The sequence below is a fragment of the Hymenobacter sp. BRD67 genome (assembly GCF_013256425.1).
In the GTDB taxonomy this organism is placed as follows: domain Bacteria; phylum Bacteroidota; class Bacteroidia; order Cytophagales; family Hymenobacteraceae; genus Hymenobacter.
In genome coordinates this window covers 2,210,149-2,323,081 of sequence record NZ_CP053904.1, presented here as the reverse complement: position 1 = coordinate 2,323,081, position 112,933 = coordinate 2,210,149, and the positions used below count along the sequence as shown (strand labels likewise).

Genomic DNA, 112,933 nt, shown 5'->3' with positions numbered 1-112,933 from the left:
AGCGCCCATGGGCTGCACTACTGCTTTAAGTAAGTCCAAATCATCATAGACATAGTATGTCTCTAGGTATTCTATTATACGTTCATTAGTGGGGGCATAAGTTGCTGTTACAACAAGCGTTTTGGAATTTCCAGGGCTTGGGTCAACCGGGAAGGTGGTGTTGTCTACAGTAAATGAAACAGCTTGATTAGAGGCCGTTAAAGTAGGGGCGACAAGGGTTCGAACGCGACTTGTTACGTCAGTACTACTGGCAAATGCGAAATCAGCGCAGGTGCCCGATCCGGTGCCATAAGTAGCAGATTGAATGCCGGTTAAAATCATCCCGGCAGGAGCTTGTAGCGTGAGCGTACCCGTACCAAGTATACTTGAGCAGGTGATTCCACCCGAAGTCGTAGCCTGCGATTTCTTAAGAATTAGCCGCCCCTTACTGTCTTTGTATTCCAGCGTACGGTCATTATGCTCGTTGTAGGTTTCCGTAACTGCTAATTGCCCCGCTGGATAGGCAGTAGTATTAACGGTCAGCGGCAAGGTCGCACCCGTAGTATATGTCCATTGCATTACGTCATCCTGACCAATCCCAGGACCCGTGTTAGTACGCACCTGCTGCTTCATGCTGTGGTTGGAAGCAGCATGCGGACTAAACTGCTGAGGCTGCCAAGCGAGACCTACCGCCCCTTGCTGTTCTATCCTCCCTACTGGTGATGCCTCGTAGAGCGTGACTGCCTGCGGGGCCACATCGTTCATGACGAAGTCCCCGTTGACCTGATAAAAAGCTGCTTGTTGATTGCTATTAGAGGTTTGCGTTGGCAACGCATCAATTTTGAAGTCCCCGAAATTGCCCTGAGTATAAGGCAGGAAGTTCCCTTTAGGACGGCTATACTCGTCGTAAGCCATCGGTGTTACGATATCTAAGTTGCTCGGGCTGGCCTGACGGGCGACTGTTTGCCAGGAACGGCCCAGGCCATCGAAATAAGTGGTACTGATTTGCAGTTGGTCAAGCGGGAGGTTATCCATCCCCTGCTCCTGCGTCACATCTTGGATGCGTGGCGTGCGAGTAGTGATGTAATTGCGGTCGCTGAAGATAACGCGCACCCGAATCTGTAAGGGTGGGGAAGTAAGCCCGCAGTGCGTACCTATCACAGTATAGGTCGTGTTTATAATAGGGGACGCTTGGGCGGTAGAGCCGTCGGTAGATAGTGTTAGACCAGTAGTGGGTGACCAGGTATAAGTATCTGCTCCCGTTAGCACAATTGCCACTCCGGCGTCCCCAGCACTCGCGTGTAATTGGTAGAGCCAGCATTAGCAACGGCAATAGTTGGGGGTAGCGGACTAGTCGTCAGGTTTAGTAGGGCACTCCCTGAGGACGCTCCTACTTGGCTGGTTATAACAGCATAATACGTTCCGACCGGTAAGTCCTGACTTAGAAAGGAAGAGGTTGCGCTACAAGGATACCCTGAATTTGGCAAGTTATCATTGGAAGCAATTACTGCATCCGAATTGTCTGTTAAGTAAAGAAATGTATCGTAAGAAGAGTAGCAGGTGCTTAGGGTGATATGTTTTGGTTCAGACAATGTAAATCTATAATAAGATGCTGGTTGTCCACTCTGATGATAATTGTCGTTGCATGGACTTAGTGTGCTCCCCTGCTGCCCGTTGTAGCTACACTGACTTAAGGTGCCAAAATCGATCGGATTGGCACGGGTATTTCCAGGAGTCGCAGGACAGGTAACGGTTATAGTTAAACTGCCATCATCCACCGGGCTATAAGGGTAAGAACTGCCCGGTATTTGGTAATGGATGCGCCAGGTACCGGGTTTCGTCCAGTGAATAGTTGCCTGCTGTGAGGAAGGGGCAGGGTTATTTAGTTCTAGACTTCCTCCCCGTCCACTACCCAAGACCAGCTTTGCCAGGCACTAGCATTCGATCCGCTGTAACTGTAGGCATGGGTTTCTCCGACAACGGCCGAAAGACTATACGTACTGGCGGCGTCGTGAATATTATAATTATTTGGAGTCTGACCTTGCGCCGCCATACTGGCGCCGCAGCAGGAAGCCAGTAATAACCATCCAAAAATATGGGAAAGATGAAAAGCTGAATAGGCGCTTCTACTCCATTTTAAGAAGTAACGTACTAAGCAGAGTACTTGAATATTATCGTTGCTACGATATGCAGCAGAATAGGAAAGAGCTCGCATAAAAGAAAAAATGTATTTTTGAAAGAAAGCGAGCTTAATGCTGTTGATAATGGTATTCGAGTGCTTGCCGAATTCCTTTGCGGTGATCTTTGACTAAGAGCAGGCGCTGCTGTGCATCGTACTCATAGTAGGTAGGGTAACTGCGTGCGTCACTAATGCTGGTTGGCTGTCGGCTCTGCGCATCATAGGTGTATGTAACGATGGCAGCATCCACTGGCTGGAATCGCATGTCATCAACAAGAAACGCCTGGCCATCAGCATTGTAAACGTAAGCGTTGAGTTGAAACTGTTCCGCACTTGGCGCAATTCCTAAGCTAGTATGAGCAGCGTTGAGGTCAAGAATTACTTCTACATATTGCCATTGTCCAGCGGTATCGCTAAAGGAAGTGGCTTGGTAGCAGGAAGAATTCCCCTGTACCTGAGAACCGTCTTGCCGATTTACCCCTAAAACAAGTCGGCCGTTATTAGCGCCAAAACCGGCGTCTGTCTTCACCCAAGCGGAAAAACGATACTTAAGCTGCTGACGCACTGGACTAAAAAGGCGGCCCGGACCATAGTTGAATCCATTGGTGGCCGCGCCTAAATGCCACGAGAAGTTTCCAGTATGAGCTGTTGAAGAGATAAAGTTTTGTCCACTGGACGTCATGTTCCAGTAATCTTCATTAGGGTTACCACCCGCACCTACCCCGCTCTCAAAGCCCGTACTACTAGCCTCATTACCTCGGCTAAGATCAGTAGAAAGTGGCGGCGTTCGATCAGCATTGTGATACGTAGCTACAGGTAATTGCCCGCTATACCCCCACTGGTAAGATGTAAGTACGTCTCTATATCTTTGTTGACTAGCAATATTGCCGGTTGTGGGTTCATAGTTGATATAATACTCAGGATTGTAATTAGGATCAGGGCTAGTACCGGATGTTGACTGCTGAAAACTGGTGTACGCTAGTGGGAGAGCTAATCGTAGCTTGTCAACTTGCACTGGAACAGCCACTAGGTTCCCAGGCCCGGTTAGGGAATAATGGGTATAGGTGCCCGACACGACATTTTCTGGTCCACTGGGCTTGGTCAGCGTGGAAAAAGTTTCTACCGGCTGAGTAAGAACCCGTAATGGGCCCGCCATTGCGGCGAGAGTAGAAGAAGCAGTTGCACTGTAATCACTAGGATAAGCAGCATAATTCTTCAGGATTTGCCCATCGGCTAATGTTTTCGTAACAAGCGTAGGCTGATGATGCTGAGCGTTGTTGTAAGAGTAGGTAGTGGTGACTACCGTATGGTTCGTTTCATCATACTGGTCGTATAAAGTTTCTGTATCCGATACTTTGCGCTGCCAGTAAGAATCATTGTCATAGTACTTAACTATATCTTGAAGAGCATAGTAAGGATAAACCGGATCATATCTATTATCCTGTAAAACGAACTCATCAGGATCTCCTAGGCAAGAGCGAGGTCGTAAAACGACTCCCTTGACGGAATAGAGGTCTGAGGTTGAATACTGACTATAAATTTCGCTAACCTTCTGGTAGCTAGTTGTCTGAGCACCAAGATTAGGAGTTGTATTTTTATAAACAGTTTTTCTATAAAGCAGCCCATTGTCTGGCTGTATATGATTGGGCGTTCCAGGTACGTAGGGGGGAAGGCAGTATTTCGCCTATATTATTGTATGAATACTCAGTTTTGCCATTCACAAAAATTAGATTCCCACTTGCATCTATGGCTCCATCCAACTCCGTTACGAAACCATACCCTAATGGTCGTCCCTGTGCTGCAGTACCCATCGGGCTGATACTAGTAGCGAAACGATTAAGTACATATAAAATTACGCTTGGATATGGATAGCAATAGTTATTATCATAAGCATGCAACTCAACGTTGGAATAGTCGAGGTTTGACATCAACAGTCCACTCGATTTACCATCGGACGTTGTATAGTGATACTGTTTGATTTGGGGTTTAGCCGTAGCATCACTAAGCGAGGTAATAGTCTTAATACGGATGCCTGGTCCTGTTGTGGTAGTACCAGATGCCCCGTTGGTATAATCAGCATAGTCATTGCCCTCAAATTCGAACGTAGTGAAGCCCCGCGTAGGGTAAGTAATACTCTTTAAGCTGGCTGTCGTAACGTAAGCGCTATGATAACTGCGGTCTGCGTCCTTACTAGGATTTGAGGTAAGGGTATGGATTGTACCATTATCCGGGTACGGAAATTGAATAGTTGTGGAGCAGGGGGGAAGTAAAACACCCCGGGTATCGTTATCCAATGCCCCATTAAAGTAGCCGTAGTGGTCCTTCGCAAAGGAGTCTTTCCTCGGTAGACAGGTAGCTGTGCTCGTAGCGTCATATACGTAGTCAAAGCTATACGCAGGAGTTGCTAGGGGTCACCACCTGTTATTTGAACGCCATCCAGACGTAATCGCAGGTAGGCCTCTGGGGACCCTTCGCAATGTTTGGATTGCTGAAGTACGACTGGGTAAAATTGACACCTTTGACGAACTGGGTAATTGGGCCCGTACCACTCGCTACCAGTAAGCCCGTAATTCGTTTAGCTGGCTTGTATGAACTGGCAGATACCATATCATTCCGTAAGCTAGAATTAAAGGTTACTATACCAGTCTGATATTGAATAGAGGAAAGTATCGGGGCCGTCGTTACGTACTGACAAGTTTGAGTAATAGTCGAATAAAACATAGTTTGACTCAGCCCAATATAGTCACATTGTCTATAGCGGTCTATTACTTCCCGAGTAGTAATGCCATAAATTGAAAATGTCTTATAAGAGGAAGTTCGATCGTAGTTAAATGTTACTGTCTCCCCATCGGGAGCCGTTATAGTACTTAGAAACCAGGAACTAGTATAAGTAAAATCTGAAGGGACTGAGAAGACAGGACTGGAAGTACCCCACTAGAAGTGCCTGAAGTATTAGCTTCCGTGCGTGTCTCGGTAGTTTCGCGTTCACAGAAAACGTATTTGTACCCATCATCTGTAGTGATTTGCCAGCCTAATTGGTTATTAACCGTAACCTGACTAACAAGTAAATTGCTTTCCTGTGATTGCACATGCACCACAATACTTGATTGTCCTGCGGGCATATCGATATAAAATTTGCCGTTGTGCCCCTGGAAATTGTAATAAAAGACGTCGGGCTCCGTATCCTGAGATTTGTCGCAATAGTAACTTTCATCGGTAACTTGTTGCTGGCTGGTTTTCCCAGTGGGATCATAGCTATTGTCAGAAGTCCAACCTGGTAAAGGTCGGTGCCCACTCGTGGCATAGCCTGCTTTGCTACTGCTGCTGTATTCCTGTAAATCATCGCCATCTCGTACCGCACGCGTGATTACACCTCCCGCATTCAGCGCCCAGCCTAAACCCACATAGGAGGCTTCCTCTTCCACGCGGATGCCGGAAGCGTGATAGGATAGGGAGATCGGAACGGTATGGCGCTTAGTTTTTATCGTGTAGAGCGGAACATCTATACTAGGTGTACCTGTATAAAGAGATACTGGGATATCGCCAAACTTTCCTAGTGAGGCTGCTGATGGAGGGGAGGAATGGGTACAGAAGGAGTAGCTGGTAGGCTCGAGGGCGTTGTCTGAGCAAAAGAGAGAACGGAACTCACGACTATTGTATAGCCAGCAAGCCAGACGCGGGATAGTAGGAACACCATGCAGAGAGAAGGAAGTAAGGAGAAAAGCCTAACTGAGAACTAGACGTTATTTAGCTTGGACTTGGATACGAGCCTGACCTGGATAGCCCGCTAGACGCAGGATATACAATCCGGCAGCTAAGGTGTGACAGTCCAGCACGTAGGGTACGCCAGTAGCGGAAGCGAGCGGTTGCTGACGCACTAAACGACCCAAGGTGTCATACACCTGTAATTGTGCAGTAGCTGGCGCATGTGGCACCATTACGTGCACCTCACTGCCAGCAGGAGTAGGCCATACCTGCCACTCACTCGCCCCGCTCGAGGGAGCCAGTTGGGCCAGGGGTTCGGTAACTACGGCCGTGAAGTCGCGCACCTGTCCATTCACTTCATCCCGGGCGCAGGGCGAGCCATCGGTAAACGTCGTCGGCTGCCAACTGACGCGCAGGCGTAGGGGGCGGTTACGCACGACGGTTGCGGGCACAAGCAGCGGTAGTGTGCCGGTTTGACTCTGGCCCAGTAATACCGCCGAGCCGATGCGCTCCGTAGCCGCATCGAGCACCTCATCATCATTGCTGTCAAGCCAGGCCTGCACCCAAAAGGCCACGTGAACGCTTGTGACAGGATCAGTGAGACTCAGGCCGGTCGTCGTGCCCGCTGTCAGGGGCAGCGCGGCGACGGTACACGTTTCGTCCTGCCAGCCGGCTAGTCGGTGTGGATTGGTATAGGTCCAAGCTGTCGTTTGCAACTGGCTGATTTCCCAGAAGCCATGGGTGACTATATCGCCGCCGACGGGCCGGCAGTTGGTCGGTCGGGGTCCCTGCCCCAGTTGTGTTATCTGGACATAATTGGGGCGTGTTACCCTACTTTGCCCGTAACGGTTAGCAACCTGAAGTGAAACGGTATAGACGCCGGGTTGCGCGTACGTATGCTGTGGATGCTGCTGGGAAGAAGTCGCGCCATCCCCGAACTCCCACCGCCAGGAGTTGGGGGTCACTAGGCTGGTATCCCGCAACTGCACCGTGGCCGAGCAGCTAGGGTTCTGGTCGATAGTAAAACCGGCTAGTGGAGCTGCTGCCCCCGCCAGAATAACGACCGAGTAGTCCTCGGTGCTGGCCGTTACGTAATCGGGCAGACACGTATTATGGCGGTAAAAAGGCTGGGTTAAGTCTTGGATCGTAATGCGCAAGCGCGTTGCTCCGAGCGGGGCATTAAGCGGCAGGCGGAAAGGCAACTCAAAGGGACTGTATGTGGAGATTTCCCCAATCTGCTCGCTGGCCGTGAACACACCATCCTGGTTGTAATCCAGCCAGGCCGCTACCCGTACCCAGGGACCGGGGCCGGCAAAGGTCCAAGCCGGGGCTTCGGCGTGTAGCGTGTAGGCCTGCCCCTGGGTTAGCTCTGTATAGCGGGTGGTATAATCGACGTAGCCCGCCCGGTAGGGCCTGATCTCCACGTTATCGAGGGTATTGAGTTGAATGCGGGTAAACGTGACGCGCGCATCCGAACTGCCCCATTGCCACTCGAGGTGCAATAGGTGGGACACGCCGCGGCGACAGCAACCGGGTAACGGAGCGTATCCGTGCCAAAGGCATTCGTCGCCAGCAAACGCACTTCGTAGCCACCCGGCTTGGCATAGGTATGGGCGGGGGAGAGGAAAGGTTGCTGCTGGTGCCATCGCCAAACGCCCACTGGTAGCTGGTAGCCCCGCCCGTGGACAGGTTGATGACACCAACTTGCGTGGGGCCGCACAGTTGCTGGTACTGTACCCTGAAACGCGCAACGGGCGGTTTCGTATTGGGTAGGAAAGTGACGGTATAATCGGCTACTTGTCCTTTTTCAGGGGCCGCGCAGGGGCCATTTGCCGGGCTGCCCGCGTAATCTGTCCAAATACGAAGCCGTAAGGGGCTATTGTACACTAGACCTGTGCGGGTGCCCAGCCCAGCCAGACTGATTACGGGATTGAGTACCCCCAGTCCCTGGTAGAGGAGTTCGGTTCCTGGGTCCAGCTGGCCATCGTTATTGAGGTCAGCATACACGCGCACGTCGTGTGCGGTGGTCCCGCCGGTGGTCAGGCGCAACGTATCAGTGCCATCAGCGAGGAGCGTGGCGCGTTGACGGCAACTGGCGTCCTGGTAGCCGGCTGCTCCGCCTCCGGGAGCGTGGTCAATACCGGCGAGTTGGACGCGTTTTATGCCAAAGTCACAGCAGTAGGCCAGCGTTGCGGGCTGGCAGGTACTGGGCTTGGGCCCGTCACTGAGCACGCGCACGTAGGCGGGCTTGGTCAGGGAGTCGCAGCCGCTGGCATTACACACCCGCAGCCGCACCGGATAGGTGCCCGCCGCGGCGTAAACGTGACTCGGGGACTGCTGGGTGCTGCTCGTGCCATCCCCGAAGTCCCAGTGCCACCTAGTGGGGCATTGCGGGAGTTATCGTGCAGCTGTACGCTGCCCGAGCACGTGAGCGAATCCACAGCCCCGAACTGGGCTACGGGGCGCGGGGGCGGGGCGGCCGTAACCAGGAGGCGATAATCTTCTGTCTGAGAGTACTGCGGGGTGGTGCAGGGGCCGGGCAGGGGGAATCCACGTAGTCGGCTGCAATTCGTAGGCGCAGGCTCGTGCCCGGCGTCAGCGTTGCGGGGAGCGTCAGGCTGCCACTATGCTGCTGGCCCCCGGCGAGGAGAAGACTAATTCCCGGACGGGATCAAAGCGGCCATCCTGGTTGAAGTCGGCCCAGGCGCGCACCTGCTCCTCGGCCTGCTGTCCCGTCGTTACTCGCAGTGTATAGGTCGTGCCGCGGTCGAGCCGGATAGCGCGCTGGCAGCTGTAGTCGCGGTAGCCGTCACCGGCCCCGTTGGTAGTGGTATCTACGTTGGCCAGTTGCACCCGCAGAATCCCGAAGCCCAGGTTCAGCGAGTTAGGCGGCGCACTACCGGGCTGACAGCTGGCGGCTGGCAGACACTGCGCCCCGGCGGTGAAGCAGCGTCCTAGCAGCAGCAGACTCGCCAGCCGACGTAAAGCGAGAACTGCACGAAAAAGGAGATAGCGGTGCGGCACGAAATGGGAAAAGGAAAAAGAAGTGGTAATTAGCCCAGTCGCGGGTAGTACTGTTTGGCTCGCGAATGTGTCGATAGGCAATCTGCAGCGAGGCATAACGAGTCCCAGCAACCCAATAGGGGTTGCGGTATACCAGGGACTAACCAGAGAAAATGAAGATGGAAAGCGCGTGGTCGCTCAGACCAGGAAGGGCATAGCAAAATTGAAAGTGCCCAGTAGGACACTAAAATATTCTAATGCAACCCGTAACGTATATAACTAGAGCGGAGGAAGAGCGCGTAACTCCCGGTCTCAACCGGCAGCTAAATAATAGTGAGGCAAGTATACGACAAAAAGTATAGTAACCAAAAAAAGCTAAAAATAAAGTTGGCTTATGCAGTTTACGATATAAATATAAAATATATTTATATTGTAAATAAATGATATTTGCAGAAATTTTTTTAATTTAAAAATGATTAACTGTACTCAGAAGCAAGGTGACCTGCTCCTGTGACCTCCTCCCACTAAACTAGGCCAAGCTAAAGTAGAGCCATCAGGCACTTGTCGTACCTTAAAACCCCAGACATTTGCCATGAAAAAGACCAAGTTTACCGAGGCCCAACTCGTGTTTGCCCTGCGCCAAGCCGACACGGACGTGACCGTTGCCGAGGTGTGCCGAAAAATGGGCATCAGCGAGGCCACGTACTACAACTGGAAGAAGTATGGCGGCTTGGGCGTACCCTAACTGCGGCGGCTTAAGCAGTTAGAAGAGGAGAATCAGCACCTCAAACAGCTCGTAGCCGACCTGAGCCTCGACAAGCAGATGCTACAGGATGTACTCAAAAAAAAGTTTTGAAGCCAGTGCAGCGTCGGCACGCGGCTCAACACTTGATTGACGCCTATCGCAGCTCGGCCCGCCGGGCCTGCCGGGGCATTGGCTTGCAGCGCGCTAGCTTCGCCTACCAAGCACGTGGTCGAGATGATACCGTTTTACGCCAGCGCCTGCGCGAGTTGGCGCAAGTGCGGCTGCGCTACGGCAGTCAGCGCCTTTATATCCTGCTGCGCCGGGAAGGCTGGCCGGACAATCACAAGCGCGTCCATCGACTTTACTGTCTGGAGGGCTTGAACTTACGTAGTAAACGACCTAGGCGTAACCGGGCCGCGGCGCACCGGCTAGAACGTCTCCCACTAGGGCGGCCGCCCAGATACTGTGATAAAAGGGTTGCCTGTTGAGTAAAATTTCTGTAGTTTTAGCCTTCCAAAAGGAGAGCCTCCGGGTTCATCCTGTGTAGCCTCGGCCCGTTCACGCGGTCGGAGCTACTTCTTTTTCAGCTAGGTGCGCCGGATGGTAGTGCAGGTCATAGGCGCAATCATTCTTCCAGAGCGAGTAGCGGAGCACGAGCAGTTTGCGCATGACGGCAATTACGCCCGGCTTGCCGCTAGGCTGGCGTGCCCGCAGTCGGGCGTAAAAGGCCATCTGCTGCGGATTATAGCGTAAGCTGCTGACTGCCGGCAGATACAGAGCTGTGCGCAAACGCACATTACCTCGGCGCGAGATGCGCGTGGCCTGGGCCGAGAGCCCGCTTTGACGCTGCACCACATCCAGGCCGGCATAGGAAGCCAGTTGTCGCTCGTTTTCCACCAGGATGAAGCTGTTGGTTTCGGCCACCACTACGATGGCCGTGGTCAGCCCGACACCGGGAATACTGGTCAAGTGGCCTAGTTTGCGAGCCAGCTCGGGCTCCGCTTGCAGCAGGTCAGCCAAATCCTGGTCTAGCGACTTGAGTTGGTTGACCAGTAGTTGCTGCTGAGCTGCTAGCCGTGCTAAGGTCCGGCTATCCGGTTGATAGCTATGCTGGTAGGCGTGGACCCGAATCTTGAGTTGGGCGGCTTGCCGCACCAGCACTTGCCGTTCACGGGCCAGGGCACGCAGCTGGCGCAGGGCAGGCGTGGGCGGCCGCCAGGCCGGCAGCGCCCGCTCTAGACCCAGGCGGCAAAGCAAACGCGCATCCAGTTGGTCGGTCTACCTCTTGAGTTCGGTGCTGCGGGCAAAATGCTTGACCTTATTGGGCAGTAGTACACTCAGCAGCTGCTGGTTATCGGCTAGAAAGTAAGCCAACTCTTCGTAGTAAACGCCGGTGGCTTCCACTACAAACCAGAGTGGGCTACCGCTAAGGTGCTGTTTGCCTACCCAGCTGAGTAGGGCCACGAAGCCGTTTGTCGAGTTAGCGAAGGTCGTCTCTTTGCCGAAGTGCAGCTGCTGGGTAAGGGTCGCGTGGCCCACACAGGCCACGAAGCTGTTTTTGGCAATGTCGATGCCGACGACGCATTTAAGGGGGCAGTGGGGGAAGGGAGCGCAGCCATACGCGAACAGGAATAAAAAGGGGAAATAGACGTAGCCAGGCTAGGTTTTACCGCAACTTTTCTCGTGCAAATGCGGGATGCTCCTGGCCTTGCGACTCGGTAGCTCCCTCCAACCTGTGCAGTCTTCAGGCAAAACGGGAAACGGGGCACCGTTTCTGGTGCTCAGCGTCAAAGCCACCAGGGCCCCGCGCTTAGAGTTGGATGATGTCCCCGTCTCCTTGTCTGGCTGGCCTCACCTTAAGGCCATGCAATCATACGAGAGCTGGAGCATGGATTTTGTGGCCGATAACCTCTTCGATGGCCGCAAAATCCGAGCTTTAACGATAGTCGATAAGTTGTAGTCGCCAGTGTCTGGCCATTCACGTAGGCCAGTCGCTCAAAGGCGAAGAGGAGTGGCCGTCATGAAACGCTTCCACCAAGAACTGGGCCTGGTGCTTGAGCGTATTCAGGTCGATAATGGCAACGAGCTTATCAGCAAGGCACTTGAACGCTGGGCTTACGACCAGCACGTCACGCTGGACTTTTCCCGACCGGGTAAACCCACGGATAATCCGTACATTGAATCGTTTAATGGCAGCTTCCGCGATGAGTGCTTGAATAGGCACTAGTTTCTGTCGCTGACCGATGCCCAGGAGAAGATTGAGCAGTGGCGCCAAGAATACAATGGCTTCCGACCGCACAGCTCGTTACAGAATTTAACGCCCGATGAGGTGGCGGCCGCCGCCACTACTGTCGAGCTTCAGAACGCCTGATGCTCTACTTTCAGCCGGCTCAGTATTTGGGAGGAGGTCAAGAACGCCTGATGCTCCACTTGCAACCGGCTCAGTAAATGGGAGCAGGTCAAAGCGGCTTAACTTCTGCCTACCACTGGCTTATCGAACGGGGAAGTGTACAGAGGGGATATACTTTAATAGTTTATTGCCAAAATATTGAATTAGGGTTAATCGTTTTCGCTAAAGTGCTATACTCATTATCTTTTGATTCAAAAATACCAGCATTATTGTAATAAAAGTATCCTTTTTCAAATGCCTGAGTTAGCGTGATGAACATTTTATCCAAAGAGTCATATATACTAATGGGATCCAAAATATCGAGGGGTGGGCTGTAAATATAAATAGGGCCTCCTATAACCTCAATGTTTATTAGGTGAGTTTCGTCAAAAAATATAGGAAATAATTCATTGGTATAATAACCTTTCTTCGAGTCATTCAGCCACGCTGAAACTGCGTCCTTAAGAGGAAGGAAAACTCCCGATATGCCGAATATTAGTTTGTTGGTTTTGAGATGTTTGAAATTTATCCCATTTCTCCAACGATATAATGTACTTAGTTCTTCAGACAAATTGAGTCCTACTGAAGTGATAATCGAAGTCACTTCATCTTGGTTTATTCCTGGAAATAAAAGCTGTTCGAAGGCTTCATTCTTCGAAAAAAGAACTTCTTCAAATCTTTTTAGCGACTCTTCTAATTTCATGGCAGTTTGTTTTTTGTGCGAATATAATGAGTATAAATCTTTTGCTACAAAGTTCCGGTAAGACCCACGTGAAAATGAGATGAAAATAAGATGAAAATGAGGTGGTCGGGTGCCAGTGGACACGGAGCTAAGGTAGGTTGAAGAGGTAGTGGAGTTCGATTTCGAGCGGGGTGCAGTAACCTAGGGCCGAGTGCATCCGCTGGGTATTGTAGTAGTGGTCCAGGTATTCGGCCAACTCGAAGCGGGCTTCCTCCAGGTCGGCAAAGCAGGCTCCACGGGGCAGCAGTTCGGTTTTAAGCGTGTTCCAACCACTCTCGGCCAGGGCGTTGTCGTAGGGGTTGCCGGGCCGGCTCAGGCTGGCAATGGCCTGGGTGCGGTCCAGCAGCGAGGTAAAAGCGTCGCTGGTGTATTGGCTGCCGCGGTCGGCATGCACGAGCAGGTCGGGCGGAGGCTGGCAGACCGTAACAGCTCGGGTAAAAGCGATCAGAATCAGGTCTGTATGCAGCGATTCGCTCACGTACCAGCCCACGACGCGGCGGGAAAAGGCATCGCGCCAGCAGGCCAGATATGCCCACTGCCCCGTGGCCAGGGCCAGGTAGGTAATGTCGCCCACCCAAATTTGGTTGGGTGCCGTAGCAGCGGGCCAGGTGGCGAGCTCATTAGCAGCGGCAATGGCCTGCGGGTCGGCCTGGGTGGTGCGCGGCGACCGAGTGCCAACCCGCGTGCAGAAGGCGTGTGAGCCGCTGCTACTGAGCCAGCCGCGCAAACGCTACCGGCCCACCGCATGGCCTTCGCGCCGCAACTCGGCCCGTAGGCGGCGCTGGCCATAGCGGCCGGCATGGGTGGTGAACACGCGCTGGGTCGTACCCGGTAGGGCCGCCACTTGCCCGGCGACCGGTGCGGGCTCGGCCGCCGGGCTGGGCGTGCGCTTCTGCCAGGCGTAATACCCGCTGGGGCTAACGCCCAGCACCTGACACTGCTGCCGCACGGGCCAGCGGTGGGCGTGTAAGGCAATGAAGGTGAAGCGTTTCATCGGCCCGTCGGTTGTGGAAATATCGTCAGCGCTTTTTTAAAATATCGCGCTCCATTTCGGCGCGGGCTAATTGGGCCCGCAACTGCTTGTTTTCCTGCTCCAGGGCCTCGCTGCCAGCGGGCGGGTGGCTTGCGCCCGCGCGGCGCGCACCCACTTACCCAAGACGGCCTCACTCAGGCCCAGCGCCTGCGCCACGCGCGTCGTTGCCTGTCCATCTTGTGACCTGCTCCCAATTACTGAGCCGGTTGAAAGTGGAGCATCAGGCGTTCTGAAGCTCGACAGTAAGGGCGGTAGCCATCACTTCGTCGGGCGTTAAATTCTGTAAGGAACTGTGCGGTCGAAAGCTATTATATTCTTGTCGCCACTGCTCGATTTTTTCCTGCGCGTCGGGCAGCGATAGAAACCAGTGGGTATTCAAGCACTCGTCGCGGAAGCTGCCGTTAAACGATTCAATGTACGGATTATCTGTTGGTTTGCCTGGTCGGGAGAAGTCGAGCGTGACCTGCTGGTCGTAGGCCCAACGGTCCAATGCTTTGCTAATGAATTCACTGCCGTTATCAACCTGAATGCGGGCGGGCACCACGCCGAGCTCCTGCTGCAGACGCGTCATGACGGCTACGACGTCTTCGCCTTTGAGCGACTGCCCAACGTGAATGGCCAGGCACTGACGACTAAAGTTGTCGACTATCGTTAAGGCCCGGATTTTGCGACCGTCGAACAAGTTGTCCGCCACGAAATCCATGCTCCAGCTCTGATGTGGCTGCGTTAACGCTAGGCGCTCCAACCGGTGTGCGGCCGCCCGATTGCGGCGCGGACGTTTGCTGCGTAAGTTCAAGCCTTCCAGGCAGTAGAGTCGATGCACCCGCTTATGGTTATCCGCCCAGCCTTCGCGGCGCAGTAGCGTGTGCAGCCGGCGACAGCCGTAGCGGACCCGCACTTGAGCCAACTCGCGTAAACGATGACGTAGCACGGTATCGTCCCGCCCATGCGCTTTATAGGACCAGCTGGAACGCGGCAAGCCGATTACCTGGCAGGCTCGTCGAGCGGAAATGCGGTAGGCGTCGATAAGGTGTTGAGCCGCATGCCGACGCTGCACGGGCTTCAGAGCTTTTTTTTGAGTACATCTTGCAGCATCTGCTTATCGAGACTCAAGTCGGCTACCAGCTGCTTAAGCTGCTGATTTTCTTCCTCCAACTGCTTGAGGCGACGCAACTCTGGTACGCCCAGTCCGCCGTACTTTTTCTTCCAGTTGTAGTAGGTGGCCTCGCTGATGCCCATCTTCCGGCACACCTCGGCGACGGCCACACCCGTGTCGGCCTGGCGCAGGGCGAACACGATTTGAGCCTCGGTAAACTTGGTTTTTTTCATGGCAAGTGTCTGGGGTTTTAAGGTACGACAAGTGCCTGATTTCTCTACTTTAGCATGGTCCAGTTTTGTGGGAACAGGTCACGGCACTACCACTCCCATTGCCCCGCTCCATGTGAAGGGCGCCGCTACTAATTCGGTGGCGAATGGCAGCGCCTCCTTTTTCAGCCCAGGCAGCGGCTTCAATGCCATCGGTAATATGTCAGGCAATAAAAGCACTACGGCCTACTTCGAGGGCGGCGAGGTGTGGGTAAGCGGCTACATCGTAGCCGGCACGCTAAACACGACTTCTGACCGGCGTATCAAGCGCGTTATTGGCCTCTCAGACCGCGCGGCCGACCTGGCCCTGCTCCAGCGCCTGCGCATCACCGACTACACCTATATCGACCAAGTCAATAACCCGCCTGGCATCATCAAGAAAGTCATTGCCCAGGAAGTAGAAGAGCTCCTGCCCACGGCCGTGAGCCGCAGCACCCAGGCCCTGCCCAACGTCTATGAAAAGGCGACGAAGCTGAGCTACGCCGACGGCCAGCTCACCGTGACTATGGCCAGGCCCCACGAACTGCCGGCCAGCGGCGGCCGCATGCGCTTTTACACCCCCACCAACGAGAGCCTCGACCCCGAAGTGACGGTAGTAGACGCCCACACGGTGCGTTTTGCCTGTGCCGATGTCCACGTTGCTGCCCTGTTCGTCTACGGCAAGTACGTGAACGATTTCCGCTCGGTAGATTACGACGCCCTGACGACGCTCAACGTGAGCGCCACCCAAGAACTGGCTCGCCAGGTAGCGGCCCTAGAAGCCGAAAACACAGCCCTTAAAACTCAGGTAGCTACTGACAAAGCCCAGGCCGCGGCCACGATGGAAACCTTCGAGGCCCGGCTGCGACGCCTGGAAGCTGCTAGCGGTCAGGCGCAACGCTGATAGCATTGACGTAGGGCCTGGCACTGCTAAGAAAACTGGCCTTATGGCCGGGTTTTTGTCTTCGTATTCAAGCCAGCTAAATTAGCTGGCTAATTCCTCACAAGGTAAAGTTTGTTATTCATAGCCTAAAAAGCCCCACTTGATTCAAGCGGGGCTTTTTGGGCATAGATGAAAGCCCCATAAAGCTTACTCCATTTGGCTGGGGTGGTCGGGTAGAAGTGAACACGGTGTCGATGGACTTTCCTATTATTAAGGTAGAGGCAGTAGCCGCCGGTAGCCGCCTCACTGCACCTACATACCTTCACTGATGCCATCGCTCCGGCCGGCTTACTTTACTACCGCCTGCGGTAAGTGGATGCCGCAGGCACCGCCACCCACTCGCCCGTGCGCGGCGTGGTGTTGGGCGGCAGCCTGGCCCTGTACCCCAACCCGGCCAGCGGCAGTATTACCCTCGCCGGTGCCACGCCCGGTATGGTGGTGCGGGTGCTCGACGCCCTGGGCCGCGTGGTGGCTACGGCCACGGCTGATTCTCAGGGTACGGCGCGGCTAGTGCTGCCGGCCGGCACGGCGGCGGGCGTATACGTGGTGCGTGGTGGGCAGGCCCTGCGCTTGGCTATAGAGTAGAAACGCCTCGTTTCCGCTGTGCCCTAGTCAAAGGGCAGGTACACAGCGGAAACGGGGCGTTATCAGAATAGAAAAGCTAGTTTCTCACTGGGTGCGCGCTATTTCCAAAACTGTGCGGAATGAAGTAGCACCTTCAACGGTCGCTGGGTATTTGGCGCGTACCGAAATAGTAGGTGCCTAGTAGTTTAGAGCGATTGCCAGCATGTTCGGCCGCATTAACCAGGTGGGAGTAGCAAGCGGCGGAACTAGTGGATTTACATTCCAATGTCGTTAACAGCACGCGCCAAAGGCGGTCGTGTCTGTTGTTGCGTGCGCCGCCTCGCCTCCAGATACTGCTCACAGAAGGGCCGGCCTTTGGGATGCAACTCGTTACTACTGAAGCGCAGTCCGTCCGATTAACGGGTAATAGTCCGTTCCTGCAAGCCGGTCTCGCGCAGTGCATACCCCTTGGTGAGCATTGGCGGCCTCAGGTCACTTGTACACTGACCCGGCATTCGCCCTGAAGCTGTCTAGCAAGCCGGCAGCCCGCCGGGGATACCGCCCAACTCGACTTCCTAAACAGCTTCTCTATTAAAGTGCTACTTCCTGGCACTTCGCCTTATTCAAATCACAGCGCTCCTGAAGTCAATTTTTAACCCTGCCGTTGCGGTCGACTAATTGTATGTGTTTTATATAATATATTGAAATAAGAATATTAAGAAAAACTAGTTGTATTTGTAAGGTAAAGTAAGTGCAAAAGGCAGCAAATACGTCCCCACGCAAACCCCACACCCGCAGGCCCCGTGCGGAGGAGCGAAAGCCCGTATCAACGAGGCTTTTGCAGCCCGATGCCCTGCCTCCGCTAGTTAAGGAGATTTTCGGGCGTGGGCGTCACGCTAGTCAGCACGTAGCCGTTGGAGCCGGTGCCAGGAGGAGTCGGGGACCCGGTGCCGCCGCTGCCACCGTTGCCGCCGCTGGCACCCCCGCCGTTGGACCCAAGATACGAGCCGGAGCCGCTCGCGGCGCCGGCTGCTCCGCCGTTCACCTGCACGCTGCCCCGATGATGGGGCTGCCCGGCGCGAGAAAATGTACGACCCCGCCGCCACCCCCGCCGCCGCCCCAGCAGGTATTGCTCGTGCCAAACCCATTGGACCCGTTTCCGCCATTGGCCAGGATGGTACCGTTCACGGAGATGCTGGTTTTGGCGGCAATGGTCACCACGCCGCCCCCGCCCCCGCCACTCCCGCCCACGGCGCCGGAGGTGGCGGCAACGCCCGCCTGCCCGTTGGCGTTGATGAAGCCGGTGGCGCCGAGCGTGAAGGTGCCCCCGCTCAGGATAGCCACCAGCCCGCCCCCGGCGCCGCCGCTGGTAACGACGGTGTTGCGCGCCCCGGACCCGCCCCGAGCACGCCCAGCGGCAGCATCGTGGCCTGCGTGCCGTTGAGCCCGATTCCGCCATTGGGCAAGCCCGCGGCTGCCATCGCCACGCCGGCCGATGCGCTGGCACCCGTCTGGGCGCCGAACTGCACCGAGATGGTGCCGTTGATGGTGACGTTGCCAGTGGCGCGCAGAATCATCCCGCTGGGCACCAGCAGCGTTGCCCCGGCGTTAACGGTGATGGTGGTATACTGAAAATTATAGTTCGACTGCGACATCGTAAAGTCGGTGACTCCCGAGACGGTGAGCGCCCCGGCGCTGCCGTCCCCAAACCGGCCGGATGCCCCGCTGGGTCCGGCTGGGCCCTGGGGGCCGGCCGGACCGTGGCCCCGGTGGGGCCGGTGTTCGTGGGCAGCGTTACGCTGCTGCTGCTGCCACCGCTGGTCAGCGTCAGGGTCTGGCCGCTCACGCCCAGCGTGGGTTGGGCCTGGGTGCCGAACGTGCCATCGGGCGCGGCGGTTAGCACCCGCTGGCCGCTGCCGGTGAGGCCGTCCACGCGCACGGTGCTGGTGCTGCCTCCCACGTGCAGCGTGGCCTGCGGGGTAGGTTGGTTGATGCCCACGTTCTGGGCAAAGGCCATGGTCGTGGCCAGGAGCAGGGGGAGAAGTAGGGGTAGCTGTTTCGTCATACTGCAAAACTATCTACTCCTCCCTCATTGTCAAGCTATTCGCGCCTGCGTCCCGGCTCCCACGCCACCCCACTCCGCAAGCCCCGCGAGTAGGAGAGAAACCTTCTGCTGTAATGCGCTGCCCGGCCTTGGCGATGCATGCCGCATTGTCTCCTTTCTTCCCTATCTCCGATGTTGTTCATTCTCTACGCTCCCCCGCCGACTGCCGCCAGTCGCCGGCGACGCGCCGCAAAACCAACCGGTTTGCCCTGGTGCTCTTCACGCTCACCGCCCTGGCTGGGCTGCTGGTCAGGTACCTGGCCTAGCCGCACCAGTAGCTCGTTGGCCGCTCGGGCTGTGGCTTTTGTAAGTCGGAGGACTTGGTGCCGGCCGGAAAGGGGCCGTTGTGCAGGAACTACTGCCCGCCAGGGCCCGCTAGCAGGGGAGCTTTTTGTTGCTGACACTACTCGCAGTGGGTGCTGCCTGGCGCCCCGCGTGGAACTCATCTTTCGCCAGCCACTATCCTGACCCGACGCCCAGGGCCATAGTAAGCTCGACGTCACCTGGCAGAAACAGCGCGAGAAGCTGCCGATGGGTGTGAGCTGCCGGCCCACTTTCAACCGATGGTCCTGCGCATCGTCTCGCCCAAGGGCCCGGATGCTGCCAAGCTCATGCGTCAAGCTTACACGGCTGAGCTAAGCGCTGTTTAGTTAGCTGGGTAATATGTCACAGAATAAGCTTATTGCTACAAAATTTCTCCTTGCAGCAACTTGCTTTTGTTCTATGTTTTTTCGGATGGCCAGCTGTATAATGCAATTTTCAAGAGAAGGTGCCAAGTAGATGTACGCGCCTAAGCGCGTACATCTACCTGGCTGTCTGGTTGTCAGGTATGTGTCACAAAATCAACCTGACTGTCCTTTTTGTCTTACGGTCAAGTGAGCACCTTTGGGCTGCCTTCGCCTATTGCCAGGCAGTCACATTTTTTTACTACTTATGAGTGCGAACACAAATGCGCCTGGCGCCACATTAAGCTTTCTAGGCTGCGTAAACATCGCCGTGAACCTGGTGACCAAGCAGTACCCCGGTGCTAAGCTCTACGAAGTGAATACCCAAGCCAGTAACCCAGGCCATGGCAGCCCGCTCAAAGGCTTGCGCGCCGTGTTTCAGGTAAAGGGCGGCACTGCCTTCGCCATCATGACGCAATGGGGCGAGTTTGGCCCTATCCAGTTCATTGCGCATCCTTGGCTGGAAGACGTCGTAATTCCTTGGCCTATTAAAATGGATATCGTACAGGCCGATGAGTTGCTGAAGAAAGCAGGCTACACCGACCCTTATGGCGCCGTAACCGTGCGCCACCCGCTCTACCCCGGGAGCTACGAGCCATACTATATTTTCTCAATGATGAGCGGTAGCTATGTGTTTGTGGGTGTGAACGATGGCAAGGTGAGCCAGCCTCAGCAGGCGCAAGCTGAGGCCGCACACGGGCCGGCCTAGGCCCCGGTTTGGGAGATTAAAGAAAGCCCCGCCGATTAAAAGGCGGGGCTTTCTTTATTGCTGGCCAGCAGTACCCAGCGTGTCACTGTAGCTTATAAGGGCCGGGGCGCTGCGGGCTGAAGGTCAAAAATGCTGGTAAGCAGCCTGACCCGTGGCGTACCGTGTGAGCTAGCTGCCCGGCGCTTGGTGAAAAGTATCAGACATAGCACCCCCATTAGTGGTCCCAGTAGAAGGGAGCAGATTAGGCGCATTTGAAAATAGTGCGAGGCGCTCAGGTGCCAGTGTTGAGCAAGAGCTTGCTGCAAATGTATCATGGTTAGCGCGTTAAGTGGGTGAGAAAAAAGGTAGGTAAGTACTTACTTACCAAGTAACGCAAAGATAACCCAAATGTTCTGACATTAAGCACTAATGAATTTATTACTTGCAAATGACCCCCGTTCGCTCATAGGAAAGCAGGTTTACGGGCAGGACAGTAATACTGATGATGACTTGGCCGGTAGTGCTGTTGCGCTCATTATGCTTTCTACTATAGGTAGTTATGCTATCAGGCCACTACCGCTTGCGCTGCCTGCCGCCCCGCCATCAACGCACAGGGAAACGGAGCAGGTAGTGTGACCTACGGGTCAGGCCTGCGCGGGCTCTCACGCCCGCGCAGGCCCGCCTTACTCCAAAAGCGCTGCTACCCACAACGCTTACCCCTGGCCCTAAAAAGAAAGCAGATTAATGGGGAAGTAGAAATAAAGACGCAATGGCCAGCAGCAGCGGCACTGTCATCAGGAGTGCGCCGAGCTTTAAAAACTGCCAGGCGCCTACTTCCACTTTTTCGCGCCGGAGCGCCGCCAGCCACAGAATAGTGGCCAGCGAGCCCGTAACAGAAAGGTTGGGGCCCAGGTCTATGCCGATTAGCAGGGCACTCGTAATAGTTGCCGGGCAGTGGGCTGCTTGCAGCACACTGCCGGCGATGAGGCCCGCGGGCAGGTTGTTCAGCAGGTTGCAGAGCAGGGCTACTCCTACTCCGCTAAGCCAAGCTGTTTTGGTGGCCGACTGCCCGGCACTCGCGGTGAGTAGCGCAGTAAGCCAGCCGGTGATACCCGTTTTGTTCAGCGCTTCTACCAGCACAAACAAGCCAGCTACCAGCAGTAGCACCGACCAGGATACATTCTTTACAATGGCAACCGGACTTTTGCGGGCGATAAGTACGACTACGCTGGCTATCAGCGTGCCGGTGAGGGCCGTAGCAAGCCCTAGCGAAGAGTTTAGGGCCGAGGCTGCCAGCAGAGCTACTGCCGTAAGCCCGATGCCGGCCAGGGCTACCTGCCCGCCGCGCCCAAGATTCGGCAGCTCAATATCTTGCTCAATATCCTGGCTTAGGGCGGCCTTTTGTGTGCGCCGCAACAAGAAGAAGGTAGCCACGATGGCCACCGTTGCCGGCAGCAGGTAGCGCGGCAGCCAGGTAAACAAGGGCGGTATATGCGCGCCGCAAATAACCAGGTTGGCCGGGTTGGAGATGGGCAGCACGAAGGAGGCCGCATTGGCAATAAAGGCGCAGCTAAATAAGTAAGGCAGCGGGTTTCTTACCTTGGCGGCCCGCACGGCGCTGGCCACGGCGGGGGTAAGGACCACCGCCGTGGCATCGTTGGAAAGAAAGGTGGTGACGACCACCCCCACCAGGTAAATAAGCAGAAACAGCCGCTGGCCCGAGCCCCTGGCCAGGCGGGTGGCGTAGGCGGCCAGCCAGTCGAAGAGCTTTTCCTCGCGGGCCGTTTCGGCCAGTAGCATCATGCCCGTCAGAAACAGGTACACATCCAGGCCCTTGGCCACCCCTGCCCAGCCTTCGGGTAGCGTCAGCAGCCGGAAAATAAGGAGCAAGGCGGCCCCGCCCACCGCCCACACAAATTCCGGTATTTTGAAGGGCCGGCTGACAACCAGCGCAATGGAAAGTGCCGAAATAATCCAGATACTACTTGTTGCCATTGCGTTGTACCCATTGCGCGGGCGGGCCTTACTGAATAGTTTTTTTAATAGGACAAAGGAAGCCGGGTGGCGCCGCACCCCGGCGTAGCCGCCCGTAAGCAGAGCTCTTCTTTAGCGCGGAGTGGTGGTCAGTATTCGATTTTTGCCAGACTGGCTCCTCCGATAAATGCTTGATGCGCATTTTTTTTCGGAGCGGAGGCCGGGCCCAAAGGGGCTCGTGAGGCGAACGCCAGAACAAAACCTGTACACTGACCCGGAATCCGCTGTAAGCATACAAAAAAAGCCCCCGCGCCAGGTATGGCACGGGGGCTTTTTTGTACGCGGGTGCCCTTACTGCGTCACGAGCACCCGCTGGGTCAGCGTGCCGGTGCGGGTTATCACGCGCAATACGTAGGCACCAGGGGCCACGCCCGCAGCGCCAAGATGAACGCTGGTGGTGCCTGCTTGCACCGCTACGGCCGGGGCGGCCAGGGCCGAGCGGCCCAGCGCGTCGAGCAACTGCACTTGCAGCGTTTCGGCGGTATCGGTCACGTAGTCAAAGGCCAGCTCCTGCGCTACCGGAACCGGGTAAACGCGCAGGCGGGTATCGGCAAGCGCGGCGCTGCTAGTAGCCAGGGCAGAGCCCGTGCGGGCCGCGCCCTGGTCCGAAAGCCACCAGCGCTGGTTATCGGCCCCGGTCCAGTCCCACTGCTGGAGGTTGGCACCTTCGCTCGCGCTGGGAGTGTCAAGCGCCTTGCCGCTGTTTTTGTTGAGAATGCGGTACGTCCCGTCGCTCTGCTGCTGCACCAGCCAGTACTGGTTGGCGATGCTCTGCCAGTCGTACTGCTCTACCTGGTTGCCATTGGTGGTGCCGGCCCCTACTATTTCCAGCGACTTATTGCTGTTCTGGTTCACGATGCGCACGTAGCCGTTGCCGGCATCTACCATGTGCCACTTCTGCTGGATGGCGCTGCCCCAGGTAGCCTGGCGCAGCAGCGCGTTGTTGCTGCTCGACGCCCCCGTGATTTCCAGCGCCTTGCCGTTCGACTTGGCGCTAATCTCAAACACCCGGCCCAGGGGTACGTCGCTCGTGTTCCACTTGTAGGTGGCCACGGCTCCAGCAGGCAGTGTATAGGTAAAGGACTGCCCGTTCCAGCTCACCTGGAAGGTGTTAGAAGCGCTGCTGTTGTTGAGGGCAATGAGCACCCGCGAGCCGTCGGGGTTTTTGAACGCTACGTCCTCGATGCCGCCCGCTACCGAGTTGGAGGCAATACGCACCGCACCGGGGTCCACAAACTTGCTGGCGTGGCCCAGCGCGTAGTATTCTACGTTGCGCGTTACCGCCCCCGTGCTGTTGTTAATAGTAACCACGCCGCGGCAGTTGTTGGTGCCGCCGTTGGTAGGGCCGCTGTTCTGGTCGAGCGCTAGGTTCCACTCCAGCGCACTCTTGGCCCAGTTGCGGGTATTGCCAATGATGATGTTGGACATATGCCACTTCAAATCGCCGGCAAAGCTGGAGCCGACCGAGCCCGTTATTTCCGTAAACCAGATGTCCTTGCTGGGGTAGGCGTTGTGCACGGTCGTCATATTAGCGATGCCGCTCGGGTCGGAGTAGCCATGCCAGGCCGAGCCGGCCGCGTACGATGCCGCCGCTGCATCCGAGAGCACCGACTCGACATAGTTGTTGATGGTGGGCGTTTTGTCGTCCCAGTTGTGGTCGTAAACCACGAGCTTGGTAGTGATGGCCGGCGAAGCGCTGGCGAAAGCCGGCCCGATATTGTTTTTCAAAAATGCCGCCTCGTTGCCGGGGTCCATGCGCATCGACATGTAGGCGGCCGAGTTGCCCGGCTCATTTTGCAGCGTCATGGCATAAATAGGCACTCCCTGGGCAGCGTAGGCTCGCACGTACTGCACAAAATAGTTGGCGTAGGCCTGGTAGTAGGCGGTGTTGAGGTAGCCGCCGCCCCGCACGCTGTGCGTGCCGTCGCTCTTGGCCTCTTTCATCCAGGCCGGAGCACTCCAGGGCGTACCCAGCACCTTGAGGGTGTTGTTCTTGCCCAGCGCCGCCTTCAGCATCGGCACCACGTCGGTAAGGTCATTGCCCAGCCCAAATTTGCTCAGCCCGGTGTCGGTCTGGCCTTCGGCCACATCGTCGTAGGTGTAGTCACCGTAGGCCGAGAAATCCGACGCTCCGATGCTGTGCCGCACAAACGAGAGCCGGATGCCGCTACTCGTAAACAGGTCGCTCAGCAGGGCATCGCGCTGCGAGGCGCTCATTTTCTGATTGAGCATGTAGGCCGCCGAGCCGGTCATGGCCGCTCCAAACCCATCTATGGTCTGGTAGGTCGTGTGGTCATCGAGGGTAATGGTGGTGCTGGCCGAGGCCGACGAGGCTGCAAAACTGATGTCGGGCTGCTGGGCCAGCAGCTTGGTTTGGTCGCCGGTGGTGAGCCACACGCTTACCGCTTCGGTCGCCTGAATGCTGGCAGGACGAAAAGCCGTGCTGGGCAGCAGGGCCAGCCCCGCTGCAACCAGCGGCAATCGGGTATATAGTAAAAACTTCATGGATGGGTGGGAAAAAGGAAGAAAAAAGAAAGTAAGCCAGGTAGTAGACAATGCCTTGGTCGCCAGACTTTCTTGGCGAAGGCCAGGCCACAAACGTTTGAGGTAATACAACTGGCACTTGCTTATACCCTTAGCACCCTGCCAACTATTTCTTGCTAAATAGCCTCCGGCTTGCCTGGGCCGCCCAGTATAGGCGCAGCTTGCAACCGGATTTTCGCCCGGCCAGGCGGCGGAAGTGCCGGCGGCCAATGGCTCACCAGCCTTCGGCTAAGCCTTCTTCGCGAGCGGCCACGCAACGCCGCTGTTCCCGCCGCCAGCCTTGTTCCGGCTTTTCAACAATTCTTGTTTGATTGTTTAAAAGTGCGTACGTTTGTGCACTTACTAAGTCGTTCCCTACATCGGCGCGTATGGCTACCAAAGAAGAGGTTATCCAGCAGCAGATTCTGACGGCGGCCAAACACCTGTTTCAGGTGCATGGCCTGGCGAAAGTCACGATGGATGATGTAGCCAAAGCCATCGGCAAAGGCCGAAGCTCACTTTACTACTACTATAAAAGCAAGGACGAGATTTTCGAGGCCGTGTTCCTGCTGGAAGTTCGGGAAATGCTGGCGGCGATGACCCGCGCCGTGGAGCAGGCAACCGGTACCGAACAAAAGCTGCATGCTTTCTTTCTGACCAAGCTAAAGGTTCTACGTGAAAAAAGGGGCTTTTTTCAGATGCTCGACGCCGGGATGGATGCAACGGCTTTCGCAGACTTAAAGAAAACCAAAGCCGTACACCACCAGCTAATTATGCGGCAGGAAAGCCGTTTGCTGGAGCACTTGCTCACGGAAGGGATGAGCCAGGGCGAGCTGCGCCAGCTGCCTGCCTCCGAGCTGGAGATACTCCTGCTGGTGCTGCTAAGCAGCATTCGCGGCTTACGGCGCGAGCTGGACCTGGAGGCTAACGAGGCAAAAATGGCGTCTGCCGCCGATATGTTTATCCGCATGGCCCTCCACGGACTTGCGCGCTAAATTTTTTGCCTTTTATTCGACAAAATGACGCATAATGTCTAAGTGTATATGAAAGCTGACTCAACCGGAGGTACTTTCCGCGCCTTCCGCAACCGGAACTATGCGCTGTTTTTTGCCGGGCAATCCATTTCCCAAATCGGCACCTGGATGCAGCGTACGGCCGTCATCTGGGTCATCTATTCGCTGACGCACTCGGCCGCAATGATTGGCCTGGCGATGTTTGCGCAGCAGTTTCCTTCTTTTCTGCTGTCGCTGCTGGGCGGGGTGGTAGCCGACCGCTACCCGCGCTACCGCATACTGCTGGTAACCCAAACGGCCTCGATGGGGCAGGCTATCCTGCTGGCGGCACTGGTTTTATCCGGTCACTACGTCATCTGGCAGCTACTGGTCCTGAGTGTAATCCTGGGTATTATCAACGCCTTCGATGTGCCGGCCCGGCAGCCCCTGATTCACGAGATGGTAGACCATAAAGAAGACCTGCCCAACGCCATTTCGCTCAATTCGGCCATGGTCAATATGGCGCGACTAATCGGCCCCGCCCTGTCGGGCCTGGTTTTACAGCGGTTTAGCGCCGGCTTCTGTTTCGGGTTGAACGCAGTCAGTTTTCTGGCTGTGCTGGCCTCTCTGCTGCTGATGACGTTTGCGCCGTTCAGGCCGGCTGTCGTCCCGAAAAAAGTGACGGCCGAGCTGGCCGAGGGGTTTCAGTACCTGCGGCAAACGCCGGCACTTAACCGGCTACTCCTCTTCATGGCTGCCATGAGCCTGCTGGTGCTGCCCTACGATACACTGGAGCCGGTGTTTGCCAAGGTGGTCTTTGGCGGCAACGCCGCCACATATGGCTATCTCAGCGGCTGCATTGGGCTAGGGGCGCTGGCTGGTACGTTCGTGTTAGCTTCGGCTAAAAAGGGAGCCGACCTGCGAAAGTTTATGCTGGGGAGCGTAGTCGTGCTGGGCGGGGGCTGAGTCTGTTTTCCCGTACGAGCTACTTTCCGCTGGCCCTTCCGTTTGCCCTGCTCATCGGCCTGGGGTCTCTCACCCCGATGGCCGCCGCCATTGCCATTCTCCAAACCGAGGCCGCCGCCCACATGCGCGGCCGGGTCATGAGCTATGTCGCCATGGCCTTATTCGGGATGCTGCCGCTCGGCAGCCTGCTCATCGGTACGATTTCTCAAAAAACAGGCGCTCCACTGGCCATGCTTGGCCAGGGAGTTATTGCCCTGCTCATCGCCGCGGTATTCTACCCGCTACTCATTTCAAAACCAAGTATTCAGGGCAGTAAAACAACCTGACAATAAGGCTCTTTTAGTCATTGAACCTGTTTAGTAAACACCCGAAAATAAAAAAGAACGTCATTTCGCAGACTGCCTTAACAGCTTCATTGACACGGGGGCGGCTGCAAGGTCTTACGCGAACCTGCCACCCGCAATGGCTACGAGCAGGCAAGAAGGTTCTTCCCAGTTAAAGATGATATATTAAGATAATATGATATATAAAATGCTTTCACGTATTGTGGGAGTGCTGATAAAACTGAAACAAGGGTTTGTGCTTAGCTTGGTAACATGAAGCTCTATTGGCTCTATCTGATAACTACCCTGCTGGCAGGCTATTGCTGTTTTATGGCTGCTCATCGCCATCGGTTTATACTCGCCGGCGTATTTGGCCTTTCGACTATCCTGAATTTTGTGATTTTCTGGGTCAGGCGCAAGCAAGTATAGAGTGGCAAGTAGGCTGGGTGGTGCCGCCGATTACTAAAAAAGACAACATTGCCTGCCTGCGCGTGCGCAATGCCTGGCGGTTGCGCGGCGGGGCGGGCGGCGGAAGAAAAACAATTATTTTCGGCAAAGTGCTAGGTGGTCTCCCCGGCTTAACCCGTTATTGCTGTGGCATGAGCCTTACCCAAAAAAACAGCCTGTACTTATTCCTCCTGTTGTGCGCTGCGCTGTTAGGGGCCAGTTGCAACCAGGCACCCCGCAAACAACCGCCAGCCCGCCCGCACTTTGAGGTAACCGAAGCCTCGGTTGCCGACGTGCAGCAGGCCCTGAAGCGGGGAGACTGCAACTGCGAGCAGCTGGTGCAGGCGTACCAGGCCCGCATTGCGGCCTACGACCAGCCCACCAGGCTCAACGCTATTATCGTTACCAATCCGCAGGCGCTGGCCACGGCCCGGCTGCTCGATGCCGAATATCGCCGTACCGGCAAGCTGCGGCCGCTGCATTGCATTCCGCTCATTATAAAAGACAATTACAACACGGCTGGCCTGCAAACCACGGCCGGCTCGCTCGCCCTCAAAGGGTTTGCGCCCACGGAAGACGCCACCCTGGTAAAAAAGCTGAAAGCGGCCGGGGCTATTGTGCTGGCCAAGTCTAATATGGCCGAGTGGGCCTTTAGCCCGATGGTCACTATCAGCTCGATTGCGGGCGAAACGCGCAACCCCTACAACCTGGCGCACGTGCCGGCCGGCTCCAGCGGCGGCACGGCAGCGGCGGTGGCAGCCAGCTTCGGCACGGCAGGCCTGGGCACCGACACCGGCAACTCTATCCGGGGGCCTTCGTCGCACAATGCGCTGGTGGGCTTTCGGCCCACGCTGGGGCTGCTGAGCCGGGCCGGTATTGCGCCGCTGTACCTGCGCAACGATACCGGCGGCCCCATGGCCCGCTCCGTCGCCGACGCTACCCGGTTGCTCGACGTAATGGCCACCGGCCCTGACCCGGCCGACCCGCTAACCGCTTACTGCGCCGGCAAGATTCCAGCTGGTGGCTACCAGCAGTTTCTGAAAAAAGATGGCCTGAAAGGGGCGCGCATCGGCGTGCTGCGCACGCTCAGCGAGCGCCATCCCGACCCGCAGGTGAAAGCGTTGTTTGAGCAGGCGGTGGCCGACCTGCGCAAGGCGGGCGCCGTGGTAGTAGAGGTTGAAATCCCGAATTTTGCCCAGGTAAGCAGCGGCCAGTGGGCCTCGGTTTTTAAGCACGACATCAACCAATACCTGGCCGCGCTTGGCCCCAAGGCCCCGTGCACAACATCGACGAGGTGCTGGCTTCGGGCAAATACTCGGCTTATATCAAAGATAATCTGCAAGATGAGCTAGCGCACGGGGTTGCGCCGAGCGCCAGCGTGGCCGGCCGCGGCGAGGCCTACACTGACCCGCGCCGCATTGCCTTCCGCAACGCCGTAACGGCCGTGATGGACCGCTACCAGCTCGGTGCCCTCGTGTACCCGACCTGGAATAACCCGCCCGCCAAAATCGGGGACTTCAAGGGCTACCAGGGCGACAACAGCCAGCTCATTGCTCCGCACACCGGCCAGCCTGCCTTCACCGTGCCCATGGGCTTCACCTACGATAACCTGCCGGCCGGCCTCCAGTTCCTGGGTCGCTCATTTGATGAGCCTACGCTCATTACCTACGCCTACGCCTACGAGCAGGTCACGCACCACCGCAAGGCTCCGGCCCGGTTTCCGGCCCTGCCAGTGCAGCCGGCCACTGGTAAGTAGCTGCCTGTTGTGGCAAGCCGTCGCTCAGTGCGCCGGCTTTTCACTCAACGTCAGCAATTCCTGCAAGTAGTTTCCCCAAACAGCCGGGTTGGAGTGCGTGCCATGCCCGGTGGTGAGGTCGGTGATGGGCAGCAGAATGTAGCGGCCCTTCGCCACCCGCTTGATTTCGGTTTCCAGAATGCCCAGCTCCGGCGGGTTCACCTGGTCGTCGGCCGAGTTGATGGCAAACAGCGGTGCTTTAATGGCCGCCAGATGCGGGGCGGGATTGTAGTCACGCGAGGCATCGAACTGATAAATCATGTCGTTAGCATCGAGCGAGCTGTAAAAGCGGGCTTCCGTTTTGGCCAGGGCCGCTTCGGCCAGCTCGCGGGTAGGGGCCTGCTTTTGCAGCTGCTTGGGGCTGCTGGTCATAAAAAAGAGCGATGACACGGCCCGGTGAGCCCCACTTTCGGCTCGGTAGTGTACGCGCCGCCCTGCCAGGCCGGGTCCAGCTCTATCAGGTCGATGGCCATCTTGCGCAGCATGCGGTTGCGGCCGGCTATCTCTACCGGCAGGCTGGCCAGGGGCAGCAGCGCGTCCATAAAGTCGGGGTATTTATAGCCCCATACCCAGGTTTCCATGCCGCCCATCGAGGTGCCCATCACCAGGCGGGCGTGCGCCACGCCCAGCTTCCCGGTCAGGAGCTGGTAGTTGGCGACCACCATATCGTCGTAGCTATATTTCGGGAACTTCATGCGCAGCCCGTTGCTGGGCTTACTCGACCGGCCGTGGCCGATAGCATCGGGCAGAATGATGTAGTACTTGGCCGCGTCGAGTAGCTGTCCCGGCCCAAACAGGTGGCCGGCAAACTGCTCGCTCAAAAAATTGGAGCCCGCCCCGTGGTGCCGTGCATGATGAGCACCGCGTTTACAATTTTCCCGGCTTTGTCTCGGCGGGGTTGCCCAATCGTGGTATAGTGAATAGTGAGCGTGGGCAGGGTTTCGCCGCTTTCAAAGCGAAACTTCGGCAGGGCAAAATCGCCCTCTACCGGCGTAGGATAGTTGCGCTGGGCCCAGCCAGCCACCGGCAGCAGCTGTGCGCAAAAGAGCAGCACTAGCAGTAAAGGGTTTTTCATAAAATGTATTGTTGATGGGAGGGTAGTTTGGGAGGCCTGCAAGCAGTTTAAAGCTGGATTACAAAACGGAGCGGACAAAGCATCGCGGCTACTTGCTGGCCGCTACTTGCCGCAAGCGGCGTTGCAGCTCATCCAGGTCGGGGCGGGAGAGGTACTGCCCGTCGGCCAGCACGCCCACAATGCGCTGGGTGTTGGCAATGTCGGCCAAAGGGTTGGCACTCAGCAGCACCAGGTCGGCGAGGCGGCCAGCCTGCACCGAGCCAAAGTCCTGAAGGCGGCCATAAAACCGGGCCGGATTGAGCGTGGCCGTTTGCAAGGCTTGCAGGGGAGTAAAGCCCGCCGCCACGAAGCGCTGAAGCTCCAGGTGCAGGCTCACGCCGGGCACCAAGTCGACACCGGCCGGCATATCCGTACCAGCCAGGAAGCCCACCTGCGCTGCGTGCAGCTTGCGCACCAGGTCGAGCTCGTGGCCGACGAAGCGCGCCCGCACCGGCAGCGGGTCGGTATCCATGCTCTTGGCAATGCTGAGCTGGGCCCTGGGCCAGCGCTGCGCTACCCAGCTGTGGCCCGCGTACGCCAGGTCGGGGCCTGCCGCCACGCAATGCTATCAACCAGCCACTGGCCGCGCTCCCAGAACAGCGTGGGGCACTGCCATATTTCCCGGTGCTTGGCCAGCAGTGCAATTATAGTGGCCTCGTGGGCCGGGTCGAAGGTGGCCAGCAGGCTGGCCGGCGACTTGGGGCTGCCGGCCACGTAGGCGTCTTCGGCCGTTGAGCTGGCCTCAAAAATGCCAATCAGGTGCTCGAAGCTGCGCTGGCCGGCGGCCACGGCCTCGCTGGCTCGCACGGCATCGGGCACGTGCCCCTCAAAGGGCAGACCCACAGCCTTAGCCTCGGCAGCAATAGCAAAGTACGCCGCCCGTGGTACCAGCGACTGAACCTTGATAAAATCGACCCCGCGTGCCTTAAGCTGGTCGACCGTCCGGCGGCCGTCTTCGGCCGTAGCAATGGCAATGGAGGCTTTGTAGGGCGATTTGGGGCCGTCGAGCATCGGGCCGCTCACCACCATGCGCGGGCCCAGCAGGCGATGGGCCGCCACGGCCTCGCGCGCGTGTAGAATGGAGTCCAGCTCGCTGCCCATGTCCCGGATGCCGGTGATGCCGTTGGCGACCAGCAGCGGCAAAATCAGGCTGGTGCCGGCGCTGGCCGTGCCGTCGAAATAGACGTGGGTGTGCATATCCCACAGCCCCGGCATGAGGTACTGCCGCGGGCGTCAATCAGGCGGCCCTTTGGCGGAGTGATATGGGCAGAAGGGCCAACCCGAACAATGCGCTTGCCGGTAATAACTACCGTCTGGTCGGGCTGAATCTGGCCGGTAGCCACATCAACCACATTGGCATGCACGATGGTAAGATTCTGCGCGTACGTGGGAAAAATGCCCAGGCACAAGGCCAGAAGCAGGTACTGAAAAAGTCGCATCGGCCAAAAGTAAAAAGCACTGCTGTAAAGAGTAAGCGAAGGTAGCGGGGACGACGCCTGCCCACGCACTTGGCGGCAGCTGCTCTAGGCATCATTGCCGGCCGGTTGCTCAATTGTGTAGGGGCGGGCTGTACCCCAACTTGCGAGCGGCTGTAATTTGGACCACTGCGCCGGCTGTCTCCGCTACGACGAGTCTCGGTCAGCATTAGCTTGCGGCGAGCTTCAATAGGCTTTCGAGTGTTAATATTAACTATTTAAGATATGTAAAATGACTTTAAAAACTGCTTTGTCGGCTCTTCTTTTTATTGCCAGCCTCACCAGGCTGACGGCTCAGGTGCCACCGGGTGCCGCCGGCAGCTGGGCGCAGCTCAGCCGCGATGCGGGCCGGGTGGGCAAGCCGGCCTGGCGACCCATGCTGCGCTACGTAGCGGCTCTGCACCAAAAAGCTACCCACCCCGCCGCCTGGCCCTTCGACTACGAGTGGGAAGACCTGGGGCCCGGCTACGTCTACGGCAATGCGTTTGGGCACTGGGACGTGGTGCACGAGGCGCTGGATGTGCTGCCCTCTTACCCCGAGCACGCGCTGCACCAGCTGCTGAATGATGTTAAAAACCAGGAACCCAACGGGCTGGTGCCGGGCTCTATCTACATGCCCGGCGGGCTGTCGGGGCGCGACTCGGTGCGCTGGAACAAGGATACCCAGGGCCACCCGCCGCTGTGGCCGCTGGCCGTGCAGGAGTATGTGCACGTCACCCGCGACAGCGCCGTAGTTAAGCACTTCTATACCCCGCTGGTACGGCAGATAACCTGGTTTGAGAATAACCGGAAGGTCGAAAGCGGCGGCTTTTTCTACAACGATATTCTGCTGAAAAAATGGGAAAGCGGCGTCGACGAAGGCATCCGGTTCGATGAAGTGGCTCCCGGAGCCCTGGCCTGCGTCGACGCCACCAGCCACGTGTATGCGCTTTATACCATAGCCGCGCAGTGGGCCCGGCAGCTGGGCCTCGATGCGGCTTATTATGAAAAGCGGGCCGCCGAGCTGCGCGCCTTTATTCAAACGAGCTTGTATGTGCCGGCCGATGGCATGTTTTACGACAGCTGGGCCGTAAAAAACCCGGCGCTGCGCAACCTGCCCTCCGAAAGCATGTGGCCCCTGGTAACCGGGGCCGCCACCCAGGCCCAGGCTGACCGCTATATCGATACCTACCTGCTCAATAAGGAGGTCTTTCTTACCGAGCACCCCATTGCCACAGTAGGGCGGCGCGACCCAAAATTTGAGCTGCGCATGTGGCGCGGGCCGGCCTGGAACAGCATGGCCTACTGGGCCGCCAGGGGCTGCCTGCGCTACGGCCGCCGCGCGGCCGCCCGGCTTATTCTGGAAAAAGCCCTGGATGATTCGGCCCGGCAGTTTGAGCGCACCGGCACCATTTGGGAATTTTATAACCCGCTGGGCGGCAAGCCCGAAGATGTGAAAAGAAAGCCGACTTCCAAGTATAACCAGCCTTGTCGCGATTACCTGGGGCATAACCCGGTCATCGAAATGGCCCGGCTCTACGATTCATTAAAGTAGCGCCGCTCCGGCTGCCGGGCCGGTACTGGGCTTACGCTGTACGCCTGGGTTGCGGTTGGGACCCGGCGTCGGGCCGGCCCTGCTTCAGGGCCTGGTGAGCTGCCTGCCACGTGGGCATAGCCTGGTTTACCAATCCCCAAAACCGGGCATTGTGCAGGCGCTCGTGCAGGTGCACCAGCTCGTGTACTACCACGTACTCCAGGCAGGGCAGGGGCCATTTGCTCAGCTCCAGGCTAAGCCAGATGCGCCGGGCGCGGATGCTGCACGTGCCCCAGCGGGTTTTCATCTGCTTGATGCCCCAGGCCGCGGCCTGGGCTCCTACCACCGGCTCCCACTTGGCCAGCAGCTGCGGAATAAGCGCCTGGAGCTGCGCCCGGTGCCAGCCGGCCACTACTCGCTGCCGCTGCAAGGCACTCGTGCCGGCCGGTACCAGCAGGTGCAGCTCAGGGCCGACCAGCGCTACCTGCGCCCGGCCGGGCCGCTCCACTACGCACAGCCGATACGGCTGCCCCTGGTAATAGTGCGTTTCGCCCGCTAGGTACTGTAGCGCGGGCGGCACTTCCTGCGCCCGAAAAGCCGCCTGGTGCTTGCGAATCCAGGCCTGCTTCTGCAGCACCATGCTGCGGATGGCAGCCTCCGTAGTGCGCGGCGGTGCCCCAATCTCAATGCGTCCGTCGGGTCGCCGCACCGTCAGGCGCAGGTAGCGCACCCGCTTGTAGACGACCTCCACCAGCAGGTCATCAATTTGAAGATGAGGCATTATACCGGGTTGCTTCTATAGTTTAGCCTGTGAAAATACGGCCGCTGGCGCAGTATGAGGCGCTTTTTAACGAAAAGCCGGGGCCTGCCTTCGTGTAAAGGCAGGCCCCGGCCTGGGTGGTAGGGCCAGCGGCCGCTTAGGCAGCCGATTTCTTGGGGCGGCCCGGCTTGCGCGGCGCTCCCGACTGAGCACCATCCGTTTCGGTTTTGGCGGCGCGGGGTTTACGAGGCTTGCGGCCGGCCGGCATATAGTCGTCGGCCATTACCGTTTCCATTTCGCCCAGCGCGGCTTGCAGCCCTTCGAGGGCCGAGGTTACCTTTTTAAGCACGCGCTTCAGGTCAACTTTAACTGCTTCGGCTTGCTGGGCAGTTTCTACTACTTTCTGGAATTCATCAAAATTCAGCGCCATGTGCTAAAAGAAAAATAAGGTGAATAGGAGGGTTACGCAACAAATGTAAAAACGATAATGCTATGGCAGCAATTACAAGCGCCCATGCAGCCAGTAGCAAGCAAGCGGGCTTGAATTTTGCCTTGTGCAAACCGTACTGCTGTAGGTGATTTTAGAAGAAAGTCAGGAGCTGAAAATTAAAAATATGTTTTCCTAAGTCCAGCGCTGTAGTTTTTAGCGAACCAACTGATAAGCTTGTTGTTTACTGCCCTGGAGCCGGCAAGCGCTTGTTTCTGCGCGCTTAAGAGGAGAAACCTACAGGTATTTACGGGCCCTTTATGATTACCTGCCAGGCATCGGCTACCAAGCAAAAACATTTTTGTTACGTGAAAATAGCTGTTAGTCTATTTATCAATGGAGGCTGCCTTTGAAATTTTTGAAAGTATTTTTCCGCTTGCCGACTTACTGCTGAAAAATAGCGTTTTCCTGAAATATAATTAGCCCTTAAAACTAGCGGTGAGTCCAATTGCTGTAGCACTTGGGTGCCCTCGTAAAGCACGTAGTTGCCCTTGCAAATATCTTTGCTGGCCTTTTATGGTTTACGTTAACTGCTGGCAATTTTGCGCCCGTTGTTTTGCTGCTAATGGTAATTCGCCTCGGTTTTGTACTCTTATTAGTGGGCCTGGGAATGGGCTACAGTGTGCGCGCCCGTAAGCTGACGGTGGTGGCGAGTTTAGTTGGCGGTGGGGTGGGCCTGCTTATTTACCTGGGCACAGGCTTTACCGGCCTGGCGCTGCTGGGGCTGTTTTTCGGGCTTGGTACGGCCGCTTCGGCCTGGAAAGTGGCCGACAAGCGCCGCCTGGGCCTGGCTGAGGCCAATAAAGGCCGCCGCACGGCGGGCCAGGTGCTAGCCAATGCCGGCGTAGCCGGACTGCTGGGGCTGCTAAGCTGGCAGTATCCGGCGCTGGCCCCGCTGGGCGGCCTGCTGCTGGCCGGCAGCTTTGCCGCTGCCACCGCCGATACGCTGGCGTCGGAGCTGGGCAACGTGTATGGCCACCGCTTCTATAATATCCTCACCTTCAGGCCCGATAAGCGCGGACTCGATGGAGTTATTAGTCTGGAAGGCACGCTGCTGGGCCTGGCCGGCAGTGCGGTACTGGCCGTGGCCTACTGCCTGAGCGTTGGCTGGGGCCCGCCCTGTGGTGGCTGCCGCTGGCCGGCACCGTCGGCAACCTCAGCGACTCGCTGCTGGGGCTACCCTCGAGCGCCGCCAGTATCTGGGTAATAACGCCGTCAATTTTCTCAATACGGCCATTGGGGCGCTGGCCGCCGGGGTACTGTGGTGGCTGAGTAGGTGATATATAATAAATTATATGTTTTGAGCTCTTCCTGGCAGCGCTCCTGCTCACTTGGAAGGTGGCGGCGCGGGCAATGGCGGCGCGTTAGGGTCTACGTTCCACTGCCCGCCGAAAGTCCAGTTGGCGGTAATCTGCTCCGGGGCGGGGGCCTGCTCGGCCGTATGCAGGTTATTATGCAGCCAGCTATAGTCACCGCCCTGGCGGTGGCAATTGTAGTAATACACGCGCCGGCCCAGCGCGGGGCCGAGTCGCCCGAAGGGGCCGGGTAAATATCGGCATCGGCCATTGTGCGGGCAAAGCGGCAGTTGAGCAAATAAAACTGCGCCTCGTGGTGGTAGCGGCCCAGCTTAAAGCCCGCATCGCCGCTGAAAGTGCAGTTTTTGAGCACCGTTTTGGCCTCCCGGTTCGCCGAGCCATCGTGCCAGATGGCGGCATTGAGGTTGTGGCAGATAAAGCGGCAGTTCTCGGCGTAGGCCCAGCCGCGCGGGCAATAAAAATCCACCGAGCCTTCGAGGGTGCAGTCCTTGAAGTAATACATGCCCGTTTCCTTGTCCCAGGGGCTGACAGTGTCGTTGCCCAGGGTGCGAAAGGTGCAGTGCTGCACGCGTAAGCGCGTGGTGTTGGCGGCCGTGTAGAGCGCCATCTGGTGGTCGGCGCTGGCAATCGTTTTCTGGCCGTTGGGGGCGCCGGGGCAGGCAATGGTTTCACCCTGCGGATGGTCGGCCCCGTAGCTGTTCACCACGGTCAGCTTTTCCAGGGTCACGTCGGGGCTGTTGCGCAGGTTCAGGGTGGCCACGTCCCAACGGGTGGCATTGGCCGGGTCGCAGCGAAAGCCGGCATTCGACTGCGAAATAGTGATGACCACGCCCCGCTCACTTTGGCCGCGCAGCACCAGGCCGGGCTTGCCCTCAACGGTTACTTTTTCGTGGTAAATGCCATTTTTAACAAATACCACGGGCAAAGGCCCGCCCGCCGTCGCCAGGCTGTTGATAGCCGCCTGAATGGTTTGAAAATCGCCCGAGCCATTTTGCGCCACTACTACCTGGACTTTGACCGGTGCCTGCGCCCAGCTGGCCCTGGTTACCAGCCAGGTAAGTATTAGGAAAAGAGGATGGAAGCGCATTCTGAATATTAATTATTTTCTATGTATTGCAGCGTGCCCGCTCCGGCGCAGCCGCCGGGCATAGGCGGCAATGCCCGGCAAACGCCGGAAGGTAAGCACACCGGTAAAGTCGGCCCGGTTTGGTGAGCGTTGCTTACCTTGCCCCAGTATCGCTACGTGCGGCAAGCCGACGGGCCATTTAGTAAAAATGAGCGCGGCGCAAACTTCCGGCCCCACGGCGGTGTTAAGCTCACTAGTCGCGGCCCCCGCCAATATTCGGCTGCCGGCTGCGTAGTTATTTGTTTATCAATACCTTTGCCTTATGGAAGTTGCTAGCTACACCCTGGCCGAAGCCACTACGGCCGCCCCTTACCTGGATTATGCCCGCTGCATTGACGCCGATAACCGGCCCGCCAACCACGGTGGCGACTGGCCTACGGTAGGCGAAGTGTACCCCGTGCGCGTCGTCGATAGCCGCCTCGAAGGCATTCCGCTGGTGCACGTGCTCACCTTCGATGGGCCAGCGCCCTACTACAATGCCTTCGCACCGCACCGCTTCGAGCTCACGCACCGCATTTACCTCAATTAATAGCTTGCTCACCAGTACATCAAAAAGCCCGGCCAGTAAGCGGCCGGGCTTTTTGATGTACTGGTGAGAAGGGACTATTGCGCCGGGGTGGCCGCATCGCCATCCAACGTGTCGTGGTAGCCCAGGCCATTGACGGTGAAGTTGATAGACGTGGTGCGGTGAATCTCGCGGGCCTCGCAGGTCAGTTTAAGATAAGCGGCACCGGTGTAGGGGGCGCTGCTGGTGGCAGGGGAGGAGCCCCCCGCCGGCAGCTGGCCAGGCCGGCACACGGCATCGCGCATGGCTTTGGCCATGAGGTGGGTGCGGCGGTCGTCGGCATTGAGCTGATACACCTGCACTGCGGCTACCTGCGCACAGCCGCTTTCCTGCACCGTAGTCCAGTTTATTTGTACCGGCACGGCTATTTTTTTAGTCTGGCCCACCAGCATGCTGCCGGTATAGGTATGCGGGTAGGTGCGCACCCCGGTAGCTTTAATAAAGGTCGTGTCGAAGCGCAGTGCCCTGGCCTCGCTGCCGCCGGTAGTGGTGGGCCGGCTTTGTACACTGGTATTGGCTTCGCGGCAAGAGGCCAGGGCGGCCATTGCCGCCAGCACCAGGAAAGTCTTGTTCAGGGTCATAAGCAATAGCCGCTTCTTAGGAGCAGCTTTATAAAGGTAACAGGCCTCTTACGGCGCGCTGCTCACAAAAGGTATTGGGCGTGCAAGCTACTTCAGGCAAATGCAGCCGGGGGCCGTACTTTGGCATATGTCCGATTTTCGCTTGCGCGTGTTTGCCGCCGTGGCCCGGCACCTGAGCTTTACCAAGGCCGGGCAGGAGCTGTTTATCAGCCAGCCGGCCGTGACGCGGCACATCCATGAGCTGGAAGCGCAGTACCGCCAGCGCTTGCTGGAGCGCCTCGGCAACCGGATAGCGCTCACCGAGGCCGGCCGCCTGCTGCTGGCCCACGCCGAAAGCGCCGCCGCCGCCCAGCGGCAGCTCGAAGAGCAGCTGGATGCCCTGCGCGACCCCGGCGCCGCGGCCGGCCGGCTGCGCCTAGGCTCCAGCACCACGCTCAGCCAGTACGTGCTGCCCGGCTGGCTGCCGGCTTTTCAGCAGCGCTACCCGCAGGTGGTGCTGACCCTGCACAATGCCAACTCCGAGCAGATTGCCGATGGCCTGCTGCGCGGCGACCTCGACCTGGGCTTCGTGGAAGGCCGCTCGCGCTCGCGCGACCTGCACTACGAGCTGCTGCTGCCCGATGAGCTGGTGGCCGTGCGCCGGGCCACGCCGGCCGGGCCGCCCGCCATGCCCCTGCCGCTGGCCGAAGCGCTGGCGCACCCGCTCATCCTGCGCGAGCGCGGCTCGGGTACCCTCGAAGTGCTGGAATTTGCCCTGCGCGAACTGAAAGTGAGACTGGGCAGCCTGCACGTAGCCTGTTACCTGAATAGTACGGAGGCCATCAAAGGCTACCTGGAAGCCGCTCCCGAAGCCCTGGGCTTCGTGTCGCGGCGGGCACTTACCCGCGAATTGGCAGCGGGCCAGCTCGAAATTGTGCCCATTGAGGGCCTGCACTTACCCCGGCAGTTTGAGGCCGTCTGGGTACAAGGAGAACCCCTTTCACGGGCCGCGCAACGCTTTCTGAGCTTTGCCCACAGTCAGTGCTGAGCTTTTTAGTTTTGGCTGCTCGTCGCTCGACTGATGGCACAAACCAAAGCTGCAGCAGTGGGCGAGCAGCGAAAAGCCGTCAGCAAATACCTGTGCATAACAACAGGTTATATCAGATAACCTTTTTGGATAAACGTATTGACAGGCAGCCTGGTACCTTTGTGGGGTAGTTATTCTCTACCCCCATGCCGCTGCTACTTTCCCCACCCACCCGTCCCGCCGACCTGCCCCGGCCTGCTGTTTCGGCCGATAAAGCGGCCTCCGTCCCTCCTGCTGAGCCGGGTGGGTCGTCCGGATTCGGGCACTATTTTCAAGCGCCGCACCGTCTGCTGGGGCGCAGCATTACCCTGCGGCAGGTGGTATTTGGCGGGTTGCTGGCGTTTTGCCTCACGCCCTGGGCCTCGCCACCCATTGCCCTGGCGCTGGGCCTAGGGTTGGCCCAGCTGCTCGGTAATCCGTTCCCGGCCTTTACCAAATCGCTGACCAAGAATCTGCTGCAATTTTCAGTTATCGGCCTGGGCTTTGGCATGAACGCCCAGGCGGCAGTGCAGGCCGGCCGCGAGGGGCTGTTGTTTACGGTGGTTTCTATCTTCGGCACGCTCACCCTGGGCTACTTTATCGGTAAATGGCTGGGGCTGGGGCGGCGCGTGGTGCATCTTATCTCGTGCGGCACTGCCATCTGCGGGGCTCGGCCATTGCGGCTGTCGGCCCGGTGCTGCGGGCCAAAGACGAAGAGATGTCGGTAGCGCTGGGTACGGTATTCGTGCTCAATGCCATTGCCTTGTTTGCCTTTCCACCCATTGGCCATGCCCTGGCCCTGACGCAAAACCAGTTTGGCCTGTGGTGCGCCATCGCCATTCACGATACTTCGTCGGTGGTAGGCGCCGCCAAAGTGTATGGCGACCAGGCGCTGCAGGTAGCCACCACCGTCAAGCTGGCCCGCGCCCTCTGGATTATCCCGGTGTCTATCGGCACTTCCCTGCTGTTTAAGCAGCAGGAGGTAAAGGTGAAGATTCCGTATTTTATCTTCGGCTTTATCGGGGCTATGCTGCTCAATACCTTCGTGCCGGCCGTGCGGCCGCTGGGGCCGGTGCTGGTAAGCCTGGCCAAAATCGGCCTCACGCTCACGCTGTTCTTTATCGGCGCGGGGCTGTCGGCCAGGGTAGTGCGCTCGGTAGGAGTGCGGCCCTACGTGCTGGGCCTGCTGCTGTGGGTGGCTATTGCGGTGGGCTCGCTCTGCGTCATTATGCGGGTGGTGTAAGCAGAGGTAGAGGTGCAGTACCTGACATAGAGCGGATTCCAAGTTCGTGTCCAGCCCGCCTGGTGCTCGGATTTGGAAACGGCACCAGGTAGGCGTTAAGTGTCGGGGCAACCTAACTTGCGGTCGGGTTGTCCCTTGGGCGAAATCTGGGTAAACGACCCGCTCTCTCATGCAAAAAATTTCTACCCTCCTCTTGCTGCTGGCGGCCGGCCAGGCCAGCGCCCAGGTGTTTACGCCCGCCGAAGTAGCCCGCTGGAAGCAGCAGGCCCAGCGCGTTACCATCGTGCGCGATACCTGGGGCGTGCCCCACATCACGGGCAAGACCGATGCGGATGCCGTATTCGGGCTGCTTTATGGGCAATGCGAAGACGACTTTGCGCGAGTCGAGGACAACTATATCACGGCGCTGGGCCGGCAGGCCGAAGTGCAGGGTGAGGCCGCGCTTTACGAAGACCTGCGCCAGCGCCTGTTTCTCGATTCGGCGCGGGCCGTGGGTATCTACAACCGCAGCCCGCGCTGGATGAAGGACTTGCTGCACGCCTTCGCCGACGGCACCAACTACTACCTGGCCACGCATCCCACCGTGAAGCCCCGGCTGCTGCACCGCTTCCAGCCCTGGATGCCGCTGCTCTTTAGCGAGGGCAGCATTGGCGGCAACGTGAGCGTGGTGCCCGTAGAGCGCCTTAAGGCGTTTTATAGCCAGCCCAAGGGCACGTCGTGGCAGCGCCCCTGCCCGACCCCTGCAAGCCGACCGCGAGCCGGTGGGCTCCAACGGCTTTGCCATTGCGCCGGCCAAAAGCGCCAGCGGCCACCCACTGCTGCTCATCAACCCCCACACTTCCTTTTATTTCCGCTCCGAGGTGCAGCTCACCAGCGCCGCCGGCCTCAATACCTACGGGGCCGTTACGTGGGGCAGTTTTTTGTTTACCAGGGGTTCAATGAGAAATGCGGTTGGATGCACACCTCCAGCCAGGCCGACTCGATGGACGAATACCTTGAAACGGTAACCGAGCAGGGCGGCAAGTATTTTTATCAGTACGAGGGCAAGCAGGTGCCGATGCCCACCGATACATTGTCTTTATACTATATAAAGGATGGCCGACGACAGCGGCGGCACTTCACCACGTACCGCACGCCGCACGGCCCGGTAGTAGGCAAGCAGGGCGATAAGTGGGTAACGGTGAAAATGATGGATACGCCGCTCGAAGCGCTGGAGCAGTCGTATCTGCGCACCAAGGCCCACGACTATACCAGCTTTCGCGAGGTAATGCGCCTGAACGGCAACGCCTCCAACAACACCGTTTTTGCTGATAATACCGGCACCATTGCCTACTGGCACGGCAACTTTATGCCACGCCGCCCGGCCGGCTACGACTGGAACCAGCCCGTAGACGGCAGCACCAAGGCCACCGAGTGGCAGGGCCTGCACAAGGTGGAAGAGCTGGTGCAGGTGCGTAACCCCGCCAGTGGCTTTATCCAGAACTGCAACTCGACGCCCTATACCGTGTCGGGCCCCGGCAGCAGCCCCGACAAGCTGAACTACCCACCCTACATGGCCCCCGATGCCGAAAACTACCGGGGTATCAACGCGGTGCGGGTGCTGAGCCGTAAGAAAGCCTTCACGCTCGATACGCTCATCGCGGCGGCCGACGACCCGCACCTGGCGGGCTTCGAGGAGCTGCTGCCGGCCCTGTTTAATGACTATCAGCTGACCATCGACGCGCCCGGCGGCACGGCGCCCGAAGGAGTAGGGGAGGCCATCGACCTGCTGCGCCGCTGGAACCTGAACTACAGTGCCACCTCTACCGCCCAAACGCTGGCTATCTACTGGGCCGAACGGCTCCAGCGGCTGGCGCGCACCCGCCTGCCCGCCGGGCAGAGCCCCAGCTACCTGGCCTTTACCTCGTTCGTTATCGCCCACACCTCACCCGAGGAAAAGCTCACCGCCCTGGCCGAAACCCAGGCCCAGCTCACCCGCGATTTTGGCAGCTGGAAAGTAGCCTGGGGCGAAGTAAACCGCTACCAGCGCCTGACCGGCAGGATTGACGAAACCTTTGATGACCAGCAGCCCAGCCGGCCGGTGGCCTTCACGTCGTCGGCCTGGGGCTCGCTGGCGGCTTTCGGGGCGCATACCTACCCCGGCACCAAAAAGCGCTACGGCAACGTCGGCAACAGCTTCGTGGCGGTAGTCGAGTTTGGCCCCCGCGTGGTGGCCCGCTCCGTCGTAACCGGCGGCCAGGCCAGCCGGCCCGACTCGCCGCACTTCACCGACCAGGCCCCGCTCTACTGCGAAGGGAAGTTTAAGGACGTGTGGTTTTACCCCGAAGACGTGGCCAAGCACGTGGAGCGGCAGTACCATCCGGGCGAGTAGGGGTAGTGGGCAGCCCGCCCGGCGCTTACTTTGCGGTCTCTCACTGACCCCAAGAAAATGCGCTTGCTGATTCTACTATGCTGCCTGTTACCCCTGCTCAGCCCGGCTCAGACGACAACCCTGCTGCACCCCGCCGCCGTGTTCGACGGCCAGGTGCTGCACCCCGGCTGGGTGGTGCTGGTAGAGGGCCAGAAAATAACGGCCGCCGGTCCGGCCGCGCAGGTGACCGCCCCGGCCGGCGCGCGCACCCTGGAGCTGCCCGGCCTTACGCTGCTGCCCGGCCTTATTGAAGGGCACTCGCATCTGCTGCTGCACCCCTACAACGAAACCAGCTGGAACGAGCAGGTGATGAACGAGCCGCTGGCGCTACGCGTAGCCCGCGCCACGGTGCACGCCCAAAAAACCTTGCTGGCTGGCTTCACCACCACCCGCGACCTCGGCACCGAAGGGCCGGCTACGCCGATGTGGGCCTCAAGCAAGCCATTGACGAAGGTATTATTCCGGGTCCGCGCCTGCTGGTGGCCACGCGGGCGCTGGTAGCTACCGGCAGCTACGGCCCGCACCTGGCCGCCGTGGAAGACCTGCCCCAGGGCGCGCAGGAGGCCGATGGGGTTGATAACCTCGTGCGGGCCGTGCGGGAGCAAATCAGCCACGGGGCCGACGTGATAAAGGTGTATGCCGACTACCGCTGGGGGCCCGGCGGCGCGGCGCAGCCCACGTATTCGCTTGAAGAGCTGACGCTGATAGTGCAGACCGCCCGCTCGGCCGGGCGCGGCGTGGTGGCCCACTCCAGCACCGCCGAAGGCATGCGCCGCGCCGTGCTGGCCGGCGTCGAAACCATTGAGCACGGCGATGGCGGCACGCCCGAAGTCTTTGCGCTGATGAAAAAGAACGGCGTGGCGCTGTGCCCCACGGTAGCCGCTTCGGATGCCATCTCGCAGTATCGGGGCTGGAAAAAAGGGCAGGGCCCCGACCCGCAGCGCATTACGGAGAAGCACCGCGCCGTGCAGGCCGCCCGCCAGGCCGGCGTAACGTTTGCCATGGGTGGCGACGTGGGCGTATTTCCGCACGGCGACAACGCCCGCGAAATGGAATTGCTGGTGCAGGACTACGGCTTCACGCCCCTGGAAGTATTGCGCCAAGCCACCAGCGGCAACGCCCAAATTTTTCACCTCGCCGACCGGGGCCGCATTGCCGCCGGCCTGCTCGCCGACCTCGTGGCCGTGGCCGGCGACCCCACCCAGCAGATGCAGGCTCTGCGCCAGGTGCAGCTCGTGATGAAGGGCGGCGTACTTTATAAGCAACCTTAGGCAGTTAGCGCGGTTGCCAAGCTCGGGTATAGCTTGGCCGGGGCGGGCTGCCGGGGTTGAGCCGGCTGTCCGCTCGCCGCAAGAACGAGCGGCGCGAACGAAGAGCGGACAGCCGGCTCAACCCCGGCAGCCCGCTTAGTCGGTACAACTCCCTGTTACCTTGTCGCTACCCCGCTGCACAGCTACATTCGTAGGTGCATTGCACTGCTGACTTTTATGAAAAAACTCGTCGAAAAGCATCCGCTGGCCATTCGCTGGTTTCACTGGGTCAATTTCCCGGTGCTGGCGCTCATGATATGGAGCGGCCTGTGGATATATTGGGCAAATGATATATACCGCCTGGGCTGGGGCGATACCACGCTCTACAAGTTTTTCCCGCAGTCGTTCTACGATGCCACCCACCTCGACCACAAGCTGGCGCAGGGCATGGCCTGGCATTTTCTGCTGATGTGGGTGTTCTTTCTAAACGGGTTGCTTTATGTGCTTTACACCCTGTTTTCGGGCGAGTGGCGCTATCTGCTGCCCAACCGGCATTCCGTGCGCGAGGCTATCGAAGTGACGCTGCACGACCTGGGCCTGCGCAAAACGGCTCCACTGGTGCAGAAATACAACGGGGCGCAGCGCATTGCCTACACTGCCGTTATTGTCATGGGGCTGGGCTCGCTGCTCACCGGCTTGTCTATCTACAAGCCCACGCAGTTTGGCTGGCTTACCCAGGGCCTGGGCGGCTATGAGGCCGCCCGCGTCGAGCATTTTGTGCTGACGGTGGGCTACGTGCTGTTTTTTATCGTGCACGTGGCGCAGGTGGGCCGCGCCGGCTGGAATAATTTCCGCTCCATGGTGGCAGGTTTTGAGATGGAGGAGGTACCCGCGCCCGCGGTTGGAGCCGGCGGCCCCGTGCTCACCCAGCGTCAGCCCGATGCCAGTGTTTAAGTATCCAGCGGTTAGTTTATCCCATTTATGACTCAGGAAGTAACGCCCTTGCCCGAAAATCCCATTCCGTCAAGCTCTTCGCCCGATGCGGCGCTCGACCGGGAGGCTACGCGCCGCACCCGGCGCTCGTTTATTGGCCTTGGGCTGGCCGGGCTGGGCGGCGTGCTGGGCTGGCGCTACCTGCTCGGCCGCCCCGATGCCGACGGCACGCCCGCGCCTTTCCGGCGCGTCATGGATGCCAACAGCCGCCTCACGGCCGCGTATTTCCGCGAAACGCGGCTGGCCCCCGAGTTTGCCAAAAGCCTGGCCGTGCGCGAGGTGCGTACCAACGGCGACGCCGGCCTGCAGTCGCCCCTCGACCTGGCCACCTGGCGCCTGGCCGTGCAGCCCTACGGCGGCGGCAACGCCCACGAGTTTACCCTGGCTGCTATCAAAGCCCTGCCGCGCATCGAGATGACCACGCAGCTCAAGTGCATCGAGGGCTGGAGCATTATCGTAAACTGGGCCGGGGCGCGCTTTGTCGATTTCCTGGCCCAGTATCCGTTGGCTACCCGCAGCGGCCAGCCTATCAAGGACATATCCAACCTGCCCGCCGACCTGGCGCCCTACGTGAGCCTGGTAACGCCCGATGAGGAGTACTACGTGGGCCTGGATATGCACAGCGCAATTCATCCACAAACCCTGCTCTGCTACGAGATTAACGGTCAGCCCCTTAGCCTGGAGCACGGCGCCCCCCTGCGCTTAGTAACGCCGCTGAAATACGGCATCAAGCACCTCAAGCGCATCGGTACCATTTCCTTTGCCGATACCCGTCCCGCCGACTATTGGGCCGAGCAGGGCTACGACTGGGACTCAGGGCATTGATGAGGTAGCGCGGACTACAACATCCGCGCTACTTCTTTTACATCACCACGCGCACCTCGTAGTAGTCAGCGCCCGAGCCGTTGGGGTTCGGCACGCGCCAGGCGCCCACGCGGCTGGGGCCGTAGCCCAGATTCACCTTTACCCACTCATCGCGGGTGGGCAGCAGGGCCAGAATATCCTGCTGCAGGCGGTCGATGGCATCCTGCGCATCCTGGTGCTGCAAGGCCAGCTCATCGGCGTGCTGGTCGAACGAGCCGGTGGGGGGCGCTGGTCAAACCCGGCGGCCGAAGCCGCCACGTTGGCATCGTGGGCAGGCTCATTGCGCTCGGCCACGGTCAGCTTGCGCAGGTCTTCCTTGGCGGCGAGTAAAGCTTCTACTTTCGCTTCGAGCGGAAGCAGGGCAGGGTCAAGGTAATCGAGATTGGAGGCCATTCTTTTACTGGTTAATTTTTTACCGGTTACTGATTAATTTAACTTTAAACGGCTAATAGTTACTGAAAAAAAAGCGCTTCATTAACCAGTACTCATCGATAAATTAATCAGCATTTTTCTTGTTTCGCTGACATTTTTCCCCGCAATACCTCACCTCTTCCCAGTTATTGCGCCATTTCTTGCGGTACTCAAAAGGCCGGCCGCAGGTGGCGCATATTTTGGTGGGGAGCTGGCCTTTTTTCAGCGAAGCAGCCATGGGACAGGGGAGAAAGCGAAAAGCAGCCGGACCTTTGCCGGCCGGTCGGAGGCTATTTACGTTTAAAAGCGCCCGGCCGGCCATGCCCACCCGTCCTTACTTTGCTTATGCCCCACGAAGCTCCCGACCTCATCGGCCAGGCCCTGCTCGATTATCAGCACGGCCACCACGCGGCCGCCCTCACCGTGCAGTGCAGTGCCGCCGACGAGGAGGCGCTGCCCGCCGCTTACTTTTTTCGCACCCTGCTCGCCATGCCCGAGCTGGAGCGCCAGGCCCTCGACGAGTGCCGGGGCCGCGTGCTCGACCTCGGGGCCGGCGCGGGCTGCCATTCGCTGGAGCTGCAAAGCCGGGGCTTTGCCGATGTGAAGGCCATTGACCACTCGGCCGGGGCCGTGCAGGTGATGCAGGCCCGCGGCGTGCGCCAGGTGGCCCGGCACGACATCTTTGCCCCCGCGCGCCGCAGGAAGCGCCCTACGACACTATCCTGATGTTGATGAATGGCCTCGGGCTGGCCGGTACCCTCGAAGGCCTCGACAAGTTTCTGGCTCACGCCCGCACCCTGCTCGCGCCCGACGGCCAGATTCTGGCTACCTCGTCCGACATCAGCTACCTCTACGAAGACGAGGACGGGGCGCTGGTGTTCAATCTCAACGGCCCGTATTATGGCGAGGTCGAGTACACCTTTCAGTACAAAGGCCAGAGCGGGCAGCCTTTTTCGTGGCTGTTTATTGATGCTTCCCTGCTCGAAGGTGCCGCCCGCCAGGCCGGCTACGAAGTAGATTTTCTGGGCGAAGACGAAGGCGGCCAGTATCTGGTGCGCCTCACCCTGGTGGGCGGCTTCGAGGCGGGCATTGAGTAAGCGCAAGCATTCAGCTGCCCCGTCCATACGTTAACTAACTAACCAAGAATGCCACATAGTCAGAGCTATACCGTGCGCTGGGCCGAGCTGGACCCCAACGGCCACATGCGCCACTCGGCCTATGCCGATTTTGCCGCCGACCAGCGCGTGGGCTGGCTGGCCAGCCTGGGCTTCGACATCAAGCGCTTTGGCGAGCTGCGCCTCGGCCCCATTCTCTTCCGCGAAGAAACCAAATACCTCAAGGAGCTGCACGGCGGCGAGCAGATTCGGGTAGAAGGCCGCGTAACCGCCGGCACGCCCGACGGCTCGCGCTGGACTATAGAGCATACTATATATAAGGCCGATGGCCGCGTTGCCGCCACTGTCACCGTCGACGGCGCCTGGCTCGACCTCGACCGCCGCAAGCTCACCGTGCCGCCCGCCGAGCTGGCCCAGGCAATGGCCGTGGAGGAAAAGTAAGCTACTTCTTCAGGACCTTGCTAATCCGGTTGAGCTGCTGCTGATGGTGCAGGGTATGGTCGAGCACCGAGGCTACGGTCTGGCCAATGGTGAGCCAGCCGGCGCGCGGATGCCGAAAAACGGTATGGTTGAGCTTGGTGCCCGGAAACTCGTGCAGCACCTGCTCCAACTGGCGCCGCACCCCGGCCCACTCGGCGCGCAGCTCGGGCAGCGGGGCAATGGTGGCAGGGGCGGGCGGGGCGGCAGAGTAGGGGCACCTTGAAGCGCAGGCCCGGCAGGCGCAATGCCAGGCGCAGTAGCATAGCCCGAATACGATGTTTGATGCTTGCCAGCTGCCAGCCGCTGTGGTCGGCCGCCAGCGCGTGGCGCAGCGCCCCGGCAATGCTTTTCTCGGCCGTAAGCAAGTGGTGAATTACCTGGGCCGCCGCCCACTGGCCCGGCACCGGATGCACGTAGGCGCGGGGCCCCAGCGCCTCGGCCGTGGCCAGGGCATTTTCGGTGGCGCGGTCGAGCTGCTCAATCAGCAGGTGTAAGCGGTTGGTCATGGCGCAGCAGAAGGAGCGAAATAGGAGAACGCCAGGGCGTAGATTTGACGAAAAGGTAAGCACCCGGCTGGCAATCAGCAGCGGGCAGTTTCCTTTGCGCTGCCCGGTGGCTGGCTCGGCGCTGCAAAATCCGTGCAAAGGCTGGCTACGCGGCTGGCCACTCGCTTTAAGCTGCTTGTTTCGTGTTGTTTAAAAATACTATTTCCAATCTGACGCGCATTCGGCAGGTGGCCGAGGTGCTGCTGCGCTACGGCTTCGAAGACGTGGTAACAACCACGCCCCTGCGCCGCCTCGTGAGCCAGAGCCGCCGCCTGCGCTGGCTGGAAAACGACGAGCGCGCCGTATTTCAAACCACCCGCTGGGAGCGTATCCGGTTGATTATCGAGGAGCTGGGGCCAACGTTTATCAAGCTGGCCCAGGCCCTGAGCAACCGGGCCGACCTGCTGCCCCAGGCCCTCATCGATGAGTTTGAGAAGCTGCAAAGCAATGTGCCGCCCTTCCCGGTGGAGGAAGCCCGCCAGATTGTCGAAGCCGAGCTGGGTCGCCCACTCGAAGAGGTGTTCCTGGATTTTGATAATGAGCCCGTTGGCTCGGCCAGCATCGGGCAGGTGCACCGGGCGCGGCTGCACAGCGGGGAGGAAGTGGTTATTAAAATTCAGCGTCCCGGCGTGCGCGAGAAAGTAGCCGGCGACCTGCGCCTGCTCCACGAGCTGGTGCGCCTCACGGCGGGGTTTCTGCGCAGCCAGGGCCTGGCTAATCCGCAGGACGTGGTTGATGCCTTTGAGCGCAGCATGACCAAGGAACTGGACTATACCTCCGAGGCCCGCGCGATGGAGCAGATGCGCAAGCTCTATGAGCACTACGAGAGCTTCTACATACCCAAGCCCTACCGCGAGCTGAGTACTGCTAAAATACTGGTAATCGAGTTTATAAATGGCTGTAAGATAACCGATAAGCCGCAGCTGCTGGCCTGGGGCCTGAGCCCCGCCACCGTGGCCGAAACGGGCATGGATATTTACCTGACCCAGATTTTCGAGTTTGGGTTTTTTCACGCCGACCCGCACCCCGGCAACGTGCTCGTGCGCCCCGATGGCACGCTGGTGCTCATCGACTTCGGCATGGTGGGCAAGCTCACCAAGCAGCAGAAATATGCCTTTGCGGGGGTGTTTATTGGCATGGCCCGGCAGGATGCGCGCGGCATGGCCCTCAACTTCCGCCGCCTCGCTCTCAGCAGCGACATCCCGGATATGCGGGCCTTTGAGGCCGACCTCAACAGCCTGATTGAGGATTTTGCCCTGCTCGATGTAAAAGAGATGAGTATGAGCGATTTGGCCGACTCGCTTCAGGGGATAATCTACCGCTATAAGCTGCAGGTGCCGGGCGCGGTATTCCTCATTCTGCGGGCGCTGGTTATCCTGGAAGGTATCGGCAAAGTGCTGCATCCCAGCTTCAATACCTTCGAGTTTGTGCGCCCCTACGGGACCCGCATCATGCGGGAGCAATATTCAGCGGATAATATATTAAGCGAGGCCGAATATACCGGTACCCAATTGCTGGCCCTGCTGCAAACCCTGCCCAGCGACCTGCGCCAGATAATGCGCAAAATCAGCAAAGGCGAGCTGCGGGTGAAAGTGGAGCTGAGCGGCTATACCAGCCTGCTACGCAAGGCCGACCAGCTCGTGAGCCGCACCATTCTGGCGCTGCTGGCGCTGGGCAGCATCGTGTTTGCGGGCTGAGCCTGCTCGGCCACTACCCGCCTGAGATGCCTTATTTCCGGGGCCTGCCCGTTATTACGTGGTACAGCCTGGGCACCTGCCTGTTCTTGCTGCTGCTGCTGACCATGCCGCAGCGCGCCCGGCGCGAGTGAACGGCTTTAAGCTTCCGGGCGTAAATTTCTGCTACTATGGCTCCTCTTAGCGATACAACGGCCCCGATTACCGACATCTCGCAGCTCGACCTGAGCCAAACCTATTCGTATGCCGACTATCTGAGCTGGAAGTTCAGTGAATATATGGAGCTGATACGCGGCCGCGTACATCGCAAGATGTCGGCCCTGACTACATTCCATCAGATTGTCTCCTCTAATTTTAATGGGGTAATTTGGAACTACCTCAAAGGAAAGCCCGGCCGCGTATCCCCCGCACCATTCGACGTGCGCCTATTGCGCAGCACCGGCAACGGCGACGCCCAGGTGCAAACCGTGGTGCAGCCCGATTTGTGCATCATCTGCGACCTCAGCAAAGTGGACAAGCGCGGCTGCCTGGGGGCTCCCGACTGGATTATCGAAATCGTGTCGCCCAGCACCGCCACCCACGATACCAAAACCAAGTTTGACCTCTATGCCGAGAACGGCGTGGGCGAGTACTGGATAGTATATCCCGGCGAGCAAGCCATCTCCGTCTTCGTACTCGAAGGCGATGAGTATCAGCCGAAAGGTGACTACTACGAGCCCGGTCTGGTACCCTGCCATACCCTGCCCGAGCTGCAGCTGCAGTGGGCCGACGTGTTTGAGGGTAAGCTAGCGCCAACACTGGCGCGAGCTTAGGCGCAGCCCTAACTCGTGGCTTTTATTCGTGAAGCTTGCACTTCCATTACCGCGGCAGCGGTAAGTCGGCTCTGCGCCGTCAAGCTTGTTCAGTTGGGTCGTTCTATAGGAGGCGCAGCCTCCCCGAAAGATTGTTACGAGTTACACTGCATTGAACCCACGCCAGTTTGAGGCAGCAACGCGCATAGTAGGAGAAAGAATACCCCAAAAGTGACAACCCACCGTGCCAAACCGTGTCGTTTTTGGCGGGCACCGGGGTTTCTTTTTTGCGCCTTGCCCCTTCCTCCCGGCCCATGCCGTTATTTTGCAGGTATGGCCCCGACCGTCCCCCTCATTACCGATATTGCGCAGCTCGACCCTAGCCAGCGTTACACCTACGCCGACTACCTGAGCTGGAAATTCACGGATGTGGTAGAACTCATTCGCGGCCGGGTGCTGCGCAGGATGGCCGGCCCAGCCCGCGCCCATCAGCGGTGCTCCATGAATTTTAGCCGCCTGGTAGATACGTTTTTGCTGGGCAAAACCTGCCAGGTATTTGCGGCGCCCTTCGACGTGCGCCTGACTACGGGCGGGGCCAACGGCAACCAGCAGATACGCACCGTCGTGCAGCCCGACCTGTGCGTGGTCTGCGAGCCGGCCAAGCTCGACGCACGGGGCTGCCTGGGGGCGCCCGACTGGATTATCGAAATCGTGTCGCCGGGCACTGCTATCCACGACACGCGCACCAAGTTTGACCTCTACGCCGAAAATGGCGTGGCCGAATACTGGATTGTGTACCCCGGTGAGCAGAGCATTGCCGTTTTTGTGCTGCAAGCCGGCGAGTACCAGGCCGTAGGCGAATATTATGAGCCCGGTCTCGTGCCCAGCCACACGCTGCCGGAGCTGGCCTTGCAGTGGGCCGACGTTTTTGCCGGCGTGTAAGGGGGCGTCCGGGCGCCCCCTTACGTCGTATGCTTAACTGAACTGCCATTCCCACTCAGTCCGCCGGTTTTACGTCCCCTAAATCCGTAAAATCCGTTTAAATCCGTCTAATCCGTGATTTTATGAAGCTCTTCAAGTCTGCCGACCTTATCCGCAAAAGCAAGTATATCAGCCGCGACCTGAGCTGGCTGCGCTTCAACTACCGGGTGCTCGACCAGGCTAAGGACCCCAGCCGCTCGCTGTTCGACAAGCTGCGGTTTCTGAGCATTACCAGCTCGAACCTCGACGAGTTCTTTATGATTCGTGTCGGCTCGCTCTATAATTACCTCGACTACGGCAAGGAGCGCGTCGATTATTCGGGCCTGCGCGAACTGCCTTTTCGGCGCAAGCTGCTCGACTTTGCCCATCGCTTCGTCAATGACCAGTCGCTGACGTACTTAAACGAGCTGAAGCCGCAGTTCGAGAAGAACGGCTTCAGCATCCGGCGGATGGAGGAGCTGACGGAGATTGAGCTGAAAAAGGTGGAAGGCTACTTCAAAAACACCGTCTTTCCGCTGCTCACGCCCATGGTGTACGACTCGTACCACGGCTTCCCGCTCATCATGAACCAGGTGCTGACCTTTGGCGTGGTGACCCGCGAAAGCGGGCTAAGCGAGGCGGCCAACCTGGTAACGACACCGGACCTGGAAAAGGGCCAGGAGCGCCTGACTTTCGTGCAGATTCCGCAAAACCTGACGCGGTTTTTTGAGATTACCCGCAAAGACCGGGTGGTGTTTGTGCCCATTGAGGAAATTGTGCGGGCCAACCTGCCCAAGCTCTTCCGCAACGTCGATATTCTCTCGGCCGACCTGTTTCGCATTACCCGCAACGGCGATTTTACGCTGGAAGAATCAGAAGATATTGATACGGACTTTATCAAGGAGATTCAGATTGGCCTGAAAACGCGCAAGCGCGGCCGGGTGGTGCGCGTGGAGGTCGAGCCCGATGCCTCGCCCTACCTGATGAACATTCTGCGCGAGCGCTGGAATATCGACAACGGCAACATCTTCGTGATTCCGGTGCTGCTGGATATGAAGGGGTTAAACCAGATTCTGCGCTATCCCAGCTTCCGTGGTAAGGGTGCCAAGCTGCCTTCCCCGGTACTGCCGCTGAGCTTGCCCGAAGGGGCGGAGGAAAACATGTTTGAGTACCTCAAGCACCACGATGTGCTGCTGCACCACCCCTACAACTCCATCGAGCCGGTGGTGCGGCTGCTGGAACGGGCCGCCGAAGACCCCAGGTGCTAGGTATTAAGCAAACTATATATAGGCTGGCCGAAGATTCGCGCGTAACGGCTGCCCTGCTCAAAGCGGCCGAAAACGGCAAGCACGTCTCGGTTTTGTTTGAGGTGAAGGCCCGCTTCGACGAGGAGCGCAACATCCGGGAGGGCGCACGGCTCGAAAAGGCCGGCTGCTTCGTCATCTACGGCGTGGGTAAGTACAAGACCCACACCAAGATGCTGATGATTATTCGTAAGGAAGGCGAAAAAGTGACGCGCTACGTGCACATCGGCTCGGGCAACTACAACGAGCAGACCTCGCGCCTTTATACCGACCTGAGCATGCTCACCACCAACGATACGTACGGCCACGATGTATCTGAATTCTTTAATGTAATCACCGGCCACTCGCAGCCCGACGACTACGAGTACCTCATTACGGCCCCGCGCGACATGCGCCAGCAGCTTATTCACCTGGTGCGCGAAGAAGCTAAGAATGCCAAAAAAGGCTTGCCGAGCGGTATCGTAATGAAGATGAACTCCTTGGAAGACCGGGAGCTAATCGACGAGTTTTACAAAGCCAGCAAGGCGGGCGTGCCCATCCGGTTTATCGTGCGGGGCATTTGCTGCCTGCGGCCGGGCCGGCCGGGCCTGAGCGAGAATATTGAGGTGAAAAGCATCGTGGGCGAATATCTGGAGCACGCCCGGCTGTTCTATTTTCACCACGGCGGCGAAGCCAAGCTCTACGCCGGCTCGGCCGATGCCATGGTGCGCTCCTTCGACCGCCGCATTGAGGCGCTGTTTCTGATTGTGAACCCGCAGCTGCGCCGCGAGGCAATTAATATCCTGCAGCTCAACCTGCTCGATACCCAGAACAGCTACACCATGCGCGAAGACGGGGCATACATCTGCCAGCGCCCGGCGCCCGGCGAGCCGGCCATCAATATTCACCGCGACTTTTACCGCCGCCCCGACGAGGCGCAACTCACTAACGCTACGCCCGAAGGCCTGCTGGCGCTGCTGCACGAGCAAACGGCCCGCCGCCTGCAGCTGGCGGCCGCCGAAGCTGCGGCGGTCGAAGCTCCTGCTGCCCCAGCCCTGGAAGAGGAAGCCGACGACTTTGGCCAGGGAACGGCACTGCTGGAACTGGCCGTAGAGAATGAGGCTGCTATCACGGCCACGGTGGTGGACGAGGAGTAAGCTTAGTTACTGGATAGGACTGTTTTCGACGTCGGCCACCGGCAGCATACTGGGGTGCACGCTGGGGCTGATTTCATCAAAGTACTGCTCAAACAGCGCTTGCATCATGCCGTCTTTCAGGCCGATGTCGGGTACCAGCATGCTGCTCACGCCGGCCCATTCCATGGCCGCGAGGTAGATGTGGCCGGCGGGCACAATCACGTCGGCGCGGTCGGGGTTGAGCATGGCCACGTTTACGCGCTCGTTCATGGTCAGGCCGCCGAGGCGGTCGAGCAGCGCCTGCACGCTGCGGCGCGTGATGGGCCGGTTGGGCGAAGCCGGCGACATGCTATACAGCTTGTTAATGTTGCCGCCCGTGCCGATGGCGCGCGTGACGTGGTAGCGGCGGGCGTTTTCGCGCACCCAGCCTTCCATGCGCTGCCACAGGCCGTTCATCTCGTCTACCGAGCGGCCGCTTTCTTCCTGCTGCATCCGGCGGATGGAGCCAATCTCGAACGACTGCGCGGCCACCTTGCGGCGGGCGTGGTAGATATTAAACTCGGTGCTGCCGCCGCCCACGTCGATGTGCAGGTAGTGGCGGTTGTCTTCGAGCAGGTGCTCGATTACGCGGTTGATGTAGGCGGCTTCGGCCTGGCCATCAATTACCTGAATATCGAGCCCAAGCTCGTGCTTTACGCGGGCGGCCACGGCCGCGCCGTTGCGGGCCGTGCGCATGGCCGAAGTAGCGCAGATGAGGTGGTGCGGTACCTCGTGTACCTCCATCAGCAGCTTAAGGGCGTGCAGAAACTTGACGAACTTATCGGCCTTGGCCGGCGGAATCTCGCCGGTGGCAAATACGTCTTCGCCCAGCCGCAGCGGGTAGCGCACGTACTCGACGCGCTTGAGGCGGTAGCGACCCTCAAAAAACAAAACGGCCGAAATCTGGCAGCGTACGGCATTGGAGCCAATATCGATGGCGGCGAGCTTGGTTAGCTGATACTCCATCGTGCAAAGGTAGGCGGCCGGTTTGCGCCGGGGCGCTAGTTTTCGTCATTAATCAGGTTCACGACCAGCGTGGCCATCACGTCTTTGTCTTCGGGCCGGCTTTCGGCAATGAGCAGCGTGAGCGCAACGAGCGCGTTGTCGGCCAGCCGCCGCGACCCGTCGGGGCGGTCGCGGGCTACCAGCAGGCGCTGGTGGTCATACTGGTCGAGCACGTCGAGCGCACGGGCATAGTCGCCGACCCGGCGCAGCAGCGCATTCGACTGGTCGGCGCTTAGCTCCTGGTTGGCAGCTACTTCGGCTTGCAGCTGCACCAGCCGCTTCAGGTCGGCCAGCTGGCGGGCGCTTCTCGTTCAGCACGTAGCCTTGCACAAGGTACTGGCGCAGCACCTGCGTGGCCCACTGGCGAAAGCGAACGCCTTTAACAGAGTTAACCCGATAGCCAACGCTGATAATCACTTCAAGATTATAAAGGGTAACTGGTCGGTCGGCAGAAGCAATGTGCATTTTTTGCACATTGCTTTCTTCGTCTAATTCTCCGGTTTGGAAAATATTCTTTACGTGCTTGGAAACTACGCTACGCTCGCGGGCAAACAACTCGCTGCGCCTGCGTCAGCCACACAGTATCGTGGTCAAGCTATACGTCGAGCTTAATTTGCCCATCGGGCGTTTGGTAGAGCAGAACGTCCTGCGTAGCGGTGGGCAGCATGGCGGTGCGAGTGGTGAAGCGGCAAAGCTAACCAACCCGTAGAGAATATGAAATATACTACGGTTGCTTATTAAAATACTTCCCCAGGTTCAGCGATATACCGTGCGAGCCATCGAAGCCAAAGCCGTAGTCGATAGCCAGATTAGTACGCGAGGCTTTGTTGAGGTTGAGCCGCAGGCCAGCGCCCACGGCGGGCACTACCTTCTCAAATTTGCCATCCTGCACCTGGCCTTTCACCACGCTTAGCTCCGTCACACTCTGGGCATTGGCGAAGACGACGCCGCCCAGCAGGCTGTTGTGGGTGATGCCAAATCGGTACTCAGCTTCACTATACAGCAGGTTTTTGCCCCGAAAGCGGCCCTGAATAAAGCCGCGGCCCAGGTTGCTGTACGTATCCCAGCCGGTAGCGGGAAGGTCGAGAAAGGGTGGGTTGCCGGTGAGGGTAAAGGCGCTATACGACCACAGCGCCAGGATATTGGGTGAGCTGGGGGAAGGGTGCAGGTAGAGGCGCGCATCAAGCAGTACCGACTGGTAGTTGGTATCGCTGCCCAGGGCCTTAAAGTTGGGCCGAAACTGCGCATTGAGGTAGTAGCCGCTTTGCGGATTGATGGCATTGGCCCGGCCGTCGTGCAGCACGCTGATGACCGGGCCGGAGGAGATGGAGCGGCCCGATACGCCGTAGCTGTAGCGCGAAATGGTGGTTACCTCGCGCCGGGTATTGCGGCTCACGATGCCCCAGTGGTCGTCGAGCTGATAGCCCAGGCCGATGTACCAGTTGGGCACGATGCGCCGGAAGGCAGTTTGATAAAACCGCAGGTACTCGTAGTCCATCGACACCACGCCCCCGGTGGTAGAGGTGAACATACCCAGGCCGTAAGTGCTTTGCGGGTAGTGCATTACCCGCCAGTCGCCCACAAAGTTCCATGCGTTGTCGGGGGCCCACAGCGAAGAGGTGAGGGTGAAGATGAGCTGGTCGTTGAGGGTATATTCAGCCGCGCCTACTACGGTCGAAACGTTGGCCTGGGGCCGCTGGTAAGCCAGGTTAACGGCCAGCTCGGCCACGCCGCCGGTTTGCTGCGAGTAGCCCACCACCGGCACCAGCAGCAGCATATGGCGGCCCCGCTGCAAGCCCAGCGAATCGTGGGCAGGGATGCGCGAATATAGTCTATGGCCTATATCTGCCACGTCGAGCGGGGCGGGCGCGCTGGCCGGGTGCAGGCTGGGCGGACTTGTAGCCTGGGCATGGGCCAGGGTGGTACCCAGGCATAGGGCCGACAGCCAGCTCCAGCGGCGGTATTTAAGTAGAAGACCGGATATAGAAATATAAACCACCGTAATAGTGCGCAAGCTGCTGCCGGGCTGATGGAAAAAGTCCACTTAGCCAAAGCAAAAGACACTTGGAGATGGTAAAGGTTCAACGCCTTTTCCGTATCACCGCGCAAATTATATTAAAGTCGGGTTTGTATCGGTCAAGCATAGGGTTGTGCCCGAGCCGTGAGTAGGCCAGCCAGATACTATACCCTTGCACCAGCAAAGGATAAAGGGCGACGGGGGGTAGCAAAGAAGCAGTTTAGCGCGGTTTCGGAGTGGCTGGCCAAGTAGCGCGGACTTTTAGTCCGCGAGTTGCTGTGCTGAGCATTCGCGGACAAAAAATCCGCGCTACCTGACAGCCTTACTCTGAGTCCGAAACCGCTTTAGAGCGGATTTCAAGTCAAGGGCCATAGCTCGTTCTGGTGGTTACCTTACCCCTGGCCCCTCTCTTAAAAGGAGAAGGAAAGCCTGAGGGGCAATGTGTACGTTGAGGTAGGAGCCGCTCCAGCTAAAAAGTAATACCCAGTTTCTTAAGCTCTTTGGCATATTTCTCATAAATAACCCGCAGGTCGGCATTGTGCCTGGCGGCATCCACGCCCTGGCTGGTGTTGTGGGCATGAAAGCGGTGCAGGTGGCTGTAGTGCGGGCACACCACGGGCAGGTGCCCGGCCAGCAAAAAGCGTACGTAGAGGTCCAGGTCTTCGGCCATGGCCAGCTCGGCATCGTAGCCGCCCACCTCATCGAGCAGCGCCCTGGTGTAGCACACGTTGCCCTGAATGAAGTGCTCGGCCCGAAAAATAGCCTGCAGCATGGCCGTGGGCGAGTCGAAGCGCCAGGCGTAATAGTCTTCGCCGGGCAGGTAGCGGCGGTGCTCATCCACGCGCAAAAAATCGGCTACCAGCCAGGGGCGGCCGGGATTAGCCGCAATCTGGGCGGCGTAGTGGTAGAGAGTGCGCTGCAGCAGCAGGTCGTCGTCGTCGAGAGGCACAAGCCAGGCGTGGGCCGGGGCCTGCGCGCTCAGCTGATTGCGGGCAAAGCCGGGCCGGCATCGGGCCGCATCGTGCCAGTGGCGCAGCGGCGGGCCGGGCTGCGCGGCTGCCTCGCGCAGGTAGGCGGCGGTGCCATCGTGCGAGCCATTATCATAGAGCAGGTGCTCAAACGAGAAATCGAGGGGGCGCTGATGCTGGCGCGCACACTGGCTACGGTTTCGGGCAGCAGGTTGTGGCGCTGGTGGGTGGGGGTGATAACGGAAAAATGCATAGCTTCTTTTTTCGGGATGCGGGGCCGAAAAGTTGCGCCCGCGCCGCCCTGGGTGTAATGAGCTGCCCGGCCGCCGCGATTAAAAGCTGAACGGCGTAGCGCGGGCGTACCTTTAAGGAGCAGGCGCCTGGAACCCGCCGGCCCGCTACTCTTTTCCTACTTTCCTCCTGCCTTATGCTGCTTATCTTTCTGGGTGTTATCGTGCTAATCGTGGGCCTCAATGCCAGCCGCTATTCTGATAGCTTTGGGCGGTGGCGCGGGATGTTGCTGCTGCTGGGCGGCGGGCTACTGCTGCTGGGCGTGGCCTCCAGCACAATAGTGCAGGTGGGCGTGGGGCAGGTGGGCGTGCAAACGCTGTTTGGGCAGGTGCAGCACCGGGTGCTGCCGCCCGGCCTGAGCGTGGTAAACCCGCTGGTTGACGTTACGCGCTTCGATACCCGCACCCAGAACTATACCATGTCGGCGGTGAAGAACGAGGGGCAGCAGGCCGGCGATGACGCCATCCGGGTGCTGTCGGCCGATGGGCTGGAGGTCGTTATCGACCTGACCGTGCTCTACCACGTGGTGCCCGAGCAGGCGCCGCGCATCCTCGAAACCATCGGGGAGGACTATCAGGAGAAAATCGTGCGGGCCATCTCGCGCACCCGCATCCGCGACAACGCCGTGTACTACGACGCGGTGGCGCTGTACTCGACCCGGCGCGAGGAGTTTCAGGCCCGCATTCTGGCGGCCATCGAGAAGGATTTTCGGGCTAACGGCCTGCGCCTCGACCAGCTGCTGATTCGCAACATCCAGCTGCCGCAGTCGGTGAAGGCCAGCATCGAAAGCAAGATTTCGGCCGAGCAGGATGCTCAGAAAATGCAGTTCGTGCTGCAAAAGGAAAAGCAGGAAGCCGAGCGCAAGCGCGTGGAGGCCCAAGGCATTGCCGACTACCAGCGCATCGTAAACACCGAGCTGAGCGACAAGCTCTTGCAGTATGAGAGCATCAAGGCCCAGCAGGCCATCGCCCTCTCGCCCAATGCCAAGGTGATTATTATGGGCAAGGGCAGCGGGGCGCAGGTACTCATTGGGGATAAGTAGGGGGTAGTAAATTAGTTGGAGCGGGCGCCCCTAGCCGTCTGTCATTGCGAGCAAAGCGAAGCAATGACAGACGATTATTGAGTGCCCCGCTCGAACAACCCCGGCTAGCCCAGCAGCGCCACCTCCGCCGCCGTGAGGCCGTAGAGGGCGGCCACGGCGGCGTCGATTTGCTGCTCCAGGGCCTGGGTGTCGGCGGCGGGCGCGGCGGCTTTGGCGGCCAGCACCTGCTCTACTAGCCCCGCTATCGCCGCCTGCTGCTCGGGCGTGGCGGGCGGGATGGGGAGACTCTTTGTGGACGCTGTGAGTCCGCGCGTGGTATCATTAAGCAACGTTCTAACGCGCGGACTCGCAGAGTCCACGCTACTTCCTGGCGCTGGCTGTAGCGTGGACTCTGCAAGTCCGCGCGTGGGCTTTTATTAATCGTGCAACGCGCGGACTCGCAGCGTTCACGCTACTTAGCCTGCCACGGCTACTTCCTTGCGCTCGCCAATCTGCTGGCGCCACATGGCGTAGTAGAGGCCTTTCTGGGCCAGCAGCTCGTCGTGGCGGCCGGCTTCGGCCACCCGGCCGCGCTCCAGTACGAAGATGCGGTCGGCGTGCAGCACCGTGCTGAGGCGGTGGGCAATGAGCACGGTGATGTGCTGGCGCGAGCCCGAGAGCTCGCGCACCGTGCGGCCGATTTCCTCTTCCGTGAGCGAGTCGAGGGCCGAGGTGGCTTCGTCGAACACCAGCAGGGTGGGGTGGCGCAGCAGGGCGCGGGCAATGCTGAGGCGCTGCTTTTCGCCCCCGCTCACTTTCACGCCGCCCTCGCCGAGCACCGTGTCGAGGCCTTTGGGGGCGCGGGCCAGCAGGGTATCGGCCGCCGCCTGGTGCAGGGCGTGCAGGCACTCGGCATCGGTGGCGTGCGGGGCCACAAATAGCAGGTTTTCGCGGATGGTGCCGGCAAAAAGCTGGGTATCCTGGGTCACGAAGCCGACCTGCTCGCGCAGCTGGTCGAGGTCTACTTCGGTACTTGGGATGCCGTTGTAGAGAATCTGGCCCGAAAGGGGCGGGTAGAGGCCCACCAGTAGCTTTACCAGCGTGGTTTTGCCTGAGCCGCTGGGGCCTACGAAGGCAATGGTTTCGCCCACCTGCGCGCCAAACGTGATGCCGGCCAGCGCGGGCGCCGGGGCCGTGAGGTGCTTGAAGGTAACATCGTCAAACCCTAATGTTTCGATGCGCTCCACCACCTGCGGGTGGGCCGGCTTCACATCGCGCGGGGTGTCGAGAATCTTCTGAAAGTTGCCCAGCGAAATCTCGGTTTCGCGGTACGTGCCAATGATGCTGCCCAGCTCCTGCAAGGGCCCGAAGATGGAAAACGAGTAGATAAAGAACGAGAAAAACTCGCCCAGGCTTATGTGGTTCTGAACCCGTAAATATAAAAGAAGTAAAATTATTACATTACGTAATAAATTTACAAACGTGCCCTGCACAAACGAGAGTGAGCGCAGGTAGCGCACCTTGCGCAGCTCCAGCTTCAGAATCTTGTCGGTAATGCCGTTCAGGCGCTGGGTTTCCTGCTGGGCCAGCCCCAGGCTTTTAATTAGCTCGATGTTGCGCAGGCTCTCGGTAGTGGAGCCGGCCAGGGCCGTGGTTTCGGCCACGATGGTCTTCTGAATCACCTTGATGCGCTTGCTGAGTGCAAAGCTCAGAATACCCAGCAGCGGAATGGTGAGGAAGTAGCCCAGCGCAATGGGCCAGTACACCGTAATGGCGTACCACATCACGAAGATAATGCCCACGAGCGCCGTAAAAAGCACGTTGACAAAGCTTTGAATCAGCTTCTCTACGTCGAGGCGCACCTTCTGGAGCTTGCCCAGCGTTTCGCCCGAGCGCTGGTCCTCAAATACCTGGTAGGGCAAATCGAGTGAGTGGCGCAGGCCGTCGGAATACATGGTGGCCCCCAGCCGCTGCGTAATGACGTTGACGTAGTAGTCCTGAAAGTTTTTGGCAATGCGCGATATCATCGCCACGCCCAGCATCATGCCGATGTAGGGGATGGCTTCGCGGAAAAACGGCCAGAAGGGCACCAGGCGCAGCCCGCTCACCGTACTGTTGCGCGGCACAAAATGGTCGACCAGCCGCCGGAACAAATACGGGTCGAGCAGCGAGAAAACCTGGTTGACGGCCGCCAGCACCAGCGCCAGCACCAGCAGAGGCCAGTAGCGCCGCAGGTAAGAGTATAGTATTTTCATAATATAAGCGCCGGGTCACTGCTGACCCGGCGATAAGCGAAACCAGAAAAACAGAGCCAGCCACCAGGCTGGCTCCGCGTCAAGGCCTTCAGACGGCTGGCGCAGTGGGCCGGCGCAGCACCAGCAGCACAAACAGCAGCACGAGCAGTACAAGCGCCGGCATACCCTTGGCCGCGCCGCCGGGAATGCGGGTAGCGTGCATAAAGATGGCCCCCAGCATAATAAAGCTGAGCCCCAGCGCGGCCGGCCGCAGGGTGCGCAGCACCAGCAGGCCGATGCCGCCCAGCACTTCGGCCGCGGCAATGAAGTAGGCAAACCACTCCGGCATTCCCAAACTGCCGAACATGTGCACGGTGTCGGACAGGTGCAGAAATTTCAGGAAGCCGGATGTCGTAAAGGCAAACGCCAGCAGCGCTTGCAGAATCCAGGCGATGGTATTGCCGGCAGAAGAAGTCATGGCGAAAGCTAAGCTAGTGATGAGGTAAGAGGATGAAGCGCAAGAAAGTTATAAAAACCTACCGGCTCCGTCTCGCTGCCCGTCACTTCCTATTGCCAGCCCCCACCGAGCGCCCGCACCAGGGCCACGGCGGCGCGCAGCTGGGTGGTCTGGGTTTGCACCACCAGGCGTGACGCGTCCAGGGTCTGGCGGTCGGCATCAACCACGGCGAAGTAGTCGGTGAGGCCCCGGCGGTAGCGCTCCAGGGTAAGGCGGCCAGCCAGGCGGGCCGCGCGCAGGGCGCGCTGCTGCGCCGCCAGCTGGGCCTCGCCGGCGCGCACATCGGCCAGGGCAGTTTCAACTTCCTGGTAGGCTGTGAGGGCGGTGCTCTGGTACACGGCTTCCGACTCGCGGCCCTGGGCGCGGGCCAGCTGCTCGGCCCCGCGCAGGCGGCCGCCATCGAAGAGCGGGATATTAAACCCGCCGCCCACGTAGTACGTGAGGCCGTTAGCCACTTTGGGCAGGTCGCCGACGTGGCTGGTCTGGGGGCCGATGAAGCCGTTGAGCAGCAGCGTCGGCAGGCGGTTGAGGCGAGCCTGGTCGGCGCGCAGGTCGGCGGCGGCCAGCAGGCGCTCCTGGCGGCGCAGGTCGGGCCGGCGGGTTAGCAGGCTGGCCGGCAGCGTAGCCGGAATAACGGGCAGCGGCACCAGCAGCGGCGGCACCGGGGAGGGCGCCGGGCCGTTCGAAGTAGCCGTAGTGGGCAGGGCGCTTTGGTAGCTCACCGAGTCGGGCGCCAGTGAGCGCAGGGTAAAGCTGCTGGCCGGCCGGCCCGTGAGCGTTGCCAGCGAGGCCACCAGTCCGGCCCGCTGGCGGCGCAGCTCAATAGCGCTGGCCTCCACATTGGCCAGCTCGGTTTCGGCCCGGCGCAGGCCAATTTCGTTATCCACCCCGGCCTTGAAGCGGACGGCGGTCAGCTGCACGTTGTAGCGGCGGGCCTGGCGGGCGCTGTCCAGCACCAGCAGCTCGGCATCGAGGCCGCGCAGGCTGAAGTAGGCATTGGCCGCATCGGCCGACACGCTCAGGCGCACGGCCTGCTCATCGGCTTCGCTGGCCTGCTCGGTGGCGCGGGCGGCCTGGGCGCCGCGCCGCAGCCGGCCCCACAGGTCCACTTCGTAGCTGACGTTCAGCGGCACGTAATACTGATTCTGCTGGATGGCCACTGCCGGAATAGCTGCCGACTGCAAGGGGCGCAATGCCGAAAGCTGGGTGTTGTACACCGACGGGGCCAGTGCCACCACCGGCGAGCGCAGTGCTTCGGCCACACGCAGCTGGGCCCGCGACTGGTCGATACGCGCCAGGGCGGCGCGGGTAGTAAAGTTCAGGCTCGACGCCTGGGTTTCGAGCCGGGTGAGCGTGGTATCGTTAAATACCGCCCACCAGGTGGGCAGGCTCGGAATCTGAGCCAGCTGCCGCGCCTTGGAGGTGTCGGCAACGATGGGCGCGGGCACTTCAGCCCGGCCCCGGCCCAGCGAATCGACGGCCGCCGTGTTTTTAAACGCCGTGGGCACGGGCACGGCGGGCGGGTCGTAAGTATAGTGGCTCACGGCACAGCTGCCCAGTGCCAGGCCCAATAAAGCAACAGAAATACGCATTCGAGAGAAGGTTAATTAAAAATTGACTGGTAGCGAGTCGAATTGCCTCCTGCACTTCGGCGTGCTACTTCATTCCTGGCACCGTTTCCAAATGCGAGTACCCGGCCGACAGCTTGCATCAGTCAAGCTGTACCCGGACCTGGAAACTGCCCTGGGCTGCTACCAGCTGATTTTTAATTTATCATTTTTAATTGGACAGAGGCGACGATACGCGAGGCGCGTCGGGGTCGTTCGGCCGGGGCTTGGCGGGCGGCGGACCGGCCGGGGCTTTGGGTTTGGGAGCGGCCTTGGTAGCTACTGCGAGCCCTTCGGTCAGGTTTTCGGTAGGGTTGATGACGAGCAGCTCGCCGCCTTTCAGGCCCTGGGTTACTTCGATGGTCGAGCCGAAGTCGCGGCCCAGCACCAGCGGCTGGTAATGAATCTTGCCATCTCGTACCATCGCTACCTTCGAGTCGATACCCGGCACCAGCGCATTGGCCGAAATGAGCACGCTCGGTGAGGTCTGCGGCAGGCGGAAGCGCACCTGGGCGTACACGCCGGGCCGCAGCTGCCGCTTCTGACCGTGGTTGACGAGCAGCACCTCGGTGCGCAGCGTACGCGTCTGGGCATCGAGCGCGCCGGCGTCGCGGGCTACGTGGCCCTCAAACGGCTGGGTCGGAAACTCGGGTACCAGCACGTCGGCCCGCTGGCCGCGCCGGATGCCGGGCACGTAGTTCTGGGGCACATCCACAAAAGCGCGCAGCGTGTCGGTTTGCTCGATTTTAAAGAGCTGCGTGCCCGTAGCGTTGCCGCCCGTTACGAGCGTGCCCACATCTACATTACGCTGCGTAACAATACCGCTGAAGGGGGCAATTACCTGTCGGAAGGCCCGCTGGGCCTGCAGCTGCTTCACGGCCGCACCCTGGGCCGCGTACTGCGCCCGGCCGGCGTCTACTTCCTGCTGCGATACAGCTCCGGGCAGCGTGACGCTGGTGAGGCGGTTAAATGAGCTGCGCGCCAGCGCCAGGTTGGCCTGGGCCTGGGCAATCTGCTGGTCCAGCTCAGGCGTGGCGATGGTAGCCAGCACCTGGCCCTTGCGCACATGCTTGCCGATGTCGCTGGTCCAGCTTTGCACAAAGCCATTCACGCGGGCAAACACGAAGGTTTCGTGGTTCGAGCGCAGGTCGGCGGGTAGGGTAATGGTGGTGGTGTCGGGGGCCGCCTTGGCGGGTATTATCGTCACCACCGGCTTGGCCGTGGCCAGCGCGTGCGACTCTTCATCGCGGGCTTTATTGTGCTTGAGCCGGGGCAGCAGGCCCACCGCAAACAGTATCCCGAATACGATGAGCAAAACGAGTATAACCAGCCAGAAGCGGCCGGTGCCGGAAGAAGTAGTTTCGGTTGACATGTAAAGAAATCTTAAAAAAGAACGTCAGGCTTCCCGCCGGAAAGCACGACGTTCTTTTTTCAGTGGTAAGTCAGAGAAATCAGGCCGCCTGAGCCTGTGGCTCGGCTGCTACGGCGGCCGGCTCTTCCTCTTGCTTCTTTAAATAGGAGAACATAATAGGCACAAAAAACAGGGTCGTTACCGTGGCCAGCATCAGGCCGCCGATTACGGCCCGGCCGAGGGGGCATTCTGCTCACCGCCTTCGCCCAGGCCCAGCGACATGGGCAGCAGGCCGATAACCATGGCCAGGGCCGTCATCAGCACCGGGCGCAGACGGGTGAAGCCGGCATCGAGGGCCGCATCGAGCGGACTAAGGTCGGGCTCTTCCTCGCGGCGCTCGTTGGCGAACGTTACCAGCAGAATGGAGTTGGCCGTGGCCACTCCGATGCACATAATAGCGCCCATCAGGGCCGGCACGCTCAGCGTGGTCTGGGTCACAAACAGCATCCACAGGATGCCGGCCAATGCGCCCGGCAAGGCCGTGATGATAATGAGCGGGTCGAGCCAGCTCTGAAAGTTGACGGCCATCAGCAGGTAAACCAGCACGATAGCACCCGCCAGCCCCAGGCCCAGACCAATAAACGACGTCCGCATCGACTCGACCTGCCCGCGTAGCACGATGGTCGTGCCCTTGGGCAGGTTTTTCTCCGCGTCGGCAATAATGCGGCGAATATCCTTGCTTACCCCGCCCAGGTCGCGCCCACTCACGCTGGCGTAGAGGTCTACCGTGCGCTGGATATTATAGTCCGATGCCACGGCCGAGGTCTGCGTGCGGCGCACCTGCGCAAAGTTGGTTAGTAGCTGCGGCGTGGCCTGGCCGGGCCGGTGACGGTAATATTACCTACTTCGTTCAGGTTAGCTAGCTGACTAGGTGGTGTTTGCACGGCTACGGTGTAGTTTACGCCGTTCTGCGGATTCAACCACTGGTTGGGGTTGGTCTGGGTGCTGCTGCTCAGGTTCACGAGCAGGTTGTTGGCAATGTCGCGCTGGGCCAGGCCAGCCTGCTGGGCCCGCACCCGGTCGATATCGAGCCGCAGCTGGGGCTGGTCGAACGCCTGGTAAATAAACGCATCAACTACCCCCGACACATTCTTGATTTTCCGGCTCAGCTCACCGGCCACGCGCTGGTTGGCCTTCATATCGCGGCCCGTTACCTGAATGTCGATGGGAGCCGGCAAGCCGAAGTTCAGCGTCTGATTGACGATATCAGCCGGTTGGAAGAATACAGTTAAATCAGGATATTCCTGATGCAGCTTGCGCCGGATATCATTGATGTACTCGCCGGTGGGGCCGTGCTCCTCCTTCATGCTCACCAGTATCTCGCCGTCGCTGGCGCCAATGGTCGGGTTGTCGCTCAGCAGCAGGTTGATAGGTACGACCGGCAAGCCAATGTTATCAAGCACCAAATCCAGCTCCTTAGCCGGAATCACTTCCCGGATTACTTTTTCTACCTGCTTAAAGCGCTCTTCGGTTTCCTCCACGCGGGTGCCAGTGGGCACGCGCACGTGCAGGCGCAGCTGGCCGGCATCCACGGTCGGGAAGAAGTTCTGGCCGATGAGCGGAAACAAGCCCAGCGAGCCGATAAACAGCACCGCAAACGCGCTCACTACCAGGCGGCGGTTGCCCAGCGCCCATTGCAGCGCCCCTTTGTAGCCGTGCCGGAATTTCTCAAAGCCGTGCTCAAAGCCGGTGTGAATCCGCCACACCCAGGTTTGGGTAATGGCTTTGCCCGCCTCGCGCTCGGCATCGGTAATGCCCTGCTCGGCTTCCTCCTCGGGCGTGCCGCTGGGGTGGTCTTTCTCGAACTGCTCGCGGTGCAGGCGGGCCAGGTCGCGCTCGCCCTGGCTGATGGCGCGGCCATTGCGGAAGTAGGCGCTCGGCACTTCTTCCTCCTCCTGCGCGTGGTAGATGGGTAGTTCCTTGCGCAGCAGGTACATCACCATGGTGGGCACCAGCGTCCGGCTTAGTATATACGAGGCCAGCATGGCAAAAATTACGGCCGTGGCCAGCGGCGCGAAGATGGCCGAAGCCACGCCCCCAGGAAGAACACCGGCACAAACACGATGCAAATGGAGAGCGTAGCCACCAGCGCCGGCGTCGCAATCTGCTGGGCGCCGTCCAGAATACTGCGCTTGAGCAGCTTCTTCATGCCCATATTTCGGTGGATGTTCTCAATCTCCACCGTGGCATCGTCTACCAGAATACCCACGGCCAGCGAGAGGCCGCCCAGGGTCATGATATTCAGGGTCTGACCCAGAATATTCATCACGATAATGCTGACCAGAATCGATAGCGGAATACTAATGGCAATAATGAGCGTAGAGCGCCACGAGCCCAGAAACAGCAGAATCATAAGCGCCGTGAGCGCCGCCGCGATGCTGGCCTCGATGATTACGCCCTTGATGCTGGCCCGCACAAAAAACGACTGGTCGAACAGCAGCTTGATATTCAGAGCAGGCGGGGCATTCGCCTGAATGTTGGGCAGCACCTGCTTTATCTTGTCAATAACGGCCAGGGTAGAGGCCGCGCCGCTTTTCAGCAGCGGAATAATAGCTGTGCGCCGCCCGTTCTGACGTACAATGTTGGTTTGCACGGCCGCGCCCTCGTGCACAAAAGCCACGTCGCGGATATAGGTCGTTACGCCATCCTTGGTCTGAATGGGCAGGTCGTTGAGCGTGGCTACCGCCTCGGGGCTGGAGTTCAGCTTCACGTCGTACTCGCGGGTGCCAATCTTGGCCGAGCCGGCCGGAATAATGATGTTTTGCGACGTGAGCGTATTGACCACGTCATCGGCGCTCAGGCCCTTGCCGGCCAGCTTCTGCGGGTCGAGGTCCACCATTATCTGCTTGGGCTTGCCGCCATTAGGCAGCAGCACCGAGGCGCCCTGCACCACCGCCAGGCCCGGCCGGATGAAAGCGTTGGCTGCGTCGTAGAGGTCCGACTCGCCGAGCGTTTCGGAGCTGAGCGAGGTTTGGGCAATCGGCACGTTGGAAGCCGAATAGCGAATAATGAGGGGTGGCGTAATGCCCGGTGGCAGCACCCGCAGCAGCGTTTGGGTGATGGCCGTGAGCTGCGCCACGCCCGCGTCGGGGTTGGTGCCCGGCTGAAAGAACACCTTTATCAGGCCAATGCCCTTGAGGCTCTGGCTTTCCTGGTGCTCCACGTTGTTAACGGTAGTGGTAATGGCGCGCTCTACCGGCACCACTACGCGCTGGTTCATCTCTTCGGGGGCAATGCCGGCGTAGGTCCACACAATGCCTACTACCGGAATCGGGATGTCGGGGAAGATATCCACCGCCATGCGCTGAATCGTCAGCACGCCCCCGATTAATATAAGCAGCGCCATCACCACGAAGGTGTAAGGCCGCGCCAGGGCCAATCGTACAATCCACATTAGTCCAATCCTGAACTTTCATCCAGGCACTCGTTAAACCATAAACCCCGCTGCCGCTCTCCCGCCCGTTGTTCTGTACTGAATCTGTGCTTAACTGATTTTTGCGGGTAATAGTTAGCGGCAGTTTGGTAATTTTTCAAATCAGGCCCTGAGTAATTAACAGCCAGTCAGCTATTTCACATAAAGCTCATGTTATGGGCAACTGGTTTGCCTGCTCCTGCGAAGCCAGTGCTATTGACAAGCCTTCGCGGCTCCGCGTTGCAGACCAGGGTGGTGAAGCCGTATTACGGGCTGCCAGTCAGGGATAAAAAATGCAAAAAAAGACCTCCCTTTAACAGGGAGGTCTTCTTGTATCTGGTTAAAGCCGGTACCTAGTAGCGGTACACTTTATCCGCGTTGTTGTTCTTGAACTGCTCTTCAAAATATTTGGCATCTTCGGCATTGCGGGGCTTCACGCCCATTACAATACCACCGTTTTTGATGCCCTGCTCATACTCAGCAGCGTGCTCCTCGGGGATACCCGAGCCTACCAGGGCACCTACCAGGCCACCCGTGAGGCCACCGGCACCGGCACCGGCCAGCGCAGCGGCCAGCGGACCGGCAATGATGAGGCCCAGGCCCGGCAGCGCTACCGACGTACCGATGGCGGCGATAGCGCCGATGATAGCGCCGGCCGTGCCCCGATGGCCGAGCCTACGCCGGCACCTTCCATTGCTTTATCACCCAGCTCGGTGTGGGTAGAATCGTCGCCGAAGTGCTTCTTGCGGGTATCGTCCGACATCAGCAGGTTCACGTCGTCTTTGCCGTAGCCGCGCTCATGCAGCGACTGGTACGCTTTCTCGGCGCTGCTGCGGTCGCGGAAAATGCCGCTGGTGTGCGAGTAATCGCCGTCGTAGCTGGCGTTGGTGCCGGTAGCAGCATCCTCGACAGCGTGGCCGGCCCGTGAAGCGGTGTTCTCCACTGCATCGATGCCGCGGCCTACTGCTGCACCAGCGGTGCCGGCCACGGCTGCGCCTTTGGCAGTAGCGCTGTAGTCATCACCGGGGCGCGAGGTGCCGTCACCCGCGTTGGTAGGCGTGGTGGGCGAAGTAGTAGAAAGAGGCGAGCCTGTAGCGCCAGCATTTAACGTAGAAGCATCGGAAGAAGTGGCACCGCCGGTAGCGCTGCTGTAGTCGGTGCCAGCGTTGTAGCTCGTGCTTTCGTTGCTGGTATTGCCGCTATTGCCGAGTCCGGTGCCGGTGTTGCTGGTGCCATAGTTAGCGCCGGCGCCGGTGCCGGAATTCATCGGGTTGTTTGCATCGTTGGTGTTCATCTGGAAAAGGGGTGGGTTGAGTGAAGTGTCGCCAGGGCTAAATGTCCGGCTTCGGGTAGCTTAACGGAGCTAGCCGAACAGGGGTTACAACCGGCTGCAAGCCGCTGGCAGGCGCGTCTGGCCGCTCATGAAAAAAGCCCCGGCAGTAGCCAGGGCTTTCTAAGCAGAGTATGAGGTAGTAAGCACTTACGCTTCATTTAATACGTGCTGCGCATAGTTTGCTTCCTGCTGCCAGTACTCCCGGCATTCCCTGATAAGATTTTTCAGAAAGCTTTCATCCTGCTTCAGCGAGCGCCATTCGCCCATGCCCAGCCGCTCGCAGAGCTTGTAGAAGTTATCGCCTTGACCTTTAGAGCCTTGCACACGCACCAGACTGCTAAGCAAGGGGCGGCCTGCCGCGTGCTCCTCAGTTGAGATTTCGGCCAGCATCTCATTGAGGCGCGCTTTTTCGTGCGAGATGTCCAGGTTTAAGCCCAGCTCGGATTCCTGTACCAGGGTAAGGTAGCTGACCGTGCCCGCCTGCTGCCGGGCATAGCGGATGAGGTAGTGACGGAGGCGGTTAATCATGGACAACAAGAAAAGGTGGACATTTTTGCAGCGCTTGCCAGGCAATGCGTGCGGCGATAAACTGTAAAGGAGCAAACAAAAACAGCTGCTGCTATAGAAGAGCTCAAAAAAACCGCCTACGTTGCAAGCAAATGCCTTGCCAACCTATACTATTTTTGGCAGCCATCGGGCAGGCAAAGCCCTATTTTTTGCCCTGGCGCCGGCGCAACTCATTCTGGATGAGTAGAAATTCCCGGCTGCTCTGGCCCGCGATAGCCGTGTTTTCGTTTGCCCGGCGCAGTAGATAAGGCATTACTGCTTCTACGGGGCCATAGGGCACGTATTTGGCGGTGTGGTAGCCGGCGTGGGCCAGGTTATAGCTTAGGTTATCACTCATGCCATAGAGCTGGGCAAACCACACGCGCTCGTCGCCGGGAGCCAGGCCGGCCTGGGCCATGAGCTGGGTCAGCAGCAGCGAGCTGGCTTCATTATGGGTGCCCGCGCACAGGCTAATGCGGTCTACGTGGGCCACTGTGTAGCGCAGGGCCTCATTGTACAGGTCGTCGGTGGCCTGCTTGGTGGGGTTAATCGGATTTTTGTAGCCGCGCTGCTGGGCTACGCGGGCCTCTTTTTCCATATAGGCTCCGCGCACCAGCTTCACCCCAGGTAGTAGCCACCTGCCACGGCCCGGTCATGGGCAGCTTGCAGCGCCTCCAGGCGGTCGTGTCGGTAAAGCTGATAGGTGTTCCAGACGATGGCCCGCTCCCCGTTGTAGCGGCGCATCATCTCCTCGGCCAGGTCGTCGATAGTTTGCTGAAACCAGCTTTCCTCGGCATCTACAAACAGGCGCACGCCGTGCTGGTGCGCGCTGGCGCAGAGCGCGTCGAGCCGCTGCCGGCCGCGCGCAAAAGCCGCCTGCTCGGGCTCGGTAAGCGGGGTGCCGGCCTGCGTTTTTTCGAGCAGGGCAGTAGGCATGAGGCCCGTTACCTTAAATACAGAAAAGGGTATATTCGGCGTGGTAGCCGCCAGGGCAATAGTGGCCAGAATCTCGTCGCGGGTGCGGTCGAAGCTCTGGTCGTTGCCGGTGCCTTCTACCGAATAGTCGAGAATAGTGCCAATGTGGTAGCGACCCAGCTCGGCAATAACCGGCTTGCATTCCTCAATGGTTTCGCCACCGCAAAACTGCTTGAAGATGGAGTGCTTTATCAGAAACTTGGTGCCCGGAAAATTAAATTTCAGGGCCGACTGCATGAATCCGCCGCCTAGTTTTACCAGGCTGCCGTTGTTCATGGCCGCAAACAGCGCGTACATCTTGCGCAGGTCGGCATCCGACTTGGCCTCGAAGGCAATACGGGTGTCTTCAAAGGAGATAGGCGCTACGGGCGGCAGGGGCACGGCAGGGGTAACAGACATGGTAGAGCAGGCAGAACAAGTGAGCGGGTGGGGTGGGTACTGCGAAGGTACGGCCCTCGCTAAACCCTGTTCGCCCCAATGGGTTACTTTTAGGATTGTAAAGCGGAGTGGCACTCCGCTTTGGCCACTCACTCAACAACTTCGCCGAAAGCCTGCTTCGGCGGCGCGGGCGCGGAGTGCCACTCCACGCCGCAGTTTGTAATGGAAAATAGTACCGCTATTGCCGACACGTATTTTACGCGCCGGCTGGCCGCCAAAGGCCAACCGCTTATCATTGCCGGCCCGTGCTCGGCCGAATCGGAAGAACAAGTGCTGACCGTGGCCCGCGCCCTGAAAGCTGCCGGCCAGGTCGATATGTACCGCGCCGGCATCTGGAAGCCCCGCACCAAGCCCGGCGGCTTTGAGGGCATGGGCACCGCTGCGCTGCCCTGGCTGCAGGCCGCCCGCCAGGAAACCGGCCTGCCAATGGCAATTGAGGTGGCCACCCCGCGCCATGTTGAGGATGCCCTGAAGCACGGCATTGATGTACTCTGGATTGGCGCCCGCACTACCGTAAACCCCTTTGCCGTGCAGGAGCTGGCCGATGCGCTGGCCGGCACCGGCGTGCCGGTAATGGTAAAAAACCCGGTAAACCCCGACCTTGCTTTGTGGATTGGCGCGCTCGAGCGGCTGGAACGCGCGGGTATCACCGATTTGGCAGCTATTCATCGGGGTTTCAGCACGTTTGCGCCCTCGCGCTACCGCAATGCGCCTACCTGGGCCATTCCGATTGAGCTGAAAACGCGCTACCCGCAGCTGCCGCTCATCAACGACCCCAGCCATATCGGCGGCTCGCGCGAGCTGCTGCTGCCCATTGCCCAGAAGGCGCTGGACCTCGACTACGATGGCCTTATCATCGAAACCCATCCCGACCCCGACCATGCCCTCAGCGATGCCGCCCAGCAGGTGACGCCCGCCCGCCTGCAAGCGCTATTGAGCGAGCTGAAGTACCGCTACCGCAGCTCCGACAACGCCGACTACCGTAACAAGGCCGAGGAGCTGCGCCAGAAAATGGATACCGCCGACCACGAGATTCTGGAGGTGCTGGCCCGCCGCATGGCGCTCATTCAGGAGCTGGCCGAGTACAAAAAGGAAAATAACGTCAAGATTCTTCAGCTGGAGCGCTGGCAGGAAATCTTTAAAACCCGCCCCGAATGGGGCCGTAAGCTCCATATCGACGAGCGGTTTGTGGGTGAGCTGTATAAGCTCATTCACATCGAAAGCATCCGCCAGCAAACCCAGGTGCTCAACGGCCGGCCGGTTGATGGGCCCCAGAACCTGGGGCCGGGGCTGTGAGTAACACGTAATTAGCGCGGTTTCGCAATCAGTGGGCCGGCGCCGGCAATAGGGCGGCTCCGAAGCTGCGCTAGGCCGCTATCGTCTGTTTAACAGTAAGTTGTTAATAAAGAAAGCGATGCTGAGCTTGTCGAAGCATGGCTTTCTTTTCGTTACTCACTTACCCAGTGGTACGTCTCCACGGCTCCGCCGTCAACCGGAACGGTTACGCCCATCAGGCTGAGCACTTGCTGGCCGTATTGCGGGCTTCGCAGCGTGTAGGTTTTGGTGTTGTCGTTAGGTAAATCGGTTTCATTTACGAAGGTGATGAGGGGAGCGTAGCTCATCGACAGCTGGTAGGTAGTATGGTAGTCGGCCTGCCCGCTACGATGCACGGTGAGCTGGCCGCCCGCCCCAAACACGAGCTGGCGGGTAAAGCCCACCGAGGCCGGCGTGCGTGCCCCAGCCTGGTACGAGGTGCTTTCCCATTCCCAGTGCCCGGTTGCCATCGCCAGCTCATCGTAGTTGGCCGGCCGGATATCGGCATCACGCTGGCAGCCTGTTGGGTGAAGGCAAGCAGCAGTGCAAAGAATGTTATTTTCTGCATATAGCTGGGAAGAGGTTCGTGTCTACTAAAGAGTTGCAGCGCCGAAAAAGCGTTACATGCTGCAACCAGAAAGTGCTTGGGCTGCCGGGCCGTTTATTTGCACCCGCATTACCTCCACCGTATACCACCTTGCGTATCTCGCCCATCATCGGCCCCGCTGCCCTGCCCGCCCTAGCTGAGCTGCTGCACCAGTCGCCGCCGAGCCGCCTCTTCGTGCTGGCCGATACTAATACCGCCCGCGACTGCTATCCGCGGCTGCAACTGCACTTGCCGGCCCACCAGCTACTGACCATTGAAGCCGGTGAGGCTTATAAAACTCTGGAAACCTGTGGTATAGTCTGGAGCTGGCTCACGGCTTACCAGGCCGACCGCCACGCGCTGCTCATCTGCCTGGGCGGCGGCGTCGTCACCGACCTCGGCGGCTTTTGCGCCGCCACCTACAAGCGCGGCATTCGGTGCGTGGGCGTGCCTACTACGCTGCTGGCCCAGGTAGATGCCGCAGTAGGGGGAAGACCGGCGTTGACTTTCAGGGTTTAAAAATCATATCGGCGTTTTTCAGGAGCCCGAAGGCGTCTTTATGGAGCCCGCGTTTCTGGCTACGCTGCCGGCTGGTGAGCTGCGCTCGGGCTACGGCGAAGTTATAAAGCACGCTCTCATTGCGGATGCTGCGGCTTTTGCCGGGCTGCGCGGGTAGCCGTGACCACGTTGCCCGACTGGACGCCCCTCATCCGCCATTCCGTGGCCATTAAGGAAGGCATTGTGACGCAGGACCCGCACGAAACCGGCCTGCGCAAGCTGCTCAATTTTGGCCATACCGTGGGCCATGCCCTGGAAAGCTACCTGCTGGCCCAGCCCGGCCGGGCCGTACGCCACGGCGAGGCCGTCGCGGCCGGCCTTATCTGCGAGAGCTGGCTTTCGGCCCGGCGCGGGCTGCTGAGTTCCCAAGAGTTGGCGCAGGTGCGCGAAGTAGTGGGGCTGACTTTTGAGCCGCTGCGCTTTACCGCAGCTGAAATAGGCGATATTGTAGCCTACGCCATTCACGACAAGAAAAACCGGGGCGACGTTATTAAGTGTACGCTGCTGCACGGCATAGGCCACGGCATTTTTGACCAGGCGGTGACGGTGGCCGAGCTAAACGCTTCCCTGCAAGCTTACCTGGCCTTGTAAAATGAGTGGTGCCCCGTTTTTAGGTCGGGCTTCCATCGCTCACCCTCGCCGCGAACTATTGACCCAAAATGGAGTGCCCCTCCGTTTTACCTCTTTCTATGACCAACCAAACCCTGCGCTGGCCGGGCGGCCCGCTTAGCGGTACCGCCCAGCTACCCGCCTCTAAAAGCGAAGCCAACCGCGCCCTGCTGCTGCAGCGCCTGGCCGGTGGCGGCACCCTGAGCAACCTTTCCGAAGCCAACGACACCGTGCTGATGCAGCGCCTGCTAACCCAGGCGGCTACCACCGACCTGCTCGACGCCGAAGACGCCGGCACCGTAATGCGCTTTATGACAGCTTACCTGGCCGTGACCGGCTGGCGCGGCACCCTTACCGGGGCTACCCGCATGAAGCAGCGGCCCATTGGCATTCTGGTTGAGGCGCTGCGCACCCTGGGGCCGATATTACTTATATAGAGAAAGAAAATTATCCGCCGCTGGCTTTTGGGGCCGGCCGCTGGCCGCCGCGCAGGGTATGGCCGAGCTAAGCGTGCGCGGCGACATCAGCAGCCAGTACATTTCGGCGCTGTTGATGGTGGGCCCTACGCTGCCTGGCGGCCTGCGCCTGCGGCTAACCGGCGAGGTAGGCTCGCGGCCCTATATCCACATGACCCTGAGCTTGATGAGGCATTTCGGGGCGGAGGCGGCTGAGCTGCCCGAAGAACTAATAGAGGTGCAGCATGGCGGCTATCAGCCCGCCGATTACGAGGTGGAAAGCGACTGGTCGGCCGCCAGCTACTGGTACGCACTGGTGGCGTTGGGGCCGTCTGGCTCAATGATTATACTGCCGGGCTTGCGGCGGGCCTCCTGGCAGGGCGACCACGTTATTCAGCATAGTATGAAGCTGCTCGGCGTGGCCACCGAGTTTCTGGAAGCCGGTGCGGTGCGGCTTTCGCAGGTACCGCTGGCGGCCGAAAGCTTGGTGGGGCAGCCCCTCAACTTCACCGACTGTCCCGACCTGGCCCAAACCGTGGCCGTAGTTGCTGCCGCGCAGGGTGTGCCGCTGCGCCTGACCGGCCTGCATAGCCTGCGCATCAAAGAAACCGACCGCATCGCGGCCCTGCAAGCCGAGCTGCGCAAGTTCGGCGCTGCCATGCCGGAGGTAGCGCCGGGTGTATTTGAGGTGCAATCGACCAACTTCCAGGTAGATGGCCAGACGGTAGAAACTTACGATGACCACCGCATGGCGATGGCTTTTGCGCCGCTGGCTATGCGCGGGCCGCTTACCATTGCCGAGCCGCAGGTGGTACGTAAGTCGTACCCCAGCTTCTGGCGGGCGCTCGCGGCGGTCGGAATGGAGCTGGCGTAGCGGTAGAGCTTATTCTTTTAACTTAAGAAAACCAAGCTAGCGTTACGTCAAGTAGCTTTTCCGCTTTTTAGCGAAGCTGTTTAGGAATTACTGAAAATGAAAAATGAACGTCATGCTGAGCTTGTCGAAGCATCTCCACCGCGCCGTATGATTCGTTCAACGAAGCGAGCGAGATGCTTCAACAAGCTCAGCATGACCGTCCGACGTTTTCCTGAACAGCTTTTCAACTTCTTATCCAGCTGGTTCCGGCTGGCCTGTCGTCTCTTAAATCAGCCTGTTACTCCCATGACGTATTACGAGTTGAGCGCCCTGCTACTGGCCGGCGGCCTGCTGCTAAGCAGCTGCCAGTCGAAGCCCGGCACCACTGAAATGGCCGGCGGCCCGGCCGGGGCCATCTGGCATTCTGAGGCCTACACGCTTTACCGAGATAGTATCGTGCAGGGCCACAACCACGGCCGGGTAGTTTCAGCGACGGCGCTGACTTCCAACTATCGCAGCCCGGCCAACGAGACGCAGAGCCCGCTGGTGACCTTCAAGTTCAGCCTCAACGGCAAGGATAACGAGCTGCCGCCCGGCCAGGATAATACCTTTCTGGCGCTGCCCGCCGCGCCCGGCGCGGTCCTTGAAACCCCGGTTATCCTATTTGGCCAACGCTATGCAGAGGCCCGGCCCGTGCCGGCCGGCCAGTACCTGGCCCCTAACACGCCGCTAAAAATCAGGCTCGACCTTCGGCCCGTGCTGGCTGCTTTTGATAAGCAAGGCTATTTCACTACTTATAAAGGCGAAAAGATTTATAAGCAAGACTTTAAGAAGGTTTTCGTAGCCGGCAGTACTGCGCCGCTGAGCTGGGATTTTGACAACCTGATAAACAAGCCCGAGCTGGAAATGCACGATGCCGATGGCGACGGCATCTACGAGGTGACCCTGACGCTTAACGCGCCGGCCGCCGCCAAAACCACCGCCAGCCGCTGGGAAAAATCTATTAAAACCGACGATTTCCCCCAGTATAAGTCGGGCTACCCGCTCGCCGATGCGCTTTATAACCTGGCTTTGGAAGAAGCGCGGCGCGCCGTGGAGCCCGACAGTACGTTTCGTACCGGCAAAGAGTGGGCGGGCGTGTGGACGCGCGACGTGAGCTATTCCATCATCCTGGCCCAGGCTACGCTGCAACCCAAATCGGCGATGAAAAGCCTGCTGCGCAAGGTATCGCCCGCGGGCCGCATCATTCAGGACACCGGCACTGGCGGGGCGTATCCGTGCTCTACCGACCGCGTAATCTGGGCCGTGGCGGCCTGGGAGGTATACAAGGTAACCGGTGACGCCGCGTGGCTGCGCAAGGTGTATCCCATCGTCAAAAAGACGCTGGAAGAAGACGCCCAGAATGCCTACGACCCCACCAGCGGCCTGGTGCGCGGCGAGTCATCGTTTCTGGACTGGCGCGAGCAGACCTACCCGCGCTGGATGCAGCCGGCGGATATCTATCAAAGCGAAAACCTGGGCACCAACGCTGTTCATTTTCAGGCTAATACCGTACTGGCCCTCATGGCCCGGCAGCTGGGCGAAACGGCCGTGGCCGAGCGCCACGAGCAGGCAGCGGGCGTTATCAGGCAAGCCATTAATCAGCACTTGTGGCTCGAAAAAGCCGGCTACTACGGGCAATATAGGTACGGTCGAATATTTCCGGTGGTGTCGCCCCGCTCCGAGGCGCTGGGTGAGGCGCTGAGCGTGTATTTTGGCGTTGCCGACGAGGGCCGGGCCAAAACAGTAGTGGCGAATGTTCCGACTACGCCCTTTGGCATTTCCTGCATCTATCCCCAGATTCCGGGCATTCCGCCCTACCACAACGACGCGGTGTGGCCCTTCGTGCAGAGCTTCTGGGCGCTGGCCGCCGCCAAGGCCGGCAACGAGGCTTCGGTGATGGAAAGCATGGCCGCCGTTTACCGCCCGGCGGCGCTGTTCTTGACGAATAAGGAAAACTTCGTGGCCAGCAACGGCGACTTTGCCGGCACCCAGGTCAACTCTTCCAATATGCTCTGGAGCCTCTCGGGCAGCCTGGCCCTGGTGTATAAAGTGCTGTTTGGCATGCACTATGAAACCGACCGGCTGGTGTTTCAGCCCTTCGTGCCGCGGGGGCTGCAGGGCACCCGCCAGCTCACCAACTTTGCGTATCGCCGCGCGCGGCTGACTATCGAGATGACGGGCTTTGGCAATGAAATCCAGGAAATCACCTTGGATGGCCAGCCGCTGGCCGGTGCCGCCGTACCCGCCACGCTCACCGGGGCGCACAAACTGCGCATCGTGCTCAAAAGCCAGGCTCCGGCGGCGGCCAACGTGAATCGGGTGCCTGACTTGTTCAGCCCCGAAACCCCGCAGCTAAGCTATGCCAACGGCCAGCTTAGCTGGCCCGCCCAGGCCGGCGTAGTAACCTACCGGGTGCTCAAAAACGGCCAGCCGGTAGATGCCAGCGGCGCTACTACGTACGCGGTAGCGCCCGGCTCGTATGCCGAATATCAGGTTTTGGCTATAAATGCCAAAGGCCACGAGTCGTTTGCCAGCGAGCCGCTGCCGGTAGGGGTACCCGCCGCTGAAATCCAGCTCGAAACCCTGGCGCCGGCCGCAGCTTACGCGTACAAAGGCTTTAGTGGCACCGGCTTTATAGAGGTGAGTACTGCTAAAAACACCCGGCTCAGTATTCCGGTTGAAGTGCCGGAGGCGGGGCTCTACGCGCTCGATTTTCGCTATGCCAACGGCAACGGCCCCATCAATACCAACAACCAGTGCGCCATTCGCACGCTGCGCGATGGCCGCGGCCAGCTGCTGGGCACCGTGGTGCTGCCCCAGCGCGGGGTGGCTGAATGGTCGAACTGGGGCTTCTCGAACCCGGCAATGGTGCGCCTGGCGAAGGGCAAAAACATGCTTACGCTCACGTATGAGCCAGCCAACACGAACATGAATGGAGCCGTGAACCAGGCCATGCTCGACTACCTGCGCGTGCGAAAAATACAGTAGCGCGGACGTTGCCGTCCGCGTGGAAACCGAGCTAAATGCGGACTACAAGGTCCGCGCTACTACTTTTGCCAGCCATGACCGACGCTGAATTTGACCTGCTCGACGAATTATATTTTGTAACGCCCTTCCGGGTGCTGCTCGAAAAAACCGGCTTGCCTGCCGCCGAGCTGCTTCCGCTGCTGGGGCAGCTGCTGGAGCGCGGCTTGGTGCGCTACTACTGGCCCGACCCCGATACCGAGCTGGCCTACGAGCCCACTTCGTTTGGCGCGCTGGGCCAGGATGCCAGCTACCTGGCATCTAAGGAAGGGCTGCTGCAGCACAACACCCGCTAGCCGTGGCCACCGCGCCTGCCAGCTCCGAAACGCTGCCTGCCGCGCCCGATACGGCGGTGGTAGTGCCGCCCCCGGTGCGCACGCCCGGCTACTACGTGCGCCAGCGCCTGTGGGCCAATCGCCCGGCCGTGGTGGGGCTGGGGTTTATCGCGCTGTGCGCCCTTGTGGCGCTGCTCGGCTACTGGATATTGCCCGATAACTCGCCCAATGCTAACAATGGCCTGGTGCAGCTGCAAAAGCAGCCGCCCGGCTTCACGGCTACCATCAGGCAGGTGCCCGACCCCATCGCGCCAGCTCCCGGCACTGTGCTGCACGTGTGGCTGCACGGCCGCCCGCCGCAGCTCAAAGACCAAGCCGCTTCTGGAAAAAAGCAGCTGGGGGCTGGTAATCAGCCGTTAATAACCCGCCGTTACTGGCTGGGCACCGACAAGGCCGGTCGCGATGAGCTGAGCCGGCTGCTGCTGGGTACGCGCATCTCGCTGGGTATCGGGCTGGTAGCAGTACTCATCTCGCTGGCCCTGGGCGTAGCCGTGGGGGCCGTAGCCGGCTACTTCGGCGGCTGGGTCGATAGCCTGCTGCTGGGCCTGATGACCGTGGTCTGGAGCATTCCCGGCATTATGCTGGTCATCGGTATCTCGCTGGCCCTGGATAGCAAAGGCGTGTGGGTCAGCTTCGTAGCCGTGGGCCTGACGATGTGGGTCGATGTGGCGCGGGTGGTGCGCGGGCAGGTATTGGGCCTGCGCTCGGCCACCTTTATTGAAGCGGGCCGGGTGCTGGGGCTGCCTACCAGCCGGCTCATTTTCGTGCACCTGCTGCCCAATCTGCGCGGGCCGCTCATCGTGCTGGCCACCAGCAATTTTGCGGCTGCAATTCTGCTCGAAGCCGGCCTGAGCTTTCTGGGCCTGGGCGTGCAGCCGCCGGCCCCAGCTGGGGGCTGATGGTGAAAGAAGGCTATGACCTGCTGGGTACCGAAGCCGGCCTGTGGCTGACCCTGCTGCCGGGCTTGGCAATCAGCTTGTTAGTGCTTAGCTTTAATGTGCTGGGCAATGGCCTGCGCGATGCCTTCGACCCCAAAACGCCCCTTACCTGAGTCGGGTAGCGGGGAGTTGGGCAGCTAGGCGTATTATTGTGACAGTTTACCGTATTTCAGTGGTTGCTAAAGCCCGTGCTTTAGTTGTTCGTTTTAGACTATGCCCCAAACCGCCGCCTTGGTTGGCCTCGAAAAACGCCTCTTTTTAAAAGAGCGCGAATTGGGCGCATTGCTGGAGATTACCCAGGCCATCACCCACGACTCGGGCGAGGCTGATTTATATAAAATATACCAGTTTACGCTTATCGGGCAGCTCGGGGTGCGCCGCCTGGCGCTCTACGTGCTTGAGGAAGGTGCTTTTCGGTTAAAAGTGAATTTTGGCACCACCCTGTCAACCGATTCGCGCTTCACCCCGGCCGAGGTGGCTAGCTGGTGCCCCGGCACGCCCTGCCCGGTGCAGGAACTGGGCCTGGGACCGGCCTGGCAGGCATTTGAGCTGCTGGTGCCGGTGCGCCAGCGCGAAGCAACCCAGGCGCTGGTGTTTGTGGGCACCATGCAGGGCGACTACGCCAGCCAGGAAGCGCTGGCTTTCCTCGAAACGCTCAGTAATATCCTGCTCGGGGCGGTGGCCAACCTGCGCCTGGCCCGCCAGCGCGAAACACTGCTGATGGCGGAAGCCGCCGTGCGCCGCGAAATCGAGATTGCGCAGCAGGTGCAGCAGTTGCTGTTTCCGCAGCATCTGCCTAATAATAAGTATGTTGTATTACACGCTACCTACCAGCCGCATACCGAGATTGGGGGCGACTACTACGACGTAATAGAGATAGATGCGCACCGCCTGCTGGTGTGCGTGGCCGATGTGAGCGGCAAAGGCGTGCCAGCCTCGCTGTTGATGTCGAACTTTCAGGCCGGCCTGCGCACGCTGCTCCGCCAGAATGCCGACTTGGTAACTACCGTGAGTGAGCTGAACCACCTGATTTTTCGCAACGCGGGCGGCGAAAAGTTTATCACGGCTTTTCTGGCTATTTACGACCGCCGTACCCAGGTGCTGGAGTACGTCAATGCCGGCCACAACGACCCGCTGCTGCTGCCCGATGCGGGCTCACCCCAGCTGTTGCACGACGGCACCGTTATGCTGGGCATCATGGACGAGCTGCCACCCTTCAAAGTCGGGCTGACGGCGATGCCGCCGCACTCGTTGCTGTTTGCCTACACCGACGGCCTCACGGAAGTATTTAACAGGCACCAGGAAGAGTTTGGCGAGCAGGGCGTGCTCACTGCGCTGGTGCGCAACCGCTACCTGCCCTTGCCGCGCCTGCACCACGAGATGCTCCACCGCATTCAGCAGTTCAACGCCAACGGTGAGCGCTTTGCCGATGATGTGACGATGCTGAGCCTGCGGGTTAAGTAATTAATATATATTATTTTATATATTTTTGAAGCTTTCCTGCTCTCCGGCAAATCTTTCGTCTTCCAGCCAGGTGTTGCTGCGCACGAGCATAGCCAGCGCCACGTAAAAGATGGAGCCGATTTTATCGACCTCGACCAGCTCGTTGAGAAACAGGTGGAAAATGATAATGACCAGCGAGAGCGACACGGCCAGTACTATGCGGCGCACGTCGGGCCGGTGCGCACTGGCGTGGTAAAGGCGCTCGGCAGTGAGCAAAGCCGTGGCAACCAGGATGCAGAACAGTACAAATCCCGGAATACCCTGCTCGGCCAGCTGGAGCAGAAAGTAATTATGCGCCGTGGAGTGCTCGGGGTTATCACTCACATAAGTCCGAAAGCTGGAAACAGTGTAGCGCTTGTACTCCGGGTAAAAGGTGGAGGGCCGCTGCCAACCAGGGGCTTATCGGCTATCATATTGGCGGCGGCCACCCAGCGGTATACCCGCTCCATGCCCGACACATCCTGAAACTTATAGGTCGACGCCAGGTGGGCCGCTAGGTTGCCGCCGTGCCAGATGGTTTTCTCATAGTCGGGCCGAAAGCGCATAAAATTCTCACTGCTCACAAAATAGCAGGTAGCCGCCCCCACGCTCAGGGCCAACGTGGCCAGCAGCACCCGCGTGAGGCGCAGGCGCATGACGACGTAAAAAATGCCGGCTACGGGCAGCGAAAGCCAGGAGGCCCTAGTGTACGAGGTAATCAGCCCAAAAAGGAGCAGCCCACTGGCGGCAAGCCACAGGCGCCGCCGGCCGGGTGTGGCCGCCTGTAGCGCCAGCCCCACGGCAAGCGGCAGCAGCAGCGCCAGCACCGTGGCATAGATTACGTGATTGAGGTAGAAAGGCTGAATGGCCTTGTTGACCTTCGCAAAGCTGAAGCCGTAGCCGGCGTGGCGCGCCAGCACCCAAAACAGACTGACTACCGCGGCCCCGACGTAGCAGGCCGCCATGCGCCAGAAGTCGGCCGGACGCTTGGCAATAACGAGGGTGCCCAGCACAAATGGCACCAGGTACCAGCACTTGGCCAGCAGGTACTTGATAGATTTCAGGGTATTAACTGAGAAAAAGCTGTCGAGCAAGGCCCACAGCAGCAGCATAACCAGTAGCACAATGAGCGGGTGGTACCATTCGCGGCGGACCAACTGCCCCGCGCTGCGCGGGGTGAGCAGCAGCGACAGGGGCACGCATACCAGCAATGTTAGCATGAACGGCTCGGAGGGCACATCCATACTCAAGCCTCCCGGCAGGCTTATTTCGCGCGAAAAAGGCAGCGTCAGAAACAGCAGGTAGTAGAGCCACGTCCAGCGCGAAAGCATCAGTACCACCACTGGCACGGCTAGGGCGGGCAGCAGCAGCAGCGGCTGCTCAAGCAGGGCAGCCAGTGCGCCGCCAAGTAGTAGTAACCCTAGAAAGCCTGAAAATACCCACTGGCTAGCCTCAACCGGCCGCAGGCGAAGCAGAAATTGGCGCATTGGAAGCCCGGCAGAGCAGGAAATACTGAAAAAAAGAACAGGCCCAGGCTGGTTTTTAGCGCTTACGCATTGCTGGCCGGCCGGCGGCGGTAGAGTTCCAGCAGCAAAATCAGGAAGGCCGACAGCACCAGCGTGATGACGACCGAGCCCAGCACGATAGCCGTTCGGAAGGGCCGGCTCTTGCGGGTAGCCGGATACGCCTTTTGGACCATGTACAAGGATGACACCCGGCTGCGCAACGAGGTTTCGGCCTGCTCAAATGCGGCCTGCGACCCCACAAAGCGCCCCTGAAGGTCGGCGAGCCGCGAGGCGAGCAGGCTTACCGAGTCGGAGCCCTGCGTCCAGCTTTCCAGGTTGATGGCGTTGCCGCCGCTGGCCTGCGTGAGGCCGCGCAGCGCCAGGCGCAGCCCGGCTACGTTGCCGGGGCCGCCACCCTCGGCAATGTGCAGCTCCTTTTCGGTTTCAATTACGGCTTTGCCCAGGTAGCGGCCCTGCTGCTCGAGGCCAAACACGCCGTAGCGGCGGCGCGCCTGTAGTAGCTGCTGCCGGGTAAGCTCGTAGCTGGCGCCCAGGCGGGCTGAGCGCTGGCGGTATATCTCCAGCACATTGCGGCGGTTTTCGAATGTCAGCTGCTGGTTTGCCGAGTCGATAGCCTGCACCATGGCATTGGCAATAGTGGCGGCCAGCTTCCGGTCGCGGTCCTGAAACGTAAGCTCAATGGCGTCGCGCTCGTTGTGCACAATGCTCAGGTTGCTGCTGAACTCGGCCAACACGCGGGTGTCGGCGGCATCGGTGCCGGGCTGCCCCGCGTCGTAGTGCTGGTACAAGTTAAACTTATGGATTATCTGCTCAGCCAGCGGCAGCGACTGCCCAATGGTCAGCACGCGGTCCAGGTCTTCCGAACGAGCCCCGATTTCGAGCTTTGAGCCTTCCACCAGGCGGTCGGGGTCCGTGCTTTGGGGCGAGGTGGGTAAGAAAATAGCGGTTGAGCTATATATGTTGGGCATTCGTAAAACCACCAGCAGGCTTACCAGCAGCGCCAGGCCTCCAGCCAGGGCCAGCTGGGTTTTCCAGCGCTGAAAAATAGCCCGCAGGCTTTTAAACGAGAATGATGGGGACGAATGGGGCAACATAAACAGGAGGAAAGAAGCCAGCGTGAATAGCACACCTTAGGCTTCTGCCGACAAAGATAAACTTCTAATACCTCTGCCAGCGGCTTTACCTTTGCGTTTTCACCTACCACGGCTCCAACCACCATTTCGCATCAAACGCTTTCTCGGTAATATCAGCCTGGCCGTTGCGCTCAATCTGCTGGTCAAGCCCGGCTGGGTGCTGCTCGAGAATGTGGTGCAGGACCGTCTTGGCCATACTGCCTTTGGCCTGATTGCCGCCTGCTCGGCGCTGGCCGTTGTGGTAGCCACCGTGGCCGACCTGGGGCTCACCCAGTTTACGGTGCAGCGGCTGGCCGCCGAGCCCGGCTTTTCCGACAGCCAGTTTCCTACCCTGCTGCCCATGCGGGGGCTGCTTACGCTGCTGGCCCTGCTGGCCCTGCTGGGGGTGGGGTGGGGGCTGGGCTACCGGGGCTCGCAGCTCTACCTGCTGGCGGCAGTCGGAGCAGGCCTTTTACTCACGCAATACGGCCAGTTTTTGCGTGCTCCCGTGCAGGCCCGCCAGCATTTCAATACCGACGCCGTGCTTTCGGTCCTCGAAAAGCTGCTGGCACTGGGCCTGGTAGTGGGGCTGCTACTGGGCGGCCAACTGGGGCTGAGTTCCTACGTAGGTGCCCGGCTGGCAGCGGCGGCGTTCACGGCCGTTCTCTTTATGGGCCTGCTGCGGCGGTTGTTCGGGCGCCTGCCTCACCGCTGGCCCGCTGGCGGCCAGCGGGGCAGCTGCTGCGCGGCAGCATGCCATTTGCTTTTATCGCCCTGCTCTACGGCGTCAATGAGCGCGTCGATATGGTGCTGCTGGAAAGACTTTCCTCGGCGCGCGAAGCCGGCTACTATGCCGGCGCTTACCGCTGGCTCGATGCCATTATGATGTATGCCTGGACGGTACTGCCGCTGTTTTTTGCCCGCTTTGCCCATGCTGCCGCGCGCCCGCGCGAGCTACGGCAGCTGCTTTGGCTGGGCCAGCGCGTGGTAGCCATCCCGCTGCTGCTGCTGGTCGCCTTCGTGCTATTCAGAGGTGAAGTATTGTTCTGGCAGTTCGGGCACAGCACGGGTCCTGAGCTGGCGCGCATGGTGCGCTGCCTGAAGATATTATTTCTCAATGTATTGGTGCATGCTTTCTTTGCTATTTACAGCACGCTGCTTACCAGTACCCGGCACCAGCAGGCCGTAAGCTGGCTCGTGGCCCTGAGCATTGGCCTCAACCTTACCCTCAATCTGCTGCTGCTGCCGCGCTACGGGGCCATCGCCGCCGCTATCAATACTTTGTTGAGCGTACTGCTTGTTTCGGGCGGCTACGTGTGGCTGGTAAGCCAGCGTATGCGCGTGCGCGTGCCCTGGCACCTCATAGCCCAGCTGGCGCTGGCCTTTGGGCTGCTGTGCGGCGCCTGGTATCTGGTGCGCACGCAGCTTACACTCGTCTGGTGGCTCGAAACCGGCCTGATGGGCGTCTTCTTCGCTGGCCTGCTGCCCTTACCGGTCTGGTGAAGCTCCGTGAGCTGCACCAGGCGCTAAAGCTGGTGCAAAGCAAGCGCGACTGAAGTCATTGAAAAGCTTCAATTGCCGGCTTCCGGGGCTCCCGCCGCAAGTCAGCAATTAAATTTGCCAGGACAGTATAGGTTGCAAAATATAATGATTCTTATTTAATTTAACCAGTGGCTGATACTACCCAGCTGCGCTGCATGAGCCTATACCTTTGTCGGCTTCGTCCGGCGGCGGGTAGTTGCTATTACTCCCCGCCGCAGTGACAGGCAGCCTTGTGGCGTTGGCTTAACAAGCTGCTAAAGGAGAGCAGTCAGCCAATTCATTCTTCGCTTTCTTCCTGCCGAAATGGCCCGTCCGCATCCGCATCATTTTGCTTACACCATGCTGCCTCAGCTGGTATGGCGCCGCCCGGTAGCCGTTCACCGCGAGCTGGCCGACCCGCTGCTGGCCCGCGAGCTGCTGCTTTACATCTGGGATAAAGCTGCCGAAAGCCTGGCACCCCGCGAGCGGGTACCGGCCCGCGGTTTGCACCTGAGCTGGCATAAGGTAGCCGGGCGAGCCACGGCGCTGCTGCAGCTGCCTGCCCCGCAGGCTATTGGCGAGGCCCATCTGGTAGCTATCGTGTACCACGACCTGGAGCCTAACCCGGATAACCAGTCACACATTCCGCATGAGGATGAGGACGACGACCAGGACGCCGATTCCGATGAGGCAATGCCCCGCTACTTTCTGCTTGAGGCCACGCTGGGCCGCAGCCCCGAAGAAGCCGGCACGCCCACCATGCTCGGCGAGCTGCGCGGCGAGCAGTATCGCCACCATGGGGCCGGCCCACCAGCCGGCCGGCCCGACACCACGGGGCGCTTCCTGCAGGCGCTGGCCGATTTGCTCGGCCCGCTGCCCGACGAGGTGCCGTTTATGCGCATCGTGCGGGGCTAGCGCTGCGCCTGCCCGGTTACGGTAATGTCGTTGCCCGTTTCGGGGAACATAAAGTGGCCGCTAACGGCTTTTTTACCATTGACGCGGCACTCCCAGAGGTAGCGGCCCGGTGTAGGCTGAGCGGCCAGCCCTGGGCATTCTTGAAATACTCGGGGTCGCTGGGCTCGGTCGGAAACAGTACGTCTACGCCGTTCTGTCCTTTCGCTACCTGCTTGGTAAGCATAAACTCCTGGCCCGATTTCTCGCTTGTTACGAAGAAAGTAGCCGTGAAGCCTCCCAATGAGTTGTATTTATCGAGAATACCCAGCTTAATATAAGGGGTAGTCGAAACCATCCAGGTTTGGGCCTGCGCTGCGGGCGCTGCCAGCGTCAGAGCAAACAAGGCTGCGCCGCTCACCAGCAGGCGTAAGTGGTTGGGTGCCTTCGAAAATGGAGTAAATAATGAAGCCATTAGACAAAATAAAGAGAAGAGAAAAAAAAGAAGTGCGTAAAACTTTAGGAACGGTAAACGGGGGTCAATATAGTAGCCATAATCATACCACGCAACTTCCGGCGTGTTAAAATAATTATCTCAACCGCTGCAGCTGGTTATCGTACGTTAACCTTGCCTTTCCCAATACCTGGTTAGTATGCTCCGTCGCCAGCAAATGCAACAGGCGGCTGCCGAAGCCGCTGCCCGCGCCCGCCCTAGTGCTACCTCCTGCTGCGGCTTGTGTGAGCGGGAAGTGCAGCAGACAACCCGTCACCACTTAGTGCCCCGCGAGGAAGGAGGGCGCTATGGTGCTACAGTAGCGCTTTGCCAGCCTTGCCACAGCAGCGTGCACCGGTTTTTGACCAACCGTGAGCTTGCCCGCCGCTACCCGACGGTCGAAGCCCTGCGCGCCGCCACCGAGCTGCACGATTACCTGAGCTGGATTCGAAAAAGCAAGGTGGAGAAAATTCGTAATCGCCGTGGACAGCGATAAATAAAAAGTATATAGTATAAATTATAAAAAATTTATTTTAAATATCTGCCCTTCGTGAAGCGTTTTTTTGTTCCTTTTGCCCAGCTTCGCCGCCAGCCCACCATCGTCGTTGACAGCACCGGCCTGGGCGCCGCCCTTACGCTGGCGCATTGGCGTGGGGCCGCTACCCCCGAGGCTCTGCGCGACGACACCAGCGCCGGCTCGTGCCTGAGGGCACTGCGTCAGGCGGCTACCCCTGGGCTGGAAGCGCAAGCCGTTACGGCCAATCACTTCGATATTGATGGCTTCATCGGCGTATGGGCGTTGCTTCACCCCGAGCTGGCGCTGGCTCACGAAGAGCTGCTGCGCCTTACGGCCAGGCTCGGCGATTTTCGGGAGCTAGACTGGCAGCATCCGCTGGCCAACCAGGCCTTGCAGCTGGCCTGCTGGCTGAACGCGGAAGAAAAAGCGCGCTTTTATGAGCCTTTTGGGGCGCCTATCCGCCGCCGACGGGAAGATGAGGCCTCGGCCGAGAAATTTGCCTGGTTTCTGCCGCGCTTCGCTGAAATAATAGAAAATCCGAATATTTATCGCGCCGTGTGGGAGCCCGAATACCAGCGCGTGCAACAGGCCGTGGCCGCGCTGCAAGGGCCGCTGACGCGTCGCACCGACTACGGGGCTATCCGCCTTGTTGTGATGCACACGCCCGCGCCGGTACCGTACTACGCGCTGTTTGGCCCCACGGCGGGCTTCGACTGGGTGCTGAGCCTCTACGATGGGCAGCGCTACGAGCTGGAATGTAAGTACACTACCTGGATTGACCTCGAAAGCCGGCCCACGCTGCCGCGCCTGCCGCTGGCAGCACTTGCTGCTCGCCTCAATGAGCTGGAAGGCAGTGCTTACCGTTGGGCGGCGGATGGCCTCACCGACACCGGCCCGCTGCTGCGCTTAGCGGGCCGCCCCCTCACCAAAGCCGAGCGCTATGCCGACCCCGATGGGCGGCCTATCTATGCTTCCTCGCTGGCTGCCAGTGTGGTAGAGCGTGAGGTAGTTGATTTTTTGCAAAAAGGCTACGCCGCTATTCAGCCCAAAAAATACTGGACCTGGGCCGAAGTGCGGGCCGTGAGCAATGTATAATATATAATTTTGTTATATTTACTGCTCATCATGACTCACCCCGCGCAGCTGGTTTCGGTGCCGACTACATCGACTACGCGCACGGTGCTGTTGCCGCCGGCGCCGGGCTGCACCCGAATCTGGGTGCCGATACGGTCTTTGAGGTCGGCCACGTGCGAGATAACGCCAATCATTTTGCCGGAGTGCTGCAGGCGTTCCAGGGCATCGAGTGCGGTGTTGAGCGCATCGGGGTCGAGGGTGCCGAAGCCTTCGTCGATAAACAGCGACTCGATGCGGGCCTTGTAGCCCGCCAGCTCGCTCAGGCCCAGGGCCAGGGCTAGGCTCACCAGAAAGCTTTCACCGCCCGAAAGCGACGCCATCGGCCGCACGGTATCGGCCTGGTCGTGGTCGATTATTTGCAGCTCGAGGTTGCGGTTGGGCATTTTAAGAATAGTGTAGCGGCCCGTGAGCTGGCGCAGGCGCAGATTAGCCAGCCGGGCCAGGTGATTAAGCGTCAGCCCTTGGGCAAACTGGCTGAACTTGTCGCCCTTGGCCGAGCCGATTTGCTCGGCCAGGTCTTGCCAGCGCTCCTGCTCGCGCTGGCGGGCAGCCAGCTGGCGCAGGCCAGCAGCCTGCTGCTGGCGGGCCTCGTCATCCTGGACCAGCTGGCTGGCGGCGGCCCCGAGGCGTTGGTGCAGCTGCTCATTTTCGGCATTTAGCTGCGCCAGCCCGGCAGTAAGGTCCTGGGTCGTTAAGTGCGTGAGGGCCAGCTCGTGGTGGCGCGCCAGGTCGGCGCCGAGCTTGGCTTGCAATTGCTGGCTGGCCTGCTGGTCGGTAAGATGCTGCTGGCGGCGCTGCGCGAGCTGCTGCGCTTCGGCGGCGGGTAGCCGTAAGGCCTGCGCCTCGGCCGCGGTTGTAAGGCCGGCGGCAGTTAGCGCACTGGCCAGCTCGACTTGCCGCGCCTGAAAATCAGCCTCGTGGCGCCGCAGGTCTTCCCGGCGCTGGGTTATTTTCTCGCGCGTGCCTTTCAGGGCCAGCTGCTGGCGCGTGCGCTCGGCTTCGGCCAGCTGGGCGGCCTCACTTAGCCGCTGAGTGGCTTGGTGCAGTCGCTCAGCCTCGGTGGCGGGGTCGGGGCCAGCGTAGCGGGCCAGCCGGGCGGCTTGCTGCGCTTCAATGGCCTGCTGGTCAGCGCGTAGGTTGCCGGCATCTGCCTGCAGCTTCTCCTGCGTCTTAGCTAAGGTATTGGCCTGCATAGCTTGCCGGTCTTTCAGGCTGGCAACTTCGTGCTCGCGCTTCTGCAGCGCTTCCATCCGGGCCTGGAACGTGCTGGCGCGCTCGCTAAGGGTAGCCAGAACGCCCGCGTAGGGCTGCGCGGACGCAGGCAGCGTAAGCTGGTGGGGGCCAGCAGACCCTGAATAACGGCTCGATAATTAGCGGCTTGCTCGCGGGCATCAGCCAGCTCCGCGTCGATGGGCACCAGGGCTTGCTGCGCTTTTTGCCGGCGCGCTTCGGCGCGCTGCGCTTCTTCCTGCGCTTGCGTAAGCCGGGCACCCGCGGCCTTGTGCTCGGCCTTAAGCTGCGCCAGCTGCTCGGTGAGCGTGACAAGGCGGCGGCGGGCGATACCGGTAGCCTGCTGCTGCTCAGCTGTTTCAGCAAGCAGGTGGTTGATGGCAGTTGGGTCGGCCGGGTCGGGTAGGGGTGGGTGGAGGGAAGCAGCGAGTGCCGTGGCCTGCGTGCGGGCCAGGGCAGCGGCTTCGGCGGCTTCGGCGCGGCGGGCCAGGCGTTGCTGCTGGGCGTAGCGCAGGCGGGCCAGCTCTTGCCCGGTGTGTGTAACCTCGTTGTTTGCTTGCGTTAGAGCTTCTTTCTGGGCCGCTACGCGCTGCTCCTGCTCATTGGCATCGGCCGCGAAAGTGGCGGCAAATGCGTGTTCAGCCGCGCCGCACAGCGGGCAGGGCTGGCCGGGGCGCAGGTGCTGGCGATGCGCATTCAGGTCGGCCAGGGTTTGCTGGGCCCGCAGCTCCCGCTGGTAGCTTTCGAGCAGCCGCTGGCCATCGGCGTAGCGTAGCTCAAGGTGAGCAAAAGTGGTTTCGGCAGCTGCCAGCGCCGGGCCGGCCTGCTCATGCTCCTGCGTAAGGGCGTGGGCACGGGCCGAATGGTCGTGCGCCGCTTGGGCCAGCGGGAGCAGGCGCTGCAGCAGGTGTAGCCGCGCCGTGAGGTCGGCGTCGCGCTGGTCCAGCTCATCGGCACCGATGCCATTCAATAAGCTGTCGCGCTCTTCGCGACAAGGCCGGCCCTGCTCTATCGATTCGCGCTGCTGCCGCTGGGCATCCGCCGCAGCCAGCTCGTGGCGCTGTAGGTCGGCCACTGCATCGGCCAGCTGTTTGAGCTGCGCTTTCTGCTGCGCTTCGAGGGTAGCCAGCCGGGTGTTCACCGCTTCTAAATCGATGATTTCTCGATTTAGCACATCTAGTTCCTTTGGGAGATTCTGCTCGTGGGCGTGGGCTCGCAGCCACTCCTGAAGTCCGGCCTGGGTCTGCTCCAGCTGCGTCAGCTCGCGGGCCTGGGTGTGGTGCCAGGTAGCCAGCTCAGTTTCGTAGCTAGCCTGGTCGCGTTCGTGCGCGGCCCGCTTCCGGGCCAACTCCGCTTGCGCCGCCCGGATGGTAATATCTTGAGCCAGCACTTCCTGCAGCACCGGGCGCAGCTGGTCGGCCTCGGCCTGGGCCGTGGCCTGGCTGGCAGTAGCGGCGGCGTGGGCAACCTCGGCGGCTTCGGCCCCGCTGAGCAGCGTAGGAAGCTGCTGCTCCAGCTGCGCGAGCGCTTCGGCATCGCGGCGCCGCTCCTGCCCGGCCTGCTCGGCCAGCACCAGGGCTGTAGCCAGAGCTGGCGCAGTCGCACGCTCGTGGTCGGCCAGGCGCGCAAACGTCGGCTGCAGAGCGGCGTTTTCGTCCTGCAGCCGGGCCGCCTGCCGGGCGGCATCGGCCAGCTGCTTGTCAAATTGGTCAAGTACGGTGCGCCAGGCCAGGCAGGTGCTTAGCTCCTGCTGGTGCTCGTAGGTTATTACGGCCTCGGTGTGCAACTCGTCGAGCAGGCGTTCGAGGCGCTGGCGCTCTTCGTCCGGCAGCAGGCGGGTAGCATTGAGGGTAGCTTCGAGCAGCCTGGTTTTTTGCTCTTCCTCGCGGGCTTTCTCAAACGCCGCCACCGACAGCCGCGAGTAGATGCCCACATTAGTCATCTTTTCGAGCAGGGCGCTGCGCTCCTTTTCGGGGGCGTGCAGGAAGCGCGCAAACTTGCCCTGGCTCAGCAGTACGGCCTGCTCAAACTGCCCGAAATCCAGCCCCGACAATTCGCCGACTTTGGCCGGCACGGCCTCTTTGCCGCTGATAACTGCCTGGCCCGACGGGCTGAAGACCAGCGTCATGGCATCCTGACCCAGGCCGCCCTTGTCCTCGCCGCGGGTTTTTCGCTTCACTTCCCAGCGCGAGCGGTAGCGCACGCGCTGCGTGAGGCCGGTATCCGCATTGGTTTCATGCACTTCAAACTCCACCTCCGAAAACGCCGAGGGCGCGTGGCGGCTTACCATTTCGCCCACCTGGCGGTCGTGGCGCGGCACCCGGCCGTAGAGGCCCACCGCGATGGCATCGAGCAAGGTGCTTTTGCCGGCGCCGGTAGGGCCCGTAATGGCAAACAGCCCCGTATCAGCCAGCGGCGCCATATCGAACCGGATAAGGTGCGGGCCGGGCAGCGAGTTGAGGTTAGCAAAGCGCAGGCTGATAATCTTCATAGCGAAGCTGTTTAGGAAGTAGGCTGGAAACAAAAAAGACTCCCACGGCAGAGAGAAATTTGGGGTGCGACCCAACCAAGTTTCTTACGCCTGCCCGTGGAAGTCCTCTCCAAAGATATCATCGTGACCTGGCTACTGCCCTATTTACCCTTTCCCAGCCAGGGCCGGCGGCGGCGCGTGGCTCCGGCCGAGGTGGTGGGCGCCATTCTCTACAAACTCAAAACCGGCTGTCAGTGGCGCTGGCTACCGGTGGCCGCCCTATTCAGCGGCGAGCCCCTGAGTTGGCAGGGGGTGTACTATCATTTCCACACCTGGAGCAAACAAGGGCCTGGAAAAAGCTGTGGCTGACGCTCTTGCGCCTACACCGCCGCTTGCTCGACCTCTCCAGCGTGCAACTCGACGGCAGCCACACACCGGCCAAGAACGGCGGGGTGGCCGTGGGCTACCAGGGCCGCAAAGCGGCGCGCACCACCAACGCCCTGTTCCTGGCCGACAACCAGGGCCAGCCGCTGGCCCTGGCCACGCCCCAGGCCGGGCAGCACCACGATACGTTTGAGCTGGAAGCCGTCTTTGGCGAGCTTTGCCAAACGTTGGAGCAGGCGGACCTGTGCCTGCAAGGCTTGTTTCTGAACGCCGACAAAGCCTTTGATGTCAACAGCTTACGCCAGGCCTGTGCCCACCGCGATATTGAGGTCAACATCCCGCGCAACCGGCGTTCGGCCGACTGGCAAATCGACGATGATACCCTGTTTGACCCCGAACTCTACCGCCGCCGACAGGTTATTGAGCAACTCAACGCCTGGCTCGACGGCTTCAAAACGCTACTCGTGCGCTTTGAAACCTGCCTGCATACCTGGCTGGCGTTTCACTGGCTGGCCTTTACCGTGCTACTGCTGCGCAGAATTGGTCGCTCGCCTACTTCCTAAACAGCTTCAGCATAAAAATACACCCCAGCCCGCACCAATGGCGGACTGGGGTGCAGGTAGCAGATTTTTTGTAAAAGCTATTTAGCGGATGGCGCGAGCGGAGCCGCCTGCTGGCGGCGCGCATCCTCGGCTATATAAAAAGTTATTTCAGTGGCATAAGCCTGCCTATTCCCCTTGGGCTGTAGTTGGTTGATAGTTGCTTGAGTAGCCTGTAGCTGAGCTGCTTGGCTGGCAGAGCATACAGGTCCCGTTTCGTCTGTTAATAGCGCAGTGTGGCATCTGTCGAGCTGCTTTTCCAGATAGGCTATCTGTTCGCCGCCCACAGTATGCTCATCTGTTCCTTCGGTGAGCGCTGCATCAGAAAGCTATGGTCATGATACGTGGCGTTCGTAACGATGATGGGTGGAATATTTTTAGACTGCTTTACTATTCCCAAAGCTCCGAATAGGATAGAGGCTTGTGCCTGAGTGGTATAGCTCAGGAAAACGCCGGCCAGAAGAGTGAGCATAAATAAATTTCGCTTCATATATTATGAGAAAATCGGTGGGTGTTGAGGTGACTTAGCCACGGCAATAGTGAAGTAATCAGCTGCTTCTTATTACTGCCCCAAGGCTGCGTTCCGGTCATCCTCTTGCCAGCCAGGAGCAGACAGCCGACTAAAAGTTGGCAGCCTGCCCGGTTAATCAGTTGCTGAATAGCATTCGTCCAGTAGCTGCTGATTATTTGGCTGGCGTAGCTGGGCTGGCAGCCTGCTGGCGGCGAGCGTCTTCAGCTAGGTAAAAAGCCATTTCCTGCTGATAAGGGTGTAAATCCCAGCCGGGCTGCGCGCGGGCCACGCTCACGGCCGCATTTTGAATGGCCGTGCGCTGCTCGGGCGAGCAGACTACGCCGGTGGGAGTAGCCAGCATGGCGGCGTGGCAGGCGTCGAGCTGCGTTTCGAGGGACGTTATCTGCTCAGCGGATTTTTTGGGCAGCTTGTCGGCGGGCGTTCGATGCAATACCAGCTCTTTGGGAACGGCCGGGCCGGCCGCGTCGAGCTCAGCAACTCCCTGCTTGGAAGCTGCTTCTTTCTCAGCGGCTTGCTGGGCTGCCCGCTGTTCAGGAGTCAGCTTTGGCTTTAGGGCAGCCTGCGCGCCCACTCGCACTCCCAAGCCAATAAGATTTACCAGGGCCCCTGCCTGAGCCTGGGCCGCATGCTCCGTACATAGACCCAGCACAAAGACGGGGTAGAGTATTAGTTTTTTCATATGTAAAATTGAAAGCAGGAACTGAATTATGTGAAGAAAGCCCGCGCAAGATATAGCAGAAGCTATTTAAAAACCTTCTTGTGCGAGGTACTTAGCTCCAGGTAATGATGGTCGCCTAGGCAGGCGCCTCGCCGCCCCAGGCCTGCGGGTCGGCTTCGGCCAGCAGCTGGCGCAGCTCCTGAAAGGTGGCGGTGAGGGCGGCGGCGCGCTCGGGCGGCAGGCCGGCCACGCGGCGGCGAAACACTTCCTCCACCGTAAGCTCGTGCAGGTGCTCGATGGGTGCGGCAGCTTCGGCAAGGGCGTCGGGCGTCTCGGTGAGGCGGTTCTGGCGCACGCCCCGCGGGGCCAGCACATAGTTACGCCGCTCCTGCAGGGCGGCCTGGATGCGCCGCTGCACTTCGGCCGGCGCTTCATCAGAGCGCACCAGCACATCGGCCCAGGCCACCAGGCTAAAGGCTTCGTTATCAAAACCCAGAATGGCCGTCTCTACCTCCGCCAGCTCGCCGTGAAAGCGCTGCAGGCGGCGCGAAACGGGCACGGCCAAGCTGGTAATCGTGGGTGGCCCAGCACCGTTAAATTCCAATAATAATACCTGCTGCTTGTCATCGGCCTCGGTAAAGGAGAGCGGCACCGGCGAGCCCGAGTAGCGAATGTGCGCCCGCCCGCCCACCACCTGCGGGCGGTGCAGGTGGCCCAGCGCCACGTAGTCGAACGCGGCCGGAAAATGCTCGGCGGCAATAACGCCCAGCCCCCCGATGTGCACGTCGCGCTCGGCTCCCTCGCGGGCCTCGCCGCCGGCCGCGTAGAGGTGGCCGGTAGCCAGCACCGGCACATCCTGCTCGCGCAGATTGCGCACCAGGTCGTGCTCGCTCAGGGTCTTATAATGCCCGGCAATGCTGTCGTGAATGCGCAGCTGGCGCTCGTCGGGCGTTTCGCCGGCAATGGATAAGCGCAGGTCACGGTCGCGCAGAAAGGGCACGGCGCACACCACCAGCCCGGTTTTGCCGCTGCTGCCGGCCAGACTGATAATCTGCTCGGTGGGGTCAGCCGGCACGCCGCCGATAACGTGGATACGCAGCGCTCGCAGCAGCCGGCGGCTGGCATTGAGCAGGGTAGGAGAGTCGTGGTTGCCACCTACCACTACAATATCGCGGCAGCCAGTGCCCTGCATCCGCACCAGAAAATCGTAATAAAGCTCCTGAGCCGCGTGCGAGGGCGTAGTGGTGTCAAAGACATCGCCGGCCAATACCAGCGCCTCCACCTCTTCGGCCTGCACGGTCGCCAGCAGCCAATCCAGAAAAGCCTTTTGTTCGGTCAGCCGCTCGTGGCCGGTCAAAAAATGCTGGCCCAGATGCCAGTCAGCAGTATGCAGTACGCGCATTAAGTCAGAAATCAGAATCTAGCCAAAGATAAGCCGGTGCAGACGGCCGCCCGCGTCGGACTATTCAGCCTGGAAATAATCAAAATCGCCGTCGCCTACGTACAGGTTTTTACTGGTGCGTAGCGCACCGGGTAGTTTTTCTACTTCAGCTGTTCAGGAAGTAGAGTAGTTTCTCTACTTCCTGAACACTTTCACAGTAAGCCAAGGCCATGAAAAAGTCTTTTATACTATTCTTCTTTGCTTATTTGAGCTTGGCCGCCGGCTTGTCGGCGGTTGCCCAGACGCCCGTAAAGAGCACGACAACCAGCCGTGCAGGAAGTAGTCACTTCAACACTTCACTGCTAAAGACCGTGCCGCCGGGGGCCGTGCCAGCGAGCGCCACCACCCCCACCGGCACGGAGGGTGTGCTGTACCCGGCCGGGGTGCCCACCCGCGATGTGGACGCGGGTACCCGGCGGGCCGACCAGCCCATCGGCGACAACGCTGATTTAACCGGCTCGCAGCCAACGCATCGCCTCAATAAAGGGCGGACCCCTACGACGCGTCCGTAAGGGTGTCCGCAACAGCAGCAAGCCGCTGCTTACCCAATCTGCTTGCCGCTCATAGCCTGCTTAATGGAGATGTTCATCACGCGCTCGGCAAACGGGCGGGTGAACTCGTCGAGCTCATCCATGCGCCTGAGAATCAGGTCGCGGTCGTTGCCGGCCAGGGCCTGGCGCAGCAGGTCGGTGTGAGCGGTAGTGGTCGTTATTTCGACGGCTTCGAGGTGCTCGGCATTCTTCTTCAAAAAGCGCTCAACCTGGTAAAGCAACTGCTCGGCGGCGGTGCGCGCCTCAATGAGCAGGCGGGCGGCTACGTCCTGCTTGGCATTGGTGAGCGAGTCCATCAGCATTTGCTCCACCTGCTCGTCGGTAAGTCCATACTGGGGCTTGATATCGACCTGCTGGCGGGTGCCGGAGCGTAGCTCCACGGCTTCAACCCGCAGAATACCGTCGGCATTCAGGAAAAAGTTGACGTCGATTTTGGGCAGGCCGGCGGGCATGGCCGGGATGCCACTCAGCACAAACTCGCCGAGCTTGCGGTTTTCGCTAACCAGGTCGCGCTCACCCTGATATACTCCGATTTTGAGGTTCACCTGACCATCGATGCTGGTGGTGTACTGCCGGCCGGCCTTGGTCGGTATCTTGGAATTGCGCGGAATAATGGCGTCCATTAGTCCGCCCAGGGTTTCGATGCCCAGCGTGAGGGGCGTCACGTCGAGCAGCAGCACGTCGCGGCGATTACCGGCCAGAATATCAGCCTGAATAGCCGCGCCCAGCGCCACTACTTCGTCGGGGTTGAGCGAATTATTGGCCGGCTGGCCGAAGAATTTTGCGACCTCCTGCTGCACCAGCGGCACACGGGTGGAGCCACCCACGAGCAGCACGGCGTCGATGCTGGCGGGCGTCAGCTTGGCGTCGCCCAGGGCCTGGCGGCAGGCGGCCAGCGTGCGTTCCACCAGCGGGGCAATGAGCGCGTTGAACTCCGCTTTGGTCAGGGTCACCACGTACACGTGCTCGTCGCCGTCGAGGAGCTGGGTCGTGAAGTCGTCGTGCTGGCTGAGGTAGCGCTTGGCCATTTCGGCCGCCAGGCGCAGCTGCTGCTGCAGGGCCGGCACCTGCCCGAAAGTATTAGGTAAGTTGAATATTGACTGCCAATGTTCCCCTATGGCGCGGTCCATATCGTCGCCGCCCAGCCAGGTGTCGCCGTGGGTGCTCATTACCTCAAAAATGCCCTGGTGCAGGCGCAAAATGCTGATATCGAAGGTACCCCCGCCGAGGTCGTACACGGCCACGGTCTTTTCATCGCTGGGGTCGAGGCCGATGCCGTAGGCCAGGGCGGCAGCCGTGGGCTCGTTGACAATGCGCAGCACTTCGAGGCCCGCCAGGCGGCCGGCGTCGCGGGTGGCTTGGCGCTGCGAGTCGTTGAAGTAAGCCGGCACCGTAATAACGGCGCGGCGCACCGGCGTTTTGAGGGCGTGCTCGGCGCGGTGGCGCAGTTCGCGCAGGATGTCGGCCGATAGCTCGATGGGCGAGTAAAAGCGCTCACCCACCCGAATCTTGACCAGGCCCTCGCTGTCGTCGTCAATCACCTTGTAGCCGAGCTGGCCGGCGTGCTGGCCCAGGTCGCGGTAGCTTTTGCCCAGCAGGCGCTTTACCGAATAAATGGTGTTGGCGGGGTCGGAGAGGAGGAAGTCCTTGGCTTCGTTGCCCACGAGCGGGCTGCTACCATCGGGCGGAAAGTGCACGACCGATGGCACAATGGCGCCCCGGCCCAGGTCGTTGATGGCCGCCGGCTGGCGGGTTTCGGGGTGCACATAGGCCACGAGGCTGTTGGTGGTGCCCAGGTCGATACCCACGATGAGCTCTTCCTGCTGAATAGCGCCCGTGGCGAGGTTGATGGCGACTTTAGCCATTTGGAGGTAGGGTAAGAGCGAGGCTGCCGCGAGGCAGCTGAAAAATAACAAACAAAAATGCCGGCAACATGGCCCGGCAAAAGTAGCCTCAAGGGCTCCGAATGGCCGGTACGGAGAAAAACCCAAGAAAAACAATATACAAAATTCGGGCATTCGCAAAATTGCCTAAAACCGGAATTCAAAAGGAAGCGTAGCTACTTTCGCTACTGTGCATAACGGTAATAAAATCAGGGTGTAAGCCCGCAGAAATTTATTTCATAAATAGTTCATTTTCTTTTTACCCTTTTCCCATTTTTTCTTTCCATGAAGAAAAACCTTACCCGTCCCGTCGTCCAAGTAGCGTTAGCTGCTGCTGCCGTCGGAGGCCTGCTAACCTGGAGCGGGCATACCAACCACCTGGAGGCTTCCTCGCACCGGGAGGCGCCGCTCATCGCCGACGACCCGCTCGCCGACAACACCGACCTCTACGTATTCCGCTCGCCGGATGCCCCGGCCAACGACGCTAACGCCACGGTCACGATTGTAGCCAACTACATTCCGTTTGAGCTGCCCCAGGGCGGCCCTAACTTCAATACCTTTGGCGAGAATATCAACTATGATATTCACGTTAAGAACAATCCGGCCACTACCGGCGACGACATTACCTTTCGCTTCACATTTACGAGAGCCAACGAAGACCCTAGTACTTTTTTTCGGGTACGGTTAGGTAAGGAAAACCTGAAGACTACCTATACGCTACAGCAGAGCATAGCGGGTGGGGCGTTTACGACAATTTATTCAGATGGTGTTGTACCTGCTCCTAATATCGGGCCGACTTCCATTACCAATCCCGCTGGTTTAGGCAAGTCCAGCTATCAGGCTTATGCTGAGAGCACCATTCGGAGTGTACCTGCTGCTAACGGCGGAAACTTTAAGATATTCTGTGGGCCGACCGATGATGCGTTCTTTACTGACTTAGGAGCCATCTTTGACTTAGGTGGTGTACGTGCTGCTGGTAGTGCCCGCGATGGCTTGGCCCGCAAAAACGTTCATTCCATCGTGATGCAGATTCCGGTATCGACGCTCGCGAAGGCAGGTACCCCTGCGCTGTCAGCTACAACCGATATTCTGTCAGGCGCTCAAATGGGCACTGCTGCTGCTTCGCCGGTATCTCCTTATACCATTGGCGTGTGGGCTTCGGCCAGCCGCTTGTCTATCCGGACCATCAACGCCGACGGCACGCGCTCGCAGACGGGTACCTATGTGCAGGTGTCGCGCCTGGGTATGCCACTTACCAACGAGGTTATTCAGCCCGTTGGGATGAAGGACAGCTGGAACAATGCCTCGCCATATGGCGTGGGCAATGCCGCCGCAACTTCAGCCCAGGGAATGTTTGAGGCTAACCTCAAAAATCCGGAGCTCGGCTTATACATGGCTGATAACACGCCAAAGAACGGGGCTGCTCCCAAGCCTACTCCAAATGGAAATCCGCAAACCTATTACGGCGAAGCCGTTCCCGGCTTTGCTCCGCTGCGTATCCAAACCAAGTCGTTGGCTGGCGTGCTGCCGGCGCCGCTCAACGGTGGCTTCGACTTCCGCAATGGCGCTGCCGGCCTGAGCCCGCTCTATGGCAATGCGCTTACAAATGGTACGGCCCTGGCTCCAAGCGCCTCGGGTGGCTTCGGCGAGTATCTGCTCAATAACGGTGCTACTGGCTCGCCGCGCTCCGTCGATTTGCTCCCCATCTTCCACACTGGGGTACCTAATCTTCCTCCCTATCAGCTGGCTACCGGCAAAACAGTGCTTTCGGGCACTACTGTTAACCCCCTCTCGGCTGGTAAGCCCTTCATCAACAACTTCCTGCCGACTTTTGGCGACATGCTGCGTATAAACATGGCCGTGCCGCCTACTCCGCGCGTCGTGAATGGTCAGCCTAACCCGGACTTTAGCTCCGAAGGTCTACTGGCCGCTGCCAAGCTTGGTCTGACAGACGCCCGCTTTACTGCTTCGGGTAATGCCGCGCAGGCTATCCCGAACATGGACGGCTTCCCCAATGGCCGCCGCCTGGAAGATGATGTAACGCGCATCGAATTGCAGGCCGTAAGCGGCGTAGTACTGGCTGCCGTAGGCCTCTGGTACGACGACTATGCGGGTGGCACTGCCGCCAGTCCCGTGACGCCGCAGCTGGGCAACGTGCTGACTTTTAGCACCAACGTCGAGAAAAACGACACAACCTTCCGGGTTGCTTTCCCTTACGTGCAGACACCCTGGAGCGGTACTAACGCGCAGCGCGTAGCGCTGGCTCAGCTGGCCCCAAGCCAGAACCTGGGCTTCGCCCCAACCCTGACAATGGCTAGCGCCTACCCCAACCCCTCGACCGGCGTTACCAACCTGCACTTGGAGCTGGCAGTAGCTACTAACCTGTCGGTGGAAATTCGGGACGTAACGGGCCGTCATATTGCCACTATCCCTGCCCACAACTACCCGGCTGGGGTAAGCGATATCAAATGGCAACCCGCTGCTTCCGTAGTGCCGGGCCAGTATATTGCCTCGCTCTACGCCGGCAAAACACTGATGCAGTCGCTGCACATTGCCCGCCTGTAAGCCGCCGCTGGTGAGGCCTGCTCCGTAAGGCCTCGCTACAGGTGGAAAAGAGCCGCCGGTTAGCTTACAGAGCTGGCGGCGGCTCTTTTAGGTAGCTGCTCGCTACCAAAGCGTTTGTTTAGTATATCCTTGCTAGTTGCCTTTTCCATGCAAAAAAAACTATATACTGGCCTGTTGCTGGCTTTTGGCTTGGCCATAGCCGCTATTCTGTTCTTTAAAAAGCAGGGCCCGCCCGCCCTGCCCGAACCCAAAGACCGCATCGGCCGCCTGGCGCTTGGCGGCGAGTGGGTCAATACCAAAGCGTCGATGCAGGGCTTGCTGGCCAAGCTGCGCACCGACCCCAACGACCAGAAAAGCCGCCTGCTGCTGGCCGAGGCCTACATGCAGGAAGGCCGCATCACCGGCAACCACCCGTATTACGACGCGGCGGCCATGCAGCTGTTGCAGGAAGTACTGAAGGCCAACCCGGAGAACTTTGAGGCGCTGTGCTGTCAGGCCTCGCTGAGCCTTACCCAGCACCACTTCTCGCAGGGCTTGGCGCTGGCCCAGCAAGCTCAGGAGCTGAACCCGCAGAGCGGCTATGTGTATGGCCTGCTGACTGATGCCAACGTGGAGCTGGGCCATTACGACGAAGCCATCAAGATGGCCGATAAGATGAACCAGGTGCGCCCCGACCTCACGGCTTATGCCCGCGTCAGCTACCTGCGCGAGATTCATGGCGACATCCCCGGTGCTATCGAGGCCATGGACCTGGCCGTGAAAGCTGGTTATGCTGGCCTCGAGCAAACCGAGTGGAGCCGCGTAGCGCTGGGCCATTTGTATGAAGTAAGCGGCCAGCTCGATAAAGCCCAGGGCTACTACCAGATGGCGCTGGTGCTGCGTCCCAACTACGCTTACGCGCTGGCCGGGCTGGCCAGGGTAGCTGCGGCGCACCAGGATTATGCTACCGCTATCAAAGACCTGAACCTGGCCCGCGCCACCGTGAAGGACTATGCCTTTACCGATGAGCTGGTGGATGTGTACCGGCTCAACCACCAACCCGACGAGGCCGATAAGATGGCCCGCGAATCGGTAGAAATGCTGGCTGATGCTGCTAAGCAAGCCAATAACGACGAGCAGCTCGGCCACTACACCGACCGGGAGCTGGCCTACGCCTACCTCAAAACCAATGAGCTGGACAAAGCGCTGGAGCACGCCAAAATCGAGTATGCCCGCCGCCCCGACAATATCGACGTGAACGAGACCCTGGCCTGGGTGCACTACAAGCGTGGCGAGTTTAAGGAGGCTCAGAAATACATGCAGGTAGCCCGCCGTACCAACTCGCAAAACCCGGTGCTGCTTTGCCGCGCCGGCCTCATCCTCAGTAAAAACGGCCAGCCCGCCGAAGGCCGGGCGCTCATCGAGAAAGCAGTTAAGACCGCGCCCTACCTCAACCCTGAAGTGACAGCCGAAGGCGAAACCCTGTTGGCCGCTCGCTAGTCGCGTTAATATAGTGAAAATACTATGTAATACAGCTTCTTGGTACTGCTTACCCGCGTCGCTGGCCGGCAATCGGCGCGTGCGGGTTGGCTTGGCGGTGCTCGCCTTGGCCTGGCTGCTCACGCTGCCCGCCGCCGCGCACGTTATCGACGCTGACCTCAGCAAGCTTTCCCGGACTGCCGTTTTCTGGACCTACATCCAGCTCGGCTTTACCCATATTATTCCGCTGGGGTTCGACCATATTCTGTTCATTATCAGCCTCTACATTCTGGAGCCGCGCCTCCGGCCCGTGCTGATGCAGGCCACTGCCTTCACGGTGGCGCACTCCATTACGCTGGGGCTGGCTATGTATGGCATCATTAAGCCGCCGGGCAGCGTGGTAGAGCCCATTATTGCGCTTTCCATCCTCTTCGTAGCCATTGAGAATATTATTACTACCAAGCTCAGTCCGTGGCGGCTGGCCATCGTATTCGGCTTTGGGCTGATTCACGGCATGGGCTTCGCCAGCGCCCTCACGGGCCTCGGGCTACCGCGCAAGGACTATTTTGGCTCGCTTATCTCCTTTAACGTGGGCGTCGAGCTGGGCCAGGTCAGCATTATTTTGCTGTGCTGGCTGCTGGTGGGGCGCTGGGCCTACGGCCGGCCCTGGTACCGGGCGCGGGTAGTAGTGCCGGTTTCAATCATCATCGGCCTGGTTGCCGCCTACTGGACGGTTGACCGCTTACTGACGTAGGTAGTTGCCGCAGTGCCAGTTGATTAACTTCGGACTGTTTTACTTTTTTCATGCTTCGCCCGCTTCTTACCTGGCTCTTGCTGCTCAACTACCTGCTGGTAGTAGGCGCGGGCCTGCTCGTGAGCCGGCCCCCGGAGCCACTGTTCACGGCCGCTCATCCGTACGTGCACAGTAAAGAATGCCAGCAGGCCAACTACCTGCGCCTCGACTGCTTTGAGCAGTGCAACGGCGACCAGCACGCAGTGCAGCGCCGGCTGCCCACCGGCACCGGCCTGCATTACCTGGCCCAGCTAAAGGGGCTCGATGTGCACTGCGTGGCCGCCAGCCCCGTGGTTGGGGCCATTTCGCTGCGCTGGCCGGTGGCCCCCTGGCGCTTGGCACTAAGCCGGTTGCTGCTTCCTGCCGGCTTTGGCGGGCACGACTACCCCCCGCCCCAATACGGCTGAAACTGCCCAGCCTCCAGCCACCGCCCGGTGGCCGGAGTTTCCTCCGTATGCCGCCAGGCGGACGCGGCGGGTCGTTTCATGTTTTTATACTGATGCTGGAAATGCGCCCCGCTGCGGGCGCGCCGGCGTCGCTGACGCAGGGGTATGCACTTTATTTACTTTCGGGGGTTACGTATCTCGCGGCGGCGCTGGCAGCCGCTGGGGCTGCTGATAGCGGCTCTTTTTCTTTCTTTGGGGGCGCTGGCCCAGCGTCCGGCCGCCCTGCGCGGCACCGTAGCCGACTCGCTGTCGGGCCAGCCGCTGCCGGGCGTGAGTGTGGGGTTGATGGGTCAGCCGGGCGGCACGGCTACCGATGCGCTGGGTCAGTTTCGCCTGACTGGGCTGGCACCCGGCACGTATAAGCTGCGGCTTGGCGCCCTAGGGTATCGCCTTGCCACCCAGTCAGTCACGCTAGTCGCCGGCGAAGTAAAGGGCTTGGCTGTGGCGCTGGCCCCGGCCGCCCTTAGCCTGACAGAAGTAACGGTGAGCCAGCCGCGCGACCTTAACCAGAACCTGGCCGCCATCACTCACATTGACCAGACGCTGCGGCCCATCAACTCGGCCCAGGACCTGCTGCGGCTGGTGCCGGGGCTTTTTATTGCCCAGCACGCGGGCGGCGGCAAGGCCGAGCAGATTTTTTTGCGCGGCTTCGATGCCGACCACGGCACCGACTTTGCCGTGAGCGTGGATGGCCTGCCGGTGAACATGGTGAGCCAGGCCCACGGCCAGGGCTACGCCGACTTTCACTTCGTAATTCCCGAAACGGTGGAGCAGCTCAAAGTATATAAAGGGCCCTATACTGCCCGCTTCGGCGACCTGGCCACGGCCGGCGCGGGTGAGTTTCTCACCAAAACCAGCCTCGACCACAACCAGGTGAAGGTAGAAGCCGGGCAGTACAGCACGTACCGGGCATTGGTCATGCTCGATTTGCTGGGAACCCACCACTTGTTGACCAAAAAATCGGAGAGTGCCTACGTGGCCAGCGAGTATTATTTCAGTGCCTCGCCGTTTGTGAACAATCAGTGCTTTAAGCGCTTCAATGGCATGGGCAAGTACACCGGCCAGCTTACCGATAAAACGTCGCTCACGCTGTTTGGCTCATACTTTACGTCCAGCTGGAATGCCAGCGGGGAGATACCCAGCCGGGCGGTGGCCGATGGCCAGATTACGCGCTTCGGCAGCATCGACCCCAGCGAGGGCGGCGCTACCAACCGGGCCAACGCCTATGCTACACTGACCACGGCCTTGCCCCACGACGCGGTGCTGCGCCAGCAGGTGTACTACACGCGCTACAATTTCAGCCTGTTTTCCGATTTTACCTTTTTTAAGGTTGACCCGGTAAATGGCGACGAGATAAGCCAGACCGATACCGGCCGCAACCTCTACGGCTACACAGGTACGTACGAGCGCGACAACCGCCTGGGGGTGCGCAACCTGCACACTACGTTTGGCGTGGGCACCCGCCTCGATGACTCGAACTTGGCCCTGCGCCATGCCACCAAACGGGCTATTCGGGATACCGTGGACATAGGCCGCCTGCACGAGCAAAACCTGAACGCCTACCTCGACGAGACGCTCGAACTGACCGACCGCCTGAGCGTGAACGCCGCCGTGCGGGCCGACCTGTTTGTGTTCGACTTTCGGGGGCAGATTGCCGACTCTGCCAAGGTATTTGGGCCGTTGCGGGGCCGTGTAAACGCGGCTCGCGTGTCGCCCAAGCTCAACTTTTACTACCAGCTTACTCCGGCTGTGCAGCTATTTGCGCGCTCGGGCCTGGGCTTTCACTCCAACGATGCGCGGGCAGTTGTGCGCGGCACCAACCCCGTGCAGGCGCTGCCCCGCGCTACCGGGGCCGAAATGGGCAGCACTTTCAAGCCAGTGCCGGAATTGGTGGTGAATGCGGCCTTCTGGTACCTGCGCCTGCAGGATGAGCTGGTGTATAATGGCGATGAGGGCACCACCACGAGCGTGGGCCCGACCCAGCGCTTCGGCTTCGACCTGTCGGCCCGCTACCAGCTGAGCAGCCGGCTGTTTCTCGATTTTGATGGTAACTACAGCCACGCCCGCCTGCTTGATGCCCCGGAGGGCGAGAATTTTGTGCCGCTGGGACCTGTTTTTACCAGCATTGCCGGCATTACCTACAAGCAGCCCAACGGCCTGAGCGGCAGCCTGCGCTACCGCTACCTGGGTGGCCGCCCGGCCACCGAAGACAACTCGGTGCGGGCCTTGCCCTACTTTGTGGTCGATGCCGTGCTGGCGTACACGCAGCCGCGCTACCAGCTGGGCCTCACGATACAAAACCTGCTGAACGTGGACTGGAACGAGGCCCAGTACGCCACCGAAACCCAGCTGCGCGGCGAGGCTGCCCCGGTTACCGAACGAACGTTTACGCCGGGCACCCCCTTTAATCTGCGGGCCAATGCCAGCATTTTTTTCTAGTTTCTGTCCGCCAGCTTACGACGCCCGCGCCTGCCAGGGTAGCAGGCGTTGTGCCGGTTTTGGGGAGCTGTAGCTATTGGATGGCGAAAGGCATCATCCATCTGGACCATTGCCGGTAGCATCCGGCCTCGCTGCCCTAAATTTGGCAATGGCTTGTCGGGTACTGTCACTGCGTTTTTGGTTTGGGGGAATACTGGTGCTGGGCGGTCTCGGGTTGGCCGCCTGCGATTCCGGCGCGGCTTCCCAGCTGCCGACGCATACCAGCGCGGCCGGCTCGCACGCCGCGGCTTTTGTGGCTAAGCCGCCCCTGCTCGATTCGCTTCAACTCACGCCCGTGCCGCCCGTGGCCGGCGTGCCCGATACCTTGCGCCAGGCCATCGCGCGGCTGCACCAGGCGCTGGTCCCGGCCGCGGCCGACCTGCGGCCCGCCGTGCTGGAGCAGGCCTGCGTGGGCTACCTCACGCTGCACCCCACCGGCCGCATCGAGCGGGCCGGGGTGCTGGCCGTAGCCGATATGGACCTGCCCAACACCACCGAGCGGCTGTGGGTAATCGACCTGCAAGCCGCTAAAGTGCTGCACCGCAGCCTGGTAGCCCACGGTGAAGGCTCGGGCCACCTGCGCGCCCGGCGCTTCTCCAACCTCGAAAGCTCGGCCTGTACCTCGCTGGGTTTTTATCGCACGGCGGGCACCTACGATGGTATTCACGGCTACTCGCGCCGGCTCGAAGGACTAGATAAGGGCGAGAATACCAACGTGTTTGACCGCTACATTGTGCTGCACGCCGCCGACTATGCCAGCCCCGACTACGTGCGGCAGCACGGCCATCTGGGCTACAGCCGGGGCTGCCCGGCCCTGCCGCCTGGCCAGTACAAGGCCATTATCAGCACCGTGCGGGCGGGCAGTATGCTGCTGGTGAGCGGGCCGGGGCTGGCCTCGCGCTGGCTCGACGGGCCGGCCGCCGGGCGGCGCTTTGCCCGGCGCGGCTGGCGCTGAGGGCGGAATTATTTTAACTGCCCCGCCGTTTTAAGTACCCAGGGCAAGGAGAGTTTCGTATAGTAGCTTTGAATCAGCTTGTTCGTCTCGGCGGACGCTTTCTACCTACGCTTCACGATAAATAGTTATGAAAAAGCATCATTCCAGTGTAGTGCAGCGGCAGCGGGATGGTCGCCGCCGTTCGCAGCGCCTGGTGCGCCGCGTGCTGCCTTTTGTGGCTTCGTTGTTTCTGGCTACGCCGCTGGCCGGCCCCTTGCTGAAATCGTCGGCGCACGCGCCGGCTAAGGTAGCTGCTGCTCCTAAAGCGGTAGCGGCCAATCCGCTGGCCCGCTTCGATGCTACCCTGCGGGAGACCTACGCCCGCCTGGGGGCCGAGCAGCAGGGCCTGCGCTTCGAGGTGTTTCAGAAAGCTATGACCGGCTACCTCAACCTGCGTCAAACCGGCAAGCTCAACGAGCATCAGCAGCACCTGACGGTAGTCGATTTCGACTTGCCCTCGACTGAAAAGCGCCTGTGGGTGCTCGACCTGGCCAGCGATAAGATTCTGTTTCATACGCTCGTAGCGCACGGCCATAACTCGGGCGAAAACGGTGCCAGTCAGTTTTCGAACACCGACCAAAGCAACATGAGCAGCCTGGGCTTTTACGTAACGGGCCAGGAGTACGAAGGCAAGCACGGCCACTCGCTGCGCTTGCAGGGCCTCGACGAAGGCTTTAATACCAACGCGGCGGCTCGCTCCATCGTCATGCACGGCGCTGATTACGTGAGCGAAGACTTCATTAAGCAGAATGGCCGCCTGGGCCGTAGCCTCGGCTGCCCCGCCCTGCCGCTCGACCAGTACGCCCAGATTATTGACCAGGTAAAAGGCGGCAGCTGCTTGTTTCTAAGCAAGTCGAATGCCGGCTACACGTCGAAATACCTTAATCAGGATATCGCGCTGGCCGCTTTAGCCGCCAGGCCGGCTACCAACTCATAGTATATTTTATATATAAAAAGTCCCCTTTTGCCACTGGCGGAAGGGGACTTTTTTGCTTGCAAATGGCGCATCGGAATGCCCTCAGCGCGCTAATAGTAGTTCGGCAGCCGCACCAGCCGCTGGTGCTGGCCAGCCAGCTCCACCTCGTAGAGGCCGGATGCTGCCGGCCGGCCGGCAGCATCGCGGCCATCCCAGCTCAGGGCATGGGTGCCGGCCGACGTTTCGGTCGGCAGCTCGCGCACCAGTTGGCCCCGTGCATTGCGAATGCGCAGGGGCGCGGGCGAATCAGCCGGCACGTAGCGCTCATAGTGCAGGCCGACCGACCCGGTAAAGGTGCGATTGTCGGGTGCGGTAAGGGTTAGGGTTTCCGGGTCGGTCTGGGCAGCGGGGGCGGTGAGCAGCCGCAGGCCGACCAGGGTAACGACAGCCTGCTTTTCAAGGGGGAATTCCAGGCTGATTTCGTGCCGGCTCCCATCAAGCTGCCAGGCAGATGCCGTCAGCGGCTGGCCACCCAGAAGCACCGCCGAGGGAGCAGCCGCTACGCGCGCCACTCGTAGCCGCACCAGTCGCCGGACTGGCGCGCCGGGGTAAGTGCCCGCTACCGTGGCAGTTATAATAGCCTGATTTGCCGTTAGCCTGCCCGTGAGCCGCAGAGTGGCAAACTCACGCCGGGCCAGCGCCTGAGCCGAGTGCCCATCATCCTCATAGCTGGTAAAGACGGGGGCCGGAACCTGCCAGTCGGGGAAGTAGCGCACCACCAGCGTATCGGGGCGAAACTGCGCCGTGCTGGGCCGGTAAGCCGTCATAGGTACAAAGGCCCCGGCGCGAACCAGTAAGGGAAGGCGGCTCAGCGGCGCGGGCAGGCCTACCGTTTGGCCGTCCGGCAGCGTCTGGCCGGTTTCAAAATCTATCCAGCCGCCGGGCGTGGCGGGTAGCTGCACATTGCGCCGCCGCTGGCCGGGCTGGTTTACGGGTGCCACCAGCAGGTTGGGGCCAAGCAGGTACTGGTCGCCGGGCGGCACGGCATCCTGGGCAGCAAGAGCTTTTCGGTGAGTGTCCCAGTCATTCTCAATCAATGCTTTAGTTGCCTCAGCCACAGCCTTAGTTGCTGGGCTTTGGTGGTCAGGAATACTTTCCCAGTTATTACGAGTGCCACTAGCACCTCCCCAGTCACCACCACTATCCGAATTGGCTCCAGCAGCAATACCAACAGAAAGGGATTGCATAACATCACTTTTATTATCATAATAGTCCATCGCCCGCGTCAGCGGCGCGCCAGTCAGCGTGTTTTCGGCCGCCAGTGTGTAGAGGTAGGGCAACAGCTCCATCCGCAAATGCGCGTAGTGGCGCACAATGCTCTTGTAGGGTTCGGGATAAGTGTAAGGCTCGGGGGCCACTACCTGGTCGGAGTGCGGGCGCATGATGGGGCAGAGCGCCGCCAGCTGGAGCCAGCGCGTGTACAACTCGGGGTCCTGGATGGCATTGGCCCGAAGCCACCCGCATCGGAGTGCATATAGCCGACGCCCGCCTGGCCCATGCCCAGCATGATGGGCACCTGCGCCTGCAAGCCGCTCCAGGTGCGGCTGATGTCGCCGCTCCACGGAAACACCGAGTTGCGCTGCATGCCCGCCCAACCCGAGCGCGCCAGGTTGAAAAGCCGCTCGTTGGGGTATTCCTTGGCATAATTATCCTGAAAAATGCCGGCCCAGGTAATGCCGTAGGCATTATGTACTTGCGGCGTGGTGCCCAAGCGGTGCTGCATGGCCAGCGGGTGGTTTTCAGGCTCGCCGAGGTCGCTCCACCAGCCGGCCGCGCCCTGGTCGTGCAGCCGCTTATACTGCGCCCACAGCCAGGTGCGGGCTGCGGGCCTGAATACATCAAGTATGCTCGCCGGCCCGGCCCAGAACGAGCCGACGGTAAACGGCCGCCCGGCCGCCGTGGTACCCACCAGGCCTCGCGTGCGCACGAGGCTGTCGTTCAGGGAGGTGCGCATGACGTAAGGCTCGGAAATCAGAATGGTGTTTACGCCCTGTGCCTTCAGGTCGCGCATCATGCCCGCCGGGTCGGGGAAATTGGCCGCGTCCCAGCGGAAATCACCCTGCCGGGTAGTGCCGCCAAACCAGTACAAATCCAGCACCAGCGCATCGAGCGGAAAGTCCTCGCGGTGCATGCGGTCGGCCACGGCCAGCATCTCGGCCTGGCTGCGGTAGCCAAAGCGGCTCTGAATGAGGCCCAGCGCCCAGCGCGGCGGCAGCGGCTGCCGCCCGGTAAGGGCCGTGTAGCGGTCCAGTATTTCCGCTTGATTTTGGCCCGTTACCACGAAGTAGCTCAGGCTGTTCAGGCCCTGCACGCCGTATTCCAGGGCGTCGGCCCGCTTTTTCCCTAGGTCGAGGTACCCGGCCGCGTAGTGGTCGAACAGCAGCAGGTAGCCCCGGCTGCTTAGTACCACGGGTAGCGTTACGTTCAGGTTCTGCTCGCCGTTCTGGTAGCCGTAGTGCGCCTGGTTATAGAGCTCCAGCCGGTAGCCGCGCCTATCCAGCGGCAGCGCGCGGGCGCCGGTGCCATACAGCCGCTCTCCGGGTGCCAGTTGGAAGCGTACGCCCGTGCCAGCTACCTCCCCAGCGCCGTAGCCTGGACTCTGCGAGTTCGGGCTTGGGTTGGTAGGAGAGGCGAGGGGCTGGCGGCGGAAAGGTGGTGCGGCTTCGCTGAAGAGCGATGCAGTGTTGGGACCGTCGCCATACAGGGAAATAGCCAGCGTTTTTTTATTAATACTTACCGACTGGCAATTGATAGTAAACGTCAGCTTGTCGGGATACACTTCCACTCCTGAGCAAATGTCAGGACCATATTTTTTTATCATCTCCACTGGGGGCGGGCCATCGCAGCCATGCTGACAATACGACTCGTACCTGACCGGCTGCGGCGGCTGCACCACGCTCACCGATGAGTCAGCCACGGGCGCCCGACCTGGCGCGAAATAACTGATTTTAACCACTCCCGGCGCCCATGTTTGAATGCGACGCAGGCTGCCGTCAGTAGCTCGAACTTCCAGCATCAAGCGTACCGATTCGCCCTCTTTGAGCTCGTGATAAACCTTGTGCGACAGATACCGCCCTCCCGGTACCTCGCGCATTGCCACCGCAGGGTGGCCAAACGGGTCCTGGGTGGGCGGCCGGTCATCCGCGCGCTGGGCGTGGGCGGGCGCGGCGAGCAGCACGGCGGCGAGCAGCCAACCGGCTTGGTGAAATATCTTGGAAATCATATTTACTAGGTGCGGGCCCCAAAGTTCAGCACGTAGCCGGGCTATTCGAGTAGGGTGGATGGCAAGTAGGTGGGGCCACCCTGGTAATCAGGACAAAAGGTAAACCGGACATGCTGATTTTTAGGTTGGCCATAGCTGGCAGTCCTTCTTAACCGCGACCTTTGCCCCACACTCTTTCTTTGTCGCTCACTGGGTTATTCAGCTGTGCGACTGCCTTCTTATCTACCTATAATGCCTACCTCCTCCATTTTTCCGGCCGTAGCCGCTGCGGCCGCGGCTTCGCCGTATGCGGCGGTTTTTATTGACTTTGAGAACGTTTACTACTTTCTCAAAAATCACTACCTCGACCCGCAGGACCCCCACGATTACGCCCTCGACCTGGTGCGGGCCCTGCGCGACACGCTCAAGCGTGAGCTGGGGCTCGACTCGCTGGTGCTCTACGCGTACGCCGATTTCGACCGTTTGCCCAGCGGCCCGCAGGGGCCGCTGTACCTTATGGGCGTCGATACGCGCAACGTGCTGGGCACCGACCATAAGAACGCGGCCGATATGCAGCTCTGCATCGATGCCCTCGAAGTGCTGTATACCCGGCCCGACATTGGCACCTTCGTGCTGGTGGCCGGCGACCGCGACTACATTCCGGTGCTGCAGCACCTGCGCCGCCAAGC

111 protein-coding genes and 12 pseudogenes (2 of these 123 running past the window's edge) are annotated in these 112,933 nt (G+C 59.9%); 61 read left to right on the top strand and 62 right to left on the bottom strand.

From position 1 onward, the window contains the following. The 7 genes and pseudogenes from GKZ67_RS10875 to GKZ67_RS10845 form a co-directional block, all read right to left on the bottom strand. A protein-coding gene (locus GKZ67_RS10875; protein ID WP_173242292.1) for a DUF6443 domain-containing protein crosses the window boundary here: on the bottom strand, positions 1-1,092 show its 5' portion. The gene continues 159 nt to the left of window position 1, outside the view; only the first 1,092 of its 1,251 coding nucleotides appear in the window; the start codon lies at positions 1,090-1,092; its stop codon lies off the left edge, out of view. Between the two features lie 1,136 nt (positions 1,093-2,228). Beyond that, entirely contained in the window at positions 2,229-3,173 is a 945-nt protein-coding gene (locus GKZ67_RS10870) for a hypothetical protein (protein WP_173242291.1), read from the bottom strand. 1,852 nt (positions 3,174-5,025) lie between these two features. Further along, a complete protein-coding gene (locus tag GKZ67_RS10865; protein WP_173242290.1) occupies positions 5,026-5,583 on the bottom strand; it encodes a hypothetical protein in 558 nt (185 codons plus the stop codon). A gap of 318 nt (positions 5,584-5,901) precedes the next feature. Next, the gene (locus GKZ67_RS10860; protein WP_254244760.1) at positions 5,902-7,377 is read right to left on the bottom strand and encodes a GEVED domain-containing protein; all 1,476 of its coding nucleotides are present in this window, start codon (positions 7,375-7,377) and stop codon (positions 5,902-5,904) included. A gap of 71 nt (positions 7,378-7,448) precedes the next feature. Continuing rightward, positions 7,449-7,523 (bottom strand): annotated as a pseudogene (locus GKZ67_RS25150) (hypothetical protein); the annotation flags it as partial. Positions 7,524-7,699: 176 nt separating this feature from the next. After that, positions 7,700-8,188: pseudogene (locus GKZ67_RS25145) on the bottom strand (hypothetical protein); the annotation flags it as partial. A gap of 288 nt (positions 8,189-8,476) precedes the next feature. Beyond that, positions 8,477-8,887, bottom strand: a complete 411-nt coding sequence (locus tag GKZ67_RS10845) for a hypothetical protein (RefSeq protein ID WP_173242287.1) — start codon at positions 8,885-8,887, stop codon at positions 8,477-8,479. A 571-nt stretch (positions 8,888-9,458) separates the two neighbouring features. Between GKZ67_RS10845 and GKZ67_RS23500 the strand changes: the two are divergent. Continuing rightward, positions 9,459-10,048 (top strand): annotated as a pseudogene (locus tag GKZ67_RS23500) (transposase); the annotation flags it as partial. Between the two features lie 121 nt (positions 10,049-10,169). On the opposite strand, the gene GKZ67_RS25140 reads toward GKZ67_RS23500, so the two are convergent. Together GKZ67_RS25140 and GKZ67_RS10825 are read right to left on the bottom strand one after the other, a co-directional pair. Further along, positions 10,170-10,535 (bottom strand): transposase, encoded by a 366-nt coding sequence (locus tag GKZ67_RS25140; protein ID WP_410505071.1) that lies wholly within the window; start codon positions 10,533-10,535, stop codon positions 10,170-10,172. 249 nt (positions 10,536-10,784) lie between these two features. Next, positions 10,785-11,150, bottom strand: a pseudogene (locus GKZ67_RS10825) (IS110 family transposase); the annotation flags it as partial. A 340-nt stretch (positions 11,151-11,490) separates the two neighbouring features. Here GKZ67_RS10825 and GKZ67_RS23495 point away from each other — a divergent pair. Beyond that, a pseudogene (locus GKZ67_RS23495) lies at positions 11,491-11,982 on the top strand (integrase core domain-containing protein); the annotation flags it as partial. Positions 11,983-12,145: 163 nt separating this feature from the next. Here GKZ67_RS23495 and GKZ67_RS10810 read toward each other — a convergent pair. The 5 genes from GKZ67_RS10810 to GKZ67_RS10795 form a co-directional block, all read right to left on the bottom strand. Beyond that, on the bottom strand, positions 12,146-12,826 hold the full coding sequence (locus tag GKZ67_RS10810) for a hypothetical protein (RefSeq protein ID WP_173242281.1): 681 nt from the start codon (positions 12,824-12,826) through the stop codon (positions 12,146-12,148). Between the two features lie 4 nt (positions 12,827-12,830). Next, positions 12,831-13,469 carry an IS3 family transposase gene (locus GKZ67_RS10805; RefSeq protein ID WP_173242280.1) on the bottom strand — a complete coding sequence of 213 codons (639 nt, stop codon included), beginning with the start codon at positions 13,467-13,469 and terminating at the stop codon, positions 12,831-12,833. 3 nt (positions 13,470-13,472) lie between these two features. Next, on the bottom strand, positions 13,473-13,736 hold the full coding sequence (locus GKZ67_RS10800) for a helix-turn-helix domain-containing protein (protein ID WP_173242279.1): 264 nt from the start codon (positions 13,734-13,736) through the stop codon (positions 13,473-13,475). A 25-nt stretch (positions 13,737-13,761) separates the two neighbouring features. Then, on the bottom strand, positions 13,762-13,890 hold the full coding sequence (locus tag GKZ67_RS24135) for a hypothetical protein (protein ID WP_262889599.1): 129 nt from the start codon (positions 13,888-13,890) through the stop codon (positions 13,762-13,764). Between the two features lie 105 nt (positions 13,891-13,995). Continuing rightward, positions 13,996-15,104 (bottom strand): IS3 family transposase gene (locus tag GKZ67_RS10795; RefSeq protein WP_410505014.1). Its coding sequence is split into 2 segments (ribosomal slippage): positions 13,996-14,843 and positions 14,843-15,104, totalling 1,110 coding nucleotides; the frame shifts between segments, so codons are not numbered across the junction. A gap of 67 nt (positions 15,105-15,171) precedes the next feature. On the opposite strand from GKZ67_RS10795, the gene GKZ67_RS10790 reads away from it, so the two are divergent. Together GKZ67_RS10790 and GKZ67_RS10785 are read left to right on the top strand one after the other, a co-directional pair. Continuing rightward, positions 15,172-16,023 (top strand): tail fiber domain-containing protein, encoded by an 852-nt coding sequence (locus GKZ67_RS10790; protein ID WP_173242277.1) that lies wholly within the window; start codon positions 15,172-15,174, stop codon positions 16,021-16,023. Positions 16,024-16,374: 351 nt separating this feature from the next. Next, on the top strand, positions 16,375-16,647 hold the full coding sequence (locus tag GKZ67_RS10785) for a T9SS type A sorting domain-containing protein (RefSeq protein WP_173242276.1): 273 nt from the start codon (positions 16,375-16,377) through the stop codon (positions 16,645-16,647). Positions 16,648-17,488: 841 nt separating this feature from the next. Here the strand turns inward: GKZ67_RS10785 and GKZ67_RS10780 are convergent. The 4 genes from GKZ67_RS10780 to GKZ67_RS10765 are packed head-to-tail and all read right to left on the bottom strand — an operon-like array spanning position 17,489 to position 18,691. Continuing rightward, complete coding sequence (locus GKZ67_RS10780; RefSeq protein ID WP_173242275.1) at positions 17,489-17,677, bottom strand: hypothetical protein; 189 nt, start codon at positions 17,675-17,677, stop codon at positions 17,489-17,491. Beyond that, complete coding sequence (locus tag GKZ67_RS10775; protein WP_173242274.1) at positions 17,668-17,970, bottom strand: hypothetical protein; 303 nt, start codon at positions 17,968-17,970, stop codon at positions 17,668-17,670. The genes GKZ67_RS10780 and GKZ67_RS10775 overlap by 10 nt, the downstream gene beginning before the upstream one ends. After that, entirely contained in the window at positions 17,958-18,215 is a 258-nt protein-coding gene (locus GKZ67_RS10770; protein WP_173242273.1) for a hypothetical protein, read from the bottom strand. The genes GKZ67_RS10775 and GKZ67_RS10770 overlap by 13 nt, the downstream gene beginning before the upstream one ends. After that, complete coding sequence (locus GKZ67_RS10765; protein WP_173242272.1) at positions 18,200-18,691, bottom strand: hypothetical protein; 492 nt, start codon at positions 18,689-18,691, stop codon at positions 18,200-18,202. The genes GKZ67_RS10770 and GKZ67_RS10765 overlap by 16 nt, the downstream gene beginning before the upstream one ends. Before the next feature lie 146 nt (positions 18,692-18,837). On the opposite strand from GKZ67_RS10765, the gene GKZ67_RS10760 reads away from it, so the two are divergent. Beyond that, complete coding sequence (locus GKZ67_RS10760; protein ID WP_173242271.1) at positions 18,838-18,996, top strand: hypothetical protein; 159 nt, start codon at positions 18,838-18,840, stop codon at positions 18,994-18,996. Between the two features lie 667 nt (positions 18,997-19,663). Next, the gene (locus tag GKZ67_RS10755; protein ID WP_173242270.1) at positions 19,664-20,164 is read left to right on the top strand and encodes a hypothetical protein; all 501 of its coding nucleotides are present in this window, start codon (positions 19,664-19,666) and stop codon (positions 20,162-20,164) included. A 720-nt stretch (positions 20,165-20,884) separates the two neighbouring features. Here GKZ67_RS10755 and GKZ67_RS10750 read toward each other — a convergent pair. Next, positions 20,885-22,138 (bottom strand): arsenic transporter, encoded by a 1,254-nt coding sequence (locus GKZ67_RS10750; protein ID WP_173242269.1) that lies wholly within the window; start codon positions 22,136-22,138, stop codon positions 20,885-20,887. Between the two features lie 330 nt (positions 22,139-22,468). Continuing rightward, positions 22,469-24,682, bottom strand: coding sequence for an RICIN domain-containing protein (locus GKZ67_RS10745; RefSeq protein ID WP_173242268.1), 2,214 nt, complete (start codon positions 24,680-24,682; stop codon positions 22,469-22,471). Between the two features lie 407 nt (positions 24,683-25,089). On the opposite strand from GKZ67_RS10745, the gene GKZ67_RS10740 reads away from it, so the two are divergent. The 6 genes from GKZ67_RS10740 to GKZ67_RS23490 all read left to right on the top strand — a co-directional run bounded on the left by GKZ67_RS10740 (position 25,090) and on the right by GKZ67_RS23490 (position 29,184). After that, positions 25,090-25,695, top strand: a complete 606-nt coding sequence (locus tag GKZ67_RS10740) for a TetR/AcrR family transcriptional regulator (RefSeq protein WP_173242267.1) — start codon at positions 25,090-25,092, stop codon at positions 25,693-25,695. A 48-nt stretch (positions 25,696-25,743) separates the two neighbouring features. After that, complete coding sequence (locus GKZ67_RS10735) at positions 25,744-26,658, top strand: MFS transporter (protein ID WP_217278576.1); 915 nt, start codon at positions 25,744-25,746, stop codon at positions 26,656-26,658. 77 nt (positions 26,659-26,735) lie between these two features. Then, positions 26,736-26,984, top strand: a complete 249-nt coding sequence (locus tag GKZ67_RS22630) for a hypothetical protein (RefSeq protein ID WP_217278575.1) — start codon at positions 26,736-26,738, stop codon at positions 26,982-26,984. Positions 26,985-27,254: 270 nt separating this feature from the next. Further along, positions 27,255-27,410: a hypothetical protein gene (locus GKZ67_RS10730; RefSeq protein ID WP_173242266.1), complete on the top strand. Its 156-nt coding sequence runs from the start codon at positions 27,255-27,257 to the stop codon at positions 27,408-27,410. A gap of 170 nt (positions 27,411-27,580) precedes the next feature. Further along, the gene (locus GKZ67_RS10725; protein ID WP_254244759.1) at positions 27,581-28,780 is read left to right on the top strand and encodes an amidase; all 1,200 of its coding nucleotides are present in this window, start codon (positions 27,581-27,583) and stop codon (positions 28,778-28,780) included. Further along, on the top strand, positions 28,705-29,184 hold the full coding sequence (locus GKZ67_RS23490) for an amidase family protein (protein ID WP_254244758.1): 480 nt from the start codon (positions 28,705-28,707) through the stop codon (positions 29,182-29,184). The genes GKZ67_RS10725 and GKZ67_RS23490 overlap by 76 nt, the downstream gene beginning before the upstream one ends. A 24-nt stretch (positions 29,185-29,208) precedes the next feature. Here the strand turns inward: GKZ67_RS23490 and GKZ67_RS22625 are convergent, their stop codons facing one another. The 6 genes from GKZ67_RS22625 to GKZ67_RS22600 all read right to left on the bottom strand — a co-directional run bounded on the left by GKZ67_RS22625 (position 29,209) and on the right by GKZ67_RS22600 (position 31,776). Further along, positions 29,209-29,613 carry a hypothetical protein gene (locus GKZ67_RS22625; protein ID WP_217278574.1) on the bottom strand — a complete coding sequence of 135 codons (405 nt, stop codon included), beginning with the start codon at positions 29,611-29,613 and terminating at the stop codon, positions 29,209-29,211. Then, on the bottom strand, positions 29,592-30,044 hold the full coding sequence (locus GKZ67_RS22620) for an alpha/beta fold hydrolase (RefSeq protein WP_217278573.1): 453 nt from the start codon (positions 30,042-30,044) through the stop codon (positions 29,592-29,594). Before GKZ67_RS22620 ends, GKZ67_RS22625 begins: the two co-directional genes overlap by 22 nt. After that, positions 30,041-30,298, bottom strand: a complete 258-nt coding sequence (locus tag GKZ67_RS22615) for a hypothetical protein (protein ID WP_217278572.1) — start codon at positions 30,296-30,298, stop codon at positions 30,041-30,043. The genes GKZ67_RS22620 and GKZ67_RS22615 overlap by 4 nt, the downstream gene beginning before the upstream one ends. A gap of 88 nt (positions 30,299-30,386) precedes the next feature. After that, a complete protein-coding gene (locus GKZ67_RS22610; protein ID WP_217278571.1) occupies positions 30,387-30,896 on the bottom strand; it encodes an amidohydrolase family protein in 510 nt (169 codons plus the stop codon). Beyond that, a complete protein-coding gene (locus GKZ67_RS22605; protein ID WP_217278570.1) occupies positions 30,851-31,552 on the bottom strand; it encodes an amidohydrolase family protein in 702 nt (233 codons plus the stop codon). The genes GKZ67_RS22610 and GKZ67_RS22605 overlap by 46 nt, the downstream gene beginning before the upstream one ends. Then, positions 31,483-31,776 carry a hypothetical protein gene (locus GKZ67_RS22600; RefSeq protein ID WP_217278569.1) on the bottom strand — a complete coding sequence of 98 codons (294 nt, stop codon included), beginning with the start codon at positions 31,774-31,776 and terminating at the stop codon, positions 31,483-31,485. The genes GKZ67_RS22605 and GKZ67_RS22600 overlap by 70 nt, the downstream gene beginning before the upstream one ends. Positions 31,777-32,062: 286 nt before the next feature. Between GKZ67_RS22600 and GKZ67_RS10710 the strand changes: the two genes are divergently transcribed. Continuing rightward, the gene (locus tag GKZ67_RS10710; protein WP_173242265.1) at positions 32,063-33,346 is read left to right on the top strand and encodes an amylo-alpha-1,6-glucosidase; all 1,284 of its coding nucleotides are present in this window, start codon (positions 32,063-32,065) and stop codon (positions 33,344-33,346) included. 31 nt (positions 33,347-33,377) lie between these two features. Here GKZ67_RS10710 and GKZ67_RS10705 read toward each other — a convergent pair whose 3' ends face one another. Both GKZ67_RS10705 and GKZ67_RS10700 read right to left on the bottom strand, forming a co-directional pair. Continuing rightward, positions 33,378-34,106, bottom strand: coding sequence for a M48 family metallopeptidase (locus GKZ67_RS10705; protein WP_173242264.1), 729 nt, complete (start codon positions 34,104-34,106; stop codon positions 33,378-33,380). Positions 34,107-34,242: 136 nt separating this feature from the next. After that, positions 34,243-34,515 (bottom strand): hypothetical protein, encoded by a 273-nt coding sequence (locus tag GKZ67_RS10700; protein WP_173242263.1) that lies wholly within the window; start codon positions 34,513-34,515, stop codon positions 34,243-34,245. A 622-nt stretch (positions 34,516-35,137) separates the two neighbouring features. Between GKZ67_RS10700 and GKZ67_RS10695 the strand changes: the two genes are divergently transcribed. Next, entirely contained in the window at positions 35,138-35,779 is a 642-nt protein-coding gene (locus GKZ67_RS10695) for a DUF92 domain-containing protein (protein WP_217278568.1), read from the top strand. Positions 35,780-35,943: 164 nt separating this feature from the next. On the opposite strand, the gene GKZ67_RS10690 is transcribed toward GKZ67_RS10695, so the two are convergent. Next, positions 35,944-36,975, bottom strand: a complete 1,032-nt coding sequence (locus GKZ67_RS10690; RefSeq protein WP_173242262.1) for a pectinesterase family protein — start codon at positions 36,973-36,975, stop codon at positions 35,944-35,946. 301 nt (positions 36,976-37,276) lie between these two features. Here GKZ67_RS10690 and GKZ67_RS10685 point away from each other — a divergent pair, with 301 nt between their 5' ends. Further along, on the top strand, positions 37,277-37,543 hold the full coding sequence (locus GKZ67_RS10685; RefSeq protein WP_151089043.1) for a hypothetical protein: 267 nt from the start codon (positions 37,277-37,279) through the stop codon (positions 37,541-37,543). Between the two features lie 74 nt (positions 37,544-37,617). On the opposite strand, the gene GKZ67_RS10680 is transcribed toward GKZ67_RS10685, so the two are convergent. Then, on the bottom strand, positions 37,618-38,160 hold the full coding sequence (locus GKZ67_RS10680; RefSeq protein ID WP_173242261.1) for a hypothetical protein: 543 nt from the start codon (positions 38,158-38,160) through the stop codon (positions 37,618-37,620). Between the two features lie 127 nt (positions 38,161-38,287). Here GKZ67_RS10680 and GKZ67_RS10675 point away from each other — a divergent pair, with 127 nt between their 5' ends. The 8 genes and pseudogenes from GKZ67_RS10675 (at position 38,288) to GKZ67_RS10650 (ending at position 45,926) form a co-directional block, all read left to right on the top strand. Next, the gene (locus GKZ67_RS10675) at positions 38,288-39,187 is read left to right on the top strand and encodes a LysR substrate-binding domain-containing protein (protein WP_173242260.1); all 900 of its coding nucleotides are present in this window, start codon (positions 38,288-38,290) and stop codon (positions 39,185-39,187) included. A gap of 185 nt (positions 39,188-39,372) precedes the next feature. After that, positions 39,373-40,448 (top strand): annotated as a pseudogene (locus GKZ67_RS25135) (YeiH family protein). A gap of 169 nt (positions 40,449-40,617) precedes the next feature. Beyond that, a pseudogene (locus tag GKZ67_RS23475) lies at positions 40,618-41,016 on the top strand (penicillin acylase family protein); the annotation flags it as partial. Between the two features lie 193 nt (positions 41,017-41,209). Further along, positions 41,210-42,819: pseudogene (locus tag GKZ67_RS23465) on the top strand (penicillin acylase family protein). A 30-nt stretch (positions 42,820-42,849) separates the two neighbouring features. Next, on the top strand, positions 42,850-43,359 hold the full coding sequence (locus GKZ67_RS24585; protein WP_317172119.1) for a hypothetical protein: 510 nt from the start codon (positions 42,850-42,852) through the stop codon (positions 43,357-43,359). Beyond that, entirely contained in the window at positions 43,284-44,129 is an 846-nt protein-coding gene (locus GKZ67_RS10660) for an amidohydrolase family protein (RefSeq protein ID WP_317172118.1), read from the top strand. The genes GKZ67_RS24585 and GKZ67_RS10660 overlap by 76 nt, the downstream gene beginning before the upstream one ends. A gap of 216 nt (positions 44,130-44,345) precedes the next feature. Further along, on the top strand, positions 44,346-45,062 hold the full coding sequence (locus tag GKZ67_RS10655) for a cytochrome b/b6 domain-containing protein (protein WP_173242259.1): 717 nt from the start codon (positions 44,346-44,348) through the stop codon (positions 45,060-45,062). A gap of 27 nt (positions 45,063-45,089) precedes the next feature. Beyond that, positions 45,090-45,926 carry a molybdopterin-dependent oxidoreductase gene (locus tag GKZ67_RS10650; protein ID WP_173242258.1) on the top strand — a complete coding sequence of 279 codons (837 nt, stop codon included), beginning with the start codon at positions 45,090-45,092 and terminating at the stop codon, positions 45,924-45,926. Between the two features lie 37 nt (positions 45,927-45,963). On the opposite strand, the gene GKZ67_RS10645 is transcribed toward GKZ67_RS10650, so the two are convergent. Next, positions 45,964-46,149: a hypothetical protein gene (locus GKZ67_RS10645; RefSeq protein WP_173242257.1), complete on the bottom strand. Its 186-nt coding sequence runs from the start codon at positions 46,147-46,149 to the stop codon at positions 45,964-45,966. A 312-nt stretch (positions 46,150-46,461) separates the two neighbouring features. Next, entirely contained in the window at positions 46,462-46,614 is a 153-nt protein-coding gene (locus GKZ67_RS10640) for a DUF2256 domain-containing protein (RefSeq protein WP_173242256.1), read from the bottom strand. Positions 46,615-46,721: 107 nt separating this feature from the next. Between GKZ67_RS10640 and GKZ67_RS22595 the strand changes: the two genes are divergently transcribed. Genes GKZ67_RS22595 through GKZ67_RS10630 form a run of 3 tightly spaced genes read left to right on the top strand, consistent with a single transcriptional unit; the run spans position 46,722 to position 47,932 of the window. Then, on the top strand, positions 46,722-47,102 hold the full coding sequence (locus GKZ67_RS22595) for a hypothetical protein (RefSeq protein WP_217278567.1): 381 nt from the start codon (positions 46,722-46,724) through the stop codon (positions 47,100-47,102). After that, complete coding sequence (locus tag GKZ67_RS22590; RefSeq protein ID WP_217278566.1) at positions 47,102-47,473, top strand: hypothetical protein; 372 nt, start codon at positions 47,102-47,104, stop codon at positions 47,471-47,473. The genes GKZ67_RS22595 and GKZ67_RS22590 overlap by 1 nt, the downstream gene beginning before the upstream one ends. A gap of 48 nt (positions 47,474-47,521) precedes the next feature. Next, on the top strand, positions 47,522-47,932 hold the full coding sequence (locus GKZ67_RS10630; RefSeq protein ID WP_173242255.1) for an acyl-CoA thioesterase: 411 nt from the start codon (positions 47,522-47,524) through the stop codon (positions 47,930-47,932). Between the two features lies 1 nt (position 47,933). On the opposite strand, the gene GKZ67_RS23460 is transcribed toward GKZ67_RS10630, so the two are convergent. Further along, positions 47,934-48,113, bottom strand: a complete 180-nt coding sequence (locus GKZ67_RS23460) for a hypothetical protein (RefSeq protein WP_254244755.1) — start codon at positions 48,111-48,113, stop codon at positions 47,934-47,936. Between the two features lie 133 nt (positions 48,114-48,246). On the opposite strand from GKZ67_RS23460, the gene GKZ67_RS10620 reads away from it, so the two are divergent. From GKZ67_RS10620 to GKZ67_RS24575, 6 genes and pseudogenes are all read left to right on the top strand, one after another. Then, positions 48,247-48,465: a hypothetical protein gene (locus GKZ67_RS10620; protein ID WP_173240514.1), complete on the top strand. Its 219-nt coding sequence runs from the start codon at positions 48,247-48,249 to the stop codon at positions 48,463-48,465. Between the two features lie 194 nt (positions 48,466-48,659). Then, positions 48,660-50,213 carry an ABC1 kinase family protein gene (locus GKZ67_RS10615; protein ID WP_173242253.1) on the top strand — a complete coding sequence of 518 codons (1,554 nt, stop codon included), beginning with the start codon at positions 48,660-48,662 and terminating at the stop codon, positions 50,211-50,213. A gap of 167 nt (positions 50,214-50,380) precedes the next feature. Then, positions 50,381-51,022, top strand: coding sequence for a Uma2 family endonuclease (locus GKZ67_RS10610; RefSeq protein WP_173242252.1), 642 nt, complete (start codon positions 50,381-50,383; stop codon positions 51,020-51,022). A gap of 312 nt (positions 51,023-51,334) precedes the next feature. Further along, the gene (locus GKZ67_RS10605; RefSeq protein WP_173242251.1) at positions 51,335-51,943 is read left to right on the top strand and encodes a Uma2 family endonuclease; all 609 of its coding nucleotides are present in this window, start codon (positions 51,335-51,337) and stop codon (positions 51,941-51,943) included. Positions 51,944-52,065: 122 nt separating this feature from the next. Beyond that, a pseudogene (locus GKZ67_RS24580) lies at positions 52,066-53,555 on the top strand (polyphosphate kinase 1); the annotation flags it as partial. Beyond that, positions 53,544-54,401, top strand: a complete 858-nt coding sequence (locus GKZ67_RS24575) for a hypothetical protein (protein ID WP_410505070.1) — start codon at positions 53,544-53,546, stop codon at positions 54,399-54,401. The pseudogene GKZ67_RS24580 and the gene GKZ67_RS24575, both read left to right, overlap by 12 nt. 6 nt (positions 54,402-54,407) lie before the next feature. Here GKZ67_RS24575 and GKZ67_RS10595 read toward each other — a convergent pair whose 3' ends face one another. The 3 genes from GKZ67_RS10595 to rhuM are packed head-to-tail and all read right to left on the bottom strand — an operon-like array spanning position 54,408 to position 55,889. Then, the gene (locus GKZ67_RS10595) at positions 54,408-55,385 is read right to left on the bottom strand and encodes a Ppx/GppA phosphatase family protein (protein ID WP_173242250.1); all 978 of its coding nucleotides are present in this window, start codon (positions 55,383-55,385) and stop codon (positions 54,408-54,410) included. Positions 55,386-55,420: 35 nt separating this feature from the next. After that, a complete protein-coding gene (locus GKZ67_RS23455; protein ID WP_254245306.1) occupies positions 55,421-55,696 on the bottom strand; it encodes a hypothetical protein in 276 nt (91 codons plus the stop codon). After that, positions 55,581-55,889 (bottom strand): RhuM family protein, encoded by a 309-nt coding sequence (gene rhuM, locus GKZ67_RS23450; protein WP_254245240.1) that lies wholly within the window; start codon positions 55,887-55,889, stop codon positions 55,581-55,583. The genes GKZ67_RS23455 and rhuM overlap by 116 nt, the downstream gene beginning before the upstream one ends. A gap of 58 nt (positions 55,890-55,947) precedes the next feature. Here rhuM and GKZ67_RS23445 point away from each other — a divergent pair, with 58 nt between their 5' ends. Then, positions 55,948-56,133, top strand: a complete 186-nt coding sequence (locus tag GKZ67_RS23445; protein WP_254245305.1) for a hypothetical protein — start codon at positions 55,948-55,950, stop codon at positions 56,131-56,133. A gap of 15 nt (positions 56,134-56,148) precedes the next feature. Here GKZ67_RS23445 and GKZ67_RS10585 read toward each other — a convergent pair whose 3' ends face one another. Together GKZ67_RS10585 and GKZ67_RS10580 are read right to left on the bottom strand one after the other, a co-directional pair. Then, complete coding sequence (locus tag GKZ67_RS10585; RefSeq protein ID WP_173242249.1) at positions 56,149-57,468, bottom strand: BamA/TamA family outer membrane protein; 1,320 nt, start codon at positions 57,466-57,468, stop codon at positions 56,149-56,151. 442 nt (positions 57,469-57,910) lie between these two features. Further along, positions 57,911-58,510 (bottom strand): hypothetical protein, encoded by a 600-nt coding sequence (locus GKZ67_RS10580; RefSeq protein ID WP_410505069.1) that lies wholly within the window; start codon positions 58,508-58,510, stop codon positions 57,911-57,913. Here GKZ67_RS10580 and GKZ67_RS23440 point away from each other — a divergent pair. Both GKZ67_RS23440 and GKZ67_RS10575 read left to right on the top strand, forming a co-directional pair. Beyond that, a complete protein-coding gene (locus GKZ67_RS23440; RefSeq protein ID WP_254244753.1) occupies positions 58,400-58,720 on the top strand; it encodes a hypothetical protein in 321 nt (106 codons plus the stop codon). The two genes, GKZ67_RS10580 and GKZ67_RS23440, sit on opposite strands and share 111 nt — an antisense overlap. 116 nt (positions 58,721-58,836) lie before the next feature. Then, positions 58,837-59,742, top strand: coding sequence for a prohibitin family protein (locus GKZ67_RS10575; RefSeq protein WP_173242248.1), 906 nt, complete (start codon positions 58,837-58,839; stop codon positions 59,740-59,742). Between the two features lie 104 nt (positions 59,743-59,846). Here the strand turns inward: GKZ67_RS10575 and GKZ67_RS10570 are convergent, their stop codons facing one another. The 11 genes and pseudogenes from GKZ67_RS10570 to GKZ67_RS10525 form a co-directional block, all read right to left on the bottom strand. After that, the gene (locus GKZ67_RS10570) at positions 59,847-60,101 is read right to left on the bottom strand and encodes a hypothetical protein (RefSeq protein ID WP_173242247.1); all 255 of its coding nucleotides are present in this window, start codon (positions 60,099-60,101) and stop codon (positions 59,847-59,849) included. 96 nt (positions 60,102-60,197) lie between these two features. Further along, complete coding sequence (locus tag GKZ67_RS10565) at positions 60,198-61,976, bottom strand: ABC transporter ATP-binding protein (RefSeq protein ID WP_173242246.1); 1,779 nt, start codon at positions 61,974-61,976, stop codon at positions 60,198-60,200. 88 nt (positions 61,977-62,064) lie between these two features. Continuing rightward, positions 62,065-62,433, bottom strand: coding sequence for a DoxX family protein (locus GKZ67_RS10560; RefSeq protein WP_173242245.1), 369 nt, complete (start codon positions 62,431-62,433; stop codon positions 62,065-62,067). An 89-nt stretch (positions 62,434-62,522) separates the two neighbouring features. After that, positions 62,523-64,064 carry an efflux transporter outer membrane subunit gene (locus tag GKZ67_RS10555; protein WP_173242244.1) on the bottom strand — a complete coding sequence of 514 codons (1,542 nt, stop codon included), beginning with the start codon at positions 64,062-64,064 and terminating at the stop codon, positions 62,523-62,525. 187 nt (positions 64,065-64,251) lie between these two features. Continuing rightward, positions 64,252-65,451: an efflux RND transporter periplasmic adaptor subunit gene (locus GKZ67_RS10550; protein WP_173242243.1), complete on the bottom strand. Its 1,200-nt coding sequence runs from the start codon at positions 65,449-65,451 to the stop codon at positions 64,252-64,254. A 204-nt stretch (positions 65,452-65,655) separates the two neighbouring features. Next, positions 65,656-66,270 (bottom strand): efflux RND transporter permease subunit, encoded by a 615-nt coding sequence (locus tag GKZ67_RS10545; RefSeq protein ID WP_173242242.1) that lies wholly within the window; start codon positions 66,268-66,270, stop codon positions 65,656-65,658. Between the two features lie 14 nt (positions 66,271-66,284). Continuing rightward, on the bottom strand, positions 66,285-67,523 hold the full coding sequence (locus tag GKZ67_RS22585; RefSeq protein ID WP_217278565.1) for an efflux RND transporter permease subunit: 1,239 nt from the start codon (positions 67,521-67,523) through the stop codon (positions 66,285-66,287). Beyond that, entirely contained in the window at positions 67,484-68,884 is a 1,401-nt protein-coding gene (locus tag GKZ67_RS22580) for an efflux RND transporter permease subunit (protein ID WP_217278564.1), read from the bottom strand. Before GKZ67_RS22580 ends, GKZ67_RS22585 begins: the two co-directional genes overlap by 40 nt. A gap of 628 nt (positions 68,885-69,512) precedes the next feature. Further along, entirely contained in the window at positions 69,513-70,196 is a 684-nt protein-coding gene (locus GKZ67_RS24570; protein ID WP_317172115.1) for a hypothetical protein, read from the bottom strand. A 186-nt stretch (positions 70,197-70,382) separates the two neighbouring features. Next, the gene (locus GKZ67_RS10530) at positions 70,383-70,763 is read right to left on the bottom strand and encodes a hypothetical protein (protein WP_173242241.1); all 381 of its coding nucleotides are present in this window, start codon (positions 70,761-70,763) and stop codon (positions 70,383-70,385) included. 181 nt (positions 70,764-70,944) lie between these two features. Continuing rightward, positions 70,945-72,155, bottom strand: a pseudogene (locus GKZ67_RS10525) (proline dehydrogenase family protein). Positions 72,156-72,356: 201 nt separating this feature from the next. On the opposite strand from GKZ67_RS10525, the gene GKZ67_RS10520 reads away from it, so the two are divergent. Continuing rightward, positions 72,357-73,490, top strand: a complete 1,134-nt coding sequence (locus GKZ67_RS10520) for a chorismate mutase (protein ID WP_173242240.1) — start codon at positions 72,357-72,359, stop codon at positions 73,488-73,490. Positions 73,491-73,642: 152 nt separating this feature from the next. Here the strand turns inward: GKZ67_RS10520 and GKZ67_RS10515 are convergent, their stop codons facing one another. Further along, the gene (locus GKZ67_RS10515) at positions 73,643-73,978 is read right to left on the bottom strand and encodes a hypothetical protein (protein ID WP_173242239.1); all 336 of its coding nucleotides are present in this window, start codon (positions 73,976-73,978) and stop codon (positions 73,643-73,645) included. 227 nt (positions 73,979-74,205) lie between these two features. On the opposite strand from GKZ67_RS10515, the gene GKZ67_RS23435 reads away from it, so the two are divergent. From GKZ67_RS23435 to GKZ67_RS10485, 10 genes are all read left to right on the top strand, one after another. After that, positions 74,206-74,613 (top strand): iron-containing alcohol dehydrogenase, encoded by a 408-nt coding sequence (locus GKZ67_RS23435; RefSeq protein ID WP_254244752.1) that lies wholly within the window; start codon positions 74,206-74,208, stop codon positions 74,611-74,613. A 40-nt stretch (positions 74,614-74,653) separates the two neighbouring features. Further along, complete coding sequence (locus tag GKZ67_RS23430) at positions 74,654-74,770, top strand: hypothetical protein (RefSeq protein WP_254244751.1); 117 nt, start codon at positions 74,654-74,656, stop codon at positions 74,768-74,770. A gap of 2 nt (positions 74,771-74,772) precedes the next feature. Beyond that, a complete protein-coding gene (locus tag GKZ67_RS23425; protein WP_254244750.1) occupies positions 74,773-75,243 on the top strand; it encodes a hypothetical protein in 471 nt (156 codons plus the stop codon). A 98-nt stretch (positions 75,244-75,341) separates the two neighbouring features. After that, entirely contained in the window at positions 75,342-75,698 is a 357-nt protein-coding gene (locus tag GKZ67_RS24565) for a hypothetical protein (RefSeq protein WP_317172114.1), read from the top strand. A 58-nt stretch (positions 75,699-75,756) separates the two neighbouring features. Then, positions 75,757-76,590 (top strand): hypothetical protein, encoded by an 834-nt coding sequence (locus GKZ67_RS10505; RefSeq protein ID WP_317172113.1) that lies wholly within the window; start codon positions 75,757-75,759, stop codon positions 76,588-76,590. Between the two features lie 285 nt (positions 76,591-76,875). Continuing rightward, positions 76,876-79,599 (top strand): MGH1-like glycoside hydrolase domain-containing protein, encoded by a 2,724-nt coding sequence (locus GKZ67_RS10500; RefSeq protein WP_173242238.1) that lies wholly within the window; start codon positions 76,876-76,878, stop codon positions 79,597-79,599. Positions 79,600-79,673: 74 nt separating this feature from the next. Then, entirely contained in the window at positions 79,674-79,931 is a 258-nt protein-coding gene (locus tag GKZ67_RS10495) for a hypothetical protein (protein ID WP_173242237.1), read from the top strand. A 2-nt stretch (positions 79,932-79,933) separates the two neighbouring features. Then, positions 79,934-80,869: an ABC transporter permease gene (locus tag GKZ67_RS10490; protein WP_254244749.1), complete on the top strand. Its 936-nt coding sequence runs from the start codon at positions 79,934-79,936 to the stop codon at positions 80,867-80,869. Beyond that, positions 80,869-81,021 (top strand): hypothetical protein, encoded by a 153-nt coding sequence (locus GKZ67_RS23420; RefSeq protein ID WP_254244748.1) that lies wholly within the window; start codon positions 80,869-80,871, stop codon positions 81,019-81,021. Before GKZ67_RS10490 ends, GKZ67_RS23420 begins: the two co-directional genes overlap by 1 nt. A 100-nt stretch (positions 81,022-81,121) precedes the next feature. Next, positions 81,122-82,372, top strand: coding sequence for a PP2C family protein-serine/threonine phosphatase (locus GKZ67_RS10485; protein ID WP_173242236.1), 1,251 nt, complete (start codon positions 81,122-81,124; stop codon positions 82,370-82,372). A 15-nt stretch (positions 82,373-82,387) separates the two neighbouring features. Here GKZ67_RS10485 and GKZ67_RS10480 read toward each other — a convergent pair whose 3' ends face one another. From GKZ67_RS10480 to GKZ67_RS24130, 4 genes are all read right to left on the bottom strand, one after another. Next, positions 82,388-82,735: a hypothetical protein gene (locus GKZ67_RS10480; protein ID WP_173242235.1), complete on the bottom strand. Its 348-nt coding sequence runs from the start codon at positions 82,733-82,735 to the stop codon at positions 82,388-82,390. After that, positions 82,732-83,877 (bottom strand): O-antigen ligase family protein, encoded by a 1,146-nt coding sequence (locus tag GKZ67_RS10475; RefSeq protein WP_173242234.1) that lies wholly within the window; start codon positions 83,875-83,877, stop codon positions 82,732-82,734. Before GKZ67_RS10475 ends, GKZ67_RS10480 begins: the two co-directional genes overlap by 4 nt. 62 nt (positions 83,878-83,939) lie before the next feature. Continuing rightward, positions 83,940-85,010: a hypothetical protein gene (locus GKZ67_RS10470; protein WP_173242233.1), complete on the bottom strand. Its 1,071-nt coding sequence runs from the start codon at positions 85,008-85,010 to the stop codon at positions 83,940-83,942. 103 nt (positions 85,011-85,113) lie between these two features. Continuing rightward, a complete protein-coding gene (locus GKZ67_RS24130; RefSeq protein WP_262889598.1) occupies positions 85,114-85,245 on the bottom strand; it encodes a hypothetical protein in 132 nt (43 codons plus the stop codon). Here GKZ67_RS24130 and GKZ67_RS10465 point away from each other — a divergent pair. The 3 genes from GKZ67_RS10465 (at position 85,225) to GKZ67_RS10455 (ending at position 87,464) form a co-directional block, all read left to right on the top strand. Then, the gene (locus GKZ67_RS10465; protein ID WP_173242232.1) at positions 85,225-85,914 is read left to right on the top strand and encodes an oligosaccharide flippase family protein; all 690 of its coding nucleotides are present in this window, start codon (positions 85,225-85,227) and stop codon (positions 85,912-85,914) included. The genes GKZ67_RS24130 and GKZ67_RS10465 overlap by 21 nt on opposite strands. Continuing rightward, positions 85,833-86,531, top strand: a complete 699-nt coding sequence (locus tag GKZ67_RS10460) for a polysaccharide biosynthesis C-terminal domain-containing protein (RefSeq protein ID WP_173242231.1) — start codon at positions 85,833-85,835, stop codon at positions 86,529-86,531. Before GKZ67_RS10465 ends, GKZ67_RS10460 begins: the two co-directional genes overlap by 82 nt. 342 nt (positions 86,532-86,873) lie before the next feature. Then, a complete protein-coding gene (locus tag GKZ67_RS10455; protein WP_173242230.1) occupies positions 86,874-87,464 on the top strand; it encodes a hypothetical protein in 591 nt (196 codons plus the stop codon). A 16-nt stretch (positions 87,465-87,480) separates the two neighbouring features. Here the strand turns inward: GKZ67_RS10455 and GKZ67_RS10450 are convergent, their stop codons facing one another. Beyond that, positions 87,481-87,915, bottom strand: coding sequence for a hypothetical protein (locus tag GKZ67_RS10450; protein WP_173242229.1), 435 nt, complete (start codon positions 87,913-87,915; stop codon positions 87,481-87,483). 178 nt (positions 87,916-88,093) lie between these two features. On the opposite strand from GKZ67_RS10450, the gene GKZ67_RS10445 reads away from it, so the two are divergent. Both GKZ67_RS10445 and GKZ67_RS10440 read left to right on the top strand, forming a co-directional pair. Further along, the gene (locus GKZ67_RS10445; RefSeq protein ID WP_254244747.1) at positions 88,094-88,429 is read left to right on the top strand and encodes an HNH endonuclease; all 336 of its coding nucleotides are present in this window, start codon (positions 88,094-88,096) and stop codon (positions 88,427-88,429) included. A 54-nt stretch (positions 88,430-88,483) separates the two neighbouring features. After that, on the top strand, positions 88,484-89,545 hold the full coding sequence (locus GKZ67_RS10440; protein ID WP_173242228.1) for a DUF6687 family protein: 1,062 nt from the start codon (positions 88,484-88,486) through the stop codon (positions 89,543-89,545). Positions 89,546-89,580: 35 nt separating this feature from the next. Here GKZ67_RS10440 and GKZ67_RS10435 read toward each other — a convergent pair whose 3' ends face one another. Together GKZ67_RS10435 and GKZ67_RS10430 are read right to left on the bottom strand one after the other, a co-directional pair. Continuing rightward, positions 89,581-90,834 (bottom strand): SbcC/MukB-like Walker B domain-containing protein, encoded by a 1,254-nt coding sequence (locus tag GKZ67_RS10435; RefSeq protein ID WP_173242227.1) that lies wholly within the window; start codon positions 90,832-90,834, stop codon positions 89,581-89,583. Then, positions 90,792-93,305 carry an AAA family ATPase gene (locus GKZ67_RS10430; protein WP_173242226.1) on the bottom strand — a complete coding sequence of 838 codons (2,514 nt, stop codon included), beginning with the start codon at positions 93,303-93,305 and terminating at the stop codon, positions 90,792-90,794. Before GKZ67_RS10430 ends, GKZ67_RS10435 begins: the two co-directional genes overlap by 43 nt. A gap of 90 nt (positions 93,306-93,395) precedes the next feature. On the opposite strand from GKZ67_RS10430, the pseudogene GKZ67_RS10425 reads away from it, so the two are divergent. Beyond that, positions 93,396-94,231 (top strand): annotated as a pseudogene (locus tag GKZ67_RS10425) (IS5 family transposase). A gap of 719 nt (positions 94,232-94,950) precedes the next feature. Here the strand turns inward: GKZ67_RS10425 and GKZ67_RS10420 are convergent. Further along, complete coding sequence (locus GKZ67_RS10420; protein WP_173242225.1) at positions 94,951-95,478, bottom strand: hypothetical protein; 528 nt, start codon at positions 95,476-95,478, stop codon at positions 94,951-94,953. A 115-nt stretch (positions 95,479-95,593) separates the two neighbouring features. Further along, positions 95,594-96,859, bottom strand: a complete 1,266-nt coding sequence (locus tag GKZ67_RS10415) for an exonuclease SbcCD subunit D C-terminal domain-containing protein (RefSeq protein ID WP_173242224.1) — start codon at positions 96,857-96,859, stop codon at positions 95,594-95,596. Positions 96,860-97,104: 245 nt separating this feature from the next. Here GKZ67_RS10415 and GKZ67_RS10410 point away from each other — a divergent pair, with 245 nt between their 5' ends. Next, positions 97,105-97,410 (top strand): hypothetical protein, encoded by a 306-nt coding sequence (locus tag GKZ67_RS10410; protein ID WP_173242223.1) that lies wholly within the window; start codon positions 97,105-97,107, stop codon positions 97,408-97,410. Between the two features lie 29 nt (positions 97,411-97,439). Here GKZ67_RS10410 and hscA read toward each other — a convergent pair whose 3' ends face one another. Beyond that, positions 97,440-99,314, bottom strand: coding sequence for a Fe-S protein assembly chaperone HscA (gene hscA / locus GKZ67_RS10405; protein WP_173242222.1), 1,875 nt, complete (start codon positions 99,312-99,314; stop codon positions 97,440-97,442). A gap of 303 nt (positions 99,315-99,617) precedes the next feature. Between hscA and GKZ67_RS10400 the strand changes: the two genes are divergently transcribed. From GKZ67_RS10400 to GKZ67_RS10370, 7 genes are all read left to right on the top strand, one after another. Then, positions 99,618-101,897: a DUF4331 family protein gene (locus GKZ67_RS10400; RefSeq protein WP_173242221.1), complete on the top strand. Its 2,280-nt coding sequence runs from the start codon at positions 99,618-99,620 to the stop codon at positions 101,895-101,897. Positions 101,898-102,044: 147 nt separating this feature from the next. After that, positions 102,045-103,376: a tetratricopeptide repeat protein gene (locus tag GKZ67_RS10395; RefSeq protein WP_173242220.1), complete on the top strand. Its 1,332-nt coding sequence runs from the start codon at positions 102,045-102,047 to the stop codon at positions 103,374-103,376. A 79-nt stretch (positions 103,377-103,455) separates the two neighbouring features. Continuing rightward, positions 103,456-104,109, top strand: coding sequence for a HupE/UreJ family protein (locus GKZ67_RS10390; RefSeq protein WP_254244746.1), 654 nt, complete (start codon positions 103,456-103,458; stop codon positions 104,107-104,109). Positions 104,110-104,159: 50 nt separating this feature from the next. Beyond that, a complete protein-coding gene (locus GKZ67_RS10385) occupies positions 104,160-104,555 on the top strand; it encodes a hypothetical protein (protein ID WP_173242219.1) in 396 nt (131 codons plus the stop codon). A gap of 144 nt (positions 104,556-104,699) precedes the next feature. Then, the gene (locus GKZ67_RS10380; RefSeq protein ID WP_173242218.1) at positions 104,700-107,033 is read left to right on the top strand and encodes a TonB-dependent receptor; all 2,334 of its coding nucleotides are present in this window, start codon (positions 104,700-104,702) and stop codon (positions 107,031-107,033) included. Positions 107,034-107,229: 196 nt separating this feature from the next. Beyond that, on the top strand, positions 107,230-108,027 hold the full coding sequence (locus GKZ67_RS10375) for a murein L,D-transpeptidase catalytic domain family protein (protein WP_173242217.1): 798 nt from the start codon (positions 107,230-107,232) through the stop codon (positions 108,025-108,027). Between the two features lie 127 nt (positions 108,028-108,154). Next, positions 108,155-109,003: a murein L,D-transpeptidase catalytic domain family protein gene (locus GKZ67_RS10370; protein WP_173242216.1), complete on the top strand. Its 849-nt coding sequence runs from the start codon at positions 108,155-108,157 to the stop codon at positions 109,001-109,003. Positions 109,004-109,092: 89 nt separating this feature from the next. Here the strand turns inward: GKZ67_RS10370 and GKZ67_RS25130 are convergent, their stop codons facing one another. Continuing rightward, positions 109,093-109,809, bottom strand: a complete 717-nt coding sequence (locus GKZ67_RS25130; protein ID WP_410505068.1) for a FlgD immunoglobulin-like domain containing protein — start codon at positions 109,807-109,809, stop codon at positions 109,093-109,095. Between the two features lie 69 nt (positions 109,810-109,878). Next, positions 109,879-111,863, bottom strand: a pseudogene (locus GKZ67_RS10360) (TIM-barrel domain-containing protein); the annotation flags it as partial. Positions 111,864-112,496: 633 nt separating this feature from the next. Here GKZ67_RS10360 and GKZ67_RS10355 point away from each other — a divergent pair. Beyond that, positions 112,497-112,933, top strand: partial view of an NYN domain-containing protein gene (locus GKZ67_RS10355; protein WP_173242213.1) — the start only. 661 nt of this gene lie beyond the right edge of the window; only the first 437 of its 1,098 coding nucleotides appear in the window; it begins with the start codon at positions 112,497-112,499; its stop codon lies beyond the right edge, outside the window.

Coding starts and splice junctions, on each gene's coding strand:
- GKZ67_RS10675 (WP_173242260.1), top strand. CDS start 38,288: ATGTCCGATTTTCGCTTGCGCGTGTTTGCCGCCGTGGCCCGGCACCTG.
- GKZ67_RS10495 (WP_173242237.1), top strand. CDS start 79,674: ATGACCGACGCTGAATTTGACCTGCTCGACGAATTATATTTTGTAACG.
- GKZ67_RS10595 (WP_173242250.1), bottom strand. CDS start 55,385: ATGGAGTATCAGCTAACCAAGCTCGCCGCCATCGATATTGGCTCCAAT.
- GKZ67_RS22630 (WP_217278575.1), top strand. CDS start 26,736: ATGGCCGCCGCCATTGCCATTCTCCAAACCGAGGCCGCCGCCCACATG.
- GKZ67_RS10445 (WP_254244747.1), top strand. CDS start 88,094: ATGCTCCGTCGCCAGCAAATGCAACAGGCGGCTGCCGAAGCCGCTGCC.
- GKZ67_RS22590 (WP_217278566.1), top strand. CDS start 47,102: ATGTTGATGAATGGCCTCGGGCTGGCCGGTACCCTCGAAGGCCTCGAC.
- GKZ67_RS10380 (WP_173242218.1), top strand. CDS start 104,700: ATGCACTTTATTTACTTTCGGGGGTTACGTATCTCGCGGCGGCGCTGG.
- GKZ67_RS10730 (WP_173242266.1), top strand. CDS start 27,255: ATGAAGCTCTATTGGCTCTATCTGATAACTACCCTGCTGGCAGGCTAT.
- GKZ67_RS24565 (WP_317172114.1), top strand. CDS start 75,342: ATGACCAACCAAACCCTGCGCTGGCCGGGCGGCCCGCTTAGCGGTACC.
- GKZ67_RS24575 (WP_410505070.1), top strand. CDS start 53,544: ATGCTCACCACCAACGATACGTACGGCCACGATGTATCTGAATTCTTT.
- GKZ67_RS10435 (WP_173242227.1), bottom strand. CDS start 90,834: ATGGAAGCGCTGCAGAAGCGCGAGCACGAAGTTGCCAGCCTGAAAGAC.
- GKZ67_RS10800 (WP_173242279.1), bottom strand. CDS start 13,736: ATGAAACGCTTCACCTTCATTGCCTTACACGCCCACCGCTGGCCCGTG.
- GKZ67_RS10420 (WP_173242225.1), bottom strand. CDS start 95,478: ATGAAAAAACTAATACTCTACCCCGTCTTTGTGCTGGGTCTATGTACG.
- GKZ67_RS10640 (WP_173242256.1), bottom strand. CDS start 46,614: ATGGCTGCTTCGCTGAAAAAAGGCCAGCTCCCCACCAAAATATGCGCC.
- GKZ67_RS10605 (WP_173242251.1), top strand. CDS start 51,335: ATGGCCCCGACCGTCCCCCTCATTACCGATATTGCGCAGCTCGACCCT.
- GKZ67_RS10735 (WP_217278576.1), top strand. CDS start 25,744: ATGAAAGCTGACTCAACCGGAGGTACTTTCCGCGCCTTCCGCAACCGG.
- GKZ67_RS10575 (WP_173242248.1), top strand. CDS start 58,837: ATGCTGCTTATCTTTCTGGGTGTTATCGTGCTAATCGTGGGCCTCAAT.
- GKZ67_RS10685 (WP_151089043.1), top strand. CDS start 37,277: ATGGAAGTTGCTAGCTACACCCTGGCCGAAGCCACTACGGCCGCCCCT.
- GKZ67_RS22615 (WP_217278572.1), bottom strand. CDS start 30,298: ATGAAAAACCCTTTACTGCTAGTGCTGCTCTTTTGCGCACAGCTGCTG.
- rhuM (WP_254245240.1), bottom strand. CDS start 55,889: ATGCACATTGCTTCTGCCGACCGACCAGTTACCCTTTATAATCTTGAA.
- GKZ67_RS10755 (WP_173242270.1), top strand. CDS start 19,664: ATGAGTGCGAACACAAATGCGCCTGGCGCCACATTAAGCTTTCTAGGC.
- GKZ67_RS10650 (WP_173242258.1), top strand. CDS start 45,090: ATGACTCAGGAAGTAACGCCCTTGCCCGAAAATCCCATTCCGTCAAGC.
- GKZ67_RS23430 (WP_254244751.1), top strand. CDS start 74,654: ATGGAGCCCGCGTTTCTGGCTACGCTGCCGGCTGGTGAGCTGCGCTCG.
- GKZ67_RS10680 (WP_173242261.1), bottom strand. CDS start 38,160: ATGACCCTGAACAAGACTTTCCTGGTGCTGGCGGCAATGGCCGCCCTG.
- GKZ67_RS10630 (WP_173242255.1), top strand. CDS start 47,522: ATGCCACATAGTCAGAGCTATACCGTGCGCTGGGCCGAGCTGGACCCC.
- GKZ67_RS10505 (WP_317172113.1), top strand. CDS start 75,757: ATGGCCGAGCTAAGCGTGCGCGGCGACATCAGCAGCCAGTACATTTCG.
- GKZ67_RS10460 (WP_173242231.1), top strand. CDS start 85,833: ATGGTGCTGCTGGAAAGACTTTCCTCGGCGCGCGAAGCCGGCTACTAT.
- GKZ67_RS25130 (WP_410505068.1), bottom strand. CDS start 109,809: ATGACGGCTTACCGGCCCAGCACGGCGCAGTTTCGCCCCGATACGCTG.
- GKZ67_RS10555 (WP_173242244.1), bottom strand. CDS start 64,064: ATGCGTATTTCTGTTGCTTTATTGGGCCTGGCACTGGGCAGCTGTGCC.
- GKZ67_RS22605 (WP_217278570.1), bottom strand. CDS start 31,552: ATGCCGGGGCTGTGGGATATGCACACCCACGTCTATTTCGACGGCACG.
- GKZ67_RS10550 (WP_173242243.1), bottom strand. CDS start 65,451: ATGTCAACCGAAACTACTTCTTCCGGCACCGGCCGCTTCTGGCTGGTT.
- GKZ67_RS10740 (WP_173242267.1), top strand. CDS start 25,090: ATGGCTACCAAAGAAGAGGTTATCCAGCAGCAGATTCTGACGGCGGCC.
- GKZ67_RS10690 (WP_173242262.1), bottom strand. CDS start 36,975: ATGCGCTTCCATCCTCTTTTCCTAATACTTACCTGGCTGGTAACCAGG.
- GKZ67_RS10745 (WP_173242268.1), bottom strand. CDS start 24,682: ATGAAGTTTTTACTATATACCCGATTGCCGCTGGTTGCAGCGGGGCTG.
- GKZ67_RS10415 (WP_173242224.1), bottom strand. CDS start 96,859: ATGCGCGTACTGCATACTGCTGACTGGCATCTGGGCCAGCATTTTTTG.
- GKZ67_RS22580 (WP_217278564.1), bottom strand. CDS start 68,884: ATGTGGATTGTACGATTGGCCCTGGCGCGGCCTTACACCTTCGTGGTG.
- GKZ67_RS10385 (WP_173242219.1), top strand. CDS start 104,160: ATGCTTCGCCCGCTTCTTACCTGGCTCTTGCTGCTCAACTACCTGCTG.
- GKZ67_RS10610 (WP_173242252.1), top strand. CDS start 50,381: ATGGCTCCTCTTAGCGATACAACGGCCCCGATTACCGACATCTCGCAG.
- GKZ67_RS24570 (WP_317172115.1), bottom strand. CDS start 70,196: ATGAACACCAACGATGCAAACAACCCGATGAATTCCGGCACCGGCGCC.
- GKZ67_RS10750 (WP_173242269.1), bottom strand. CDS start 22,138: ATGGCAACAAGTAGTATCTGGATTATTTCGGCACTTTCCATTGCGCTG.
- GKZ67_RS10655 (WP_173242259.1), top strand. CDS start 44,346: ATGAAAAAACTCGTCGAAAAGCATCCGCTGGCCATTCGCTGGTTTCAC.
- GKZ67_RS10395 (WP_173242220.1), top strand. CDS start 102,045: ATGCAAAAAAAACTATATACTGGCCTGTTGCTGGCTTTTGGCTTGGCC.
- GKZ67_RS10450 (WP_173242229.1), bottom strand. CDS start 87,915: ATGGCTTCATTATTTACTCCATTTTCGAAGGCACCCAACCACTTACGC.
- hscA (WP_173242222.1), bottom strand. CDS start 99,314: ATGGCTAAAGTCGCCATCAACCTCGCCACGGGCGCTATTCAGCAGGAA.
- GKZ67_RS10565 (WP_173242246.1), bottom strand. CDS start 61,976: ATGAAAATACTATACTCTTACCTGCGGCGCTACTGGCCTCTGCTGGTG.
- GKZ67_RS10500 (WP_173242238.1), top strand. CDS start 76,876: ATGACGTATTACGAGTTGAGCGCCCTGCTACTGGCCGGCGGCCTGCTG.
- GKZ67_RS24130 (WP_262889598.1), bottom strand. CDS start 85,245: ATGGCCAAGACGGTCCTGCACCACATTCTCGAGCAGCACCCAGCCGGG.
- GKZ67_RS10530 (WP_173242241.1), bottom strand. CDS start 70,763: ATGATTAACCGCCTCCGTCACTACCTCATCCGCTATGCCCGGCAGCAG.
- GKZ67_RS10620 (WP_173240514.1), top strand. CDS start 48,247: ATGTTTGATGCTTGCCAGCTGCCAGCCGCTGTGGTCGGCCGCCAGCGC.
- GKZ67_RS23420 (WP_254244748.1), top strand. CDS start 80,869: ATGGTGAAAGAAGGCTATGACCTGCTGGGTACCGAAGCCGGCCTGTGG.
- GKZ67_RS22600 (WP_217278569.1), bottom strand. CDS start 31,776: ATGCGACTTTTTCAGTACCTGCTTCTGGCCTTGTGCCTGGGCATTTTT.
- GKZ67_RS10400 (WP_173242221.1), top strand. CDS start 99,618: ATGAAGAAAAACCTTACCCGTCCCGTCGTCCAAGTAGCGTTAGCTGCT.
- GKZ67_RS10765 (WP_173242272.1), bottom strand. CDS start 18,691: ATGACGAAACAGCTACCCCTACTTCTCCCCCTGCTCCTGGCCACGACC.
- GKZ67_RS10475 (WP_173242234.1), bottom strand. CDS start 83,877: ATGCGCCAATTTCTGCTTCGCCTGCGGCCGGTTGAGGCTAGCCAGTGG.
- GKZ67_RS10485 (WP_173242236.1), top strand. CDS start 81,122: ATGCCCCAAACCGCCGCCTTGGTTGGCCTCGAAAAACGCCTCTTTTTA.
- GKZ67_RS10695 (WP_217278568.1), top strand. CDS start 35,138: ATGGTAATTCGCCTCGGTTTTGTACTCTTATTAGTGGGCCTGGGAATG.
- GKZ67_RS10515 (WP_173242239.1), bottom strand. CDS start 73,978: ATGGCAACCGGGCACTGGGAATGGGAAAGCACCTCGTACCAGGCTGGG.
- GKZ67_RS10520 (WP_173242240.1), top strand. CDS start 72,357: ATGGAAAATAGTACCGCTATTGCCGACACGTATTTTACGCGCCGGCTG.
- GKZ67_RS10470 (WP_173242233.1), bottom strand. CDS start 85,010: ATGTTGCCCCATTCGTCCCCATCATTCTCGTTTAAAAGCCTGCGGGCT.
- GKZ67_RS22595 (WP_217278567.1), top strand. CDS start 46,722: ATGCCCCACGAAGCTCCCGACCTCATCGGCCAGGCCCTGCTCGATTAT.
- GKZ67_RS10725 (WP_254244759.1), top strand. CDS start 27,581: ATGAGCCTTACCCAAAAAAACAGCCTGTACTTATTCCTCCTGTTGTGC.
- GKZ67_RS10700 (WP_173242263.1), bottom strand. CDS start 34,515: ATGGCGCTGAATTTTGATGAATTCCAGAAAGTAGTAGAAACTGCCCAG.
- GKZ67_RS10455 (WP_173242230.1), top strand. CDS start 86,874: ATGGCCCGTCCGCATCCGCATCATTTTGCTTACACCATGCTGCCTCAG.
- GKZ67_RS10430 (WP_173242226.1), bottom strand. CDS start 93,305: ATGAAGATTATCAGCCTGCGCTTTGCTAACCTCAACTCGCTGCCCGGC.
- GKZ67_RS10560 (WP_173242245.1), bottom strand. CDS start 62,433: ATGACTTCTTCTGCCGGCAATACCATCGCCTGGATTCTGCAAGCGCTG.
- GKZ67_RS10370 (WP_173242216.1), top strand. CDS start 108,155: ATGAAAAAGCATCATTCCAGTGTAGTGCAGCGGCAGCGGGATGGTCGC.
- GKZ67_RS10705 (WP_173242264.1), bottom strand. CDS start 34,106: ATGCCTCATCTTCAAATTGATGACCTGCTGGTGGAGGTCGTCTACAAG.